Below are 94,664 nucleotides of genomic sequence, written 5' to 3' on the forward strand. Positions count from 1 at the left end.
AGCTACTGGCATAACTTACATTCCTAATTTGCTACCTTGGAACGGTTAAACGCTAAATACACAACCGATGAACCAAAACGCCCGACTTCCAGCTTGTGAGATCCAAAAATCTACTGGACTTAGTTTTAAGGCATAAGACCCAAGATGCCAATTAAACAGAACGTGAAACACACAAGTAATATATAGCGCACCTGTATTATACACATCCGTTGAGGTGCCTTAAAAATCAAGTTAAACTCACATAACTTTAACCAAATGATATGAAAAGAATAATCTCACTTTTATTCGCATTTTGCTGCTTGCAAAGCGTTTACTCTCAATCAAAAAATGGAGAAGATACGAATACGTTTCAACCTCAATGGGGAATTGACATCGGCTTTGGAGCTAATTCCTTTTCAGGAGAAAATGACAGTTATCTAAAAGCAGCAGTTGATTTCGGAATGATCTATCAGTTAAAGGAAAAATTTCTAATTGGACTAGACCTTTCCTTTTCTTCTAAAGAAGCACATGAGGACACTGGTGTAGATGGCAGTCGAAGTTCCCATGAAAAATGGGATGGACAAGCAATCTGTACAGAAGCATATATAGGTTACAGCCTTTTTAACCGAGCATCATTGCTTGGTGGAGTTGGAGCCTGCTTCTCTAGCGAATATGAAGTTATGAGAGGATATTCAAATTTGAGTTCTTATAAAAGAGGTAGCCAAACTTTTGTTAGTCCGATAGTTGGGGTTATTTATGAATTTCCATTAGCATACTTTAATAGTTGGTATTTGAAATACGATATGGCAATTGGCGGTTATGACAGGTTTTCGTTGAGTGCAGGATTGAAATTTTAATAATAATAATAAAAGCTTAATTAAAGATGACAAATAACGCACCACAACAAATTGCAACCCGCATTGCGGGTGCAGTGCTGTGCGTTGTCTCTGCTCCTTTCTTGACCGTCATGTCCTATCGGAACCGTGCCGGATCGGATTTCAAATCCGATCCGTGTTGCCTCCGCTTCCGCGCGATTGTATCGTGCGATTATTCTTTAACACCACACGAAAGGATTCGTGCGGTAGCCGGGGGGCGGATTTTTGGGCATTGGTAAAATCGGGTAGTAGCGGGAGTACGGAAATTGCACGAACTTAAAATGAGAAATATAAACACGTGAAAATTAAACGAATAATAATACCACTTTTAATTCTCCTTGCCGGCCTGTTTATTTTCAGAAATGCAATATTGGGTAAGATTTCAAAAGGCTGGGAAAAGGATTTTTCCATCACCGAGACAACTGACTTTACGATTGACCTAAAAACCAATTCAGAAAAAGGGTGCCCTAAAAGTGGTGTTTTCTTTACAGGTGACACTCTGGAAGTATATAATTTTAAGCTTAAAGATTTAATCTATTTTATATCTTCTACAACATTAAATAGCACTGAAATCATCGGGCATGGATCTGATTCTAAAAGCCGCTATAATTTTGCTTACTACCCTAAGGATTCGGCAGGCTTTTATATGAATCACAAAATAGAGATATTATCCATTTTAGGAAAAGAATTTAATTTCACCTATCAGTATGATACAGTAAAATCTATCGTGTATAAACCAACGATTGTAAACGATAATCAACTTAAAAAGGTATCCGCTGAAAAACTGGAACGTTTTAAACTTGGAGATGATTATATACTATTTAAGGGTAATAATTTAGATGGAATATTTCGTGCTTTTGATTATAAAATCAAAGGCCTGACGATTGAGAGCGATCTAAAAGATTCTCTGTTTTACAGTTTTAAAATACCGTCGATAAAAAAAGATGAAATCATTTCATATTTATACGACGATCTGGGTATTGAATTAAGTAAAGAGGAAAAACTCATCGAGTTACTTACAATCGAATTTAATTAATAACAGCTCCGCTCCCGCGCGATTGTATCGCGCGATTATTCTTTAACACCACACGAAAGGATTCGTGCGGTAGCCGGGGTGCAGTTGCCTGAATTGATGAATACAAGACCATCCAAAATAAGAACAACTAAAAACGAACTAAATGAAATGGGAATATAAGATTGTGTATATAAACGCAAAGAACCGAACCAGCACCGGATTACCCGAAGAAATTAACGAAGAATTTGATCGGTATGGAGCTAATGGTGGGAACTTGTAAGAGTTGAACCCAAGTTAGATGGTGGATTTATGGCTTTCGGATTCGGTTGGATTCATCAAACAGTTGGCTACCTGGCATTCTTTAAAAGACCCAAATCTTAAAACCTGACGCCCTATGCACCCAGGCAAGTTGATCGCGTGATGAATATACGGGAACGGGTTTTAGGGTAAACGGAGAAATGGTGCGGCAGCGGTTTTTTGACTTTCACGAAACAGTCGGTTTTTTATTAAGTCAAAATTTCACATATACCACTATAAAGTTTTAAGAATTGTTGATATTTGGAACAAAATAAACGGAACAATGATAAACAAGAGATTTAGTTTAATAATAGCCATACTTTTGAATACCTATTTTTTAATGGGGCAAACACAACCAATTGATACGTATTGGGAAATTTCCTCCTCACAAAGCATTGTTTGGGATCTAAATAAACCGAATGTTTATCCGCATGGCGATAACATTGAGATGTCGGGGAAAAAAGTATCGGCAATTATTTATTACGATGTAAACAAGGACAGAGAACTTAAAATAAATCGTGAAATTATATATCCGCAGTTAAGAACAATTGAAGATGATTGGAGAAAATACCGCGCCTATTATAAGCAGACCTACTCTGATGAAGTTGACCCCACGATTACCATGGATCGTTTCAATTTGGTATTCAAACAAATTGATTCAGTAAAAATTGATGGAAAACTGACTTTTTATCATACCCCTGTTGAAGGAATAATGCTTAAGAGAACATTATTTCCATCAATGAATGAACGTTTGTTTGTTGAAAATTGGGAACTGACAAATAGTGGACATCATGTAAAGGAACTACAAATTGGCAACACGAACATTTTGGACGAGTTGATTGGTCATAAAGGGAAATACACGAGTCATGTTTATCATGATGCTGAGAAAAAAATTAGCCTTAGCCCCCAGTCGTCGTATAATTTCACACTTTATTTTTCTGCCGCCATCGATGATGAGCCTGTAAATGGGTTCCGGTTTGAACAAATTAAAGCGGAAAGAGATGCTTTTCTTAACACGATTAAAAATAACCTGATTCTCGAAACGTCCAATCCTGTCATCGATCAACTTTTTTATTTTTCAAAAATACGAGCTTCTGAAAGTATTTTCGAATCGAAAATGGGCTTGGTACATTCACCCGGTGGCGAAAATTATTACATTGGCATTTGGGCAAATGATCAGGTAGAATATAGCGGACCTTTCTTCCCTTTTTTAGGGTACAATACCGGCATTGAAGCTGCAAAAAATGCCTATTTAATGTTTCTAAAAAATATCCCTGAAGATTTCACGCCGATATGCTATGCATTTGAAATTGACGGAGAGTTGCCAAACTGTGGAAAAGATAGAGGAGATGCTGCCATGATTGCTTATGGAACATCGCAATTCTTAATGAGATATGCTGATGAGGATTTTGCCCGGAAGATATGGCCATTGATTGAATGGTCCGTTAACTACTGCCATAAAATGATGAATGCTGAGGGAGTTGTTTTATCGGACACGGACGAAATGGAAGGGCGAATTTCTACAGGTGAAGCAAACTTGTCTACTAATGCCTTGTATTACGGTGGACTTAAAAATGCATCTTATCTTGCAAATGAACTTGGGTATGATAGCCTGTCGGTTCTGTACTCACAACTTAGTATTGAATTGTCTGCCAATATTGAAAATTACTTTGGGTATGAGATTGAGGGGTTAAATACCTATCGCTACTTTAAAGGCAATACACACCTTCGACACTGGATTTGTTTACCTCTGGTAATGGGAATAGAAAGTAGAGCGGAGGCTACTGCTACGGCACTGCTTGACAAACTCTGGACCCCAAACGGAGTTTTAGTTGAATTGAATCCGAACACGAAAGAACCCAATGTTTTTTGGGATAGAGGAACTTTATACGCCTTAAGAGGTACATTTAAAGCCGGTTTCTTTGACAAGTCTCTCGAAAAGTTAATCAATTATTCATCTAAAAGATTAATAGGAAACCACGTTCCATACCCTGTTGAAGCATTTCCTGAAAACAATATGAAGCACCTTTCAGCTGAAAGTGCATTGTATTGCAGACTAATTATTGAAGGAATATTGTCATTTGAACAGACTGCATTTAATTCATTTAGTATAACACCGCAACTTTCAGATAAACTCCCCAGCCTAAGTATAAAAAAATTACATCTGGGGAATAATAATATTTCAATTAATCTAACCCGAATAGGAGATAAAATTGAAACGAAAATTTATCTGAATGAAGTAGAAATTATTAATAAGAGGGTTAAAAGCGGCGAAAAAGTGGAAATAGAAATTTAAATCATTAATTTTTTTTGGGTTTAATTCCCCGTCCCTTGGGGCGGTTCCGCTTTCGTCTCGTGCGTTGGCTCTTTTGATACCTCGCGGGCTTGCCCCGAGGTCGTTCATTATCACCCCCGCTTCTGCACGGTTTCATCGTATGGTGGTTAGGAGCAAAAGGCGTTCGCGGTAAAAGGTGAAATGGTTCGGCAACAGGTTTCGACTCTCACAAAACAACCGTGGACGAACAAAAAGCCGGTTGTCATCCTTCCGTTTGTTATTTTGAATGAAATTAAATTATAGTTAGTAGCATAACTTTCATGACTAAATTGCTAACTTGTAGCAGTTAAAAAAAACAAATACACGACTCATGAACCCAAACGTCCGATTTTCCTCCTGTAAAACCCCAACGTTTACTGGAACTTAATACCTAGAATCCAAGACCTGCCATGTCGGCGCATTGCCATCTAAAAGAGATAAAGAGAGAAGGAACAAGCCTTGTTGTTGCACACGAGTTATGGGCAAGCATGAACATGTTGAGCATTTTTATGAATAAAAGACGATACAACTAAATTTAAATCATTAATCTTCGAAATTACCCAATGGACAAAAAACAATCATTTAACCTGAATGCTGATTTCTTAGGTGGTTTTACCTCAATCTTTATGAAACTAGTCTTTATAATTATTGCTGTTTACCTTCTCATTTTGATCTTAAACTTCCTACGAGACAAATTCATTAATCAAGAAGCAACTAAGAAAAAGGATGATATTTCCGATTTACTAATCATCTTGAACAAATTATTCTACGTCTCTGGATTTGGATTTGTAATCGCTAATATTATTCAGTTTCTATTTTCTCAAATTCCGGTTCGGCATAGCAATATGGCATCAATGAACTTTAGAGGTGAGTGGGAATATTTGACATTTGGAATTATTATAATCTTCATTGGAGTTGGATTTAAGGTCGGGAATAAAATGTTAAAAAAGAACAGCGCTGAATAAATGTCTGCTTCGCTCTGGCGCGATTTGATTGCATGGGGAATATCCGGATAATAGTTTTCCGGTATAAGGCGAAATGGTGCAACAATGGAAATCTGAAGATTACAAAGACAAAATAGAATGACAAAAAAAACGACCTTAAGCTTTTTAATTTTACTCATTTTAGGCTTCTCCTTTTCTTTTTACACCAAATATGTAAGAAATTACATCCCGGGAATTGAGAAAACGGAGTCTGCCGGTAATCATCAAGTCACTTCTAAAAAGCTTACGTTAAGTCAGACCATCGTTTTTCTGGAGCATCATGAAGAAATAAAAAGAAAATACCTTGGAGTAACCCCGGTGAAAGGCGATGAAAATGCAAAAGCGATTAAGAAATTAAAAACAATCAATATGCTCTCTGTCACGGGAATGATCTTGTTTTTCTTTTTGTTTATTTGGCTAATGGTACGACATAGAAAGTCAAAAAGAACAAGCTTTGCTCCTGAGTAACGAATAATTTTATGGATGAAAATTTGCCGGATAGTTGAATGACCAGCTTTCTGAAACGATTCAATTTGAATAGAAATCAACAGAAATAGTAAGAGTAAGCCGATCTATATAATGAATTAATACAGACTGATTAATAAAAACTAACCTAAAAAACAGGGCACAATAACGTACTCTATCAGAGCGGAACGGGGTATTCGCCCCACTCACCGTAACGATCTGATTTACGATATGAACCATAAATTACGAATCAACTAATAACACATTTATTCCATGAAAAAAGCAGCTTCATTATTTCTTTTTATTGTATTCTCATTCTGTGTGCTGGCAGGCACAAGGGTTATTGAAAATCCTTCGTATGAGGTGAAAAATACCGGAATCTTTCATGTTTCCAAAGTTGTCTTGTCCGATACATCTACTCGTTTAAATGTTCATCTGGCATTTATACCACATTGGTGGATCCTGTTCGAGCAAGAAAAGATCTTTTTAGAAGATTCGGAGACCGAGGCATCTTTCCCGGTTGTTGGAATTGAAGGAGCAGAATTTGGGACAAAATTAGTTATGCCCGAATCCGGTGATAGTAGCGTGGTTTTAATATTTCCGGCATTGGATAAAACGATTAAAAAAGTGGATCTGAAATCATTCTCTGAACTATCCGCTGGAGAATCAATTTTTGGAATTTCCCTGGATTCCACGACAACGAAAGAGGTAAATTCGACGAATGAACTACCTGAAAATGTTAGTGCTTGGTTAAATGATGAACTGGCAAAGAATAAAAAGAAGGCACCGGTAGACTTTAATTCGCCCCAATTTTTTGACGCCGATACAGCACATTTAGTCGGATACATTAAAGGTTATGACGTTCGTTTAGGCTTTTCGACGGGAATTATTTATGCAAGTAATGATATTACAAGGGAAGACTATCCAATTGTTGTTCAGGTTTATCCCGATGGTCGCTTCGAAGCCAGCTTTCCAATGACTGTTCCTCAGTATACGAATTTGTCAATCAATAAAAGATGGATTCCATTTTATATTGAGCCAGGACAAACATTATCCATGATCCTTGATTGGGATGAATTTCTGATAGCAGACCGGAAACGAAACATCCGTTACAAAATTCAGGATATCCAATTTCAAGGTCCATTGGCAAAAATAAACGAAGACCTGGCAGCCTATGATTTTGCACCATTCGATTATAAAGCATTTCAAAAACAAGTATCGACACTTGCTCCTGAGGAATTTAAAGAGAAGCAATTGGCGGGTCTTATAGAAGCGAAACAACATGTTGAGAGCTATATCGGGAACAACGAAATAAGCGCACAGGCAGGCTCAATACTCCGGAATGGGGTTGTGCTCACGAGCGCCACCAGAATGCTGGATTTTGTAAGTAACCGAAGTTATGAAGCCAGAAAAGATTCGAGCAATGAGGTGCTGAAAATTCCGGTTTCAAGTTCTTATTATGACTTTTTAAAGGACATTCCAATGGACGACAACAGTCTTCTGGTAGCAGCGGAGTTTAGTACTTTTGTTAACCGATTTGAATATTGTGACCCACTAAGCTCTGCTCGACCAAAAAGGATAGCTCGAAGCGTGAAACCGGAAATAACTTATTACCAGTATTTTCAGGAGGAAAAAATAGAATTGACGGATGAAGAGAAAGATCTTTTAAAGCTATTATCTAAAGAAGATATGACTCCGGAAGACATTGCTGAAGTGAAAAGCAAAGAGGATCTACTTAAACGTTTCAGTGAGAAATACAAAGAAGAATTGTCTGCTTATGCAAGGAAGTACATGCTAGACAGTCGGGTGCAGAAACAGGACCATTGGAGTGCAAGCTGGCACTTAAAAGATTCGGTGTTGCAGAATGAACTTGGATTAAAATCAAGTTTGGTATATGAAATTGCAAAAATCAGATCCTTAAACTTTACATTTAAAAATTTACCGAAAGAAGAGGCCGCTGCCCATTGGGAATATCTGAAACAAGGAATTACGAACCCCTACTTACTAAAAACAGGTACCCGGCTTTTTGAGGATGCATTTCCTGATGAGCAGAAAATAGCCTACGCTTTACCTGAAGGTGTTGCAACGGAAATATTCCGAAAAATTATAAATCCGTTTAAGGGTAAAATTTTGTTTGTCGATTTTTGGGCAACCACTTGTGGTCCTTGTGTTGGTGGAATAAAAAGCATGAAAGAAACACGCGAAAAATACAAAGACAACCCTGATTTTGATTTCATTTTTATTACCGATGAACGTGGTTCACCCGAGACAAGTTATAACAAATTTGTGGAGGAACAGGAACTTAAAAATTGCTTCAGGCTATCGAAAGACGATTATAATTATTTACGCCAGTTGTTCAAGTTTAATGGAATTCCCCGTTATGTGGTCATTGATAAAGAGGGCAATGTGTTAAACGACGATTTTCCAATGCACAACTTCAAGATGGAATTGAGTAAGATCCTGGCACAGAAATAAAATCAGAAAAATAAACAAAATCCACCCAGCTGAGTGTTAAGAATTCTGATCGTTAATTTTCAAATGTAATGAATTGAAAATGTATAAATACTTCGTTTCCGTACGATTTCATCGCGTGAAGAGTAGGATCAAGGGTTTTCACGGTAAACGGTGAAATGGTGCGGCAGCGGGGGAGCTAACAACAAATTACACGAAAGCAACAGATTGGCCAGGTCAATCGATGCGGACGTTTTTCAACAGGTACTGAAAATCATCAACTAAGAAATCATGACATCTAAGTACGTTATTTTCTTCTTATTAATCCTTTTGCTAAGTTGTCGATCGAACAATGATTCCTTAAAAGCAACGTCTTTCATAACTATTTATACAGTTGCTGATGGTTTGACTCTTTTGGGAGAATCGGTGATTTCAACATCACTTTATGAAAGAGACATCGCCATTACGCCACAGGGAGATGAAATTATCTACACAATGGGAGACTATAAACAAAACAAAAGGTGCTTAATCGTATTAAGTAAAGAAAACGGGAAGTGGTCGCAACCCGAGATCATGTCTATATCAGGAAGGTACCACGATATTGAACCTTTTTATACCAACAAGGGGAACCGATTGTTCTTTGCTTCGAATAGACCAATGAATAACGATAGCACCAGAAATGATTATAACATTTGGTTTAGCGATCGAACTGAAGGTGGATGGTCGGAGCCCGAATCGCTGGACTCGATAATAAACACGACCGGAGATGAATTTTTCCCTTCGTTAAGTGAAAAAGGGAATTTATTCTTTACCGCAACACGAAAGAATGGAATAGGTAGAGAAGATATTTTTAGATCTGAGTATGAAGAAGGTAAGTTTAAATCGCCTAAACCATTGTCGGGTGCAATCAATTCGACACTTTACGAATTTAATGCCTATGTAAGCCCAGCGGAAGATCTCCTGATTTTTAGCTCATTTGGAAGAGATGATGGTTTTGGTGGTGGTGATTTATATATTAGCCGAAAAGATGAGAATGGCGAGTGGAGCCAAGCAAAAAATATGGGAGCGGTTATTAATTCTGACAAGTTGGATTATTGCCCTTTTATAGATTGGGAAAACCGGAACTTCTATTTTACAAGTGAACGAATGGCACCTGATAACCAAGAGCTGGAAAGTGTAAAATCGTTACAGCAAATAGCCAATAGTACTTTAAATGGGTTTGGTAATATTTATAAAATTGGCCTTAATGAACTCGGAACGTTCGATTGAAAAAACGGTACACAATAAACAGGGCTTAATGCGGTGTGTAATGCCAAGGATAAAGGTGAAACCTTCGGCAACGATTCGAAACTTCCGGTTGTACTTAGTTAACGATGTCGAATATTATTGCTAAGTTTAGGACATCCTTTCTGAATAATGACATAAAAACTTAATGATCATGAAAACGGTATCAACATTTGATTTATATCTGTGGAATTTATTTGTACCTAAATTAAGCGAAGAGAGTTTTAAAAACCGATTGGTCTGCTTGCTTGCGGTGTCTTATATATCGGTTTATCAATTACCAAGAAAGTGTCTCGTCAATTATTTCAGGGCTAAGGGTAGCGACATGGTCATTGATTCTGAAGCGGTGATCATGAACAACCAGGAGGTTTTAAATCAGTTAACGGAAGCAATCGCCTCATCCAAACGTAACGGATCAACAGCGGGGTCTCTTCGTATCTGCCAGACAGATGTTCACAAGCCCAATTACAAGTATTCGATCGGTTCATTTACGATTAACTATTTGATACATGATGAATCGATTGAAATAACACTAAAATCAGGATATCATTTCCAACTTAATCCCGACAGACTCACCAGACATTTGCATGGTTGGTTCCATTCACTCACAACAAAAGGGTATGCTAAAAGCTTTGAGATTAAGGGTAATCCCTGGACCACATCCTTCCCGGAATTACTTGCTGCTAAAAAGAAGAAGAAAGCTGAAAGACAGCCAAAACTTTCTTTATTGATTTGATTGCTAAGAAAATATGGAGAACCTGGATCGTTCTTCCTAAATCTTTTAATCGATAAAAACAAGACCCTTCGCTCCCGAGCGATTTTATTGCGTGGAGGGTAGGAGCAAAAGGTTTTCACGGCACAGGGTGAAATGGTGGGGCAGCAGGGGAGATAACAGCATATTACAATATAGAAACAGATTGGCCTGGAAGAGAGCGACGCACGCGAACACGTAAAAACAATAAAATGGCAAGACCAGGATCAAAAAGCGACTTACTGGAAGCCGCAAAAACAAATTATGAAAAGCTTTGGAAAGTGATTGATTCGATGACAGAACAAGAGCTAAATAAGGATTTTGATTTTTCTGACGACTTAAAGAAAAAAGAAGCTCACTGGAAACGAGACAAGAACCTGAGGGATGTTTTAATTCACCTTTACGAATGGCACCAATTGATCCTGAGTTGGGTTCAAGCTAATCTGAATGGTAGTCCATCAAATTTTCTTCCCGAACCATATAATTGGAAAACATATGGCGAAATGAATGTAGAACTTTGGAATAAACACCAAAACACAGGACTTGAAAAGGCTAAGGAGATGTTTCGAAAAAGCCATAACGATGTATTCGGACTCATAGAGCGTTTTTCGAATGATCAGCTTTTTACGAAGCAAGTCTTCAATTGGACAGGAACAACCACCCTCGGGAGTTATTGTGTGTCTGCCACTTCGAGTCACTATGAATGGGCAATTAAAAAATTACGTGCACATCTGAATAAAATTCAAAAATAAGTAATCCCGAGCCAGAGAGCCTTTGACGTGAATTAACAAATCCGGCACAGAAAAGAGAGCAAATAAAAAATAGACGCTTGAATTCTATTGACAATAACAATTATAGATATTAATAAGATGAATAGAAACCAAACTGACAAATTGATGAATGTATTATTAAAAATAGCTGCATCTTTAATTTTGGTTGGAGCAATATTTAGAATACAACATTGGGCATATGATGATCAACTATTTATGACTGGATTAATTTCAAGCTTTATTCTTGGAAGCATTGAAATTAATCGGTTGAAAAAAATAATTAAGTCAGAAAAAAACGGAAATAATAACTCAACGGACAATAAATGAAATCACTTTTATCCATTTGGGCTTCTCCAGTAAAGACATTCGAGTTCCTATCGAAAAGAGATGATTCAACAAACCGGACAATGGTTAATATTTTATCTGCGATGATTACCATCGGTGCCGTATTTCCTCAACTAAAAAATCTTTCTGAACCATTCGGAAATAACAAAATTATAGGAATATTAATCGGAATAATACTATCCGGATTGATTGGAATAATCATAGTGAGATTTTTACTAGCATTGATTTATTGGGCAATAGGGAGAATGCTGAAAGGAGAAGCAAGCAAGAAACAAATTCAATTGGTTGTAGCCTATTCGCTGATTCCATATTTAATTTACCTGGGAATTGGGCTGATCTTGATTATTCCAGCACTAATCACAAAAAACCTGGATCTAGTATTTTATCATCATCCGGTTACCTATGTTGTTGTCTGGATTCTTTCGGCACGGAACTTAATTTATGGCTTGTCATATTTCAATAAATACTCTTACGGGTATGCACTTCTAAATATTCTAATACCAGCTGGAATTTTTGAATTGATAAAATTAGTTATCAACTAAGAAAATTCGAGAAAACGATCATCGTTATATAAAATACAGAGATCAGCAGTTTTATTTAAGCGAACTGAAAGCAGAACGTTTAAATAAACAATATACCTTTAACCCACAAACGCCTAATCCTTTATACGATGAGAAATACACAATCTAAGAAAACCCTGAATCAAACGCTCAAAACACTCACTGTTGTTTGCTTACTCATGTTTTCCGTATCGGGAATGGCAGCCAAACGTAGCATTTACCAGATTAAAATTTACACGCTTGAAAACGCACAACAGGAGCAAGGTTTAGACAAGTACCTGAAAGAAGCTTTTATACCTGCGATGCATCGCGCCGGAATAAGCAGGGTGGGTGTTTTTAAGCCGGTAGAAGAAGATGAAAACGCAGGTAAATTGATGTATGTTTTTATTCCTTTTAAATCGATCGGAGAATTTGAAAAACTTGAGTCGAAGTTGAGCAGCGACAAGCAATACCAGGCAGATGGCAGCGATTACATCAATGCGGCTTTCGACCATGCACCTTATGCCCGAATTGAAAGTGTTTTGTTAAGAGCCTTTAAATCAATGCCTGAGTTTGGTGTTCCAACACACAGCACTCCTCCATCCGAAAGGATTTATGAACTAAGAAGCTACCAGGGAGCAACTGAAAAATATTATCAGAAAAAGGTAGAGATGTTTACCGATGGCGGAGAGTCACAGCTTTTTATAGATCTGGGATTTCAGCCTATTTTCTTTGGTGAAGTAATTTCAGGTCCGGTAATGCCGAACCTGATGTACTTAACGACTTTTGAGAATAAGGAAGCGCAAACAAAACGATGGGATGCCTTTCAGGTCGCACCTCTTTGGCAAACCTTAAAAGCCGACAAGCAATATGCACATACCGTCTCGCATATCGATAAGTCTTATTTACACCCAACTGATTATTCTGATTTGTAGCTGTCGATGTCGTTGCACCTAAACGTTTATTCCCCAAAAAAATTTATCGATAGATCATTGCTCTTAGCTGCAACAACATGTTATATCCCAGATAGAAAAAAATGAGGCATTTTGCCTGAGAGAAACAAACATGAAATTCAACAATTAATCATTTAAAAACTAAATCATGGGCCTTTTTACTTTCTTTCCTATTCTAATTGTTATTGTTTATTTAGCGATACTGTTTGGAATATTTTATTTGATTTATACGTGGGTGAATAAATTTATATCCTTGAAGCAGGAGCATAACGACTTGTTAAGGGAAATCGTAAGTAAGATGGACAATCATAAAAGTAGTACGCCTCAATAATTTGGTGTATTGCATCGGGGTGTTTAAGCGGCGGTCAGCAGTGAATTGTCCCATCGTCCTTCACATTCCGGTGAACAGTGATGCTCTCTGAAACCGGCTCTTCATAATGCCGATATGAACCCTATTCGTTGGTCATTTTCTGCTTCAAGACAAGATGATGGGACCTGAATGATGTTAGCCCGATAGTTGTGGATGAGAAGCCATCTCCAACGTGTTCGGTGTCTGTTTAAATTTCAACTCCGGATTATTCTTCATCCGTCGTGGCAATCTTATACAAGAACTTATCATTGCGCTGTAGAATTGCTCCTCTCAAGATCGCTGGCGTTGCTTTAAACATTCCATCCAGCTTATTTTCCGCGAGCAGATCATAATTCGGGGCTGCCGCAATCACGGTAGTTTCTCCTTTATTATTGGTGAAATAAATTGCACCGGCAGCATAAATCGGCGAGCAGTTGAAATGCCCTTTTAGCTTTTCGGTCCAATAAACCTCCCCATTGCCTGGGTTTAAACAAGTCAGTGTGCCACGCTCTTCAATCATAAACAGCAAGCTGTCTACAATCACCGGTGTCGAAGTTTGAGGAACGTGTTCATCGGTTTGCCAAACGATATGCGTATCCGTTAGGTCACCTTCCCCTGTTGGATCGACAGCCAACAGCTTTGCAAAATAGGGTGCTCCCTGAGACAGCACCCAACCTGAATTAACCAGCACCAGCCCCTTATAAAACAGAGGCATGCTTACAGCTGAATCTTCACCATAAAAGACACGCCAATTCTCCTCTCCGGTGTTCGGATTGTAGGAAATAGCGAATAGCGATCGGTTGGTAATCAGTTGATCCTTGCCATCAACCGAAATAATCAGAGGCGTTTGGTAGGACTTCCGATAAACCGGTGCAACATCTTCATAAACCTTTTCATCAGGCGTTCCGACCTGCCAAACCGTTTCACCTGTATGCTTGTTCAGGGCATAAATATTCTGCAGGTCGGTTCCTTCCAGATGAACAATCAGCAAATCCTGATAGAGGATGGTTGAAGAAGCCGCACCTTGCAAATGCTCACAGTTTAAATCAGTCCGGCTCCAGACGACCTCAAAGCTCCGCGTATCAATACAGGCTGTTCCGTAAGTGCCAAAGTGTACATAAATAAAATCTTTATCAATGCTTGGCGTTGGAGTAGCATAGCTGTTGGTGGTGTGCATCCGCTGAACCGAATCTGGTCGGTACAGCTCCAATTCCTGAATCGTTTCTCCAGTTTCAAAATCAAGACAAACAACCGAAAACCATTCCCCATAGCGATCGGCTGTCGTCATCCAAACTTGATTACCAAAGACCACGGGCGACGACCAGCCCACACCTTTTACCGGTACTTTCCATGCGATGTTTTCTGTTTCACTCCAACGAATGGGGGCTTTCTCTGATTCCGATAAGCCATTCAAATTCGTTCCACGAAAATGAGTCCAGTTTTCGGGTTGGGTTCTTGAACAAGAAAAGATGAGTTGTGCCAGCAGAATAAGCACGAAGATGCCAGAAAGAGTTGTTTTACGCATGATTAGCCGTTTAGTCGTTGTTTGATCTTTTGTCTAAAGATCGCTACTTATTCTGTTTTTCTATGCATTGTTGGCTTATAAATTTACGATTTCGTCCATACCGATCTTGCAACTCAAATCTCAATCAAGCCCGACCTGCTCCTCACTTGAATGAATACCGCAATGAGAAGAATGAACAAGACAAACAGAATAGACTTTTTTAGACTTCATTGCGAGGGAAGAAAACGGGAAAGGCTTTTGTGGCATCTGATGAAATGGTGCGGCGGAGAGGGGCAGATGCATCTTCAATCTAAAGCAAAAAAGCACCTGCTATAATCAGGTGCCTTTTCGTAAGAACATGTTAACAAATTACTTTAATAGTGATTTCGCCATTTCAGCATGACGGAGTTCATCGTCAATGATTTGCTGGATTTTGGGAAAATCGTCTTTTAAGGGCTGATAACTATCAATTGATTTCAACTCCCCTTTCTCCAACAAGCCGATTACAAAGTTATGGCCCAGTAATTTATAAAGAAAGCCCACCAGTTTTGCTTTTGTTGCTTCGGGTTTTAATACCTCATTGGTATATGATTTCAGGATTGCGGCATGTTTCCCTTCATCTGCAGCTATTTCTAAAAATACCTTTGCCCCATTGTTGTGTTTGGTAATTTTAGCCAAACGCTGATAAATAAGAACGGCATTGAGTTCACCTTGCTGAGCTCTTACTAACTTTTCTTTCTGCTCTTTTGTCATATCACGCTGTATTTTCATTCCTCAAAGAACGCGAAAAGGTTTTAATCTGCAAGCTTACTTTTATTGGACTGAGAACAGAGACAACATGCTGATGTCTGACAAACCTCCGGACACGTGCAGCAGTCTGCCTCTCAGCTGATCGAATGCACCAGCGAGGAGTGAATTGGTCCGAAGTCAAAACACCGTATCGGACGACTCAAAAACGGATGGCCGGAATTGCTCTATTTGCGGGCAAAGAGATCACACCCATGCAGCTTTTAAAGTAGGATGCACATTCCTCAAATTTTGGATTGCGAAATATCTTCATTAAATTATAGAGCTTCAACGGGAGGTCTACACCCATTTTCATGCATTGATTGCTGTTTCAAGAGAGCAGAGAGTCGTAATTTAAATTGATAACCTATGATTTTAAAGACAACTTTTAAACTCCGTTACCTACTATTACTAATCCTGTCCTTTTTTATGATGAGCTGTTCACAGAAACATAAAAACGATAAAGTCAGGTCAAAGTCTAATCCAATAGAATGGGATTTAAAGGAAATCAAAGAGGCCGGCAAATTGAGAGCCTTAACAGTTTATAGTAGCACGACCTATTTTCTCTATCGCGGGCGACCCATGGGTTATGAATATGAATTGCTGGAACGATTTGCCGAATATTTAGACGTTTCGCTTGAACTGATTGTGGTTAAAAATATGGACGAGTTATTCGAAAAACTCAATGCCGGCGAGGGCGATCTGGTAGCGCATGGATTAACCATTACCTCCCTTCGAAAAAAAGAAGTCTCTTTCACCGATTATTTATACCTCACCAAGCAGGTACTCGTGCAAAAAAAACCGGATAATTGGAGAACGATGCACTGGAATAAATTAGAAAACGCCTTGATTGAGGATCCGATGGAGCTTTTAAACGATACCGTTTCAGTACGACGCAATTCATCATATAGCGAAAGAATTGCGAATCTATCGGAGGAGCTTGGCGGACAAATTTACGTTGATACGCTTTCGGGAGAAATGGCGACAGACGAAATCATAAAAGAAGTGGCCCGGGGAAATATTGAATACACCATTGCAGATCAAAACATCGCCAGCATCATGGCTTCGTATTACCCCATTTTAGATATTGATGTTCCGGTTAGCTTTTCGCAGAGAATAAGTTGGGCAACGCGCCACAATTCACCTAATTTGCTGAAAGCTACCAATGAGTGGTTGAAAGAACTGAAAAAAGAAGTGGACTATAACGTAATTTACAACAAGTATTTCAAAAACAGCAGGGATTTCAGACGACGGGTTAAAAGTGATTTTTACAGTTTGAATAATCAGGAAATAAGTCCGTATGACGACTTGATAAAAACGTACGCTAAGGAACTAAATTGGGATTGGCGATTGGTCACCTCGCTGATCTATCAGGAATCTAAATTTAATCCGAACAACAGCTCCTGGGCCGATGCAGCAGGGTTGATGCAGCTCATGCCGGCTACAGCTGAGGAACTAGGTGTTACCGATAGAACCGACCCGGAGCAAAGTATAAAAGGGGGCACAACTTATTTAAAACAAATAAGGGAGAATTTCGAAAGCCTGGAAGACTCTATCCAGAAGATTAAATTCACGATGGCAGCTTATAATTGTGGTTTGTATCACGTGATAGATGCCCAGAGTCTTGCTGAAAAACGAGGATTGGATCCTGATGTTTGGGATGAGAATGTTGAGGATATGATTTTGGAATTAAGCGTGCCCAAAAATTATAACGATCCGGTTGTTAACTACGGTTATGTTCGTGGTATAGAACCTTATAATTATGTACGTCAAATTTTCGAACGCTACCAGCATTACACTCAGTTTGTCGATGAATGAGCAAACGGAGCTGCAATGAGGAACTTGTTTTGCAAAATAAAGTGAATGATGACATCTTCTTAAAGATGAGTTTAGAACGCCATATATGAAGCCAGGAATTGAAATAGTCAGTGAGAAGAAATTGATTGGGAAACGAGTAAGAATGTCGTTTTCAAATGATAAAACGGTTGAATTATGGAAGAGCTTTTCGCCAAGGAAAAACGTGATAAAGAATTCGATCAGTTCGGACTTATATTCTGTCGACATTTATGATGACCCCCATTTTTTTATAGATTTCAATCCGTTAAAAAAGTTTGAAAAATGGGCAGCCGTTGAAGTATCCCACTTTGATGATGTTCCCGAAGAAATGGAGCGGCTGGTAGTTCCTCCAGGACAGTACGCCGTCTTTCAGTATAAAGGGAAGCCCAGTGAAGCACAAAAGACATTTCAATACATTTATGGGGTTTGGCTGCCGGGTTCCATTTATGAAATGGACGACAGACCCTATCTGGCTCGAATGGGAGAAAATTATAAAGGTGAAGATCCTGATTCGGAAGAAGAGTTTTGGATACCAATCAGGAAAAAATGAAAGTAGGCATTTAATCAGTTGGGAAAGAAGCAGCATCTGATATGCCTCATGATTTTGGAAATGTGCGAACCCTTGAGATGGGGTAGGGTGGACGATGAAATTCTACCTGGCTGTTTTAACATTCACGATTCTTCTTTTTGCTGAATAGCGACCACTAAAACAGGAACGATAATCGAACACATGTGAAAAAACTCGTTCTTTTTAATCGCCACAACTTGTGGTCTTATTCTTAAAAAAAAACATTGGTGTCCGGTTAAAATTTCAAATGATGGGCTAAAGCCCGTGTCATATCTGGCATTCACTTAGAAGCGTGCGGGCTTTAGCCCATAACTCCATCTTGTTGAATATCAGCTGTTCTGTTTTTCATTCGTTTCTCGCATCACCCAAGTTTTTATTTTTCCCGGACAACAGTGAAAAAAAAAGTAATCGTATTATTTATAGTTGGCAGGAGAGTAGTCTAGTTACAAACCTTTTTTATATTTTTAGGATCAATAACAAAAGGCCCAACAGGCCTTTAAACTTTATTTTCACCTGATTTAACTCCTTAGATGTGAGAAAGAGTCTGGTTTAGAAGCAGGGGGGAGAACCGGGCACTCCATAATTGCTGACCTTGCTTTCACTTAAAAGAGGTATTATCATGATAAAACTTCTGGATTTTGGCGTAAGAACACTTACAATGTATTGTAAACGTCAGCCTCTCGGGTTATCATTCGATCGAATATAACAAAGTAAAAAACAACAGGCTCAACATGAGAAAGAAAGGAATACAAAAAGCAACCGAGGTGGAGTCTACTCCCGTACCAGACGAAAATATTCAAGCACTACCCGTTGTAGGGATTGGAGCTTCAGCCGGAGGTCTGGAAGCATTAGAAAGTTTTTTCGTAAACATTCCTTCAAATACAGGTGTGGCTTTTGTAATCATTCAACACCTCGATCCGGATCATAAAAGTATTCTTGCCGACTTAATAAGGCGCTATACAAAAATGGAGGTTTTGCAGATTCTTGACGGTGTTGAAGTAATGCCAGATACCATTTATATCATTCCCCCGGGTTCCGATGTGAGTTTGAAAAACAATAAACTGATATTAAGCCCGCAACCTCGCTCACGCACCTTACGGCTGCCAATTGATCGTTTCCTCAAATCGCTGGCGCACGACAAAAAAGACAGGGCCATAGGCATTATATTATCGGGGACGGGGACCGATGGCACGCTGGGAGTAAGAGCTATCAAGTCAGAAAACGGAATTGTATTTGTGCAAACACCCGAAAATGCAAGCTACGACGGAATGCCCGTAAGTGCAATCTCCACAGGCGTGGTAGATCATATTCTGGATGCCGACAAAATGTCGGAAAAACTACTTAACTATCTAACTTACGTTACTGATGAAACTGGGAGTATACCTATTCCCGAGGAGTATGATAATCATATCCTAACCAATATATTTAACTTATTGCGCACAAAAACCGGTCATGATTTTTCGTACTATAAACCCAATACGATTATCCGGCGCATCGAACGGAGGATGAAAATTGTACATGTTACAAAAATTGAAGATTACATTGCTGTTCTTCAAAAAGACACAACGGAGTTAGAAACTCTGTTTCATGATTTTTTGATTGGCGTAACAAATTTCTTCAGAGATCGTGCCGCATTCGAAAAACTAAGCAGCAAAATAATACCTGAACTATTTTCGAAAAGCAAGGAAGGTGTTCCCATTCGAATTTGGGTTCCCGGTTGTTCCACCGGGGAAGAAGCTTATACTATCGCTATTCTGTTTAAAGAATTTATGGATACACATTCGCTAAATGGGTATACGATACAGATTTTCGCGACCGATATTGATAGAAGCGCGCTTGATAAAGCCAGACAAGCGGTGTATCCCGAGAATATTGCTGCTGATATCCCGGAACAGTATCTTCATAAATATTTTACCCTTGATGACAAAGTCTATATCGCAAATAAGCCCCTGCGCGACATCATTGTTTTTGCCGAGCAAAGTGTAATTAAAGATCCTCCGTTTTCAAGAGTTGATTTAGTCAGTTGTCGCAACTTGTTAATATATATGTCTAATGAATTGCAGGAGAGAGCTATTTCCACCTTTCATTATGCGCTGAACTCCGGGGGATACTTGTTTCTGGGCTCATCTGAAACACTAGGTAAAAACAGAGATATTTTTACTACGAAAGACAAAAAATGGAAATTATATCAAAAAAACGACGTTGTTCGTAAACGGGATTACGTGAGTGGATTGCCTTCGTTTGCTCCTGCCGTAAAAGATAAAAGTAAATTAGCCAAAGTTAGCGCTCCGGAAGACAAAATGACCTTGAAAAGTATAACAGAGAACAAAATTATTGAGCATTTTACTCCTGCAGCTGTCTTGGTGAACAACAAACAGGATATTCTTTTTTTTAAAGGTAAAACATCAGCCTATCTCGAGCCGGTGCAAGGAGTTGCCAACATGAATGTGGTAGAAATGGCAAAACCCGGCATTCGTGTTAAGCTACGTGTTGCACTAAGCAAAGCAATTCGCGAAAACAAGGTAGTTGTTGAGGAGAAACTTCACCTAAAAACCAATAATACTTACAAGTTTATTAACATCCATATACTACCTGTTGAACCGAAAACCGAGGAGTCAAGCTTGTTTCTGATTGTATTTGAAGATATTACCGAGAAGGAAGTGTTTTTAAGTGATGACATGCACGACTTTAGCAACAAGGATATCAATTACATTGAAACGCTGGAGCTGGAGTTGAAGCAAACAAAGGAATATTTGCAGTCGGTAATTGAACAATCAGAAACAACGAACGAAGAATTAAAAGTGGCCAACGAAGAGCTGCAATCGTCGAACGAAGAGCTGCAAAGTACCAACGAAGAGTTGGAAACATCAAAAGAAGAATTGCAATCAATCAACGAGGAACTTATTACGGTAAATACCGAACATCAGAATAAAATTGCTGAACTCTCGGAGCTAAATAATGATGTTAACAATCTGCTCACAAACACCGAAATCGCTACAATTTTTCTGGACGTGGATTTGAAAATAAAGAAGTTCACCCCGAAGGTAACTGAATTTATTAACCTAATTGCGGGCGACATCAACCGACCCATTTACGATTTTGTGACAAAATTAAATTATCCCGATTTTAAAGAAGACATAGAGCATGTTGTAAATACCTTAAACACCGTAGAGAAAGAGATTGACAGCACTCAGAAGAGTTACATCTGCCGGATGATGCCCTATCGCACACTTGATAATGTCGTAACCGGAGTCGTCATCACGTTTGCAGATGTAACCAGGTTGAAAGCAGCCGAAAAGGAACTAATTCAAGCCAAAGAACAAGCCGAAAAAAATGAAATCAGGTTGACACTGGCTCAGGATTTAAACAACGCAGGAACCTGGGATTGGAATATCGAAACCAATTCATTCTATTGGTCGGATGAATTTTTAAAGCTTTTTGGAATGTCGGAAGACACGAAGGCTGGTTTCGATGCGTGGCACAAGGTTGTACACCCAGATGATCTTGAAATGGCTTCAGAAAAAATAGAGGAAAGCTTAACAAACAAAACCGAACTGTTAAGCAATTACAGAATCATTCTTCCTAATGGCGACATTCGCTGGATCAGATCTGCAGGGAGCACAATTTATGAAAACGATAAACCCAAAAGAATGATCGGTTTGTGTTTCGATATTACTGATGTTAAGCAAGCAGAGGCCGATTTAATCAGAGCAAAAGATCGTATTGAAACAAGCGAAAAGAAATACCGACAACTTTTTCAATATTCACCCGACTCAGTTATTGTACACGATTTGGAAATGAATATCATTGATGTTAATGATAAAGCCACGGAAGAGTTTGGTTATTCGAAAGAGGAATTTCTTCAGAAAAAAGTGTTCGACTTACATCCAAAAGAAGAGCTTCCCAAGTCGGAAGACGTTTTGAACACGATGAAAAAGAAAGAGTCTTTATTAGTCGACACAAAGTTTCATAGAAAAGACGGAACTCTCTTTCTGGCCGAAGCAACACCATGTAAATACTTGCTTGAAGGAAAAGAGATTATTCAGGTTGTAGTGCGAAATATTACAACTCTGAAAGAAGCTGAAAACCAAATACTTCAAGCGAAAGAAAAAGCTGAGAAAAGCGAAAAGTACCTCCGCGATATTATCAACAATATTGGTGATCCCATTTTCGTAAAAGATGATCAAAGCAGGCTCATCTTGGTAAATAATGCATGTTGTGAAATGCTCGGTATTCCTGAACCTGAGATAATTGGAAGAACACTTGCCGAAGATGTTGCTCCGGAAGAACAAGCAGGTTTTCTAAAAATTGATAAGCAGGTTATTGTAACCGGGCAAGAGAATATAACAGAAGAATCGCTTACAATCAGAGGAGGTGAAACGAAAACAATCTCGACCAGAAAAACTCGTTTTATTGATACCAAAGGCAATAAATATCTTATTGGTGTAATTCGTGACATCACCGAACGAAAACAGACTGAGTTGGAGTTGACTACTGCCAAAGAACAAGCAGAAAAAAGCGAGCAATCGCTTCTGAAAAGCGAGGCTCGTTTAAAGGAGCTGAATGCCACAAAAGATAAATTCTTTTCAATTATTGCACACGATCTAAAAAGTCCGTTTAACTCCATCATTGGTTTCAGCGAAATGCTGAATCGAAATGCCTTGACGTATTCACCCGAAAGAGTTCAGGAATTGTCCGGAGTGATTTATCAGTCGTCGACACTGACATTCAGGCTATTGGAAAATTTGCTGGAGTGGTCAAGGTTACAATCCGGCGCAATCGAACCTGATTATGTAAAGATTAAGCCTTCTGACTTAATTGATGAAGTTAATTTAATTAAGCAACCCATTGCCAATTCAAAAAATATCCGTCTGCAATCGGTAATTAACGCTGACGATTTAATATTGGCCGATAAGGAGATGGTGAAAACAGTACTTCGGAATTTAATTTCAAACGCTTTGAAATTCACCCATCCGGAAGGCCTCGTGAAAGTTGAAACCCAAAGCAGAGGAAACGACATGCTGTTTATCGTATCAGATACTGGTGTTGGTATTGAAAGCAAACACCTTGATAAAGTTTTTAAACTCGACAATAAATTATCGGGAACCGGCACTGCCAATGAGAAAGGAACCGGATTGGGATTAATACTTTGTGCCGAATTTATTAAGCTGCACCATGGCAAAATATGGGTAGAGAGCGAATGGGGAGTTGGAAGCCGGTTTTATTTCACCATTCCTAAAACTGAACGAACTAATGAAAAATAAGCAATTGCGAAAAGAGGCAGAGAAATTGGCTTCAGATAAATACGCTGACATAGCGAATTTGTCGACTCACGACATACAGAAAATTGTCTATGAGCTGGAAGTGCACCGGATTGAGCTTGAAATGCAGAATGATGAACTAAGAAGTTCTCAAAAAGAGCTGGAAGACGAAAGGGCAAATTTTGCCGACTTATACAATCACGCACCGGTAGGCTATATTTCAATTGACAAAAACCAACTGGTTTTGCAGGCCAATGAAACAATCGCGAGTATGCTTCAGTGTTCCAGGGAGGCAGTTGAAAATCAGAAATTTACCAATTTCATACACTGGGACGACAAAGACCGTTTTTACCTATTTATTCGCAACATACAGACGAAAGGTGAACCGAGATCTTGTCAATTAAGACTTAATACCGAAAAGAATCATTGGGTTTATGCGAATTTAGAAGCAAATTCAAAAAAAGACAATTACGTACGCATCGCCATTACCGATATTACTAATCTTGTTGAAGCTCAACAAAAAGCGGAAGAAAGTGAGGAAAAATACAGAGCACTTTATGAGAATGCTCCTTTGCCTTATCAATCCTTAAACGACAATGGTCGTTTTATAGACGTAAATCCGGCTTGGCTATCAACACTGGGTTACAAACGAGAAAAGGTGATCGGAAAGTTTTATAAAGATTTTCTTCATCCTGATTGGCAAGGTCACTTTGAGAAGAATTTCCCAGCCTTTAAAAAGCGAGGTTATGTCAAAGACGTCCAATTTAAAATCCGCCATAAAAAGGGACATTTTCTGGATATCTCATTTGACGGATGTATTGGCTATCTGCCAGATGGAAGCTTTCGGCAAACGTATTGTGTATTTCAAGATATTACAAAGGAAAAACAGATTGAGAATGCACTCATTGAAGCCAAAGAGAAAGCGGAAGAAAGCGAGAAGTTTCTTAATCTTGCCGGAGAGATATCAAAAGTGGGCGGCTGGCGATTAGATTTAAAATCGAATCAGATAATTTGGAGTCGAACAACGGGAAGGATTCATGAATTGCCGGATGATTTTATCCCAAGCCTTGATGAAGCCATCTCCTACTATCATAAGGAAGATCAAACATTGGTAAGGAAAAGTGTTGAGAAAGCGATAAAAGAAGGAGTGGCTTATGAATTTGAAGCTCGCCTAATTACGGCAAAAGGAAATTTGGTGTGGGTGAATGCCATTGGCAAACCGGAAATGCGAGATGGAAAATGTATCGGAATATCCGGATCATTCCAGGATATTACCGAACGAAAGAAAGCACAGGAAGCATTACTCCGAAGTGAGAAGGAATTTCGCTTATTAGCAGAATCAATGCCACAGATTGTATGGATTACGCTTCCTGATGGGATGAACATCTATTTCAATAAACAATGGGTAGATTATACCGGATTAAGTTTAGAAGAAAGCTACGGCGACGGCTGGAATATACCTTTCCACCCTGACGACCAGAAACGTGCATGGGATGCCTGGCAGGCTGCAGTTAAAAACAATGATAATTATTCTATTGAGTGTCGGCTGCGAAGGAAGGACGGTGAGTATTTTTGGTGGTTAGTTCGAGGCGTCCCTATCTTTGATGAAAAGGGAGATATTGCAAAGTGGTTTGGGACATGCACAGATATACAGAGTATTAAAGATTCAGAGAAAGAACTTCTACAAGCCAAAGAAAAAGCCGAAGAAAGCACCCGCCTAAAATCTGCTTTCCTCGCCAACATGAGTCACGAAATCCGGACACCCATGAATGGAATTATTGGTTTTACAAGCCTATTGAAGAACCCGAAACTTACTGGTAAGCAGCAAAAAAAATTCATCAACATTATTGAAAAAAGTGGCGAGCGCATGTTGAACACCATAAAGGACATTATGGACATTTCCAAAATTGAATCGGGACAAGTTGATGTTAAGTTTTCTGATGTGGATTTGAACAACCAATTGGATGAACTTTTTGCATTTTTCCAGCCTGAGACGACGAAGAAAAATATCAAACTTTCCATTACAAACCGGCTTCCCGATCAACAGGCCACTGTTTATTCGGATAAAGAAAAACTAAATTCAATACTCGTAAATTTTATCAAGAATGCAATAAAATATACCCGTGGCGGCAGTATTGAATTTGGCTATTCGATCAATAAAAAAGCCAACGATAAAGAACTCGAGTTTTATGTGAAGGATACAGGCATCGGAATTCCAACCGAAAGACAAGAAGCCGTATTTAATCGTTTTGTGCAAGCTGATATTGATGACAAGCAGGTTTATGAGGGCTCCGGGTTGGGACTGGCAATTTCGAAAGCCTATGTGGAAATGTTGGGTGGAGAAATCTGGGTGGAAAGCGAGGAAGGTGTTGGTTCTCAATTTTACTTTACAATTCCTTACAAAACAAACACAAAAGAAATACATGAAAAGAACACAGAGGATTTAAATCAACCGCAGTCAATTGAAAAAGAATTAAAGATATTGATTGCCGAAGATGATGAAACGACTATAACATATTTAAACATCATACTTAATGAATATGCGAGAGAACTATTAATTGCCAAAACAGGGACTGAAGCCGTGGAAATGTGCCGTAATAATCCGGAACTAGACATCATTCTAATGGATATTAGAATGCCTGAGTTAGACGGATATGAAGCCACGAAACGAATACGTGAATTCAATAAAGAAGTATTTATAATGGCACAAACAGCCTACGCACAATCGGAGGACCGGGAAAAGGCAATTGAAGCAGGATGCGATGAGTATATTTCGAAGCCCATAAACCAAACAAAATTGGTGGAAATTATATCGAATCGTTTTTAAATGTATAATAGTTTCTACTGAGTAAATCCTGAATTGTGCTTGAAGCGGAGTGCGGTTTGTTTGCAAAAGTGTTTATGTAATTAAAAAACACAGGTTGCAGTTTGTCAGCGGGGAATGAATCGAAATTGTATTTACGAAAAAAAAAGAATCCGGTTAATAAGTTCTGACCGGGATCAGCGGCGACAAGCAGGGGATTGGCAAAGCATCATTGCTCAATGAGTTTAAAGTCTTTCAGTCGGGATTAATCATCAACCTTATGCTGTTGCAATTTTCCATGCACGACTTCTAATTCGCTACTTAGTGCTTCCAATTCTTTTTCATTTTTGTCCCAGGTAACATTTTTTCTGATTCGGCTTAGACTTTGTTGGGTAACTCCAATGTATGAGGCAATATCTTCTAGCTTGGCTTTGAGAGCCACACTAGAGAACTCCCGAAGGAAGTGCTTGTACCTTTGCTGGGCATCCAGCGTGCGCAATAAGGCCTGCTTGTAGTGTGTCATGCCTAGATAGTTGACCACACCAACAGCACAAAATTTAGTGAGATCAATGTCGTTAAAGAGCATCTCCACAAAAGGATTGCGGGGAAGTTCGATAAAATCACATTCGGTTATGGTTTCCAATGTGATGCGGGAAGGGGTGCTATTTAGTAAAGAGACCGTTTCTGACAAGATAATGGGAGCTACCCGAAAATCATACACAAACGTTTTGTCATTATAGTGGTCTTCACACTTTACAATGCCTTTTCCCAGAAATCGAACAGCGCTTTCTACTTCCATATAGTCCAACAGGCGGACTCCTTTTTTTACCCGCCAGAAGTTCATAATACTGCACATTTTATCCCACGAAGAGTCAGAAATAGGACTCGTTGCATTGATAAACACTCGAAGTTGGTCGCGATAGTGGGGGTAGTCTTCTTTGTTTAAAGGCTGCATGTTTGTTGTCAGCGATGATTTTTATACGATATATATTCCACCACAAAATTAACTTTTCCGTTGTAAAATTACCATTCATTTAAAATTTTGTAAGCACATTTCTCCATCTCAACGGATCAGTCTGGAATCAGTCAACTGGCAATTACTTATATCACACGCATAAAACAGACCGATCGGGAAAACTCAAAAGCATTAAATATGTTAACAACTGGACTCCAGTATGCTGTCATTAAATCAATTGTAGACAAAGAAGTCGTTCCATTTATTTCATGAAGCTTACTTTTAATTCTTCTAAATAGCGACAATCCGAGCTGCTTGATCATTTTTTACCATATGGTAAATGCCAGTAAATTTCTTTGTGCTATTTTGCAGTATCAACCAAATTATATTAAGTATGAAAAAACTAAAAATCGGATTATTGTTGGGATTAGTTTTTTTACAGTTCAGCTGTAAGAAAACGGAGTATGTGGAATCGAATCCTCAATTAATTATCAATGTGATAAGTGAGTATTTGGTCCCTGTACAGGGGGCAAATGTTACACTGTACAACACCGAAGATGATTTGTATCTAAAAGTAGATCCAATAAAAACTCTTCAAACAGACCAGACTGGTCAAGTATTTTTCGAAGACCTTGAAGAACAACGGTACTACTTTTATGTAGAGAAGGGTGGCCTGGACAACACCAGCGACGTGGCTGCTACAAAAAACCCGATACAATCAGGACAACGATTCGAAGTCGTGGTCAAAATTGATGAACCTATTGACTATTAATTACCTGCTAAAAAATCATCTAACGACAAAAAAGTTTAATATGAAATATACATGTAATGCATTATTGATTTTTTCAATGCTTTGGTTAACAACTGTTTTCAATTCGTGTAAAAAGGACTATGTAACCGAAGAGCCAGAGATCGTTTATGATCAAGGAGAACGACTGGTGTTGAATGACAATGTAATTGTTTTGGAAAATAGCTCAATGACTCACGATGGTCAGCAAGGTGTTTTGTTCGACGAAGCAACAGGCGTAATGCAATTTGATGAAGCTTGCGAATTAGGCGTTGTTTTTGAATTGGATACCGGTGCGGTATTGCATATCAATATGGAGCAAAAAGCACTTGTTCGCAAAGTTACCGGCGTTGAAACAAACAGCGGAAAATACATTTTGCAAACAGAGAAAAGCTCTATCCATGATGTCTATGATAATGCTAAAATCAAGTTCGATTTTAGTCCGGACTTTAGCAACGAACAACTATCGACGAAAAGCATTTCAAATTTAAGTCAGGAGGAACTTAGCGAAGCATTAACCGATGAAAGTGGTCGGATACACCCGTCAGAGATGTATATAATGGATGGTGACAAAAAAATTACGCTTTTCTCGGTACAAGACAATATGCCGCTTAAAACAATAAAATCAGCAAATACGCAAAACGGGAAAGTGGGCTTCGAACACCAGTTTAACACTCAGTTTTATGTCCCGGAACTACCAATGACAGTTGGTCTGGAGGATTTTGGATTTTCATTATATACAAATTTGAAAGCCGATTATTCTATTAATAAACATACCAGAAGCTTTAACACTCATTTGCCATTTGTAGGAAAGGTGAGCGCGGTGGATGGCGTTACGGCTTCGTTTGTAGTAGATGCTGAGGATACGGAGATTAGTTTGTGGGCAGATCTTGGAGTTGAAGCAACAGGTACTGTGCCTGTCGTAGATGAGGATGTACCGCTTTTTGATCCAAAGGTATTGGGATTTGTCTTTCCCGTGGGGTGTGTTCCAACACACATTCATATTGAATGTGAACTTGTTTTAGAGCTTGATTTTGAATTGGGTGGTGAAGTAAAAGCTGTAACCGGATTAGAATTAACCACAACGTTACCAAAGATTGAAGTTGGAGCCAATTTCTCCGCCATTTATAAGGACTGGCATGTGCACCACTCAAAGCCATATGTAACGGTAGATTTTGATCATAAATATGGAACCATACATAGATTTGAAACTCCAAATGTAAAATTGGAACAACGTCCCATCAGGTATGAGGCAATGGCAAAGTTTGTACAGAACTTTTCGATAAGGCCAAGTTTAGGTTTTAGCATCGACGATATGGCCGGTCCTGAAATAGCCATACCGGTTCATGCGATCAATACCTTGAGTATGGGAGCAGGCGAGAGTATTAGTGCGACAGACACAACCGAGGCTCCTAAGGGCTACGTTGGATGGGGATCTGCATTGGGAACGAAAGTGGGATTAAAAGCCGGAATTTGGCTTGACTTTTTAGGTTTTGCCAATAAACATCTGGATATTCCGGAGATTCCATTGACTCCAGAAATTCCTGTTTGGCACACGCCCGGCTCTATGAACCTGGTGAAGGACAACGATTTCAGCAAAACCGTCGTTGGACAAGAAAAGGAAGTTGAAGTAAAGGTGGAAGATTTTTTTACACTACCGGCCCCACTAATGTTTGTTATATGGGAAGGAGGAGCAGGAGGAACGTGGAAATATCCTGTCACTGTAACAGGAGTAACAGGAAAAACAACAAATACTTACACCCCTACAAGTATCGGAGACCACGAACCATATTGTAGTGTTAAAAATGGTAATTTAGTTGAAAAAGGCAAGGTTACATTTACAACTACAACAGTAGCTCAATAATAAACAACATATACTAATGGCGCCGATTTATCCCGATGGTTTTTGGATAAATCGGTGCTTATTGCTGTAAGTCTGTTTTGGAAGATTCCTGTTCGTGGAGGAAAGCCCTGCATCTTCCTGCAACAGACGGAGCGGGAAGAGCTGCTCTGTTTGATGCTTCGGAAGAAACGATAAAAGGGAAATGAGTTGATAAGATGAGGGGTAAGCTAATAAAACGACTGGAGCAACTCATCCAATTCCCGGCAAAGGAATCGAATCTTCCGGATAAGCCGACTTAGATAAACTTCTCGCGTTTTTGCAGGTTAAACAGTCCATACAGCACAAACACCAATGCCCCAACTACCAGAAAAATTCGATTTTTCAGCGCAATACCCTCCCACATCACTTCATTCATACGGCGAGGAACATTGAATGGATTTAGGAAAACATTCCAAAATGTTCGTTCCAGAGCGTCGGCAAAAACAAGAAAGATTACACCAAAAATAACCATGACAACTGCTGTTCCATTCCCATTTTTAATGATCGTAGAAAACATAAACGCCATGCTTCCTAAAAAGAAAACCGGGAACATCAGCTGCGAGCTCATCTCCAGCAAATCAACACGGGTTAAGAAGATAGAACTAACACCGGCAAAACCAAGCAGCAAGAAAAAAACCAATACAAACACCAGGACCAACCGCACCAGCCAAACCTTATAACGGTAGTCCGGAATTCCAAAGAGGATTTCCAGAATCCCGGCATCTAAATCATTCTGGATGCCAAAAGTCATGGGATAAAAAATAAGCAGAATGGCCGGAAAGGTAAGTGCGCCGTAAACAAATTCGTCGTCAGGTAACTCTCCATTCCACACAGCCATAATGGCAATAAAAACATAAAATGCAAAGGCTGATAGCAAGAACCAGATAAAACGGCCACCAAAAATGATTCGGAAATTGTATTGAATCATCTTGCCAATCAGGTTGAGCGTATTTTTAAGTTTGAGTGTGTTCATGTCTTTTATCAATAAATTTGAATTAATTGATCAAGTCATCCTGAACTTGTTTCAGGATCTTCTTTTTAATAACTGGCGGATTTCGAAACAAGTTCGGAATGATTTCTTCCACGTCGTATGTCAACCAGCCTTCCATTACTTCAAGTCTTTAATCAAGCATAAATATGCATCTTCCAGTACCGGCTTGGCCTCTACAGCATCATCGGCTGGTTTCTCATGGCTCAACAGGCGTACCCTTATATTTTCGCCTACCCGCATGTGGTGTGTTACCATTTGCTTGTTGGGCATCTTATCAAATTCAGCAGCAGGCACATCGTATTGCCAAACCAGATTATCTGCCAGGTTCACCATTTCTATTGGGGTGCCATGATATTTTACCTGACCCCGGTTGATTACGGCAACCTGATTACAAGAGCTTGAAATATCCTCAATAATATGGGTTGAAAAAATAACAATCCGCTCGCGGCTCAACTCCACCAACAGGTTTCGGAAACGGATGCGCTCACGCGGATCTAATCCGGCAGTTGGTTCATCCACCACTAAAATTTTAGGCAGATGAAGCAGGATTTGTGCAATTCCAATTCGTTGTTTCATCCCACCGGAGAATGAGCCGATTTTATCGCCTCGCTTTTCCCACATATGAACCGCTTTCAGCACATATTCGATTCGCTCATTTCGCTGCCTGGCATCGGTTAGTCCTTTCAACAGTGCCTGATAATCCAAAAACTCCTGCGCAGGCATATTTTCATAGGTTCCAAACTCTTGCGGCAAATAGCCAATCAAGCCCTGTAGTTCTTCGCGCTTTTCTTGCGTATCAATACCATTGATCCACACCTTGCCGTAACTTTGCTCAAAAATTCCGCAAATAATCCGCATCATGGTTGATTTACCGGCTCCATTGGGCCCAAGTAATCCAAACATTCCTGTTCCAATTTCCAGCGAAACCCCATTGAGTGCCTTAAAAGGAACCCGACGTTTTCCAATCACCGGAATTTGTTTTACCAACCGAAAGACTGCCCGCCTCAGCGTACCAAAACGGCCGGTGATTCGCTCAATGTTTATTTTTTCTTCGTAAAGCCGTTTGGCGGTAGCTGAAATTAGCAAGACCAAATACCACAAGGCACCAAATGCGATGACCAAACCAATAACGTCTGTTTTCATCCAGAGAATCATCAATCCAATTAAAGGCAACAACCAATAAAGAAACAGCTTGCCTAATTTATTAATCTGCTTGAAAACAGTTCGGTTTGTTTCCTGGTGCCGATGGTTTAAATAAATGGTAATCGGTTTCCAGATCTGGTTCAGGTACAAGTAAACGATTATCATCATAAAGCTAATCCAGAAAGCGGCACCTAAGTAGAAAAAGGTAAAATAGATCATAAAGCCCAACAGTGGCAATTGCCAGATCAGCTGATCAAACTCGCGAATGGAGCGGAAGTCTTTTTCCAATCCGGCTCGTCGGCGGATGTTGAGGCCACCGGTCCACTCGCGGGCGAAACGGCTGGGGCGGTCGTATATTTTCACCAGATTTTGAATGACGATATGCACTTTTTCGTCCGGTGCGATAAGTTGAGCACTTGCTTTCTTCAAACTATTCAGCACAAACCAAGTGGTGCCGGGAATTAAAACAACCGCCAAAACGGTATCAACCAGTTGCCAGGTTAAGGAATCCACATCAGAGTAAATCAGGAATAAGACACCTGTTATGGCAATCAGTTGCAAGGCTTTCAGTTTCCAATCCAACTGGTGAAACCACTCCAACGCACTTTCCAGTCCCGAATAAAACGTTGGAATAAAAATCAGGGTCAGCACGGTGCTTAATGCCAACCCGCCAATCACAATGATGGCAAAGGGTGCGCCAATCACACTCACATATTCGGCTTGACCCAAGGCAAGTGGCACCATAGCAACAATGGTAGTAATGGCTGTAATTAAGATGGGGCGAACCCGCGACAATCCGGCTGTCATTAATGCCCGGGAACGTCGATATCCTCGCTTGCGCAAGATATTGCTGTAATCAATCAGAATGATCCCGTTGTTAACCACCACACCCAATAAGATCAGGAAGCCGATCATCGTATTGGCATTAAAAAGACTGTTGCCGGTAATAATCAGAGCCAATAGCGAACCGATTGCCGCAAGCGGAATGGAGAACAACAAAACAAAAGGCGTTGCAAAAGATTCGAACACTGATGCCAGAATCATGAAAATTAAAATGATGGCAGCCAAGATTAAAAACTTAAATTCGCCAAGATCGTCCTCTTCATGGATCACTTCAGCGGCCACCCCTGAAGGGAAGTTGTAATTGGCAACCAGCGCATCGATTTCGTAGCGGTAAGATTCCAGCAAATCGTTCGATTGCTGAGCTTCATTAATCAGGCTGTAGGTAATTTCAATTTGCTTTTCCTGGTTTACCCGATTGATTCCTGCCAGCCCCCGAGCATAGACCAACTGAGTAAACTCCTGCAAATCGTGCAAGCCTCCCGAGGCATCACTTACCTGCAAAACTTTCAAGTCATCCATGGTGCGCGTATCTTCTTCCAGTGGGTCTTCTTCGCCTTGCTTGATAATGATTTCGTATTCATCTACTCCCTGATTAAACTGTACGCCGGTAGAAATTTCGCCTGAGAAGGAATTCAGCTCGCTAGCCACCTGTCCCATACTGATGTTGTATTCTGTCATCAGCAACGGATCGAACAGCATGTGGACTTCCGGTCGGTTGTCCGACACATTCAATCTCACACGGTTAATAAAATCCAGGTCATCCAGAAAATATTCAATGTCTTCGGCAATGGTTTGCATCATGACAAAGTCCTGACCTTTCAATACAATTTTTTCTTCTTCGGAACCAATTCCCAGCATTCGTTGAAAATTGCCCATCATATTGCGGCCACCACTAAAACCTCCGCCACCACCTCCACTCGACTGGCTTTGTTCGAAGGAGATTTCGGCTGAACCGATATTTTTTGTCAGATCATTTACAGCTGACTTTATTTCGGCAAATGACCGACCATCAACTTTTTCATAGTCTTCAACCAGTGTTAACGAAACAACTGCTTTTTCTTCTTCAATGGTACTCACCACATCCAATTTCTCGTTAACCTCTGCCAGTTTTTCTTCAATTTTAGTTACTGTTTCGTCTGTCACTTCAAGGCTCGATCCCGATGGCATGGTCACATACAATTGAATTTGGTCTTCTTCAACTTCCTGCAGTGAGCTGACACTAATAGCCAAGCTGGCAAAAATGGTAATGAAGAAAATAACGACAGCTCCCAAAACAGTACTTGTAGGATAGCGCATACACGATTTCAGTAGCAATAAGTAAACCTGCACCATCCGGTTGTTGGTGGTCACTTTTTCAAATGAAATCTCTTTGCCGCGTTTTCTTTTCAGAATATGGTGGACTGCCATTGGCACCAATAGCAATGCTACAACCAACGAAACCAGCAAGGTTGAAATGATGGAAATACCGACATTTTTTCCCAGCATTTCAATCATGAAATTGGTTGAAAAAACAAAGGGCAGGAACACCGTAATCGTTGTTAAGGTTGCTGCCAGGATAGAACGCCAAACTTCGGATGTCCCTTGCGTGACCGCCGAATCGGGATCTACTCCTTTTCCGGCGAGTCGATAAATATTTTCAAGTACCACGACACTATTATCGAGCAGCATACCAATGGCGAGCGCCATACCAACCAGTGTCAGGCTGTTCAGGGTAATGTCGTAGGCATAAAACAGGTTAAAGGCAGTGAATACTGAAATCGGAATCGCCAGCGCAATAAATGCCACGATACGTACATTTCGCAAAAACATCCACAGTACAAACACGGCCATCAATCCACCAACCAAAGCCAGGTTGATGATTTGGTCGATATTGTTTTCCATGGTTTCAGCGGAGTTATCCTGAATAAACAACTCCACGTCCTTGCTGGTCAGCTTTTTATTAAGTTTTTCAACCAGCTCCTGTGTTTTATGCGATAGCTCAATTTGGTTGACCTGCGAATCGTTGATCAAACGAATGGTAATTGCATCTTTCCCATTCACCCGGCTGTAGCTTGTTTCTTCCTTTACACCGAAACGAACTTTTGCGATATCTTTTAGCAAGATTGGTCCATCAGATACCACCAGGTTTTCCAGCTCACTAACCCGATCGTATTCGGCAGTTACATGTACAAAGTAGAGTTTATCGCTTTCTTTCAGATTGCCCACATAAGTGCGTGATTGTGAGTTTTGAGAAAGCAACGAACGAACCTGTGCCGGTGTAATATTGTATGCTTCACAGGCTTCCATATCCAGAATAACCTCGATGGATTTTTCACGGCCACCAAACACATTGACACCCGCGATGCCATCCAGATTTTCCAGGTCAGGAGCTATTTCCTGATCAACAATATTGCGCACCCGATCGACTCCACCACTTCCGCGAGCCTGCAATTCCATAAACTGGTTGTTCATTTGTGAGAGGTCAACACGATTTACGCTAACACGCACACCGTCCGGCAAGTCCCCTTGTATCTCGTTTATCTTTTCCTGTAACTTGAGGTAGGCAAAACTGAAGTCAACATCTTTCTGGTAATAAACAACGACCGTTCCCATTCGGGAGGTGATATTCGACTCCAGCGACTCGATACCTTCCAGGGTGCCAACAGCACCTTCTATAGGGATGACGACTTCGTTTTCAAGATATTCGGGGTCAGCCTCCTGGTTAGATACTGCCTGAACGAATAAAAAAGGCAGCTCCGCATTGGGCAATAATTCAACGCCCAGCTGTTTATAGGACACGTACCCCAAAAGGGTCAATCCAATAAACAACATGCTGATCAGGGTCTTTCTATCGATTATAAATTTCATCGTTATCTCCTCAATTATCCAATTGGTTCTGGCTCTTTTCTAAACTGGTCTCTGATGGCTTCAATGGCTTCGTACATACATGGAATAACCACTAAGGTCAATATGGTTGACGTAACCAATCCTCCAATAACCGCCAAAGCCATTGGTGAACGCAACGATGCACTTTCGCCTATTCCCAAAGTCAATGGAAATAAAGCCAGAATGGTGGTTAAACTGGTCATGATGATTGGGCGAATCCGTTGTTGCCCGGCTTGTAAAATGGCCTCCATACGTTGCATGCCTTCATTTCGAAGCTGCAAAATGCGATCGACAAAAATGATGGAGTCGTTCACCGCAATCCCGACTAGCATAATGATACCAATATAAGCCATAATGTTAAGTGTTTTTCCTAACAGGAAGAACACCAAAACAGAGCCAACCACAGCCAACGGAATGGTCAGCAAGATGGTGAATGGGTGAAGCAGCGATTCAAACTGCGAAGCCAAAACCATGTACACCAAAACGATGGATAATAACAAGGCAAAGCTCAGGCTCGACATGGACTCCTGTCGCTTTTCTTCTTCCCCACTGATGTTTACCTTGTAATCCGGAGGAATACTCAACGGCTCGATGGCTTCTCGAATTTTGCTGACCGCTTGATCCAAGGGGACATCTTTTTCCAGTTGAGCAGATATTTTTCCAATCCGACTTTGGTTACGCCGATATACTTCTTTAGGCGATTGTCCGATTCGGATCTCAGCCAGCTCATTCACCATAAATTCCTGGTCGCCACTGGTGATTCTTAATTCTTCAATTTGCGATAAGCCTTTGTCCGGTAGCTTAATGCTAATGTTCTGCATTTCTCCCTGACGCTTAACCTGACCGGCATCTTTCCCTTCTAACTGTGCTTGAATTTGCGACACGATATCACTAACACTTAGGTTATACATCCCGGCCCGCAGTCGATCTACAACGATCTCAACTTCGGGAGAACCTTCTTCCATTGATGATTCAAAATTGTACATTCCCGGCAAATTCTGAACTAAGCCCTTGACTTCTGCGGTTAACGATTCAATGACTTGCAGATCTTCGCCCTCTACTTCAATCACCACCGGAGCTTCATCGGTTCCCATAATGCTTTTCAGCGCAGTCTCATCCTGTTGGTAGCTTATTTCCATGCCTGGAATTTCACCAATCGCATGACTGATTTTTTGAATTGCCGCTGATGAAGCAATGCTACTTTCAGGCTTTAGAATGAGTTTAATAGTGGCTGTGTTTTCACCTTCAAAAATTGCTGAAGCCGAACTGCTAATCCCACTTGATGGGCCAATGTGACTATACACGGTCTCCAGATTTTCGCCCAACAACCCGGCAACCACTTGTTCCAGATTTTCAACGGCCGCAGTTGTTCGCTCGATCCGGGTTCCTTCCTGCATTCTGATTTCCATACTAAATTCCCGTGTCTCCGTTTTCGGCATAAATTCAGTTCCAATAAATGGAAGCAATAACGCTGATGCACCGACCAAAGCAAGAGCAAACAGAATGACCAGCCACTTTACTTTTAATACTTTCGCTAAAAAACGGCCATAACCTTTTACTTGTACCGAACGATTCTTAACTGTCCGCTTCTTTTTCTTATAAAACAGATCGAACAACATGGGAATTACCAAAATGGCCACGGCCAGCGAGGATACCAACGAAAAGGCTACTGTCCATGCTTGATCTTTAAACAATTCGCCCGAAGCACCGTGCAGATAAACGATAGGCAAAAATACGATGATGGTGGTAATGGTTGATGCCGTAATGGCTCCGCTAACTTGCGAGGTTCCGGTGATTGCAGCTTCGCGCACCGACATGCCCGACTCATGATTTCGGAAAATATTTTCCATCACCACAATAGCATTATCAACCAACATACCGGCTCCTAGAGCCAGCCCTCCCAAGGTCATAATATTTAAAGTCAAACCGTTAAAATACATCAGGTTGAAGGTGGCAATAATGGAAATTGGGATGGCGATGCTAATAATTAACGTGCTTCCTACGCGACGCAAGAAAATAAACAAGACGATAACTGCGAGCAAGATACCAAGCAAAGCAGATTCCTCCACTTCGTTAATCGCATCGCTGATAAAACTTCCTTGGTTGGTTACCATCTGCAACTGGTAGCCCGGCAGCGCTTTTTCAACATCAACAATGGCTTTATTGATTTCATCAACCGCTTTTACGGTATTGAATTTCGTTTCTTTATAAATTGAAAGCCCCAAACAGCGCTTCCCGTTTAACCTAACGATGTTGTCGGGTTCCTTGTTTTGGAAACTGATTTTGGCAACTTCGCGCAAATAGATTGGGGCATAGGCTGCCTCTGTATTATCTGCCATCACTTGTTTATATCCAACAATGACGTTTTCAAAATCGTCAATATCGGTCAACAAGCTTACGCCTTTCACCACGTAACGTAATCCCATTTCTTCAATACTTCCGCCTGAGATACTCTGGTTGAAACTTCCAATCCGATTGCTGATTTCATCCAATGTCAGTCCAAAGGCATCCAACAGGTACTCATTGGTTTCAATCAAAACTTCGACATCTTCATCACCCGAAACTTCAACTTCGGCAACCCCTTCCAGGCGGATCAACTCATTGCGGATGTAGTTTTCAGCCACCTTGCGCAGCTCATTCATATCGTCGATGGATGGGTTGCTTAGTCCCAAAAGCATTACCGGTGATGTGTTCGGATCGTGCTGGGTAATGTTGATCTCATCAATTTCCCGGTTTTGGGCAAATGAAGTTACTGCTTTCTGCAAGTCCAGGAAAGCATCATCCATATCCTTGTTCCAGGCATATTCGACCGTAATTTGGGCACTGCCAACTTTTGATACCGAGGAAACCTGAACAACATCTGATTGCCGGATAGCCAGTGCTTCAAGATTCTCCACAAACTGGGATTCCATTTCTTCCGGCGGACGCTCACCCGACTGCAGCTCAACAAAGAGGCGGGGGTTGTTCAAATCCGGAAACAGATCGACACCCAGCTTATCGTACGAGATGTACCCGAGTAAAATGACTCCAAGTACCATCATCAGAATAGTAACCGGGTAGTTGACCGAAAATTCGCTTAACTTCTTCACGGTATTTCCTTTCTATTTGATGATTTTTACTTTGGAACGGTCACGCAGGGTCTCAAATCCCTTCACCACGAGACGATCGTTTGTTTTTAAGCCGGAAGTGATTTCCACTTTATCCTGATCTTCATATCCCAGGGTTACTTGCTTTTGTTCCGCGGTTCCTTTTTGTACGATAAAAACAGATTTTCCACGTTGGTTCGAAACAATGACATCTTTCGGAATAACAATCACACTATCGCGTCGATCAAGAATAATTTCAGCTTGAACAAACATTCCCGGTCGCAGCTTGAGTGCTTCATTCTCAATGCTCAACTTTCCTTTAAATGTTCGGGTCTCGGTGCTGATTGCCGGAGATAATTCGCGAACAACTCCCTGCAACGTATCTTCGGGCAAGGTGTAATTCATAACCCTTACGTTTTGGTTTTGCTCAACTTTGTTGATGTATTTTTCGGGCAAATTAACCTCCATTTGGAGTTGTTCGTAACTCATCAGGCTAACAACCTCTGTTCCGCTGGGCACTTTGGTTCCTGCCGTAAAATGTGGTAATTCGGTGATGACTCCTTTAAACGGTGCGCGAACTTTCATTTTTTCCAACTGAATTTTGGCTAGTGCATAACTATCGCGGGCGTTTACAGCCGACACTTCGGCATTGCTTAATTCACTTTGGGTTACACCGCCTTTATCGAAGAGCGATTTTTGCTTGGTGTAAGTTTGTTCTGATATTTTTAGGTTCAGTTCCTTCGCCTCCAGGCCTAAGTTATTCGTGTATTCTTCATCTTCCAGTTTCACAATTACCTGCCCTTTAGCAACCTGGTCGCCCAAGCGGAACGGTTTTCCTGTGCGGGGATTGGTGGCTAAATAATAGCGGCCGCCCATCTCCGTAGTCAATGTGGCCTCCTGAGTGGCGGTCACTGTTCCGGTGGTATTTATTGTTTGCTCAATAAAGCTGGGTTTTAAATCCTCAACCGAAACAGGAATAGCCACTTCAGTTTCCGAATCAGCGCTTTGATTATTGCAGGCTGACAAGCCGAGCAGCGCAACAATACTGATGATATAGAAATTCGTTATTTTCATTGATTTGCGTTTTATGATGGATGGTTTTAGTTATTACTTTTCTTCATTAATTCTTCAGGAACAATGCCTTGATTTTTTTCGAAATCGTAAAGGGTTTGAATTTTCAGATTCAACAGCTCGATTTTATAATCGATTAAAGATTGTGCGTAAGCCATTTTTTTCTCCGATAACTGTGTTTGATAGAGGTTCAGATCCATACTGGTCAGATCGCCGTTGGCATAGCGTTCCAGATTAATTTCGTAGGTTAACTGAGCATTCTTTTCGTTTTGCCTGGCAATGTCGATCTGTGTTTTTAAGTTTTGAAGCGAACGGTAAACCTGGCGAATATCAATCACGATTTGTATTTCCTGATTTTCAAGATTGAGTTCACGTGTTTGCAGAACTGCTTCCTGTGCTTTAATTCTAGACTTTTTCTCACCCCAGTCAAACAGTGGTACATTGAATGAAAGAGACACTCGGGGATTGTTCGTTGGATTGTTGTATACATTACCAACAACGCGGTCTTCACCGATTATTCCAACAGAAAGGTTCATCTCGCCTTTAAACTCATTCATTGCTTTTGTTTGAATCAAATCAAACTGCGAATTTTCAATATCAATCTCTCGCTGGCGCAGTTCCATCCGGGAAGCCAACCCATAATCGATTGCCTTTTTTAGATCAACATCAACAGCATTTGCGTCGACATTGGTCATGACCGAAATTTCTTCGAAAATATCCATGCCGATGTATTGTTTGAATTGATCTTTATAATTCTCCAAACTCACCCGCTTGTTTTGCAAACCCGACTCGGCTGTTGCATAGTTCAATTCTGCCTGGTAAAGCTCCTCTCTGGCTGCCAACCCGGCTTCAACTTTATTCTTGGTTATCTCGTAGCTTTTCTTCGTGTTTTCCATTTCATCCATGGCAATCGTTAAGCTCATTTGTGCCATATACACATTGTAAAAATACTGGGTAACCAGTTTTTCCAGATTCAGTTTTTGCATGGCATAACTCAGGTTCGAGTTTTCCAAATCGAGCTGAAGTTCTTTTAGTTGAAGTTTGAGCCGATTGTAAGTAAATAAAGGTTGGCTGAGGCTAAGGTATAAATTGTTGGTAAAGGCCCGATCCTCCCGATTGGCTACATCGTTGATATTTTTTTGCCAGCCAAACCGATTCACTAGTTGCACGGTTCCATCAGTCCATAAAACAGGTTGCGAAACAGTAAAGGTTCCCGATGAACCAAATGATTCGTTGGTGTACCAGGTGGATGAGAAATCATCGAACGAACGCGTTCGGCTAAAATCCACCGGGTTGAGGCTGAGGGTAAACTGCGATTTCAGCGCTGCTTTTTGGGCATTGAGCGATTCCTGCGAACGTTCCAAATTTAATAGCGAAATACGAATATCCGGGCTGTTGTGTGAAGCAATATCCAGCGCTTTCTCCAAGCTCAAAAGCTGCTGCCCAAAAGCCAATGCTCCGGGAAAAGCCGTCAGCAGAATAAGAATCTTAAGTTTTGTGAAAATGAGTTTCATAGGTATCAATTATTGTTTTATCAATTTAACGGCATCGGCAACTACCATTCGCGATTCCGACTGGTTTGTCAATTCAATTACTGCAGTATCCGGTGAAAAATAGAACCCTCCAAGATGGTTCCATCCATCTTCAGCACTTTTTAATTCAACCAAGGCATCTTCATCGCCATCATCGTGATGCACAATGAAGTGGTACTCACCATCATTATTTCGACGACGGCGACGGTCATCTTTATACACATAGGCATAAACATCGTAATAACCGGCATCGCGAATAGGCACATTCCAGGTAGCTATTTTATCTCCTTCACCCGATCGGATGTAGCTTGCCGAGCGAATGTAGGCTCCGTAAAAATCAGAGTTTGTTGTCAATGTCCAGGTGCGCGGTGGGCGCCAACCTGAAAAGCCTTCATACTTGGAGGTGCTTTCTGTATCCTTAATTAATAGACGGCGCAATAAGCTGGTTTCGGCTTCGCCTTTCACTTCAAACCCGGGATCTTCATTATCCAAAATGATTTCGTTGTCTTCTGCAATTCGAACAGGCACATCAACTTCGGCTATGCCTTCGTAAGGCACTGCTTTTTTATCTTCTTCAATATTATCTAACTGAAGTCGTATTTCTGAAGGAATATTCTTGGATGTCAGGGTGTTGATACTCAGCCCACGTGGAGTTCCATTTAATAAAAAACTAACCTGCTTGGTTTGATTCCCATCCAAGTGAATCAATTTGCTGATGGTTTCGGGAGATCCTCCCCTTCCGCCAAAACGGCCACCTCCTCCTAATCGAAAGTCAGCAGAAATAATTCCTTCCACATCCTCCGTGTTGCTCACTTTAAATTTCACCATGGTTTTCAGCTGATCTCCATCCAGCACATTGACGGCATCAACATGTCCAATCAAAAAAGCCGGTAGTTTTGTGCTGCTAAACCAATCTTCCATGTATGGAATCAGATCAATTCCAAATTCATTCTGAATGGCATCATTAAATTCATCAATGGTTGAAGCTGAAAATTTAACCTGATTGAGGTAGTTGTATAGAAAATCTTCAAAAGCTTCTTCCTGAGCTTTGGTTTTAATTATTGAAAACAGCGCCTTGCCCTTTAATTGAATGACATTGTCGACAATCAGTTTTTGCTCCGGATCATTTAAAATCTCTTCAAAACTTTGCGATAACAACGCGAGGTTTCCCTGTTCATCTTCCGACATACCTTGCAGGTCGCGCATCCAGCCCATGCGGGGATTATTGCTTGCCTGCTTTTTGTAGGCCTCAAAAACACGATCGGTAACCGGCCATCGTTCTGAGCTGATATAAAAGGCATAGTTGTAAAATAGCGGAAAGGCATACAGCGCGTTGTCGGTTTCTTCAACTTCCAGTTCTCCTTGTGTGCGGTTGATGTCGGGTCTTCCTTGTTCCTGGGTAAAAGTGGCCAGAAAGTTTTGCAATATGCGTATCTTTTTTTCCTGAGGCGTTAGGTTTTCATCATCGCCGCGTCCCCAACGACGGCGCTGATTCATCCGTCCGTTGAAGTCAGCTTCGTTAACCAACAAGCCTTTTTCAGGGAACAAAATCATTTCTGGTTGGATTTGCTCGCGAGTACCGGTTAAAACCCGCTCATAGGAGTAAAATTGAATAGGGACTTCAACCAGCGACAATCGCTCAAACGGATAGTACAAATCGACATCACGTTCAAAATCCTGAAGAACTTCTGTAATGACACTCGGAATGGTGTCCTTTATTTCCTCAAAGAAATCAGAAAAATAATTGTGCCCTTTGCGATAGTAAATATTGAAATCGAGTCCATCAATTTCCTGATTAATTTTTTCATAATTACCGATAGCTATTGAAATTTGTGACTGCGCATGAGAATTGGTAAACACAAATCTATGATCACCTTCTTCGACAACACCTTGTGAAATAGCTGTTAGCCCGTTATGGGTGGTCACTTCTAATCGATAATCGCTAAACTGTCGGGCAATCCATTGTTTGTTTTCTTTCCCAAAACCAACTCCGGGAATCGGATACCAATTGGCTTCGCGGGTTAATAAAACGTAGTTTGGGGTGATAAAAGCATAGCGCTTATCAATCTGATACATCATGTTTCGATAAGCCTGTTGCCTGGTTTCATCGTCAATATCCAGAAAACAAGCGGCTTCGTTAATTTTACCCTGATAGGTAAAAGTCAGCTCAAGCTCTTCTCCCGGAGCAACCTGGACATTTTTAAGCTCAACCAAACTTAACTTGCGCTCAAACGCTTGATTTTTACCACCAATCGTAATTTGCTTCAAATCCAATCCCGGATTCAGGCTAAAAAGTATTTTTGAATTTACTTCACTGGTCTCATTAAGAGCTTGCAGTTTGGTCGTGCAGGTAATTGTTTCCCCGGTATGTTCCAATTGAATATTGTACGAAGAAATCGATAATTGCTTTGCATCCAGATACTGATCGTTCAGGGAAATCATTTCTTCCCGTAAATCCCGATCTTTTGTAAATGAGCCGACATGGATGCTGCCAAGGAAAATGCCTCCCGCCAGAGCCAGTGTTCCAAAGACAAACGAGAAAACCCGCATAACTTCAGAATGTGACAACCGTTTTAAAAGCAGGATGGTATAAAAGATAAAAGCGACACCAAAGCTAAAATACATTCCCCGATGAACCAGAATGGTTGTGAGATTCCCAAATCCAACAAAATCAGAAAAAGTTAATGGGATGTTGAATGCCATGTAGTCGAATAGGTAATAAAACTTATCCTGAAGGTAAAACAAGGAGATTGCGACATAGCCTAATAAAACAACAAAAGTTACTGCTTGATTGCGAATCAGGGACATGATCAGAAACGAGAGCCCCATAATAAACACCAGTGTGGGAATACTAATCACCAGAAAGTAATACAGATAGGCCAGTCCGTTAACCCCGGTATTTGTCGTAATCAGATTGAAAAGCAATGCGATTGCCAGAATAATCAGGTTCAACACAATAAATACGACCAAGTTCCCCAGCGTTTTTCCAACCACGTATTCACCGTTGGTCATTGCACGCATGTATATTACCTCCGTTGTATCCAGCTTTTTATCACGCTTCAAAAAGTCAGAAGCCAGGAAGATGGCGATAACAGCCTGCACGACATTTAAAAACAACAGGTTTACATACGGGATGACTGACGGTAACCCTTTTATGCTCCATTCGCCTGCTCCACCGTTCGACTCGATCAATACGCCAAAGTTGAAGAATGTAATAAAAAGTATTGCCAGAATAGCAAAAATGCGGAAGAACCAGCTTCGCAGCAGTGTCTTTGTTTCGTATCGGGCAATTGATCGTATATTGTGAATTGATATCATAAGTTAGTCATTAGCGATTAAACGGCAGTCCATTGGTTCAGGCGGCTTTCCATAAAATACACATAGGCATGCTCCAAATTGGGTTCAATGTTGTGTCCGTTGTAGCCATTTATTTCGTTGGCAACCACCTGAATCTCCCATCCTTCGCTGGTGGGAACATTCGATATCACCGGATATTTTTCATTGATTTCCTGATATTCCGACTCCGTTGCTTTTATCAACCAGACTTTCCCTTCGGCCTGTGCAACCAAATCGTCGGGCGAACCGCTGTAGGCCAGTTCTCCTTGATTCAACAAAGCCATGTTTTTACAAGTACTTGAAATATCGCCAACAATATGAGTCGAAAGGATGATGATGACATCGTTAGTTGAAATACTCGAAAGTAAATTTCTAAACCGGATTCGTTCTTCCGGATCCAGGCCGGTGGTAGGCTCATCAACAACAATGATTTGCGGATTATTAATCAATGCCTGCGCAATGCCTAATCGCCGTTTCATTCCTCCCGAAAGCCGATTAGCTTGGCGATCCCGTGCTTCAAAAAGACCAACTTCCTCCAGCATTTTATCCACCGCATTAGCCCGAAGCTTGCTTTTTTTTATTCCGGCTAAGCGAGCGGCGTAATCCAGGAATTCGTACGTTTTTAGTTGCGAGAAAAATCGAAAATCCTGTGGTAGATACCCCAGCATTTTGCGAATTTCTTTTCGATTTTTAACCAAGTCGTATTCATTGATGGTTACTTTCCCTTCACTGGGTTTCATTAGAGTAACCAAAATGCGCATCAAACTGGATTTTCCGGCTCCGTTTGGTCCCAGTAAACCAAACATACCATTCTCAATTTCAAGCTGAATATTGTTGAGCGCACGATTACCATTTGGATAAATTTTGCTTAGTTGGTCAATCGAAATTTTCACAGTTCTTTTTTTAGTATAGTTCGTAGACTATCTTTTTGGGGAAACGTTTAATTCCTTTTAAATTCGACATAAAAAAGGTTACAACTTCCCGCTAAAAAGACAAAATCGAATTTCAGTAAAGAAAATTGAATTCCCTCATTTATTAGATGAAGATGAGTGGATCATCGATTAACTGGCGGTTAAGTATCTACAAATCGCTTTTTTCGGAAGTGCTTTTGTGAAACTAATTCCACAAATTTCAATATTTTTCTACATGCAACCTTGTTCCAGTGGTCGAGAGGAAAACCTTTTCTAATCCTTCACAACAAGGGGATTCCCCGCGATTGTTTTCATTAGGATCAGACTATGGCATGATATTCAAGACTATAATAAATGACATGCTTATTTTCATGTCAGCTTGCCGACGAAAAAATAAGCATGCAAATTGTTAAAAGTTGAATTAGAAAGAAAGGAAAAGAATATGTTTACGAAAAACAAAACAATGAAGATTTACACGGCAATTTTATCACTTTTAATAGCAGGGGCTTTTACAGTCACGGCTCAGGAAAAGGATATGAAATACGATAAGCTGGAAACGATGCAAGATGAGATTGAGACCGATTTAGTTGGGGTTTACGAAATTGTCGCTGATTATCCGGATTTTGCATATGAGTATGTATACCACGATGGTCATTTAGACAAAGTTATGGTTACAGGAATTAATAATCCGGCAGATAAAAAAGAGGTTTCAGCATTAATTTACAGCGTTCGAAGTGCCAAAGATGACATGAGAAATTACTGCAATCGCGTGGGGATTTATTATGCTCCTGAGCGAGAAGCTGAACCTAAAGTTGGGTATGACGAATTCAGAGAACGAATTCAAAAGAACTTACAATATCCTGACAATGCTGAAGATTACGGTGTAGAAGGTACCGTTTATGTGAAATTTATTGTAGGAAGAGATGGTGAAGTTAGTTTTGTAACAGCAGATCATGCGATTGATTCGCCTTTTAAGCAACGAGTTGATAAGCTTGAACAAGCAGCCATTGAAGCAGTAGAAGAAGTTGATGTAGAGTGGGAGCCTGCAATTGCCGATGGCGAAATTGTCGACTCATGGGCTGTTGTTCCGGTAACGTTTGATTTTAAGAAAGATCCGTTTTTACCTACATTAATCCGATAAAAAAATAGAAACAGAAAGGTTGTTCTAAAAAGGGCAACCTTTTTTATGTGTATCTTTCAGAAAATAGATCACCCACAAAAATTGAAGCCCATGGAGAAAATTTTCACCAATGATTTTTGGATCGTGCTGTCCGAAAACTTAGTTAACTGGATCGTTTCGCAATTGCCTGCGATAATCATTTTGGTTATTTTATTATTAATCGCCTTGCGTGCGGCATCGTTTATGATCAATAAAACCAAGAAGTTGTTGATAAAACGGATGGTCAATCAGACTGACGAACCTAATCTTGAAGTAGAGAAGAGGCTCAATACCTTAATGGGGATCGTCAGGAAGGGGGTCTCGATACTGATTTGGGTCATTTTCGTTATGATCTTTCTGAAGAAAATAAATATTGACATTGCCCCAATTTTGGCAGGTGCCGGAATTATTGGATTGGCAATTGGTTTTGGTGCGCAGGAGCTGGTGCGCGATTTCATCACCGGATTCTTTATTCTGCTCGAAAATCAGATTAGGACAGGGGATGTCGCAATCATTAATGGAACCGGAGGACTTGTTGAAAAAATTGAGCTTCGTACCATCACGCTGCGCGATTTGTCAGGGGTGGTTCACATCTTTCAAAACGGTAAAATCAATTCGGTTTCCAATATGACCAAAGGTTGGTCGGCTATGGTGTTTGATATTGGTGTCGCTTACAAAGAAGACCTCAACAAGGTGATGAAAATTATGAAGGATGTTTCGGAAGACTTGCGTGCTGATTCAAATTTCAAATCGATGATTTTGGAACCGATGGAGATTTTTGGACTGGATAGCTTTGGCGACAGTGCCTTGGTGATAAAAGGCCGGATTAAAACCAAACCCATTCAGCAATGGAATGTAGGTCGCGAATACCGGAAACGACTAAAAGAAGCGTTCGATGAACACCGAATTGAAATCCCATTCCCACACCGTACAATTTACTGGGGCGAAGAAATTGATCCTCTCAAGTTGACAATAGAAAAAGCAGAAGCTGATGCGAAAGCAAAATCAGCAGAGTAAAAAAGATGTCGACTCAAGCTATTTAGCAGTAAGTGAAAGAAGCTGACCAAAATATGGTCGGCTTTTTTTACATTCTCAAGGTAGCTTTTTTTGATGAAATCGAAAGGAGTTCAAATCAAGAATATCTACGGTAGCGGTTTTCTAATTAAAGATGATTGAAACCTTCCATCGTTTTTGTTAACTTCGGGGAAGACACAGAAAAACGACGATTATGAATACCGCAAAAATAGCTATTATTACTGGTGCCAGTCGAGGAATCGGGAAAGCTTGCGCCATTGGGCTTGCAGGAATGGGCTACCATTGCCTCTTGATTTCCCGTAGCCAACAACAACTGGAAGAAGTAGCAGAGGAAATTCATACAAATGGTGGAAAATCCAGTTTATTCGCTGTTGACTTGACGAAAGAAAACGAGCTGGAAGACTGCATTCAAAAAATCAAAAAGCATTATGTCAGCATTGATGTATTGATAAATAATGCCGGCATGTTTGTTGGCGGAAATCTGGAAATGGATGTTAGCGAATTTCGGCAGCAGTTGGAATTAAACCTGACTGCGAACTTTAATCTACTGCAAGCTTTCGTTCCTCTGATGAAGGAACAGAAATCAGGTGCCATTTTTAATATTGCGTCGCGAGCAGGGAAAATTGGTTTTGCCAATAGCGGAGCTTATTCGGCTTCTAAATTTGGATTGGTTGGTTTAAGTGAATCTCTTTATCGGGAGTTGGCTGAATATGGTATTTCGGTAACAGCCATTTGCCCAGGTTATGTGGCAACCGAAATGGCCACGCTGGCTGGTACTCCATTAACTAACGAAGAAATGATTCAACCTGAAGATATTTTCTTAACGATTGAGTATTTGCTGAAACTCGCTCCCAATACAAGAGTCAAGGAAATCATCATCGAAGCCAAAGGAAGTATTTCGTAACACTAGTCGGGCTGATAACCGGATTGATTTAAAATGCTGAGGTAATCTTGGTTTTCCATCAGTTGCTTTAGCGTAACCTCCGGATTATTTTTCATATACGAACGTACAATCTGCCAGCCCAACCAAGCTCCAACCCGGCCCGGAGATTCGGTAGAAAAAACAGAAACGTATGGGCCATCGTCCACGTATCGTTTAATATCCATCCGGTTGGTTGAAAAAAGCAGGTTGTTTTCCGCCATGTAGTTCCACATATTGGCTTCGCTATTCTGGCAAAATTCCAACTGGTTTTCGGTAAACCCAATATTCAGGCTGTCAGTTAATTCAGGCTGCATGGCTTCGACAAAATAATACATGGAGCCTTGGTAAATCATACTTTCAATTACCTTGCTGGCTTTTAAACTCATCGGATATTCCGTCATTGCCCAAAAATACATGGCATCCGAAACGATCTTTTGCTGGTGCATATTCCGTATTTTATATGCAGGAATTCCTAAGCGCGGGTAATAATCAAAATTGGCTCCGAGGTATTTATCCAGGCTCACGCCAATTAAGGAATCAGCTAAAACAATCGATTGGTTCAAGCCACTCACACACGTATAAATGTCGGGAACAACTTTGTTCGGGAAATAGTAACGATAATGCTTGAAGGCTTCTATAAATTCTTGTTCCAGTTCATTTTTATTGATCCGTTGATCAACTTGCCCTTTTAAGTTCACAATCATCGTATCATTCAAAAAAGACTCAAGTTGCGCGTAAAACTCATCATCATCATCCGGCATTCCAACACCAATCATATGCAAGTTGAAAAGCTCAAAAAAGCGGCCATATTCTTCTTGCAGCATTGGTATTTCCTCTTCTAAACTTCCTTTCGCCTCAAATAAATCATCCTCGTAATTTTTGTAAGTCAGATTTACTTTTACATCTGACACATCAATTTTCAGCGGATTTCGATTGCATGAAACAAAGACAAACGCTATCAAGAATACAATCAGCCAACAATTCCTAAAACAAAATTCTCTTTTTCTGAGCATAATACCGAATTATAATACACAATTAACCCCGATCTTTTAAATCGGGGCTAAATTTATAACTTATTCATTGAATAAATATTTTATGGCCGCTAGTTATATTTTACAATTGAATGCTATTGTTTCCAGACCGAATCAACGACTCTCCATAATTCCGCTTTGATATGATCCCGGGTTTCACCAATAGCATTCATTAACTCTATCGGGGCCTTATCAGTTTTATTACATTATCTTTTTGGTCTTTCGTTATTTGCAGTCTCAGTTAATTAGTATGGACTTCAAGCTTGGCGTTAACGATCACTTGCAAGTTGTCGGTGTGGATTTCGGAGAGCGTTCCTGTCCGAAGGACACGGAACTGCGATGCGAGAATCCGCAGTTGGCGTACCACCGAACCCCGCCCTGCAATATGTACTGTGTTAACATGCGTTTTTTAATTAAAAATTATTAATGCATCTTGTCCAATAGTAGCATCAATTTTTTGTTTTATCCAATCAATGTTGGTTTCTGTCCGAATTCTATTTCTTTCCACAGCATAGTTTTTAAAATAGGAGCCTTGTTTCGTTGACCCTTTCTTTTCATGCTGAAATTCAAGTTTTATTCTTTTGGCAGATAAAATCTTCAAAACAGATGGAGATTCTAAAATGTGATCCGGTTCATCAATTATAATTCTCGTATTCTGAGAGAATTGTATTTCCATTTGTTTTTTTTCTTCGTTATAGTCTATACTCAATATTTTAAGTGAGTTTTGATACGGTTCTCCATACCAGTCTCCAAAAATTTTAAGTGTACCTCCTTTAAAAATATTTTGATTTTTATGATTTAGCTCAGCCAATTCTTTTGCAGTTCTTTTTTGGGTTTTACTGTCTTTGGTTGGCTCAAGGTTGTCCAAATCAGGAGAAGCAATAACAACTGACATGAAATCAACAATTCCTTTACGCTGAATTATTTTGAAAATTTGGATTCCACCCCAAATTGCTAGTAGTCCAAGGATTACACATATAAAAATCCCAATTAAATTTTGAAGTTCATTGTAAATTAATACTCCAAGAATTCCTGCAATAATTAGCGGGAAAATTCCTGTTATTATTCCGGTAATAAAGTTGATTAGTTTTCTCATGGTTCTTTTTTCAAAATTGTGTATAACGATTGTGTACATGTACTTGTACATACCCGCCGCTATTCGTTTTATTTTATCAATTTTAGTTTTCTGTTTATCAACGCTTCACAAAGTACAAAAAATAGTTTGTCTGATTATCATATATTGAACATTTTACAGAACAGTAAACCAAACACTGGTGCGTTTGAAGTCAGGCTGTGGGGTAAAAAAATAGTAAGAAGCGGCTTGTCAGGCCGGGCTGGTGGTTGTTTCGGAGCGCCTGAGAATTTTGTCACCGGTTGTGGAGCAAATTCTGGAAAATCCGGGAGCTTCTCCACACAGAAAAACGCAAAAAAATATTTTCTTTTTGTTGAAACGTGCGGCAGACAAGGAAATTAATTTTCTTTTTTGTTGTTTTCTCCCTGCGAGAGCAAAAAATATTTTCCGGTTTCTTCTCCACACAGAAAACAACGTTCTGGGAAATTTTTTTCCTTCTCCACACAGAAAACAAGAAAAATAAAACCCGGAACCACTGTTTTCGGCAAAAAAAAAGAATGCAAGAAAGAGGAATTCAATGTCGTTGTATTGAATATCGATAAGCTATGGTTAAGTAGATGGGAGGGGGTGTATTATGTTTCGAAATCACTGTTGCCCGGGAAAAATAAAAACCCGGCTGATGTGAGAAACGGATGAAAACAAAACAGTTCATATTCCATAAAATGGAGTTATGGGCTAAAGCCCGGACGCTCTGGTGCGATGACTTCGTGAATGCCAGATATGACGCGGGCTTTAACCTATCATTTGAAATTTTAACCGGACACTAATGAAAAATAAATATATTTCAAAACATCTGATTTTTAAGTGCTTATAAAAGTATGGCCAATATGTTAGTAGGTAAGAAAAGAAGAATCACGTCATCAGGTTATTCGGTTTGTGAGATGTTATTATCAATAATGAGAACCTGATAATTGCCATTTAAAAAAGATTATTCGAGATTTGCGAATACAAAATCGCTTACATTGTGCGTTTCAATAGTCAGTAAACAGAAATTTATGAAAAAGCCAGGAAAAATAATTTGCTTAATAGCCGGTTTCTTAATCATCAGTCAAATCGCTTTTTCACAGCGGTCAACACGTCTTTCATTTTCAGCCAGTCCATCGGTCAATTGGTTTTCGGCCGATATTCAGGGGACTGAAGCCGGCAGTGCCGCTTTGGGGATTGACTATGGTGTTAATGCGGACTTTTTCTTCGATGAGGAATCAAAATATGCCTTTGCAACCGGAATTTTAATCAATAATACCGGAGGAAATATTCGTTATTATAATAGTTCCGGCGATGTGCAGTTTGCCGGACAAACATTTCAGTCCGGAACTTCTTTTCGGTATAAACTAAAATATGTTGAAATTCCGTTGGCCGTAAAGCTTCGTACAAGCCAGTTTCGTCGCTGGTCGTATTGGGGACAATTCGGTTTTTCTGGTTTAGTCAATATTCAGGCAAAGGGCGAGAGCGATGATGAAACCTTGAGAAAAAACAACATCAATGAAGAAGTTAATTTGTTCAATCTGGCCCTCAATATGGGAATCGGTTCTCATTTCGACCTTGGAAGCAACAACGCGATCACGCTGGGAATCATTTATAAGAACGGTTTTATTGATGTCACTTCAAATGACCAATTTGACGATAAAACAACCTTGAATTCACTTGTATTTAAACTTGGCCTTGTTTTCTAAGAATCCAATCGTTTTTTGTTCTTTTTCAATTATTTTTGCTGTCCTAAAACGGATTGACCATGAAAATTGCATTAGCACAGCTGAACTATCATATTGCTAATTTCGAAGATAATTCCAATAAAATTATTGAGGCCATACGGAAAGCGGAGAAGCAGGAAGCGGAGCTGGTTATCTTTTCAGAACTGGCTGTAACGGGCTATTATCCGCACGACTTACTTGAGCGGAAAGAGTTTATCGAAAAAGCGGAACAAGCCATTGCAAAAATAGCCAAAGAATGCACTAAGGTTGCGGCATTGGTTGGAGGTCCAAGTATTAACCAAAGTGAACGAGGAAAGAAACTTTTCAATTCAGCATTTTTGCTGAAAGATGGAAAAATCGTTGCAACCCGACATAAATCGTTGCTCCCAACATACGATATTTTTGATGAGTATCGCCATTTTGAGCCCAACCGCCAGTTCGATATTGTAGAGCTAAACGGCAAACGGCTGGCGATTACTATTTGTGAAGATTTATGGGATGAACAGCCAACCCAGAATGAATTTGGAAAGGACAAGTTGTATACCCGCTCGCCTCTGGAGGAATTGAGCAAGCTGAATCCTGATCTTGTAATTAACCTCTCAGCATCTCCATTTTCATACAATCAGGAGAACTGGAGAAAAGATATCTTGGTGAAGAAAGCCATCAAATACCAACTTCCAATTATCTACTTAAATCAGGTTGGCGCGAACACTGAAGTCGTCTTTGATGGTGGTTCGATCTACTTGAAGGAAGACGGAACAATTCCGGTGGAGCTGGCATATTTCGAAGAAGATTTCCATGTGGTTGACACCGAGAACCCTTCACCCAAACACCAACAAGAAAAAGACTATATTGCTAAAATTCATCAAGCCTTAATTCTTGGGATTCGAGACTATTTTCAGAAAATGGGCTTTAAAAAAGCAATTCTGGGTCTTTCCGGTGGAATTGACTCAGCCTTGGTTTGTGCTCTGGCTGTAGAGGCCTTGGGGAAAGAAAATGTACGTGGCGTTTTAATGCCGTCGAAATATTCCTCTGACCATAGTGTGGCCGATGCTCTGCATCTTGCCGAAAATCTGGGCATTCAGTACGACACCATCGCCATCCAAAATATGGTTGACGAATTTGAAAATCAATTAAGTCCGGTGTTTGGAGATTTGCCTCCTGGCGTTGCTGAAGAAAATATTCAGGCGAGAACCCGTGGAATACTTGTCATGGCTTTATCGAACAAGTTTGGAAACATCTTGCTGAATACAACGAATAAGAGTGAATGTGCTGTGGGCTACGGAACTCTTTATGGCGATATGAATGGTGGTTTGGCAGTACTTGGTGATGTTTATAAAAACGATGCTTATAAACTGTCGAATTACATTAACCGGAATGGAGAAGTGATACCGTACAACAGCATTCAAAAACCTCCTTCGGCAGAACTAAGACCAGATCAAAAAGACACCGATTCACTTCCTGACTACGACATTTTAGATCGGGTTTTGTTCAATTACATTGAGCTGAATTTATCTCCCAAAGAAATTATTGAACAAGGTTTTGATAAAGAAATGGTTCTAAAAGTTACGCGAATGGTTAATCAAAATGAATACAAACGTTTTCAGTCCCCCCCGATTATAAGGGTTAGCTCAAAAGCTTTTGGATTTGGGCGAAAGATGCCCCTTGTTGCAAGGTACCATTAGTTCAAAAAAGAAGGGTTGCGCCGAAATAATACTCTTTCACAGATTTATTTGTGAGCCAGCACTTTTTGACTAAAAAAGGATGTCAAAACGTTTTTTATTTGTTAAAATTGGTTAACTTTGATGCTCTATAACATATAAAGTTGGAATGTATGCTAAGCCACGAAATGGGGATTAAAGAAATGCTTGAAAACCCAAAATCGGTTTTCAGTTGTCTCACTCCCGATGAGAAAGAACGACTACTCAAACACATAACCCTGACCAATTTTAAGAAGAATGAATTTATTTACAAAGAGGGAGATAAACCAACCGGTTTTTCTTTTTTGATTGAAGGGAAAATCAAAATTTTTAAAGAAGGTGTTGGTGGGCGCGAACAAATTATCAGAATGACGAAACCGTATGGTTTTATTGGTTATCGGGCATTACTTGCCGAAGAAATTCATATCGCTTCAGCGGTTGCCTTGGAAGATTCGCTAGCCTGTCATGTTGATAGTGATTTTTTCTTCAATTCGATGTTGAAAAATACAAGTGTTACCGCAAAACTGCTACGCAAACTTGCTCGTGAATTAGGATTTTCCAACTCCAGAACGGTTACACTAACTCAAAAACACATTAGAGGTCGGTTGGCCGAATCGCTGTTACTGCTAAAAGATAAATATGGCTTTGAGCATGATGGTGCAACATTAAAAGTATTCCTGTCGCGTGAGGATATTGCAAATCTTTCAAACATGACAACATCCAACGCTATTCGGACACTTTCAACTTTTGCCGGCGAAAAGGTAATCGCCATTGACGGACGTAAAATCCGAATCTTAGACGAGCAAAAATTAGAGCGAATCAGTAAATTAGGATAAAAAATATAGCTGAACAGCACAAGGGGAAATGAAATTTTGGGTTTTATTTCCTTTTTTTTATTCCTGAGAATACACTCGCTTGACTCGCTGCGAAATCCCGGTCAGTATCTCATAGGGAATTGTTTCTGCCCATTCTGCCAAATCGGTTAAGTGAATATGCTCTCCCATTAGTTCCACTGAATCACCAACTTGCGCATTTGCTTCGCTAACATCAATCATGGTCATGTCCATGCACACATTGCCAATAACTGGTGCTTTCGTTCCGTTAATCCACATCTTTCCCACGCCATTGCTGAAATGTCGTAAAAAGCCATCGGCATACCCAACGGGCACGATGGCGATTGTCATTGCTTTATCTGCCTTTCCCTTTCGTCCATAACCGATTGTGTCGCCCACATTAACCGTTTTAATTTGCGAGATGACGCTGGTCCATCGGGCAATTGGGCGCACAGGCGTATTGCTGGTTGCCGCAACACCATAAAGTCCGATCCCTAAACGAACCATGTCGAGTTGAAATTCGGGAAAACGTTCAATTCCGGCTGAATTTAAGATATGTCGAATGACCTTATTTTTCTGAAAGCTCACCACGATATCTGAGATCTCGATAAACTGTTGATATTGCTTACGGGTGTATTCGTCGTGCTGAGCCTCGTCGGAACCGGCTAAATGTGTAAATACCGATTGAATGCGCAATACTTCTTCGTGATTGATTTGTTGGGAAATGTGTTTCAACTCATTGACCTCTGAAAATCCCAACCGATTCATCCCGGTTTCAATTTTGATGTGGATCGGATAATACGAAACGGCAGAACTTTTTGCCACGGCATTAAACTGCCGAAACAGCTCCGCGGAATAAACGTTTGGTTCCAGTCGATATTCAATCATCGCCTCAAAACTATGCCCCTCCGGATTCATCACAACGATTGGCGTTTCGATTCCTGCTTGTCGTAATTCAATGCCTTCATCAGCTACGGCAACAGCTAAATAGTCAATCTTCTGAAACTCCAGCGCTCTCGCAATTTCCACGGTGCCGCTTCCGTACGAAAATGCTTTCACCATGGCCATTATTTTGGTCTGTGGTTTTACTTTTTCTTTGAAAATGTTCAGGTTTTCAACTAAGCTATTTAAATTGACTTCCAACTGTGTTTGGTGATATTTCTTTTGAAGTAGCAAGGCGATTTCTTCAAAGCGGAACTCCCGGGCACCTTTTATTAATATGGCTTCATCTTTAAAATTGTGCGATTTCCAATTCTGAACAAAATCTAATGTTGAAGGATAAAATTCGGTCGTCATTTCAAAAACAGTTCCGTGTTCCGCTATGTTTTGGCCAATCCCAATTAGTCGATTCACTTTGTTCAATTTTAACAAGCGGCTTACCTCAGCGTACAATTGGCGGGCCGGAAAGCCCGACTGCCTGATGTCTGAGAGAATCACTGTTTTTTGCTGCCTGCTGGAGCTGGTTTGTTGATTCAGAAACTGTAAAGCTATTTCCAGAGAATTGATATCGGAATTATAGTAATCGTTAACAAGCAGGCAATCATTAATTCCTTGCTTCAACTCTAAACGCATGGCAACCGGCTGCAGGCTTGAAAGCTGACTCAGTAGACGCTCCTTCAGCCAGCCTTTAGCCGCTATGAAAGCTAAACAGTGGCAAACATTCTCCAACGACGCATCATCGGTAAAAGGAATTTCGGTTTCGTACGATTTTTCAAGCCAGGAAAAATAAAGAGTAGACTTCTGCAAACTCTTTTCAATTCGAATAAGCAAATCGGCTTTTAATTCGCCGGTAGACCAAGAAAAGAGTTTTGTGTGCTCGTTTTTGAATTTGTTGTTTATAACTTGATCAATTAATGCTGAGTCTTTTCGATAAACTAACAATTCGGCACCTTCGAAAAGCTTTAACTTTTCAGTAAGCTTTTCTTCCAGCGTTTTAAAATTTTCCTGATGGGCGTCTCCAATAGTTGTAATTATTCCAAATTCAGGATGAATAAGGTCAGCTAATTTTATCATTTCCGCAGGCTTGGAAATTCCAGCTTCAATAATTCCCAGATCGGCATCGCGGTTCATGTTCCAAAGCGAAAGCGGAACCCCAACTTGTGAATTGTAGCTTTTAGGACTACGAACAATTCGAAACTGACTTTGCAATAAATCAAACAGCCACTCTTTTACAATTGTCTTTCCATTACTTCCGGTGATTGCCAAAACCGGGAAGTCAAATTCATTGCGCACGTGTGCTGCCAGTTGCTGCAATGCCGTCAGCGTATTTTTTACGACTATAAGATTTGCATGCTCAGACTGATTCGGCTGAGTTGGCAATTGCGACACCACAAAGTTGCGAACCCCTTTTTTGTACAACCCTTCAATGTATCGATGTCCATCGTGGCGCTCTCCCTTTAACGCAAAAAACAAACAGGAATCCGGGTCTACGATGGTCCGGCTATCAATGGAAATATTGGAGATCGGTTTTGCATCACCGTTTACGGCAGTCTGCAGGCTACCACCAATAATATCAGCTAGCTTGTTAATGGAATAGTTTATCATGTGTTCTTCGCCTTATTGTAGCAAACCCTGCAAAGTGGTTCATATTCTTCCTTCTCTCCAAGCATCACTTGCTTGTTGTTCGACACCAACCGATGCGAAAACTGGGCAACACTTCCGCAATAAACACAAATAGCATGCACTTTAGAAACGTAATTGGCAATAGCCATCAAATCCGGCATTGGCCCAAAAGGCTTTCCTGTAAAGTCCATATCCAGTCCGGCAACGATCACACGAATGCCCATGTCGGCCAACTTCTGACAAACTTCAACAAGCCCTTTGTCAAAAAACTGGGCTTCATCAATGGCCACAACATCAACATTGCCGGCTAATAAAAGGATATTTGCTGAGTTTTCAACCGGAGAACTGGGAATGGAGTTTTCGTCATGGGACACCACTTCCGCGATCGAATAACGCGTATCAACCACCGGTTTAAAAATTTCCACTTTTTGCTTAGCAAATTGTGCCCTTTTTAAACGCCGGATTAATTCTTCTGTTTTGCCCGAAAACATTGATCCGGCAATAACTTCGATTGTTCCACCGTTTTTATGATGACTGACATCCCTTTCAAGAAACATTTACCTTTATTAATTTTGGATTTTACTACTTTTACAAAAGTAACGAAAATGTCGGGTAATCTAGTTTTGGAATGATTATGGAAAAACACAAATTGATACAACTTATTTTAAAAGATTTGGAAGAATTGAATGAGATAACTGCTTCATTGCATCAATCTCAGGATATTTCGAAGTTTGAATTAAATATTGCATTAAGTAAATCGAAATTGGTTTCGCAGGAGTTTGAATTCCTAAAGGAAATTAGCGAAACACCGAATAACACGCCGGTGCCGGAGAGAGCGGAAACAACGATCACAACGCCTATTCTTCCATCAGAAAAAATTGAAGAAAAAGTAAAAGACGAATTGAGCAAGCCGGAGGTAAATGAGATAAAACCTGAGAATACGCCAAATAACACCAATATTAAACCAGAGCCGAAGCAAGCTCCTGAAAAGAAAATAGCAGAAACTCCGGCGGCTCCTATCGAAAAAACTAGTCAGGAACAGACGCCCGAACCAACTACAGGGAGTTGTTCGAACGAAAAAGTAGAAAAAGAAGAAAACATCGAAGAAGATTCAGCTAAGCTCAAAACGTTAGGGGAAAATTTTGTCAAAGGAAAATCGCTGAACGATTTGATTTTAGCTTCGAACTCACTCGATAAAAGACTGGCAAGTTCTCCCATCGAAAAGCTGGAGACAGCGATTGGGTTGAACGACCGCTTTCAGTACACTCGCGAGCTTTTCGACAACGATCCTGCTCTTTTTCATCGCACCATTCGGAGTATTGATCAATCCAACAATCTTGATGACGCGGTGTCTTATTTGAATTCAAACTTCAAATGGAAAAAAACAGATACCAGCATTCAGTTTGCACAACTGGTAAAACGCCGCTTTACAAATTAACATGGGGAAACTATACATTGTACCAACGCCAATTGGAAATTTGGATGACATCACGCTTCGTGCCATTAAAGTGTTAAAAGAAGTTGATTTGATATTGGCCGAAGATACACGGACATCTTCCAAATTGCTGCATCATTTTGAGATTCAGAAAAAAGTCTTTTCGCACCACAAGTTCAACGAGCATAAAACGGTTGAAAGCCTGGCGCAACGAATGGCATCGGGCGAAAACCTGGCTTTAATTTCGGATGCCGGAACGCCGGCAATTAGCGATCCCGGCTATCTACTGGTAAAAGCTTGCATCGAAAACGACGTGGAAGTTGAATGCTTGCCCGGAGCTACGGCACTTATTCCTGCTCTGGTAAATTCCGGACTACCGAACGATCGGTTTTGTTTTGAAGGCTTTTTACCACCTAAAAAGGGACGGCAAAAAAAGCTGAAACAGTTAGCCGACGAGGAGCGCACCATGGTTTTTTACGAATCGCCCTACCGGCTGGTCAAAAGTCTGGAGCAATTTGCCGAGTTTTTTGGAGCCGACAGAATGGCCTCTGTCTCCAGAGAGTTGACTAAGCTTTTCGAAGAAACGAAGCGGGGTACCGTTGCCGAACTGGCTAATTATTTTAAAGCCAAAACAGTAAAAGGCGAAATTGTTATTGTTGTTGAAGGGAAAAAGTAGAATTGGCAGACTGCAACAACCATGAAGAAATACGAGCAGCTTTTTTTTGATCTGGATCACACGCTTTGGGATTTTGACGCAAACTCGAAGCTAGCCTTAAAACAAACGTTTGATGAACTTGCTCTAAATGATCAGATTAAAGACTTTGAAGCCTTTTTCAGCTATTATCAAGGAGTCAATCACCAACTATGGGAAGCCTACAGAAATAAGGAAATTCGGAAACCAGATCTGATCAAAAAACGCTTCGAAGATACCTTATCTCATTTTAATGTTGAAGGGATTGACCCGGTCGAAATGAATGAGCAGTACCTCGAGCTGATGCCATTGCAAACAAAGCTATTTCCGGGAGTGGTTGAAACACTCCATTATCTGAAAGAGCGACGCTACCAAATGCACATTATTACAAACGGGTTTACCGAAGTCCAACATCGTAAAATTTCAACAAGCGGACTTGATGTTTTCTTTGATCGAGTCTTTACTTCAGAAGCTGTTCAAATTCCTAAACCTGACAAGCGCATCTTTCTGCATGCCCTAAAGTGTTGTAATTCAAAAAAGAAGACGAGCATCATGATCGGTGACTCTTGGGAGACAGACATACTTGGAGCCAAAGGGGCTGGCATTAGTCAGGTGTATGTTTCTGAAAATATGAATATTTCTGATGTACCTCTGGTTGACATGGGGGTGGGTGATGATTTATTTACCATATCGGCTGACCGCGCCCATCTGAAGACCTACTGTGTTAAGAAAGTCGAAAACCTAACAAAACTATTCTAATTATAAATAATCAGAGATTTGGACAGGCGTCCGTAACCACTGTTTGAAAAAAGCGATTTGGGTTGAGGTTTTTTTCGGCAAAGAGTCACATCTAACGAGGAGGGCAATTCCCTTTTGAATAATCTTGTCGTAGAGATATTCAAGAACATAGTAGCTTTTAGATTTCGGTATATTCGAATGCAGCACTTTCAATGTTATTTAACAATACACAGTTAAACAATATAGGTCGACGAATGTTAAAAAAAGGTGGAATATAAATGGGTAAAGGAAAGATAGAGATGAGCGAAGAACTCACATCGTTGATTAATTACACATACGCTTTTTCGGAAAATGGTCTTTCCTTGTAGTTGTGATAAATCATTTTTGCTGCTCAAAAACGGGTGACTTATTTAACGGTTGAGGCAGATTTGGGTGTTTCAGGAAATTGAATAACGCATTTTTTTTGCTCTAATTGATAAAATATACTCCCGGGTTAAATTAGGGATTTAATATATGTTTTTATGTCAAAACACAGTTGTAAAATTTACAATTAACTATAAAATACAAATTATGAAACATAGAAAGTTGTTAGTGCTTAATTTGCTGATTGCAGCAGGAATATTATTTGCAACTCAGTCGTGCACCAATGCACAAAAGCAAAATCACGAGAATGAATCGTCCATGAATGCCGAAAAGAGCGTTGTGGAATCTGACGTGTCGGTAAACAAAGCAGTTTGTGTTCTGCATCCTACTGAAGGAAACGATGTACACGGTATTGTAACATTTACCAGAAGCGGTTCAGATATAAAAATAGTTTTTCATGGCGAAGGCTTTACACCAGGGAAGCATGGTTTCCACATTCACCAATACGGAGATTGTTCGGCATCTGATGGAACTTCCTCTGGAGGACATTTTAATCCTGAAAATACAAAACATGGTTCAGCTTCTGATGACGAGCGTCATGTAGGCGATTTTGGGAATGTTGAAGCTGATGAAGATGGTACGATTCATTTTGAAATGACAGATTCAATGATAAGCTTTAGTGGCAAGCACTCCATCATTGGCCGCGGAATTATCGTCCATGCCGGTGAAGACGATTTAACGTCGCAGCCTACCGGAGCAGCCGGAGCTAGAGTTGCCTGCGGTGTAATAGGCATTGCCGAGTAATATTTTTAGATGAAACGACCAAGAGAAGTATTTTTACATATACGAGAATGATTATAAATGGGAGTTTCATCGGAGACATAAAAATAATTGTAAAACAAAAAGAGCCGTTGACAGGGAATTTTCCCTTGCTACGGCTCTTCCTTTTGTTTACTAACTGATTGACTTCCTATCTTGTTATTCTTTTGCTTTATTTAGTTCAATATCACAAACAATGTCAATTTTCTTACCCACTACCAGTCCACTAGTAAATGTTTTATTCCAGTCTACATTGTAGTCAAAACGGTCAATGGTTCCGGTTATTTTAAATCCGGCGCGTACAGCCCCCATCGCTTCTACCGTTCCATTGTGTTTAACATGAAGCACTTCTTTTTTGGAAACGCCGCGGATGGTTAATACACCTTCAAGGTTATATTCTCCTTTTGTGGCGGTTTCTTCCAGTTCTCCCGTAAATGTTATTTCAGGATATTCTGTCACACTTAAAAAATCATCAGAGCGCAGGTGCTCGTCTCTTTTAGAATTGTCGGTATCAATACTTTTCGCATCAATAGTCACCTTGACGTTGGCTCCGCCAAAATCTTTACCGTCAGCAGAAACTTCCACATCGTAATCGGTAAACTTACCATCTACCTCAGAAATTGCCATGTGAGTTGCGGAAAATTTAACTTTTGTGTGGGCTTTGTCGGCTACCCATTTTGTTTCTTGTGCCACGAGGTTGATTGCATGCAAATTGAATACAAATAAAAAAATGTACGCTAGTGTTTTCATAACTTATAATTTATTGATTTTTAAATAATTTCAAACTAATTCATTCCTGTTTGTTGGTTCCCCAGCCTGATCTTTCATTCGAACGAACAAATGGGGAAAAGCCGGTTTATATGCCCACGTGCACGAAATTTCAGCTTCTGTTCTGAAAATTTCAATAATCGATAATTCAGCAGGCATAATGTATTTATTTTTTCTTTTTCTCGGCTTCCACAATATTTTCAATTCCTTTGGCTACAGCATCGGGATTAAACGAAACACTGTCGATTCCGCATTCGACCAGGTATTGTGCCATTTCGGGGAAGTCGCTAGGCGCTTGTCCGCACAAACCTATTTTGCGTTCTTTGGAGTGCGCTTTGTCAATAGCCCATTTAATCAATGTTTTCACGGCATTGTCCTTTTCGGAAAACAAGTCGCTCACCATTTCTGAGTCGCGGTCAAGTCCCAGTGTCAATTGTGTAAGGTCGTTGGATCCGATAGAAAACCCATCGAATATTTCCGCAAAATCTTCACCGAGAACTACGTTACTTGGTGTTTCGGTCATCACATATATATCAAGGCCGTTTTTACGGCGTTTCAATCCGTTTTCGGCCATCACCCGCTTTGCCTTTTTCCCTTCTTCTACAGTACGGCAGAACGGAATCATCAGTTTCACATTTGTGAGTCCCATGTCATCCCGCACTCTCCGCATTGCCTGGCATTCCAATGCAAATCCTTCTTTGTATTTATCGTGATAATAGCGGGAGGCACCCCGAAAACCAACCATCGGATTTTCTTCTTCCGGTTCGAATTCCTTACCGCCAATTAATTCGGCATATTCATTCGATTTAAAATCACTCATCCGCACAATTACATCTTTCGGATAAAAAGCGGCGGCAATGGTAGCCACTGCTTTCGATAATTTATCGATAAAATATTCTTTTTTATCGTCGTATCCTTTGGTGAGCTTTTTAATTTTCTTTTTTGCTTTCTTGCTTTTCAGGTTATCGTAATTTATAAGTGCCATTGGGTGCGCTTTGATGGAACTGTTAATGACAAACTCCAGTCGCATCAATCCTACACCGTCAACCGGAAGCGTGGCATTGTTGAAAGCGGTAGCAGGATTCGCAAGAATAAGCATTACTTCAGTATCAGGTTTTCCAATTTTATCCAGATCAATTTCATCTTCGTTCCAGTCAAGGATTCCCTCAAAAATGCGCCCCTCGCTTCCACTGGCGCACGAAACGGTAATTTCCTGCCCGTCTTTTATTTGATCGGTGGCATCTTTTGCGCCAACAACAGCTACTGCGCCTAACTCGCGGGCTACAATTGCCGCATGACTGGTTCTGCCTCCGCTGTTGGTAATAATGGCTGAGGCTTTTTTCATCACCGGATCCCAGTCCGGGTTGGTAATCTCGGTTACCAAAACATCTCCTTCCTCCAGTTTGTCGGCCTCGTCGGGCGAATCGAGAATTTTTGCTTTGCCGGCAGCAATTTTATCACCAATACCCACGCCGGTAAGCATCGGTTTGTTGCCTCCATCTTTCAGACTGAATTTCTGCAGCTTGCTTGGTTTTTCTTTGGAAGAATGTACTGTTTCGGGACGAGCTTGTACGATAAATAATTCATCGGAATTTCCGTCTTTTGCCCATTCGATATCCATGGCTTTGTTGTAATGTTTCTCAATTTCGAGACACCACTTCCCGAGCTGAACCAACTCCTCATCCTTCAATACATATTTCTTTCTCTTTTTAGACGGAGTCTTTTTATTTTTGATGGTTTCGTCGTTTTTCTTCTTTTTCTTGTAAACCATCATTTTCTTTTTCGAGCCTACTTTTTTGGAGAGAATGGGGTCTTTGTCATTTTTCAACGCTTCTTTAAAAAGATAAAATTCATCAGTGCGTACAGTCCCCTGCACCACATTTTCTCCGAGTCCCCATGTTCCGTTTACCAGAATCACATTTTCAAAGCCACTGTCTGGATCAATGGTAAAAGCGACACCTGCCGAAGCTTTATCGGAACGTACCATTTTTTGCACGCCTACTGAAAGTGCCACATTCATGTGTTCAAAATCATTCTCTTCGCGATATTTTATGGCGCGGTTGGTAAACAACGAAGCCACACATTTTTTCCAGGCTTCCAGCAATTCATCTTCATTTTTAATGTTGAGGTACGTTTCGTGCTGCCCCGCAAAACTTGCATCGGGTAAATCTTCGGCAGTAGCACTGCTCCGTACAGCAACACTTTCCAGTGATTCTTCACGCTTTTTCAGTTCATTGTAACCATCGAAAATAGCTTTTTCAATGTCTTCGGGAATGGTGGCTTTCATTAATAATTTGCGGCACTTTTTGCCCGCTTTTTTCAGCTCGGTGGAATCATCATCATTTAACGAAGAAAGTGTCTCTTTAAGCTGATCTTCCAACTCATTTTCACGGATGAATCTCCAGTAGGCTTCAGCTGACGTAGCAAATCCGTCGGGGACATTAATACCCTTCGAACTTAGCTGCTGAAACATTTCGCCCAACGAAGCATTTTTTCCGCCAACTTCTTTAACATTCGAGTTATCAAGATCTTCAAATTTATAGATGAGTTCCATAATCAATTATTTCAATTTTTTATAAACACAGATGTCGTCTTCACTGTGTTTCCTGCTTTCGTTCAGTGGTATACGTGAGGTTTATTCTCGGGCTTTTGTTTCGATGGAATAGATTTTCTTTTTTCGTGAGTTTTTCCTTTACTTGCCTCTGCACCTCAAATTATTCCACAATCAGTTTGCCTTTCATTCCGGCCTGAAAATGTGCTCTGAAAGTGCAAACGTACTGGTATTCGCCCTTTTTGTCGGGTACTTTAAAAGTTACAGAATCCGTTTCTCCATCACCAAGCATATCGGTTTTTGCAATAATCTTGTCGGTCAGCGCCGGATCAATGTATTCTGATTTGGGGTGTTGTAATCCTTTGGTAACAAAGTTCATTGGGTCAGTCCCTTGTTTTAGCAACACCCAGTTGTGCGACATCTGACTTTTGTCCATTGCACTAACCGTTTTCAACGTTATTTTCAGGGTTTCGCCCGGTTTTGCCTTAATTGTTTCAACTGTGTACCTCAACTGGTCGTGCCCTTCGATGTATATTTCGCGAGGCTGACTGTAGGCAGCCGGTACAATGAGGATTAACACTAATAACTGTAAAATTATACTTTTAGCTTTCATAATGTGATTTCCTTAAATTTTTAATTCCTGAAAAGCCTTTCGGGAATTAATAAAGTCCTCCAATGATTCGGATAGCGTTTCTGTAGGCTCGAATCTGGAATTCATTCTCTGGTTTTATATCCAACAAGTCCGCAAGTCGGGTAGGGATATTTGTTATTTTTTTATCGGATTCAGGCGCAGAAGTAATGACGAACTACTTGCTATTCAATGGTAATTTCATTCACAATATCTACAATACCATCAGTATACAGGGCGATATCATGGATTTCCTTCCTGATAACGTCATTGGCAACCGAGCCTGAGAGATGAATAATACCGGTCGTTACTTCTGTAAAAATTTTGTCCGTGTCGATAAGTGGGTTTCTTTCGAATGCTCTATTAACATCATTTGCAATCTCTGTATCAGAATGTATCGTTGATGGTTTTACTGAAATCTGATTACTAACATCAACAACACCTTTGGCGGACGCTGCAATTTTCTCTGCTTTCGTTTTTTCACGCGATCGGGAAACGGTACCGGATAAAGTCACCTTTCCGTTTTCCGCTTCAACTTGTATGTTTACCGGATTAATTCCATCATTCCATCTTAAAATATTCTGAATGCTGTCCATTATTTCAAGATCGTTTGTAACCGGTTGTTTGGGATTAAATTTAACTACCAGTTGGTTTTCGATATCGTGGTTACGGGCTATAAGCATCGTCTCTCTGGCGGCTTCAAGTTTACTGCTGTAACTGTCAACAGTTCCCTTAAGCAGTACTTTATCATCCCCGACCTCGATATTAATATCCTTAGTATTTATATCGCCATTCCAGACAAGTTGTTCAACAATATTCTTTTTGACAATTTCATTTGGTAGTGGTTTCATAATGTATGTCCTTCTTTTTTATTGAGTTCGTGTGTGAATTAAGGAGCTCGATAATCGTACCAAGGACTTACCGTTGATGGATGTTTTTTTTGGGAGTTTGAGTAGCGTGCTGATAGTTAGATGGTTGTGGCTGAGTTGGCTAGCAGAGAGCTAGGCGAATATGTTGAATTTTTGAACAAGTTGAGGAATTTTACACACACATTTGTGTATCAATCAATTTGATGAGAATGTTGACCATCTAATTATATAGGCAACTGATAGATTAGTCGGCTATAATTTTATAAAATTTGGTATAAAATAAAATTGCTGTTTCATACGGTCAGCTTTCTTTATGAGATGCTTACGAACAGTCGAAAGCTTTATCATGGTTATCGAATTCTAGTTTTACTTCAATTAAACGTATTATTGGTTGCTCGGTAAGTCCACCCCAAATGTGTTCTTGAATAGGTTGCAGAAACATCCATCTATACCCGACTTTTGTTGGCGTTTTTCAGTATAACGGGAAACTTTTCGGTAGTTTTTTTGTTTTGATGGGTGTTAAAACGAGGGAAATGCTCGAAATATTCTTATCTACCGTTGAAATATTTTAGTTTTTCTATCAAAACATCAGTGCCTTTATTTTTATCGAAGAAATAATCAGCTCCCATTCTTAAACAAACATTTTTAGTCTGAATATTCAGTGATAGAATTATTACAATAATATTCAATCTGGTTTTTCTTATTTTTTTCAGAATGTCCAATCCATTTCCGTCCGGGAGTCTTAAATCCAGAATAACCAATTGTGGCTCTTCGTTTTTAATCATTTCAAATGCTCCATTATATGTATTAGATATCCCTGCAAGTGCTAAATTCCCGAAATCATCGATCTTATTTTTTATCCATCCAGCCACTTCAGCATTATCTTCTACTAAAACAATCTTTACGGGGTGGGAGCTGGAGGCTATTCGGTTTCTTAGAGCTGTCATAGCTAAAATTGTGGCAATAATCGGCTTATAAATTCAGAATTTATAATCTGGGATGAGCAACAAATCAACTTTTTAATAATTCGCTTGAAGAAAGAATGTGTTTCTCGATGGTTTTTAATATTTGTTCTTTACTAACCGGCTTGGATAGAAAATCGATACAACCCGCTTCTAATGCTTTCTGTTTTTCTTGATTAAAGACGTATGCTGAATAAGCGACAATCGGAACTTCTTTCCGGATTGCTTTAATTTTACTCGTCGCTTCCAATCCGTCCATCACCGGCATTTTTATATCCATTATTATGATATCAAACGAAGGATCCTTGCTGAAAATGTCTACCGCTTCTTTTCCGTTAGAAGCGTGTACAAGTTGACATTGTTCTTTTTTGAGAATTGCTTCAAGAAGCACGTAATTTGACATCTCATCTTCTGCAATTAGGATTTTTTTACCAGCCAATTTCAAATTAGGTGAGTCTTCGTTGCGTTCATGCACCGAATTTATGTTTGTACTTTTGAAGATATGAAGTGGAACAGAAAAGAAAAAAGTAGTTCCTTTTCCAGACTCGGATTCAAACCAAATATCCCCTCCCAGTTTTCCCGCTAGTTTTTTAGCAATCGTCAAGCCAAGGCCATTTCCGTCGTAAGTTCTGCATAAGCCGGAATCAGCTTGTCGAAAAGGCTCAAATACGGTATCCTGGTGTTTGGAGTCTATACCAATTCCGGTATCCTGAACCGAAAAAATAAGATTTTTACCTTTTGTTTTTGCTGATAAACTTACTTTCCCTTGCGAGGTAAATTTAAGTGCATTATTGACAAGCTTTTTCAGGATTTGAAAAAGCTTGATTTTATCAATTACAATCGTCTGATCTTTTAAAGCTGGGGCAATTTCAGATTCAAATAAAACAGCTGTCTTTGCAAATCGGACTTTTTGTTCGTTTACAAAGGTTTGAAGCTCTTTCGTGAGCTCCACTTTTTCTTCGCAAAGGGTATGAATTCCACTGTCAAGTTTTGATACCTCAACCAGGTCGGTAACAGTGTTGACAAGTCGCTCACCACTCTCGCGCATAATCCGAATAAATTCTCTTTTTTCTTCTTTCGAATAATTGTAGCTATCGTCTTCAAAGAAATTGATAAAGCCCAATATTCCGTTAAGCGGAGTACGAATTTCGTGACTGATATTGTTTAAAAATGCAGATTTAAGTTTTTCCGATTCTTCTGCTTTTTCTTTTGCGGCAATTAATTCCAGTTCCATCTGTTTTCTGGATGTGATGTCGTCGATAGTTGCCAGGTAAGTATTTTGTCCGTTCTTTTTTAAAAATGCAGTGGAAATTAACAGTGTTTTAATAGTCGATACGCCATCTCGCAGGAGTTCTATTGAAATTTCCTTTTTATTGTATTCAGCCTTTTGGGTGATGGTATTGCGAATGATCTCTGAAAGCTGGCACTTTATACATGCACTGGCAAAACCACAATTAATGGTTCTGTTTCGAGTGCTTTCACAATTGAGAATGTCTCCAATTCGCTTATTAAAAAGGTTTTCATTGTCTACGTTGAATTTTAATATCCCCTTGTGGTTGATTCGGATAATCCTTGATTCCTCGTCAAAAAGAATGATTGTTGATGGTGTCTTGTTGAAAATGGTGTTCAATTCGAGTTCGTTCTCGGCTGCAATATTGCGCGATTCTTTCAATCGCATTTCATAGTTTTTTCTTTTAGAAATATCACGGCCGCTGCTTAAAACTAACTTTTGATTGTCTATTTCAATGAGTTTTGAAACGATTTCAACATAGATTAACTGATTGTATTTGGTGATGTAATTCGTTTCAAAACTAAACATCCCTTTTTGTCGGATGATTTCAATCCTTTTATCCCAATTTGTAAGGATATCATCAGAAGCAAAATCGCCAATATTCATTGATGCAAACTCGTCTCTTGAATACCCAAGCGTTTTGCAGGCGTAGTCGTTAACCTTAAGTATGTTTCCGTCAAAATCGTGCAGAAACATGGCATCATTTATTTCATTAAAAAGCAGTTCAAATTTTTTGCTTCGCTTTTTCTTTTCCTTCACGTTTCTTTCTCCTCTGCCCATCTCTAAATTTTATATCTGCGTCGCTATTTTTCCGGATACAAAGATGGAAGGGTTTAAAGTTTATTGCAATAAGCAGATTGCTTAATCTCGTGTTTGAGTATTCTTATCTTCTGAAGAGGTGAACAACGGAAATTGGATGTTCAGAAAAATGGAAAGTAGTTAAAAAGGTTAATCGTCGAGTGAGGTTAAACCCGATCGGATAGCATATTTGGTTAGTTCGGGCAGGGTTCGTAACTCGAGTTTATCCATAATATTCTTCCGGTGTGTGTCTACTGTTTTTGAGCTAAGGAAAAGAATTGTCCCGATTTCTTTTGACGATTTTCCTTCGGCAATTAACTGAAGAATTTCTTTTTCACGTTGGCTTAAATCGGTTTCTTCTTCCTCTGAGTTATTAATTAATTCATTAATGGCAACTTCCGAAATTTTGTTACAAACGTACTTTTTGTTAGCAATAACCGTGTTTATGGCTTTTATCAGTTCACTTGCGTCGGCATCTTTCAATATATAACCAAAAGCACCAGCATTAAACATACCGGTCACAAACCTTTTGTTGGAGTGCATCGATAAGGCGATTATTTTACATTCTGGATTCTCCTTAACAATCTGACGGGTGGCTTCAATTCCGTTTAAACCGGGCATGGCGATGTCCATTACTACAACTTTAGGTTTTAGTTTAGAACATAGTTCCAAGGCCTCCCTTCCATTATCCGCTTCCCCCACTACTTTCATATTCGCGATTTTTTCAATTACATTTTTGAGACCATCGCGGAGAATTTTGTGATCATCGACTAAAACGATTTCAATTTGCATTTATGCGGATGTTAGATTATTCTAAAGGTATATAAATTTTAACTTCCGTTCCTTTTTTCATTTCTGAATAAATTGAAATTCTTCCATTCAGATTTTGAATCCGTTCTCTTACGGTAAAAAGACCAAACCCACCTTTGCCTATTTTTATTTGTGGTATGTTTTTGACATTGAATCCCTTACCGTTGTCGGAAATCATGATTTCAAGTTCGCCATTCAAAGCTTTGAGAGAAATGTCAATATTTTTTGCTTGCGCATGTTTTACACTATTATTGACTAACTCCTGTACTATTCGATATATGAAAATCAAATTAGATTCGGTGATTTGTAGCTCATTTACATTCGACGAAAATGTTGTTTTTATGCGGTGTTCCTCCTCTGTTTTTTCTGCAAGCCAATACAAGGTTTCAGTTAGACCAAGTTCGTACAACACAGGTGGACTAAGGTCGTAAGTTATCTTTCGGGTGTTTTCCAGTGCTTCTGAGATGTAGTTTATTACTGCTTTTAACTCATCCAGTATTTTGGGGCTGGTAGTATCTTTCTGAATATCTGTTAATTTCATTTTTGATATGACTAGCAGTTGGCTTAAATGGTCATGAATATTGGCTGCAATTTCTTTTCGTTGTTTTTCCTCAGATAATGCAATTTCTGTTGTCAGCATTTTCAACGATTTCTGGTATTCTTTTAGTTTCCCTTCCGTTTTTTTTCGTTTTGTGATATCTCGAATTACACTTACAACACCCAAGGACCATCCATCTTCTTCTTTTATGGTTGAAACGGTATTCTCGGTTTCAATTATATTTCCGGTTTTATGTTTCATTTGAAATTCAGTGTGAAACACACCTTCTTTTTCAAGTTTCGGTACACTTCGTTTTCCAAACTCTTCAAACATTTTCTGATTAATATGTAGCCGTTTCGTTTGTTTGCCTACAATCTCCTTTGGTGAATAACCAAAAATGCGTTCAACGGCAGCATTAGCCAGTTTTATATTTCTAGCCTTAGGGTCAACTAATAGAACAGCTTCATCCAGATTATTAATAATTTTCTCCAACAGTATTCTCGACTCTTCAATTTTGTGCTCGTTTATTTTCTTTTCAGTGATGTCAAGAATGATGGCGATTATTGAGTCAACTCCTGAATGATCAATGACTTGAAGGTAGGAAAGCGTCTCGATGATCTGACCATCTTTGCGAACTGCCTGAGCTTCAAAATCATGGATGAATCTGTCCTGCATTAATTGTTTAATCATTAAATCTCTTTGTTTAGAGTTTGCCCAAATAGAAATCTTCTTTGTTGACTGATTGATCAGCTCTTCTTTTGAATACCCAAATAAATCGATGTAAGCTTGATTAACCTCCATTATTGCGCCGTCCGAAAGACGGGTAAAAACAATGGCAGTTGGGTTCATTTTAAAAAGTGTTGAAAACTTTGCTTCGCTTTCTTTCACCTTTTTCTCAGTCGTGTTTTGTTGGGTTGTGTCCCTGACCGTAGAAATCATTAAATTCTGATCAAAGACCGGTATGTTTTGGGCTTCTATAATCTTTTTTTTGCCGGTGCCGGTTGTAATTTCGATATCCGTCCAAAGCATCTGGTTGGGGTCCCCGTCTTCAATAGCTTTAAACATCGTCTCTTTTATTTTCTCCCTGTATTTTTCATCCGGATAGACCTTCTCAAAAAAGCTGTCAACGTTATCCAAATCTTTTTCCGGCCAACCATATATTTTCGAGAAATTTTTATTCATAAATGTAGTGGTGCCAATATCCATTCTATTTACGGCAATTCCCAGAGGAAGATTCTTCAAGATGGTTTCGATGTAGACATTCCTTTCCTGCAAACTTTTTTTTACCTTTTCATTTTCAGCTGTTAGATTTAAAAGATCCTGCTTTTGCAATTCCAGTTCCTGAATGTATTTTCTTTTTGCTTTTATTTCGCGTTGAATTAGTAAAAACAGAAGGGCTGAGGTTAGAAAAACAAACAACAGTCCTTTGTAGGTTTGAATCGTCGTTAAGGTAGAAACTGATAGTGTGCTGCCGAAAAGATGCAAAGTAAATTCATCGGAGAAGATGATGTAAACGCAACTAGTAATCAAATAGATCAAGGAAATCTTGGTGGAGCTGTAAAACTTACTTTTTAGATTACTGATTGCCATGTTTTTGAATGTGTTGAAATGTAAGATGACTACCGAAGGGTTAATGAGCCTGGTATTAACCTTCTAAAATACAACAATATAGATCTAGCGATTGTTTTATTCTGATTTCAGAGTTTAACAACGACTTCCTGAAGATCTCAATGCTTGGAACGTGTATCTTCTTGTTCCTGTTTTTTTTCTTCTTCGTTCTGTTCTTTTATGGCTTCATCATGCTCTTTATCCCCCGAAATATCCTGCTTACGTTTTTCAAGGTTATGGATGCTTTTTTTACGACCGTAAAGTATAAGTTGATCGTTAATGGTAACCTTGGTTTCGCTCTTTGGTGTACCCAAGTATGTGCCGTCATCTCGCTGAATACCAATTAGATTAATTCCTTCTCGCCACAATTGTAATTCACGAACCTTCTTATCTAACATCCAGTCCTCTTCATTCACTTCAATCACCGTTATTTCATAATCACCTTTCAAATCAAGCAACTCAACGTAATCCCTTATCTTCAACGTTGTAAATTTCTTCAGCGCCTTTTTAATAATTCTCACCAAAATACCTTCAATCCATTTGCTTCGCGAAACGAACCACAGCGAAAACATGCTGGCTACAATTACTCCGACACGGATGATGTTCTCTGTTGAGCTTTGCCCGGTGTCGACAAAAGTTAGCATCAGTGATGTAATGGCAGAAATAATCCCAACATTACCAATTAGCATCAAAGACATTACAATTTTTCGCCGCACAGGATGGTTTACGATGCTTTCAGCTTCATAGGTGGTATATCCAACACCTGTAAATGCCGAACGAGCTTGAAATTTTGCAGCCTGTTTAGATAATCCCGTATGAACTAACGCTTCTGTAGCAATTTTCGTTATTAGTACAGAAAGCGTAAAAATTACGATTAAACTAATCAAAGAAGCCATCTTCGTTAAATTTTGTTGATGTTGTTATTATTTTTGAATTCAATTAAAAGAACCTTCTGCGGGTATAAGGTCGCTTGTAAAAGTCGTATTCGTATATCACGCGAATCTCATGAGTTCCCAATTGGTACTTCTGGAATTCTTGCGTGATGGAATAGTCAACCGCATAACCTAACTTTATATTTTTAAAAGCCCTTATTTGCATAACCGCTGCAACCGTATTATTTGTTCGATACATGGCACCAACCCAGAACTTATTATAGAATTGGACGTTTGCTGAAATATCAGCCTGTACGGGGGCACCGATAGCTCCTTTTACCATTAAGGAGGGTTTAAACCTGATTTGTCGCTGTTTGCCAAAAATATATCCTCCAATAAGATAGGCGTAACGCAATTCGGCTAAAGATGAATAGTTATTACGGTTGGCCTGAAACCCATTGTCAATAATTTGTGGGATCGAAAAACTGATGTAGTAATCCTTCGAATAAACCATAGCACCAATTCCCCAACTAACCATGAAATTAATGTGAACGTCTTCCATGAATAGCGGGTCGTCAATCCCATCAGGGTATAGTTTATACTGGGTTAACAGATTGTCGTAATTTATAAATCCTGCTTTTAATCCTAGTCTCAGGTAGGTTTTCCAGTCTAAACGAACTTGGAAGGCATAATCAGCAGTTACAGTCAATCGTTTTTCATAACCAATCCGGTCATCAATGATATCCAGTCCGATACCGTTATTCTCATTTTTAATCGGGGAATAGAAGATGACTGATTTCGTTAGAGGAGCTCTGTCGTGACCAACGTAATAGCGGCGAGTGAAGGCCTGAACTCCAACCTTGTCCCACATGCCGGCATAGGCTGGATTTACGGTTTGCATGCTATTCATATATTGGGTGAAAATGGGGTCGGTTTGTGCTTGGGTTGAGATATGAAAAGCCATTACCATCATGAAAAGAACGAAACTTCTCTTCATGCAATTGGTAATTATATGTTGCTTTCTCCTTCCAGCCATTCCCGCTACGATATTATTAATAATATTCTTTAATACGAAATCATTACAAAACCTCTTTCCATATTTCCGTCTCCTTTGATTAAGATGTATAGGTAGTTACCTACCGGAAGTTTCTCACTGTCAAATTGACCTTCGTTTGTTCGGCTTCCATCCCACCATGCTTTTTCATAGCTGCCCCAGAAGCTTAAGTTTCCGTAATGTTCGTGTTCATACATTGATTCGCCCCAGCGATCAAAGATTAACAACTTCGCATTCGGATACTTGTCAATACAAACGATTTGGAAGAAATCGTGAATGCCATCACCATTTGGCGAGAATCCTTCAGGAATAAACAATTCACACTCTTCCTGGAAGTCCAGATATTCTGGATGTCCATCGAAATCAATATCATCGTCGTAGTAAATGCCATTGTTGTTTAAATCCTCATATTTCGTTGGGATCAAGTCATTGTCGTCATCCGTATCACGCCAGTCGCGGATTCCATCATTATCAAAGTCCTGCAGGTGTGGATTCGTTCCATATGGGTTTTCCGGGTCATTGGTATTGTAATTCCCGAAGAAATTGTCGTAAGCATCATCCAATCCATCTCCGTCAATATCCGAATATTCAGGAATTAGCTCGGCAATACCTTTTGCTCCAATGTCATAACCTTCAATATTATCCGGTACTCCATCGTTATCAGAATCAGTATCCAAGTAATCAGGAGTGCCATCGCCGTCAGTGTCAACTGCGTCAATGCCGACTTGTGAGCCTTGTTCATAAATATCATCCAACCCATTTCCATTTTCATCTAATCCACTTGGTGCAACATATTCACCTTCTGCCTGTGCTTCAATATTATCAATAATACCATCGTTGTCCGAATCAATATCCAAACTATTTGGTATTCCATCACCATCTGAATCAATTGTCCGATCTCCTTCCTCCCAATCGACAATACCATCATTGTCATCATCAATATCAGTGCTATCGGCAACTCCATCACAATCCGAGTCAGCAAAAATGCTGATGTAAGCAATTCCCTGCGTACACATGCTATTGTAATTATCATCGCACACTTCATAAACAAAACTGTCGCGATAGGCGATGCCGCGTTCAAATTCGTAGCGGAATGTACCATCATCGAATATCGTCAACGTTCCCTGAGTTGGCTGAACCACTGGTGTGGTATTGATGATGAGCTGATCTCCATTTGGATCGAAATCATTAATGGTTAAGCTTCCAACGATGTTATTACAGCTACCAGTGAAATTGTCAACCACAACTGTTGGAGGCTCATTTGGAGGCAATACTGTCAATTGAACGAGCGCTTCGTCACACAATGTATCACATGGAATACCATCGTCACAGATGCTGTAAGTAAAGGCATCGGTTCCGGTGTAGTTGGCATTTGGCGTATATGTAATTGTAAAGTCGCTGTTTATTACGACTGTACCGTTACTTGGCTGGTTTGTAATAGTCAATGTTGATGCATCAATCGAGCCATTTGGATCCGTGTCGTTGACCAAAATATCAATAATTGCAGCCAAGTTATGGATAATGGTTTCAGTATCATTCTGTGCATCTGGACGAGAATTACCATGGATGATAACCTGTGCAATACAAGTTGAAACATTACCATTAACATCTGTCGCAGTAACCGTCACGTTATTTTGACCAACATTCAAACAGTTAAAGTCCGTTTTGCTTAATTCTACAGAAGCTATTCCGCATTCATCGGAGCTTGCCAATACGATCATACTTTCACTAATTGATAATACATCGCTGGCATCCAGGAACAACTCAATATCCTGACAAACAATTCGTGGTGGAATTGTATCAGCAATTGTAACTGTAGAGCTACATGTCGCTGAGTTGCCGGCCAGGTCGGTAACTGTAATTGAAACCGGATTGTCTCCAATATTTGTACAGTCAAAATCTCCCTTGTTCACTAATATTGATGCAATGCTACAGTTATCATCGTAGGTATCCAATAATTGAGATGCAGAAACAGTCACCTGACCATTTGCACCAAGATACGTTGTAATGTCCTTACAATTTACGGTTGGCGCGATGGTGTCGAGCACTTGGATGGTTGTATTACATGTCGAGCTGTTGCCACTTTCATCGGTCACGGTCAAGACTACGGAAATAAATCCGCTGATATCAGCACAATCGAATTGACTGATGCTAACACTGAACAGCAAGTCACTTGCAGCAGTGCAATTGTCAGATGAACCGTTGCCAATAGTTTGAAGATCAATATCAGTCAATTGATAAACTCCGTTTTCATCCAACGTGACCGTCAGATCGTTACAAACTGCAATTGGCGGTTCATCATCCAATGCAATGATCCGGTGTTCAACAAAGCCAATATTATCGCAAGAGTCTTTGATGGCATAAGTACGGATTACTTCAGCTCCATTTGCCGTAGTTGTTTGTACTACGGTATAAAGGCCGAATGAGCTTTCAACAATTCCAGATTGATCGCTGGCAGAACCTCCTGCTGTAACAAATTCGGCATAGCTTGCATACGATGATGTGGTGTCGCCCAAACATACAATTTCAATATCTGCAGGAGCTGTCATTTCAGGACCTACATTGTCGAGTACTGTAATTACTTGCTGACATTGTGCCGTATTTCCGCAAGAGTCAGCTATTTCATAGGTTCTGATAATTTGCTCCGGACAAGTTCCCGGTGGGTAGGTTTCGTCAACCAGCGTGAATGTTTCGTTGACTATCCCACAATTATCAATAGCCAGTCCTCCACCGGCGATAAATGCTGCCAAATCTGTGAACGGTTCGGGTATTCCTTCCTCATAGCTAGTTGATACATTGGCAGGACATGAAATAGTCGGTTCTGTCAGGTCATGAATGTAGATGGTCTGTGTAGCAGTTGCCGTATCACCACAAAGATCTATTATCTGGTAAGTTCGTGTAACGGTTTCAGGACATCTCAATCCATCTGAGTTTTCAGAAATCATGGTGAATGTGCTTTGGTCGAGGCCACAGGTACTGTAACCAAAACCTCCACCGGCAATAAATTCAGCCAATGTGGTGAATGGTGCACCTAGTTCCGAACGACATTCGATGTACTTATCGGGTGAGTCAAGGAGATAAGCCGGAACGATTTTGTTGATGATGATCACTTGCGCATCAGTAGAAGTGTTTCCACAAGCATCGCTGATTTCGTAAGTCCGAATAATCGTGTCAGCGTCGGCTGAAGTATTTGTTATTTCACCGATTAAATTCAACGAAGCCGTATCGATCTCACAATTGTCAAAGGCAGTTCCTCCTTGGGCGGTGAATTCAGCATAGTTCTCCGCAGCATCAGGATATGGTGTGCCAATGTTTATCAGCATGTTTCCCGGCGCATTGATTGTTGGTGGTTCTTCATCAACGGCAGTTATGAAACGCTTAAGTTCAGCAGTATTACCACAATTATCAGTAATCGCGTATGTACGATAAACTACGATTGGACAACTGAAAGATGTGGTATCATCAGAAACGTGTGTGAAACTGTTATAATTCAGTCCACAGTTATCAGTTGCCTGCCAGCCATCAGCAGCAAATTCATTGTAGTTACGATAAGCAGCCGGAATACCGCAAGTAACCGTTTGATTTTGAGGTGCACGTACGAATACCGGTTTCTCAGTATCCCGAATAGTGATTGTCTGGGTAAACTCAGCTATATTTCCGCACATATCTTCAACCGAGTAACGTCTTACAATTTGTTGGTTACATGGCCCACCAATTGGAGATGATTGCTGTACCAATTTGAAACTTGATTCATTAATTCTACAATTCTCATTCAATGATATTCCCGTCGGAAGATCCTTAATGCTGTAATAAACCGATGGGACAGAACACTGTGCGGTGATATCTGCAGAACCAATAAAAATAGGGGCTGTTACGTCTTTAATAGTGAAGATATAGTCTTTGACATAGATATTTCCGCAAGAGTCAGTCACCTGATAAGTTCTGGTAATTATTTCAGGACAAACTCCACCATCTGATACATCTTCGTTAATGACAATGAATGTCGTTGGATCAATTCCACAAGTAGGAGTGAAGCTTCCACCAATATCTCCAAATAATTCACTGTAGTCGTTGAAAAGAACGGGGAGTTCGTCTACACATTCTGCAGAAATAGTAGTTGGAGGAATCGTGATTGTAACTCCCGTGTCAGAAATAATAATTCGCTGAGTGCATTGATCAATATTACCGCAGACATCAGCAATTTCATAAGTGCGTGTTATGATTTCTGACGATCCCGCTATTTGCGTTGATTGACCAGCAAACGCAAAAGAGCTTTCATTAATTGTACAATTGTCACTTGCTGATCCTCCAGCTGTTGTAAATTCAGTATAGCTTGTGTAGGCAGCCGGAACCGGATCTGTTGTTAGTATTGAAATATTTGGAGGACAATTAATTGCTGGCGGTTCTTCATCTCGAAGTTGAATAATTTGCTCACAGCTGACAGTGTTTCCGCAAATATCACTCACCTCATAGGTTCTTGTTATGGTTTCAGGGCAGCTGCCGCCATCATTTATATCAAATGTGTTAAATGTCGATGGACTAATAGCACAAGGCATATTGATGATCTGGCCTCCTGAATTCTGAAATTCGATGTAGCTTGTGTAGGCAGAAGGTATATTGCCCGGACAGTCAGTTTGGATCGTAGATGGGCAAATCATTTCTGCAAGCTGGGTATACGAAACCGCTATTTCTTGCGTACAAGTTGCAACATTTCCACAATAGTCAGTAATACCGTAGGTGCGGCTGATATAAGTAGTATCACCACTAACTATTTGGTCGCTGGTAATCAGTGTAAATGAAGCTTCATCTAAAATACAGTTGTCGCTTGCCGAACCGCCATTGTTGACAAACTCTGCGTAGCTACCAAATTCAGCAGGAGTTCCCAGGCTAATATTTACGGTGATATCCGGAGGACAAGACATGTCCGGTGCAATGGTATCGTTCACCACAATTGTTTGGGTGAAGCGAACAGCGTTGTCACAGAAATCGAGGATTTCGTAGGTGCGTTTAATGGTTGTCGGACAACTGTTGGTCACTATGTTTTGGTTGAACAATCGGAAGCTATTTGGATCAATACCACAATTGTCAGAAGCAGATCCTCCAGCGGCAACAAACTCGGTGTAATCCTGATAGGCATCCGGTGTTGTGCAATCTGTAAGGATATCCGCTGGAACTGAGTCGAAGTTTGGAGCAATGGTGTCATCAACAATAATCAGTTGCTGACAGCTGCGAACACTTCCACAATTATCAATAAATTGATACTCGCGTGTAATTGTTTCAGGACAAGTTAATTCATTCGATGTATCTCCCATAAATTGGAAGATCACATTGTTGATATCACAAGTTCCTGTAACTGATCCACCTCCGGCAACATATTCTGCAATACTTGCATATGGGGCAGGAATTGCGTCTGAACAGTCAACCGTAATGTTTGGAGGACATGTAATTGCCAGGTCAGAGCTGAAACGAACAGTTACGGTATGCTCACACTGACTGATATTTCCACAGGCATCAGCAATTTCATATAAACGGGTAATCACTTCAGGATTGCTATTTCCATCAGAAGTTTCAGACACCAGTCTGAATGATAAAGTATCCAATATACAATTGTCAGAAGCCATTCCTCCGGCAATCAAAAATTCATCCAATGTTGTGCTTGCTGCAGGTAATTCAACCTGGAAGTCATAAGTTACGTTTCCAGGACAATTGATAACAGGAGCTATGCTGTCATTCACATAAATTTGCTGAGTGACTGCTGAAGTATTTCCGCATTCATCTTCCAGCTGGTAAGTGCGTGTTACCATTCCATTACAAATTGATGCAGGATCATCACTGATGAAGCTTACCGTTACCGGACCACCGCACGATGCTAATTCACCCGTTACGTTACTAATATTCGGTGCAGGAATATCGTCATAACATGCATACGGTCCAAGATCAGGCAGTGCGCCGGCAGTAGGTGGTGTGGTATTTTCAATCTGAATTTCCTGGGTAACTTCAGAAGTATTTCCACATTCGTCAATCAAACGATAGGTTCTGGTCACTGTTCCTGAACAACCAGGATCAGCGCTGTCTCCCACGTGTGAAACAGTAACATTGAAACCACAAGCCGCCGTGATGCCGGTAACATCACTGGTATTGGCTGGCGGTATTTCCGAATAACAATTAAATGGTCCTAAAATTGGCATCGGGTCAGCAGTTGGCGGCTCGTCGTTTTCAATGTTAATAAGTTGATCAAGCAACAGATAATTTCCACAATCATCTTCAATGCGATAAGTTCGTGTAACAACACCAGTACATCCGTCGAAGTCAGTATCTCCAACATAGGTTACAGTAACCGGAAGATCACAATAGCCACGTTCGTTGATCACATCGGCGGTGTCAGCTGGAGGAATATCAGCTTCGCAGTTGAATGGTCCGAGAACAGGCATTGGATCAGCTGTTGGAGCAATGGTATTGGCAATATTTATTGTCTGGGTAATTAGAGCAAAGTTTCCACAATCATCTTCAATCCGGTAGGTACGAACCACGGTTCCAAAACATCCCGGATCTTCAGAATCAGATTCGAAAGTCACCGTTACTGTTGGCGCACAGTTATCACTTTCGCCGGTCACATCCTCAATGTTTGGAACAGGAGCATCAGCATAACAATTGTATGGGCCAATGGCCGGCAGCGGATCAGCTGTTGGTGGTGTTTCATCATTAACGGTAATTTGCTGCGTAATTTCTGCTGAATTTCCACATTCATCGGTAATTGAATAAGTCCGCGTTACAGTTCCCGAGCATCCTGATTCACTGGAATCTCCAACGAAATTCACATAAACCGTATCACTACAATTATCCGCAATACCGGTTATCAATGAAATGTCAGGAGCCGGAACATCAGCGAAACAAGAGTAAGGACCTATCGCCGCAAGTGAGTTTGCTGTTGGTGCTACCGTGTCAATTACGTGGATCAGCTGAGTAAATGTCGCTGTGTTTCCACAATCATCGGTTGCCGTCCAAGTGCGTTCAAGCGTATAATTGTAGGCACAAAGCACATCCGATGAGTTTTCTCCGGTAAATACGATATTTACATTTGAGCAGTTGTCTGTGGCAACAACATCTGTTCCAATGGTCGCAACCGGTGGAATCTCATCACAGTTCACGGTTAAGTCGAATGGGAAGATTGCAAATACCGGATCTTCTGTATCAGGCAACACGTTGAATGTTTGTGTTACTTCGGAAGCATTGCCGCAGTCGTCGGTTGCCGTCCAACGATAGGTAATGGCATAACCGTTACAGACATCAACCGTGTACGGATCGACACTTGGCACGGCAATAATGATTTCTCCGCCATCAATTGCTGTTAAGGTTTCCTGGGCTGGCAATGGGTCGTTACAGTTGATATCGGCAATTGGTGTTGGCTGATCCAGGAATACCGGCGGATCAACATCCGGCAGTACATTAAAGGTACGGGCAACTTCGGCAACGTTTCCACATTCATCAAAAATTGTCCAACGATAAGTTATCGGATAACCATTACAAATATCTTCAGTGTAAGGATCAACGGTTGCATAAACCAAGTAGGTACTGTCGCCATCGATGGCTGTTAATATTTCAGGTGCTGGCCAAGGATCATCACTGTTGATATCCGGAATTGGATCAGGCAGTTTCACAAACACCGGAGGATCATTATCCGGTAATACATTGAATGTTTGTGTTACAGAAACCGTATTTCCACATAAGTCAGTCGCCGTCCAGCGATAAGTTACACTGTAGCCATTACAGATATCTTCAACATACGGATCAATTGATGGCGTTACCTGAGCATCACCACAATCATCACTGGCAGTCAATGTTTCTGGAGTTGGAAGCGGTTCATCATAGTTGATATCAGCAATTGGTTGAGGTTGTTGATCAAATGTAGGGCTTTCAGTATCCGGTGAAACATCAAATGATTGCGTAACTGATGTTGAATTACCACAATCGTCTGTCGTTGTCCAGCGATAAGTAATGGTGTATCCGTTGCAACGATCCTCCGTGTATGGATCAATGCTTGCAACAACATCTACTTCACTACAATTATCCGATGCTGTTAGGGTTTCCTGAACAGGTAATGATTCATAGCAAGCAATGTCCCCAATTGGGGTCGGAGCAGCGTCAAAAACAGGAGCTTCCGTATCTGGCAGTACATTAAGTGTTTGGGTAACTGAAGTTGAGTTACCACAATCATCGGTTGCTGTCCAGCGATAAGTGATTGTGTATCCGTTGCAAGGATCTGGAATATAAGGATCGACAGAAGGAACGACTGTAACAGTACCACATTCGTCTATCGCATTCAATGTATCCTGAATCGGTAGTGGATCCGAACAATTCAAGTCTACTTGTGGTGATGGACTATCTGTAAATACAGGAGACCTTGTATCTTTCACAACAATTGACTGGGTTCCCGAAATGGAGTTACCACAATGGTCCGTTACAGTGTATGTGCGGGTAATTGTTTCAGTACAGTTATTACCATCTGTCACATCGATGTAAGTTATTTTATCCAGGTTGCACTGGTCAGAAGCCAGTCCTCCTTCAGCAATTAGCTGTGCAATTGTAATGGTTACTTCAGTTGTGCTGAATGCCAGGTTGGTGTGCCCTGTAACCGTTGGATCATCAATTTCTGATGGATCACAAGCTTCCAGTGTGACAGATGGCGGTGCTGTCAACGTTGGGTTTGTGGTGTCTCCAATTCTGATTTGCTGAGTTTCTGTGCTTACGTTTCCACAATCATCGGTTGCTGTAAAGGTACGGGTAATGGTTTCAGGACATGAAGCTCCATCCGTTACATCAATGTAGGTGATTGAATTCAACGAACAGTTATCAGAAACGGTACCTCCTTCATTTTGAAGCTGTGCGATACTGATTGTCGTTTCTGTTGTGCTGAACGGTAATGAAGACGAACCGGCAACGGAGGCGTCGTCAATATCCGAAGGATCACATGCTTCAAGAACAATATCTGATGGTGAAGTGAGCGCCGGTGCTATGGTATCGTTAATGGTTATTGTTTGCGTTATTAGTATAAAGTTACCACAGTCGTCAGTCACCTGATAAGTGCGTGTAATAATTTCAGGACAATGGCCATTATCTGAAACATCACTTACAAAAGTCACAACAGGATTTGAAGTGCAATTGTCAGTTGCATCTGTTACAACTGAAGGATCAAACACCGGGACATCGCTGCTACATTGAACAGCGATGGCTACCGGGTTTGAAGCAGTTGGAGCGATGGTGTCGATCACAGTAATGATTTGTCCATGGTCCGTGGAATTACCGCAATCGTCTGTTAACGTCCAGGTGCGTGTTATAATTAATTCGCCTTCGCAAGTTCCTGTGGTTTCGTTGTCGGTAAAGGTAGCTTGCAAGTTGGCGGCACAATTATCATTTTCATCGGTCACATCGCCTGTAAAGGCAACTGACGCATCGTAATTACAGTTGTTGGTTTTGTATATGGTAACATTGGCCGGAGCTGTGAATGTTGGTGCAACGGTATCGTTTATTGTAATGGTTTGAGTAACGGTTATTGAATTACCGCAGTCATCGGTAACCTGATAAGTGCGTGTGATCGTTTCAGGACAAGTATTGTTATCACTGACATCACTCACGAAGGTCACCGTTGGATTTGCAGTACAGTTATCAGCTTCATCAATAACAACAGAAGCATCAGGAGCTGGCACATCAGCTGCACATAAGAATGAAATTGATGTCGGATTTGAAGCCGTTGGGGCAATGGTGTCATTTACAGTGATGGTATGAATACACTCCATCGAATTGCTACACGAGTCAACAACTTCATAAGTGCGGGAAATGATTTCAGGACAACTACCGGTTCTGGTTTCACCCAAATAGTTGAAGAATTCAATTCCTGCATTGTCGGTTGCAACTCCTCCTGCCGCAATAAATTCAGCCAAGGTATTTGAGGCCGCAGGAACATCACCTTCACAAAGAACGGTTAAGTCTGCCGGGCATGAGATGAAAGGAGCAATGGTATCACCCTGGTAAATCACGTGAGTACATTCTGAAGCATTGCCGCACAGGTCAGTTACCCGGTAGATGCGTTCGATCAATCGTGGGCATTTTCCGGTTATTTTCTGACTTACAAATTCAAATGAGCCAATTCCGCAGTTGTCATCCAACGTTCCGCCTGCCGTTGTGAACTCGGCAACCGTGTTCAGCCTGTTTGGAACATCAACCATACGCTGAACGGTAATTTGCGGAGGACAAATTATAGTTGGTTGTGTTTGGTCATCAATGGTAATCAACTGCTGACAAGTGTTGCTGTTTCCACATTCGTCTGTTACACGATAAGTTCTGGTGATGATCTCCGGGCAGCTTGCTCCGTTCGAGTTATCACTGACAAATTCAATGGTCAAACCGTTGCTGCAATCGTCAGTGGCAGTCACCAGACTAATGTCTGGAGAAGGCACATCAGCAATACATTCAACGGTAATTGCAGCAGGGCAGGTAATTGTCGGTATTGTTGTGTCAACTACTCTAAATGTTGCAACCGCTGACACTGACGGGCCACACTCGCTTGACGAAGTGAATCGGGCTTCAATAGAATAGGTTTGTCCGCACGATTGTGTGCGTGTTGTATCAATTGTCCAGTCAATGCTGCTGCAATCATCAATTATCGATGCACCTCCAAAGTTATCGAGCCAGTTTTGTAAATCAGTTGTATTTCCGGCGCCGTCACACTCAACAGTCAGGTCTTGTGGGCTAACATCGATCACTGGAGGTGTGGTATCTTCCACGGTGAATGTAGCAACCGCAGAAACTGTCCATCCACATTCATCTTCGGCAATGAAGGTAGCATCTATCCGGAAGGTTTCGCCACAAAGCGGAGTTCTAACTGTATCGATTGACCAGGTAACATTGCTACAATCGTCTGACGCTCCGGCCCCTCCAAAATTAGTCAACCAGTTTTGTAGTTCTGTTGTATTGCCATTTCCATCGCACTCAACGGTCAAATTAGTCGGATTTACGTTGATTGATGGTGGAGTATTGTCAACAACAGTAAAGGTTGCAGTAGCAACAGTTGACAGCCCACACTCATCAGAAGCTGTAAATAGAGCGTCGACAGAATATGTTCGACCGCAAAGTTCGGTTCTTGTTGTATCGAATGACCAAGTAACTTCGCTACAATCGTCCGATTCAACCACGCCGCCAATATTGTTGAGCCAATCTTGTAGATCAGCGGTATTTCCAGCACCGTCGCATTCAACCGTTCTGTCGGAAGGAGCTACAGTGATCACCGGAGGAGTTGTATCTTCTACATTGAAAGTTGCTACTGCCGAAACAGTCAGTCCGCACTCATCTTCTGCAGTGAATGTAGCATCCAGGCGGTAGGTTTGACCACACAGCTCAGTTCTGGTTGTATCAATCGACCAGGTGATGTTACTGCAGTCGTCCGAAACGGTCGCTCCGCCAAAGTTATCAAGCCATGCCTGTAATTGGGCTTTATTACCGGCGCCATCACATTCAACAGTCATGTTTTGAGAATCAACATTGATTTCCGGGGGAGTTGTATCTTCAACGGTAAAGGTTGCTGTTGCGGAGACAGTCCATCCACACTCATCTTCAGCGGTGAATGTTGCAACAACTTGGTACGTTCGTCCGCAGAAATCAGTTCTTGTTGTATCTAATGTCCATGAGACAGTACTGCAGTCATCTGTAACAGTGGCTCCACCAAAGTTATCCAGCCAGTTTTGCAGATCGGTGGTGTTTCCTGCGCCGTCACATTCAACGGTTAAGTTTGAAGGATCAACACTGAATATTGGTGGGGTAGTATCTTCTACCTTGAAAGTTGCCACAGCTGACACATTCCATCCACAGCCATCTTCTGCCGTAAATGTTGCTTCAACTTGGTAAGTACCACCACAGAAGTTTGTTCTTGTTGTATCAATTGACCAATTCACCCCGCTGCAGTTGTCTGACGCGGCAGCTCCGCCGAAGTTATCCAGCCAGTTTTGCAGGTCAGTTGTATTTCCGGCACCATCGCATTCAACAGTCAAATCAGATGGGTTCACATCAATAGTCGGTGGAATTGTATCCAGCACATCAATTGTTTGTTGATAGGTAATAGCGTGTCCACAAACGACAGTGGTATCCCAAGTGATGGTGATTGTACCGCCACATTCATCGTATTGTTCATCAATCTGAGGTTGTACCGTTCCTAGAATTTCACAAGCACCTGTTTCACCATTCGAATAAGTTAACGGTTGAATAGAAGCCTTGAAGTTATCAACCTGACTGCAATCCAGCGTTTGATCAACTGGCGTAATTGTAAATACGGGAGCAGGAGGAGGATTCACGGTAATGGTTTGCGTATACGTCAATGCATGTCCACAAACCACCGTTGTATCCCAGGTGATCGTGATTGTTCCACCACATTCATCCCATTGCTCATCGATCTGTGGTTGAACAGTTCCCGATATTTCGCAGTCACCGGTTTCATTGTTGGTATACGTCAATGGCACAAGGGTTGCTGCAAAGTTGGCCGCTTCGTTACAATCAATGGATTGATCAGTTGGTGTCACGGTATATGTTGGTGCCGGCGGTGGATTGATTGTTATCGTTTGGGTGTATGATAATGCATGTCCACAAACAACGGTAGTATCCCAAGTTATGGTAATTGTTCCTCCACATTCATCCCATTGTTCGTTAATTTGTGGTTGTACCGTACCCGAAACTTCACAAGCGCCCGTTTCATTATTGGTATAGCTTAATGGTGCTGTTGCAGCCACAAAGCTGGCAGCTTCATTGCACTCGAGTGTTTGATCAGCCGGTGTAATCGTAAAGATTGGAGCCGGAGATGGATTAACGGTGATGGTTTGGGTATGTGTTGCTGTGTTTCCACAATCATCTTCAGCTACCCAACGGTAAACCACAATATAGCCATTACAGTTATCAGCTGTGTACGGATCGACGGAAGGTGAAACAATCGCACTTCCACAATTATCAATCGCAGTGAGAGTTTCCTGAATCGGCAGATCACTGCATGCTACGGTCGTGTCCTGAGGCAATGACACGTTAAATACGGGTGGCGTTGTGTCTGTAAGTTCAATGACTTGATCACAGAATGAAATATTGTCACAGGAATCGATGACTGTAAACGTTCGAATCACCGTAATTGGGCACGTTCCATTAGACACATCAATGTAGTTAATTTCTTTGATGCCGCAGTTGTCATCCGCATCACCACCAATAGCCTGTAGGGTTGTTAAGTCAATCACAACATTTGTTTCTGAATAAGCCAATGAAGTAGAATCAGCTAGAACTGAAACAGAGCATGCTTCAAAACTTTCATTTGAAGGACAAACAATGGTTGGATTGGTAATGTCCTGAATGGTAATGATCTGGTCGCAAGTAGAACTGTTACCACAATTATCGGTCGCTGTCCAGGTGCGTGTGATTGTTTCAGGACACTTATTATTATCAGAAACATCAGCATAAGTAATGGTAATTGGCATACAATCGTCAGTAGCCGTGGCCACGCCTGTATTGGTAGTGTCCGATAGTTCGAAACATTCAACAGTGATGTCAGCCGGGCAGGTGATAACCGGCGGAGTATTATCATCAACCGTAATGATCTGGATGCAAGAAGTCTCATTTGAGCAAGCATCGGTTGCTACCCATGTTCTGGTGATCGTGTACTCTGCCGGGTGTGCTCCTGGAGTTGTCACATCAGTATAAGTAACATTCGGGTTTGGATCACAATTGTCGGTTGCTGTCGCGGTGCCGGTTGTTGCCGGATCAATTGAATCGGTAATATCAATTGTTGTATCCGGAGGACAAATAATATCCGGTTTAACGGTATCGTTGATGTTGATCAGTTGGTCGCATGTTGCCGTATTTCCACAGAAATCGGTAACAGTGAACGTGCGAGTAACGGTGATTGGACAATTGCCGGCTGAAACATCCTGGTACTGAATTTCTTTAATTCCACAATTATCATCGGCATCGCCACCGGCATTTTGAAGATCTGTTATGCTGATGATTGTGAGTGTATTCGTGAATGCCAAACCGGTCAATGCATTAATTTCATCTGTCGAGCATGTTTCAAAATTCACCGCCGGAGGACAGGTAATTGTTGGATCAATAATGTCTGTAATTGTAATCAACTGGGTGCAAAGGGTTGAATTTCCACAGGCATCAGTCGCGCTATAAGTTCGGGTGATTGTTTCAGGACAGCTGTTATTATCAGAAACATCACTGACAAATTCAATCAACAGATTATTATCGCAATTGTCGGTTGCCGTTGGTGCCGAAACATCAGTTGCTGGCACGTCATCAATACATTCAACAGTAATTGGCGCAGGACAACTGAATGCAGGAGGAGTGGTATCAATTACAGTTATAATTTGAGTTTGAGATAATGAATAGCCACAGTTGGTAACAGTATCCCAGGTAATGGTTATTGTTCCTCCACATGCATCATATTGCTCGTCGATTTGTGGCTGAACGGTACCTGAAATTTCACAAGTTCCGGTTTCGCCATTCGTATAAGTTAATGGAAGAACAGCAGCAATAAATGTACTTGTTTCCTCGCATTCAATCGTTTGTGGTAATGGAGTTGATGTAAATGTTGGTACAGGAGCCGCTAACACATTAACAGTTGCCGTTTGTGACAGGGTGTTTCCACAAGCATCAATAGCCGTGTATTCGATTGTGATTGTACCGCCGTTACATTCATCCCAGTTTTCAGTTACTGTTGGCGTAATCGTGCCACTAATTTCGCAGTCTCCGGTTTGGCCGTTGGTATAGATGGTGTCTGGCGGCGTAGCAAAATTGCTTGCTTCGTCACAGGTGATTTCTGTTGGGAACGAAGGAATAGTCAGTGAAGACGGCGTTGCCGGCAATACGTTGATGATGGCTGTTTGACTCAGGTTATTACCGCAGGCGTCAGTCGCTGTGTAAGTTATTGTAATCGTACCACCATTACATTCATCCCAGCTTTCAGTGACTGTTGGTGTAATTGTTCCGCTGATTTCACAATCACCTGTTTGTCCGTTGGTATAGATTGTGTCTTGCGGCGCCACAAAATTATTAGCCTCATCACAAGTAATTTCTGCGGGGAATGTTGGTATCGTCAATGACGAAGGCGTTGCTGGCAATACATTGATTGTAGCTGTCTGACTGAGTGCTGTGCCACATTCTGTTGTTGCAGAATAGGTAATGGTGATCGTTCCTCCCGTACATGGATCAAAATCCTTATTAATAACAGGTGTTGCTATTCCACCGATTTCACAATCACCGGTCAAATTATTTGAATAGGTCGTATCAGCAGGAACAGTATAGGCATCTGCTTCATCACAGCTTATTTCTGATGGGAATGCAGGAATCACTAGCGTAGGCTCAGGAGCTGGCAATACATTGATAATTGCTGATTGGCTCAGGATTGTTCCACAAGCATCGGTTGCTGAATAGGTAATTGTAATTGTACCGCCAGAACAAGCATCGTAACTTCTGGATATAACTGGAACAGCCGAACCGCTAATTTCGCAAATACCAGTCAGTTCGTTTGAGTAGCTTGTATCTATTGGAGTTGTGAATGCGTCTGCTTCAGCACAGGTCATTTCTGTCGGGAACGATGGGATCACCAACGTTGGTTCCGGAGCCCGAAGCACGTTGATGGTTGCTGACTGACTGAGGCTTGTTTCGCATGCTGTTGTAGCGGTGTAGGTTATCGTAATTGTTCCGCCAGTACAAGCATCATAATCTCTGGAAATCGTCGGACTAGCTATTCCACTAATTTGGCAGTCACCAGTCAGTTCGTTTGAGTAGCTTGTATCTGTCGGAGTTGTGAATGCATCTGCCTCTTCACAAGTCAATTCTGTCGGGAACGATGGAATCACCAGCGTTGGTTCCGGAGCTGGCAGCACGATAATCGTGGCCGTTTTGCTAAGGCTTGTTCCGCAAGCAGTTGTTGCTGAATAAGTGATGGTGATCGTTCCTCCGTCACAAGCATCGTAATTTTTATTTATCGTAGGCGTCGAAGTTCCACTAATTTCACAAACTCCATTCAACCCATTAGAGAATAACGTATCTGCAGGAGTGACAAAGTCGTTGGCTTCTTCACAAGTCAACTCTGTTGGGAACGACGGAATGATCAATGTAGGCTCAGGAGCTCGCAATACGTTGATTGTGGCTGTTTTGCTGAGACTTGTTCCACAGGCAGTCGTGGCCGAGTAGGTGATGGTGATGGTTCCTCCCGAACATGCATTATAGTTTTTGTCAACTACAGGAACAGAGATTCCGCTAATTTCGCAGGCGCCGGTCAAATCGTTGGAGAATGCCGTATCTGGCGGTGTTGTAAAGGCATCAGCTTCTTCACAAGTCATCTCTGTTGGGAATGATGGAATGACTAATGTTGGCTCTGGAGCTGCCAATACGTTGATTGTGGCTGTTTTGCTGAGACTTGTTCCACAAGCAGTCGTAGCCGAGTAAGTGATGGTGATGGTACCTCCGGAACATGCGTCGTAGTTTTTGTCAACGACAGGTACAGACGTTCCACTGATTTCACAAACGCCGGTTAATCCATTAGAGAATGCGGTATCTACAGGTGTGGCAAATGCATCAGCTTCTTCACAAGTCAATTCAGTTGGGAACGTCGGTATTTCAAGCACTGGGGCTGGGGCTGGTAATATGTCAATGATTGCCGACTGGCTTAAGTTTGCACCACAGGCATCAGTTGCGGTGTATGTAATTGTCATCGTACCACCACTACATGCATCATATTCTCTGGTAACGGTAGGCGTAGCCGTTCCGCTAATTTCACAACCTCCGGTCAGATCGTTCGAATAGATCGTATCGGCAGGCGTCGTAAATGCATCCGCTTCCTCACAGGTCATTTCGCTTTGGAAAGTCGGTATTGTTAAACTTGACGGTGACGCCGGTAATACATTAATAATGGCTGTTTGTGTCAATGTTTGTCCGCAAGAGTCAACAGTTGTGTATTCAATTGAAATAGAACCACCATTACATTCATCCCAATTTTCGGTTACTATCGGGGTGATCGTACCACTAATTTCACAATCTCCTGTTTGACCGTTTGAATAAGTCGTATCTGTTGGAGCTACAAATGAGTTCGCTTCATCACAAGTGATTTCAGCTGGGAATGTTGGTATTGTCAATGTAGCTGGCGTTGCCGGCAATACATTAATAATTGCTGATTCGCTCAGGCTGTTACCACAAGCATCAGTAGCCGTGTAAGTAATGGTAATTGTACCACCGCTGCAAGGATCAAAGCTCTTGGTAACTGTTGGCGTGGCTGTTCCGCTAATTTCGCATTCATTGGTCAACCCGTTGGAGAATGTTGTATCTGCCGGTGTTACGAATGCATCTGCTTCTTCACAGATTATTTCTGTTGGGAATGATGGAATAACCAGTGTTGCCGGAGTGGCTGGTAACACGTTGATCGTCTGACTATGTTGTGACGTATTACCACAATCATCTTCAGCTTCCCATCTGTAAGTGATTGAGTAACCATTACAGATGTCGACTGTAAATGGATCAACGGTTGGAGTTACTATCGGCGTAGAACAATTATCCGTCGCCGTTAGTATCGCCTGTTCAGGGATGGCACCACATTCAACAGTTGTATCACCAGGAAGTGGTCCACTCAATACAGGTGCAATCGTATCATTGATAATGATTCGCTGCGTGCATTCATCCGTATACTTACAAGAATCTTCAATTTGGTAGGTTCGTTCAATAATGGTTGGGCAAGAACCTGATTGGGTTTCATCCAATAGTCTGAATGATTCAACGCCAGCATTATCTGTAATTACTCCACCATCATCTGTAAATTCAGTTCTGTCAGCATATGCTGCTGGAACATCTGCCAGGCATTGCACTTCAATGTCTGGAGGACAACTGATTGAAGGAGCAATTGTATCTCCTTGCAAGATTCTTTGAGTACACTCAGTGAAGTTTCCACAATCGTCAATCGCACGATAGGTTCTTGTAATTACACGCGGGCAATGACCTGAAATGTCCTGTCCAACATAAATTAGATCGGCAATTCCACAATTGTCGTTGACCGTTCCACCAGCGGCAATGAAATCTGCCAGGTTATCAATCGGATCAGGCACATCATTCATCTTTTGAACAACCGTATCCGGCGGGCATAAAATCGTTGGTTGTATTGTGTCGGTAATCAAAATGATTTGGCTACAAGTTGAGGAGTTACCGCAATCATCAGTTGCCTGATAAGTGCGTGTAATTGTTTCGGGACACGTGTTGTTATCAGAAACATCGCTGATGAATTCAATCAACAGATCAGTGTCGCAGTTGTCAGATGTATTTACAGATGCGATGTCTGGAGCCGGAACTTCTGAAGCACATTCAACTACAATATCAGCCGGACAAGAAATTGAAGGAGCAACGGTATCAATTACGTTGACTGTTTGAGTATAGCTCAGTGTTTGTCCACATACCGTTATGGTATCCCAAGTGACCTTAATTGTTCCGCCGCAGACGTCCCATTGCTCATTTATTGTTGGTTGCACGGTTCCGGAAATCTCACATGCTCCGGTTTCGTTGTTTGTATAAGTAAGCGGCGTAATGGTTGTAATAAACGCACTTGCCTGATCACATTCAATGGTTTGAGATGCAGGGAACGACGTAAATACGGGTTCTGGTGCTGGTTTAACAACTATAACCGCAGTCTGAGTTAATGTTTTTCCACATGCGTCAACAACTGTATATTCAATACTAATTGTTCCTCCACTACATTCATCCCAGTTTTCAGTGACTGTTGGGGTAATTGTTCCTCCAATTTCACAATCACCGGTTTGTCCATTGGAATAAGTGGTGTCAGATGGTGTAACAAAAGCATTTGCTTCATCACAAGTTAGTGTGTCCGGGAATGACGGAATTGTTAATGATGAAGGAGTTGCAGGCAGCACATTAATGGTCGTTGACTGACTAAGTACAGTTCCGCAAATCGTTGTGGCTGAATAAGAAATCGTTATTGTTCCACCATCACAAGGATTGAAATCCCTGGCTACTGTTGCCGTCGCGGTACCACTGATATCACAATCACCGCCCAGGTTGTTGCTGAATGTGGTATCTGCAGGATCTGCAAAGTTATTGGCCTCTTCACAAGTCATTGAATCTGGGAATGTAGGAATAATCAGTTCCGGTATCGGAGCAGGCTTCACGTTGATGGTCGCCGTTTTAATCAGTGTCTGGCCGCAAACGCTGCTTGCCGTGTACGTGATGGTGATTGCACCACCGGTACACTCATCGTATGTTTTAGTCATTGATGCAATTGCTGAACCATTAATCTCACAATCGCCACCCAAACCATTGCTGAATGTCGTGTCGGCAGGAGTTGTAAATGCATCAGCCTCTGCACAGGTCAATGAATCCGGGAATGTTGGGATGATTAGTTCCGGTATCGGAGCTGGCTTGACAATGATGGTCGCTGTTTTAATCAGCGTCTGACCACAAACATTGCTGGCTGTGTACGTAATTGTAATAGTACCACCCGTACATTCATCGTAAGTCTTAGTCATTGAAGCCGTCGCATTTCCACCAATCTCACAATCGCCACCTAAACCATTACTGAATGTGGTATCATCAGGCGTTGTAAATGCATCGGCCTCCGCACAGCTCAATGAATCCGGGAATGTTGGGATGATCAGTTCCGGTATCGGAGCCGGCTTGACAATGATGGTCGCTGTTTTAGTTAGTGTCTGGCCGCAAACGCTACTGGCCGTGTACGTGATGGTGATTGTACCACCGGTACATTCATCGTAAGTCTTAGTCATTGAAGCTATAGCATTTCCACCAATCTCACAATCGCCACCTAAACCATTACTGAATGTGGTATCATCAGGCGTTGTAAATGCATCAGCCTCTGCACAGGTCAATGAATCCGGGAATGTTGAGATGATTAGTTCCGGTATTGGAGCTGGCTTGACAATAATGGTCGCCGTTTTAATCAGCGTTTGTCCACAAACACTGCTGGCCGTGTACGTGATGGTGATTGTACCACCAGTACATTCATCGTAAGTCTTAGTCATTGATGCAATTGCTGAGCCATTTATTTCACAGTCGCCACCTAACCCATTGCTGAATGTGGTATCATCAGGCGTTGCAAAGGCATCAGCCTCTTCACAGCTCAGTGAATCCGGGAATGTCGGGATGATTAGTTCCGGTATCGGAGCAGGCTTGACAATGATGGTCGCCGTTTTAATTAGCGTTTGTCCACAAACACTGCTGGCTGTGTACGTGATG

Annotated in this window: 53 protein-coding genes; 28 read left to right on the forward strand and 25 right to left on the reverse strand. The window is 40.8% G+C overall.

Annotated elements, in window-relative coordinates; translation table 11 throughout:
- The first annotated feature begins 260 nt into the window (after positions 1 to 260).
- From GR929_RS04605 to GR929_RS04660, 12 genes are all read left to right on the forward strand, one after another.
- Positions 261 to 836: a hypothetical protein gene (locus tag GR929_RS04605; protein WP_159517756.1), complete on the forward strand. Its 576-nt coding sequence runs from the start codon at positions 261 to 263 to the stop codon at positions 834 to 836.
- 316 nt (positions 837 to 1,152) lie between these two features.
- Entirely contained in the window at positions 1,153 to 1,890 is a 738-nt protein-coding gene (locus GR929_RS04610) for a hypothetical protein (RefSeq protein ID WP_159517757.1), read from the forward strand.
- 559 nt (positions 1,891 to 2,449) lie between these two features.
- Entirely contained in the window at positions 2,450 to 4,462 is a 2,013-nt protein-coding gene (locus GR929_RS04615) for a hypothetical protein (RefSeq protein WP_201300904.1), read from the forward strand.
- A gap of 581 nt (positions 4,463 to 5,043) precedes the next feature.
- The gene (locus GR929_RS04620) at positions 5,044 to 5,445 is read left to right on the forward strand and encodes a hypothetical protein (protein ID WP_159517758.1); all 402 of its coding nucleotides are present in this window, start codon (positions 5,044 to 5,046) and stop codon (positions 5,443 to 5,445) included.
- Positions 5,446 to 5,562: 117 nt separating this feature from the next.
- A complete protein-coding gene (locus GR929_RS04625) occupies positions 5,563 to 5,931 on the forward strand; it encodes a DUF4158 domain-containing protein (protein WP_159517759.1) in 369 nt (122 codons plus the stop codon).
- 270 nt (positions 5,932 to 6,201) lie between these two features.
- Positions 6,202 to 8,403: a TlpA family protein disulfide reductase gene (locus tag GR929_RS04630; protein WP_159517760.1), complete on the forward strand. Its 2,202-nt coding sequence runs from the start codon at positions 6,202 to 6,204 to the stop codon at positions 8,401 to 8,403.
- Positions 8,404 to 8,670: 267 nt separating this feature from the next.
- Positions 8,671 to 9,648 carry a PD40 domain-containing protein gene (locus tag GR929_RS04635; RefSeq protein ID WP_159517761.1) on the forward strand — a complete coding sequence of 326 codons (978 nt, stop codon included), beginning with the start codon at positions 8,671 to 8,673 and terminating at the stop codon, positions 9,646 to 9,648.
- 169 nt (positions 9,649 to 9,817) lie between these two features.
- Positions 9,818 to 10,399 carry a hypothetical protein gene (locus GR929_RS04640; protein ID WP_159517762.1) on the forward strand — a complete coding sequence of 194 codons (582 nt, stop codon included), beginning with the start codon at positions 9,818 to 9,820 and terminating at the stop codon, positions 10,397 to 10,399.
- A gap of 227 nt (positions 10,400 to 10,626) precedes the next feature.
- The gene (locus GR929_RS04645) at positions 10,627 to 11,166 is read left to right on the forward strand and encodes a ClbS/DfsB family four-helix bundle protein (protein ID WP_159517763.1); all 540 of its coding nucleotides are present in this window, start codon (positions 10,627 to 10,629) and stop codon (positions 11,164 to 11,166) included.
- A gap of 144 nt (positions 11,167 to 11,310) precedes the next feature.
- Positions 11,311 to 11,511: a GldL-related protein gene (locus GR929_RS04650; protein WP_201300905.1), complete on the forward strand. Its 201-nt coding sequence runs from the start codon at positions 11,311 to 11,313 to the stop codon at positions 11,509 to 11,511.
- Positions 11,508 to 12,071: a YIP1 family protein gene (locus GR929_RS04655; protein ID WP_159517765.1), complete on the forward strand. Its 564-nt coding sequence runs from the start codon at positions 11,508 to 11,510 to the stop codon at positions 12,069 to 12,071. The genes GR929_RS04650 and GR929_RS04655 overlap by 4 nt, the downstream gene beginning before the upstream one ends.
- 128 nt (positions 12,072 to 12,199) lie before the next feature.
- Positions 12,200 to 13,003, forward strand: coding sequence for an NIPSNAP family protein (locus GR929_RS04660; protein WP_159517766.1), 804 nt, complete (start codon positions 12,200 to 12,202; stop codon positions 13,001 to 13,003).
- Between the two features lie 593 nt (positions 13,004 to 13,596).
- Here the strand turns inward: GR929_RS04660 and GR929_RS04665 are convergent.
- Both GR929_RS04665 and GR929_RS04670 read right to left on the reverse strand, forming a co-directional pair.
- Positions 13,597 to 14,895, reverse strand: coding sequence for an outer membrane protein assembly factor BamB family protein (locus GR929_RS04665; protein WP_159517767.1), 1,299 nt, complete (start codon positions 14,893 to 14,895; stop codon positions 13,597 to 13,599).
- Positions 14,896 to 15,243: 348 nt separating this feature from the next.
- Positions 15,244 to 15,627: a ferritin family protein gene (locus tag GR929_RS04670; RefSeq protein ID WP_159517768.1), complete on the reverse strand. Its 384-nt coding sequence runs from the start codon at positions 15,625 to 15,627 to the stop codon at positions 15,244 to 15,246.
- A gap of 402 nt (positions 15,628 to 16,029) precedes the next feature.
- Here GR929_RS04670 and GR929_RS04675 point away from each other — a divergent pair, with 402 nt between their 5' ends.
- From GR929_RS04675 to GR929_RS04690, 4 genes are all read left to right on the forward strand, one after another.
- On the forward strand, positions 16,030 to 17,478 hold the full coding sequence (locus GR929_RS04675; RefSeq protein WP_159517769.1) for an MltF family protein: 1,449 nt from the start codon (positions 16,030 to 16,032) through the stop codon (positions 17,476 to 17,478).
- 85 nt (positions 17,479 to 17,563) lie between these two features.
- Positions 17,564 to 18,046 (forward strand): GyrI-like domain-containing protein, encoded by a 483-nt coding sequence (locus GR929_RS04680; RefSeq protein WP_159517770.1) that lies wholly within the window; start codon positions 17,564 to 17,566, stop codon positions 18,044 to 18,046.
- Between the two features lie 749 nt (positions 18,047 to 18,795).
- Positions 18,796 to 23,328 carry a PAS domain S-box protein gene (locus tag GR929_RS04685; RefSeq protein ID WP_159517771.1) on the forward strand — a complete coding sequence of 1,511 codons (4,533 nt, stop codon included), beginning with the start codon at positions 18,796 to 18,798 and terminating at the stop codon, positions 23,326 to 23,328.
- Positions 23,318 to 26,152 (forward strand): PAS domain-containing hybrid sensor histidine kinase/response regulator, encoded by a 2,835-nt coding sequence (locus GR929_RS04690; protein WP_159517772.1) that lies wholly within the window; start codon positions 23,318 to 23,320, stop codon positions 26,150 to 26,152. The genes GR929_RS04685 and GR929_RS04690 overlap by 11 nt, the downstream gene beginning before the upstream one ends.
- A 241-nt stretch (positions 26,153 to 26,393) precedes the next feature.
- Here GR929_RS04690 and GR929_RS04695 read toward each other — a convergent pair whose 3' ends face one another.
- On the reverse strand, positions 26,394 to 27,083 hold the full coding sequence (locus GR929_RS04695; protein WP_159517773.1) for a Crp/Fnr family transcriptional regulator: 690 nt from the start codon (positions 27,081 to 27,083) through the stop codon (positions 26,394 to 26,396).
- A gap of 394 nt (positions 27,084 to 27,477) precedes the next feature.
- On the opposite strand from GR929_RS04695, the gene GR929_RS04700 reads away from it, so the two are divergent.
- Together GR929_RS04700 and GR929_RS04705 are read left to right on the forward strand one after the other, a co-directional pair.
- Positions 27,478 to 27,855 carry a SpaA isopeptide-forming pilin-related protein gene (locus tag GR929_RS04700; protein ID WP_159517774.1) on the forward strand — a complete coding sequence of 126 codons (378 nt, stop codon included), beginning with the start codon at positions 27,478 to 27,480 and terminating at the stop codon, positions 27,853 to 27,855.
- 40 nt (positions 27,856 to 27,895) lie between these two features.
- On the forward strand, positions 27,896 to 29,734 hold the full coding sequence (locus GR929_RS04705) for a hypothetical protein (RefSeq protein ID WP_159517775.1): 1,839 nt from the start codon (positions 27,896 to 27,898) through the stop codon (positions 29,732 to 29,734).
- Positions 29,735 to 30,008: 274 nt separating this feature from the next.
- Here the strand turns inward: GR929_RS04705 and GR929_RS04710 are convergent, their stop codons facing one another.
- The 7 genes from GR929_RS04710 to GR929_RS04740 all read right to left on the reverse strand — a co-directional run bounded on the left by GR929_RS04710 (position 30,009) and on the right by GR929_RS04740 (position 45,512).
- The gene (locus tag GR929_RS04710) at positions 30,009 to 30,725 is read right to left on the reverse strand and encodes a hypothetical protein (protein WP_159517776.1); all 717 of its coding nucleotides are present in this window, start codon (positions 30,723 to 30,725) and stop codon (positions 30,009 to 30,011) included.
- Positions 30,726 to 30,860: 135 nt separating this feature from the next.
- On the reverse strand, positions 30,861 to 35,576 hold the full coding sequence (locus GR929_RS04715; protein ID WP_159517777.1) for an efflux RND transporter permease subunit: 4,716 nt from the start codon (positions 35,574 to 35,576) through the stop codon (positions 30,861 to 30,863).
- A 14-nt stretch (positions 35,577 to 35,590) separates the two neighbouring features.
- Positions 35,591 to 38,683: an efflux RND transporter permease subunit gene (locus GR929_RS04720; RefSeq protein ID WP_159517778.1), complete on the reverse strand. Its 3,093-nt coding sequence runs from the start codon at positions 38,681 to 38,683 to the stop codon at positions 35,591 to 35,593.
- A gap of 12 nt (positions 38,684 to 38,695) precedes the next feature.
- On the reverse strand, positions 38,696 to 39,754 hold the full coding sequence (locus tag GR929_RS04725; RefSeq protein WP_159517779.1) for an efflux RND transporter periplasmic adaptor subunit: 1,059 nt from the start codon (positions 39,752 to 39,754) through the stop codon (positions 38,696 to 38,698).
- Positions 39,755 to 39,780: 26 nt separating this feature from the next.
- Positions 39,781 to 41,265 carry a TolC family protein gene (locus GR929_RS04730; RefSeq protein WP_159517780.1) on the reverse strand — a complete coding sequence of 495 codons (1,485 nt, stop codon included), beginning with the start codon at positions 41,263 to 41,265 and terminating at the stop codon, positions 39,781 to 39,783.
- A gap of 9 nt (positions 41,266 to 41,274) precedes the next feature.
- Positions 41,275 to 44,601: a golvesin C-terminal-like domain-containing protein gene (locus tag GR929_RS04735; RefSeq protein ID WP_159517781.1), complete on the reverse strand. Its 3,327-nt coding sequence runs from the start codon at positions 44,599 to 44,601 to the stop codon at positions 41,275 to 41,277.
- Between the two features lie 17 nt (positions 44,602 to 44,618).
- Positions 44,619 to 45,512, reverse strand: a complete 894-nt coding sequence (locus GR929_RS04740) for an ABC transporter ATP-binding protein (RefSeq protein ID WP_159517782.1) — start codon at positions 45,510 to 45,512, stop codon at positions 44,619 to 44,621.
- 481 nt (positions 45,513 to 45,993) lie between these two features.
- On the opposite strand from GR929_RS04740, the gene GR929_RS04745 reads away from it, so the two are divergent.
- The 3 genes from GR929_RS04745 to GR929_RS04755 all read left to right on the forward strand — a co-directional run bounded on the left by GR929_RS04745 (position 45,994) and on the right by GR929_RS04755 (position 48,628).
- The gene (locus GR929_RS04745) at positions 45,994 to 46,671 is read left to right on the forward strand and encodes an energy transducer TonB (protein ID WP_159517783.1); all 678 of its coding nucleotides are present in this window, start codon (positions 45,994 to 45,996) and stop codon (positions 46,669 to 46,671) included.
- A 90-nt stretch (positions 46,672 to 46,761) separates the two neighbouring features.
- Entirely contained in the window at positions 46,762 to 47,706 is a 945-nt protein-coding gene (locus tag GR929_RS04750) for a mechanosensitive ion channel family protein (RefSeq protein WP_159517784.1), read from the forward strand.
- 211 nt (positions 47,707 to 47,917) lie between these two features.
- A complete protein-coding gene (locus tag GR929_RS04755; RefSeq protein WP_159517785.1) occupies positions 47,918 to 48,628 on the forward strand; it encodes an SDR family oxidoreductase in 711 nt (236 codons plus the stop codon).
- Positions 48,629 to 48,630: 2 nt separating this feature from the next.
- Here GR929_RS04755 and gldB read toward each other — a convergent pair whose 3' ends face one another.
- Complete coding sequence (gene gldB, locus GR929_RS04760) at positions 48,631 to 49,659, reverse strand: gliding motility lipoprotein GldB (RefSeq protein ID WP_159517786.1); 1,029 nt, start codon at positions 49,657 to 49,659, stop codon at positions 48,631 to 48,633.
- Positions 49,660 to 50,086: 427 nt separating this feature from the next.
- Positions 50,087 to 50,773 (reverse strand): hypothetical protein, encoded by a 687-nt coding sequence (locus tag GR929_RS04765; protein WP_159517787.1) that lies wholly within the window; start codon positions 50,771 to 50,773, stop codon positions 50,087 to 50,089.
- A 1,031-nt stretch (positions 50,774 to 51,804) separates the two neighbouring features.
- Here GR929_RS04765 and GR929_RS04770 point away from each other — a divergent pair.
- The 3 genes from GR929_RS04770 (at position 51,805) to GR929_RS04780 (ending at position 55,036) form a co-directional block, all read left to right on the forward strand.
- On the forward strand, positions 51,805 to 52,482 hold the full coding sequence (locus tag GR929_RS04770) for a porin family protein (protein ID WP_159517788.1): 678 nt from the start codon (positions 51,805 to 51,807) through the stop codon (positions 52,480 to 52,482).
- Positions 52,483 to 52,541: 59 nt separating this feature from the next.
- Positions 52,542 to 54,185 carry an NAD+ synthase gene (locus GR929_RS04775; protein ID WP_159517789.1) on the forward strand — a complete coding sequence of 548 codons (1,644 nt, stop codon included), beginning with the start codon at positions 52,542 to 52,544 and terminating at the stop codon, positions 54,183 to 54,185.
- 149 nt (positions 54,186 to 54,334) lie between these two features.
- Complete coding sequence (locus GR929_RS04780) at positions 54,335 to 55,036, forward strand: Crp/Fnr family transcriptional regulator (protein ID WP_235934060.1); 702 nt, start codon at positions 54,335 to 54,337, stop codon at positions 55,034 to 55,036.
- A 57-nt stretch (positions 55,037 to 55,093) separates the two neighbouring features.
- On the opposite strand, the gene GR929_RS04785 is transcribed toward GR929_RS04780, so the two are convergent.
- Positions 55,094 to 57,577 (reverse strand): bifunctional UDP-N-acetylmuramoyl-tripeptide:D-alanyl-D-alanine ligase/alanine racemase, encoded by a 2,484-nt coding sequence (locus GR929_RS04785; protein WP_159517790.1) that lies wholly within the window; start codon positions 57,575 to 57,577, stop codon positions 55,094 to 55,096.
- Positions 57,574 to 58,152 carry a thymidine kinase gene (locus GR929_RS04790; protein ID WP_159517791.1) on the reverse strand — a complete coding sequence of 193 codons (579 nt, stop codon included), beginning with the start codon at positions 58,150 to 58,152 and terminating at the stop codon, positions 57,574 to 57,576. The genes GR929_RS04785 and GR929_RS04790 overlap by 4 nt, the downstream gene beginning before the upstream one ends.
- Before the next feature lie 77 nt (positions 58,153 to 58,229).
- On the opposite strand from GR929_RS04790, the gene GR929_RS04795 reads away from it, so the two are divergent.
- The 4 genes from GR929_RS04795 (at position 58,230) to GR929_RS04810 (ending at position 61,626) form a co-directional block, all read left to right on the forward strand.
- Positions 58,230 to 59,033 (forward strand): hypothetical protein, encoded by an 804-nt coding sequence (locus tag GR929_RS04795; RefSeq protein ID WP_159517792.1) that lies wholly within the window; start codon positions 58,230 to 58,232, stop codon positions 59,031 to 59,033.
- A 1-nt stretch (position 59,034) separates the two neighbouring features.
- Positions 59,035 to 59,706, forward strand: coding sequence for a 16S rRNA (cytidine(1402)-2'-O)-methyltransferase (gene rsmI, locus GR929_RS04800; RefSeq protein ID WP_159517793.1), 672 nt, complete (start codon positions 59,035 to 59,037; stop codon positions 59,704 to 59,706).
- Between the two features lie 21 nt (positions 59,707 to 59,727).
- Entirely contained in the window at positions 59,728 to 60,480 is a 753-nt protein-coding gene (locus GR929_RS04805; protein ID WP_159517794.1) for a YjjG family noncanonical pyrimidine nucleotidase, read from the forward strand.
- Between the two features lie 549 nt (positions 60,481 to 61,029).
- Complete coding sequence (locus GR929_RS04810; protein WP_201300906.1) at positions 61,030 to 61,626, forward strand: superoxide dismutase family protein; 597 nt, start codon at positions 61,030 to 61,032, stop codon at positions 61,624 to 61,626.
- A 174-nt stretch (positions 61,627 to 61,800) separates the two neighbouring features.
- Here GR929_RS04810 and GR929_RS04815 read toward each other — a convergent pair whose 3' ends face one another.
- The 11 genes from GR929_RS04815 to GR929_RS04870 all read right to left on the reverse strand — a co-directional run bounded on the left by GR929_RS04815 (position 61,801) and on the right by GR929_RS04870 (position 94,450).
- On the reverse strand, positions 61,801 to 62,391 hold the full coding sequence (locus GR929_RS04815; RefSeq protein WP_159517795.1) for a YceI family protein: 591 nt from the start codon (positions 62,389 to 62,391) through the stop codon (positions 61,801 to 61,803).
- Between the two features lie 184 nt (positions 62,392 to 62,575).
- Positions 62,576 to 64,963 (reverse strand): phosphoenolpyruvate synthase, encoded by a 2,388-nt coding sequence (gene ppsA / locus GR929_RS04820; protein WP_159517796.1) that lies wholly within the window; start codon positions 64,961 to 64,963, stop codon positions 62,576 to 62,578.
- A gap of 160 nt (positions 64,964 to 65,123) precedes the next feature.
- Entirely contained in the window at positions 65,124 to 65,573 is a 450-nt protein-coding gene (locus GR929_RS04825) for a plastocyanin/azurin family copper-binding protein (RefSeq protein ID WP_159517797.1), read from the reverse strand.
- A 200-nt stretch (positions 65,574 to 65,773) separates the two neighbouring features.
- The gene (locus tag GR929_RS04835; RefSeq protein WP_159517798.1) at positions 65,774 to 66,439 is read right to left on the reverse strand and encodes a BON domain-containing protein; all 666 of its coding nucleotides are present in this window, start codon (positions 66,437 to 66,439) and stop codon (positions 65,774 to 65,776) included.
- 566 nt (positions 66,440 to 67,005) lie between these two features.
- Positions 67,006 to 67,404 (reverse strand): response regulator, encoded by a 399-nt coding sequence (locus GR929_RS04840; protein ID WP_159517799.1) that lies wholly within the window; start codon positions 67,402 to 67,404, stop codon positions 67,006 to 67,008.
- 64 nt (positions 67,405 to 67,468) lie between these two features.
- Positions 67,469 to 69,490 carry an ATP-binding protein gene (locus GR929_RS04845; RefSeq protein ID WP_159517800.1) on the reverse strand — a complete coding sequence of 674 codons (2,022 nt, stop codon included), beginning with the start codon at positions 69,488 to 69,490 and terminating at the stop codon, positions 67,469 to 67,471.
- A gap of 168 nt (positions 69,491 to 69,658) precedes the next feature.
- A complete protein-coding gene (locus GR929_RS04850) occupies positions 69,659 to 70,300 on the reverse strand; it encodes a response regulator (protein WP_159517801.1) in 642 nt (213 codons plus the stop codon).
- A 16-nt stretch (positions 70,301 to 70,316) separates the two neighbouring features.
- On the reverse strand, positions 70,317 to 72,446 hold the full coding sequence (locus tag GR929_RS04855; RefSeq protein WP_159517802.1) for a PAS domain-containing sensor histidine kinase: 2,130 nt from the start codon (positions 72,444 to 72,446) through the stop codon (positions 70,317 to 70,319).
- Positions 72,447 to 72,583: 137 nt separating this feature from the next.
- Positions 72,584 to 73,360, reverse strand: coding sequence for a TrkA C-terminal domain-containing protein (locus GR929_RS04860; RefSeq protein ID WP_159517803.1), 777 nt, complete (start codon positions 73,358 to 73,360; stop codon positions 72,584 to 72,586).
- A gap of 43 nt (positions 73,361 to 73,403) precedes the next feature.
- A complete protein-coding gene (locus GR929_RS04865) occupies positions 73,404 to 74,333 on the reverse strand; it encodes a PorP/SprF family type IX secretion system membrane protein (protein WP_159517804.1) in 930 nt (309 codons plus the stop codon).
- A gap of 68 nt (positions 74,334 to 74,401) precedes the next feature.
- Positions 74,402 to 94,450 carry an HYR-like domain-containing protein gene (locus GR929_RS04870; RefSeq protein WP_235934063.1) on the reverse strand — a complete coding sequence of 6,683 codons (20,049 nt, stop codon included), beginning with the start codon at positions 94,448 to 94,450 and terminating at the stop codon, positions 74,402 to 74,404.
- Positions 94,451 to 94,664: the final 214 nt, after the last annotated feature.

The sequence above is a fragment of the Sunxiuqinia indica genome (assembly GCF_009847015.1).
Lineage (GTDB): Bacteria > Bacteroidota > Bacteroidia > Bacteroidales > Prolixibacteraceae > Sunxiuqinia > Sunxiuqinia indica.

Excerpts from the sequence above, each read along its gene's own strand:
- GR929_RS04785 (WP_159517790.1), bottom strand. The coding sequence starts at position 57,577 with ATGATAAACTATTCCATTAACAAGCTAGCTGATATTATTGGTGGTAGC.
- GR929_RS04795 (WP_159517792.1), top strand. The coding sequence starts at position 58,230 with ATGGAAAAACACAAATTGATACAACTTATTTTAAAAGATTTGGAAGAA.
- GR929_RS04710 (WP_159517776.1), bottom strand. The coding sequence starts at position 30,725 with ATGAACACACTCAAACTTAAAAATACGCTCAACCTGATTGGCAAGATG.
- GR929_RS04865 (WP_159517804.1), bottom strand. The coding sequence starts at position 74,333 with ATGAAGAGAAGTTTCGTTCTTTTCATGATGGTAATGGCTTTTCATATC.
- GR929_RS04765 (WP_159517787.1), bottom strand. The coding sequence starts at position 50,773 with ATGAGAAAACTAATCAACTTTATTACCGGAATAATAACAGGAATTTTC.
- GR929_RS04840 (WP_159517799.1), bottom strand. The coding sequence starts at position 67,404 with ATGACAGCTCTAAGAAACCGAATAGCCTCCAGCTCCCACCCCGTAAAG.
- GR929_RS04845 (WP_159517800.1), bottom strand. The coding sequence starts at position 69,490 with ATGGGCAGAGGAGAAAGAAACGTGAAGGAAAAGAAAAAGCGAAGCAAA.
- GR929_RS04850 (WP_159517801.1), bottom strand. The coding sequence starts at position 70,300 with ATGCAAATTGAAATCGTTTTAGTCGATGATCACAAAATTCTCCGCGAT.
- GR929_RS04780 (WP_235934060.1), top strand. The coding sequence starts at position 54,335 with ATGCTAAGCCACGAAATGGGGATTAAAGAAATGCTTGAAAACCCAAAA.
- GR929_RS04705 (WP_159517775.1), top strand. The coding sequence starts at position 27,896 with ATGAAATATACATGTAATGCATTATTGATTTTTTCAATGCTTTGGTTA.
- GR929_RS04660 (WP_159517766.1), top strand. The coding sequence starts at position 12,200 with ATGAGAAATACACAATCTAAGAAAACCCTGAATCAAACGCTCAAAACA.
- GR929_RS04770 (WP_159517788.1), top strand. The coding sequence starts at position 51,805 with ATGAAAAAGCCAGGAAAAATAATTTGCTTAATAGCCGGTTTCTTAATC.
- ppsA (WP_159517796.1), bottom strand. The coding sequence starts at position 64,963 with ATGGAACTCATCTATAAATTTGAAGATCTTGATAACTCGAATGTTAAA.
- GR929_RS04695 (WP_159517773.1), bottom strand. The coding sequence starts at position 27,083 with ATGCAGCCTTTAAACAAAGAAGACTACCCCCACTATCGCGACCAACTT.
- GR929_RS04670 (WP_159517768.1), bottom strand. The coding sequence starts at position 15,627 with ATGACAAAAGAGCAGAAAGAAAAGTTAGTAAGAGCTCAGCAAGGTGAA.
- GR929_RS04855 (WP_159517802.1), bottom strand. The coding sequence starts at position 72,446 with ATGGCAATCAGTAATCTAAAAAGTAAGTTTTACAGCTCCACCAAGATT.
- GR929_RS04825 (WP_159517797.1), bottom strand. The coding sequence starts at position 65,573 with ATGAAAGCTAAAAGTATAATTTTACAGTTATTAGTGTTAATCCTCATT.
- GR929_RS04735 (WP_159517781.1), bottom strand. The coding sequence starts at position 44,601 with ATGATATCAATTCACAATATACGATCAATTGCCCGATACGAAACAAAG.
- GR929_RS04745 (WP_159517783.1), top strand. The coding sequence starts at position 45,994 with ATGAAGATTTACACGGCAATTTTATCACTTTTAATAGCAGGGGCTTTT.
- GR929_RS04625 (WP_159517759.1), top strand. The coding sequence starts at position 5,563 with ATGACAAAAAAAACGACCTTAAGCTTTTTAATTTTACTCATTTTAGGC.
- GR929_RS04615 (WP_201300904.1), top strand. The coding sequence starts at position 2,450 with ATGATAAACAAGAGATTTAGTTTAATAATAGCCATACTTTTGAATACC.
- GR929_RS04675 (WP_159517769.1), top strand. The coding sequence starts at position 16,030 with ATGATTTTAAAGACAACTTTTAAACTCCGTTACCTACTATTACTAATC.
- GR929_RS04635 (WP_159517761.1), top strand. The coding sequence starts at position 8,671 with ATGACATCTAAGTACGTTATTTTCTTCTTATTAATCCTTTTGCTAAGT.
- GR929_RS04860 (WP_159517803.1), bottom strand. The coding sequence starts at position 73,360 with ATGGCTTCTTTGATTAGTTTAATCGTAATTTTTACGCTTTCTGTACTA.
- GR929_RS04755 (WP_159517785.1), top strand. The coding sequence starts at position 47,918 with ATGAATACCGCAAAAATAGCTATTATTACTGGTGCCAGTCGAGGAATC.
- GR929_RS04805 (WP_159517794.1), top strand. The coding sequence starts at position 59,728 with ATGAAGAAATACGAGCAGCTTTTTTTTGATCTGGATCACACGCTTTGG.
- gldB (WP_159517786.1), bottom strand. The coding sequence starts at position 49,659 with ATGCTCAGAAAAAGAGAATTTTGTTTTAGGAATTGTTGGCTGATTGTA.
- GR929_RS04815 (WP_159517795.1), bottom strand. The coding sequence starts at position 62,391 with ATGAAAACACTAGCGTACATTTTTTTATTTGTATTCAATTTGCATGCA.
- GR929_RS04680 (WP_159517770.1), top strand. The coding sequence starts at position 17,564 with ATGAAGCCAGGAATTGAAATAGTCAGTGAGAAGAAATTGATTGGGAAA.
- GR929_RS04605 (WP_159517756.1), top strand. The coding sequence starts at position 261 with ATGAAAAGAATAATCTCACTTTTATTCGCATTTTGCTGCTTGCAAAGC.
- GR929_RS04665 (WP_159517767.1), bottom strand. The coding sequence starts at position 14,895 with ATGCGTAAAACAACTCTTTCTGGCATCTTCGTGCTTATTCTGCTGGCA.
- GR929_RS04645 (WP_159517763.1), top strand. The coding sequence starts at position 10,627 with ATGGCAAGACCAGGATCAAAAAGCGACTTACTGGAAGCCGCAAAAACA.
- GR929_RS04650 (WP_201300905.1), top strand. The coding sequence starts at position 11,311 with ATGAATGTATTATTAAAAATAGCTGCATCTTTAATTTTGGTTGGAGCA.
- GR929_RS04640 (WP_159517762.1), top strand. The coding sequence starts at position 9,818 with ATGAAAACGGTATCAACATTTGATTTATATCTGTGGAATTTATTTGTA.
- GR929_RS04810 (WP_201300906.1), top strand. The coding sequence starts at position 61,030 with ATGAAACATAGAAAGTTGTTAGTGCTTAATTTGCTGATTGCAGCAGGA.
- GR929_RS04630 (WP_159517760.1), top strand. The coding sequence starts at position 6,202 with ATGAAAAAAGCAGCTTCATTATTTCTTTTTATTGTATTCTCATTCTGT.
- rsmI (WP_159517793.1), top strand. The coding sequence starts at position 59,035 with ATGGGGAAACTATACATTGTACCAACGCCAATTGGAAATTTGGATGAC.
- GR929_RS04725 (WP_159517779.1), bottom strand. The coding sequence starts at position 39,754 with ATGAAAATAACGAATTTCTATATCATCAGTATTGTTGCGCTGCTCGGC.
- GR929_RS04775 (WP_159517789.1), top strand. The coding sequence starts at position 52,542 with ATGAAAATTGCATTAGCACAGCTGAACTATCATATTGCTAATTTCGAA.
- GR929_RS04690 (WP_159517772.1), top strand. The coding sequence starts at position 23,318 with ATGAAAAATAAGCAATTGCGAAAAGAGGCAGAGAAATTGGCTTCAGAT.
- GR929_RS04835 (WP_159517798.1), bottom strand. The coding sequence starts at position 66,439 with ATGAAACCACTACCAAATGAAATTGTCAAAAAGAATATTGTTGAACAA.
- GR929_RS04750 (WP_159517784.1), top strand. The coding sequence starts at position 46,762 with ATGGAGAAAATTTTCACCAATGATTTTTGGATCGTGCTGTCCGAAAAC.
- GR929_RS04700 (WP_159517774.1), top strand. The coding sequence starts at position 27,478 with ATGAAAAAACTAAAAATCGGATTATTGTTGGGATTAGTTTTTTTACAG.
- GR929_RS04620 (WP_159517758.1), top strand. The coding sequence starts at position 5,044 with ATGGACAAAAAACAATCATTTAACCTGAATGCTGATTTCTTAGGTGGT.
- GR929_RS04715 (WP_159517777.1), bottom strand. The coding sequence starts at position 35,576 with ATGAAATTTATAATCGATAGAAAGACCCTGATCAGCATGTTGTTTATT.
- GR929_RS04685 (WP_159517771.1), top strand. The coding sequence starts at position 18,796 with ATGAGAAAGAAAGGAATACAAAAAGCAACCGAGGTGGAGTCTACTCCC.
- GR929_RS04730 (WP_159517780.1), bottom strand. The coding sequence starts at position 41,265 with ATGAAACTCATTTTCACAAAACTTAAGATTCTTATTCTGCTGACGGCT.
- GR929_RS04790 (WP_159517791.1), bottom strand. The coding sequence starts at position 58,152 with ATGTTTCTTGAAAGGGATGTCAGTCATCATAAAAACGGTGGAACAATC.
- GR929_RS04655 (WP_159517765.1), top strand. The coding sequence starts at position 11,508 with ATGAAATCACTTTTATCCATTTGGGCTTCTCCAGTAAAGACATTCGAG.
- GR929_RS04870 (WP_235934063.1), bottom strand. The coding sequence starts at position 94,450 with ATGACTAAGACTTACGATGAATGTACTGGTGGTACAATCACCATCACG.